Source organism: Caballeronia sp. A2-2 (assembly GCF_057612605.2).
Genome location: NZ_CM172588.1, coordinates 910,020 through 1,020,825, shown reverse-complemented (window position 1 = coordinate 1,020,825; position 110,806 = coordinate 910,020). Strand labels below are relative to the sequence as shown.

Below are 110,806 nucleotides of genomic sequence, written 5' to 3'. Positions count from 1 at the left end.
GCACGGCGGCACGGCTAATTACATTGCCATTGACTTTACCGACAGCGCCAATCGGACGAATCGAACGAACTCGCTCCTATTGACGGCAGCAACACACCCGTATCGTTCGGTCTTGATTTCGCAACACCGGGCAATACGAATCAGCGGAGTATTGAAAGGAAGCGCTCGTCACTTTCACGATGTCTTCTCATTGATTGGAATCCATTTGCACGATTCCCTTGCCATTGGACCTTTCCCGCCTACACTTAAAGTAGATTCTCAACTGCTGCGCGGGAGGAAACGATGAAAGCGAGAACGCACGATGTCGTGCGCATGCTGGCGATGTTCCGGCACTCCGCGCAATGCAGGCGGCTGCGCGATGCCGCGGCAGTCGCCGAGGCACGCGCGCTCTTGAACGAGCCTGCGGAACCCGATACCGAAGCGCACGACATTGCCGACACACGAACGGAACTCTGCGGCCCGGGCAAGCCGCACAGTGGAATGCATTGATCGCGCTCTCTGGCTTAAGTGCCCGCCAACTTACGGTACGGTGAAAAGTGCCAATGGCCGGCTGCGTCCTTCACGGCGACGGCGCCGTGTTCATGCAAGACCTTACGTACTGCTGCCGGCCTGATGTCCGAAGTCATTCGAATAACGAGCAGCGTGCGCTCCAGACCGGCTTCATCGGTTCCATCGTTGGAAGCGGCTTTTCCTTCCTGTATGTCGTGCTGAGCGAAACGATTGCGCGCACCGACCACGCCCTGGTGCTCGCCGTGCGCGACATACTCGGCATCGTCTTCGTCGTGGACAGGGAATGGGATCGCATCGAGATCGGGGGCGTTTTTTCCTGCGCGATAGAGATGCGCATCGTCGCGATTGAGGCCGGCCATCTGCAAGGCGCGCAACGCATCATGACCATCGCGCCACGAAGAAAATACGCCAATCAGCACCGTGTCCATGTATTTGACTCCCGTAGTCCCGCATCGCTTACCTGAAAAAGGCGCGTCGACGAATTCGTCATATCTTAGACAGCAACCTGTATTCCCGAATGACGATGCGAAACCCTTAAGGCAATTCGGACTCAAGCGGTGTCATGAGAGAAAAGCCGGGTTGCGACCCCACCGGCAATCACCTAAAGTGAGGCACCCGATTCACTGTTCAGCGTTTGCCCGTGACGACCCGACGTGCAGCGCCACGCTTTAACTCGTGAGGTTCGAATGATGGCGAAAGCCTGTGCATGGCTGCTCTTGTTGGGGACGGTGTTGGTGATGGCTGGCGAAGCATCGGCGGCTACATGCTATAGCGACGGTGACGTGGTCACGCTCGAAGGAAAGGCCGCAAAGCAGGCCACGCATGAGACGGACAGCAATGCGCAACGCGCCTGGGTACTTGCGCTCGCAAGTCCCATTTGCATTCTAGGTGCGGCCTCGGGTCAGGCAGCCCGCCAGCAATTGACGGTGTCTGCCGTGCAAATCATCGATGCCGTGCCGCCGGAGAACGCGCGCGTTCAACTCACCGGCAAACTCGTTACCGGCAACGTGAGCACTTATTACGCAGTGCCAACAGCGCTGTGGGTGCTCAAACAACGCGTCTTGTCGGAGCAATGAAACAGTCAAGCTGCTTTGGCTTGATAGCGGCTATATTCCGCTACGACGAGATAAAGCGGTTGATCGTCCAGCTTTCGTTCCTGAGCGAAACGCACGATGGCATCGAGTTGCCGGCCGGAACAACGAAATGCTTCCCGGCGCGGCGTGGCCTGACTTTTCTTTTGTGTGTTCATGGCAATCCTTCCTGACTCGCGACCTTCCCCGTAGGGTAAGGCTGTTACACGGAATAGAACCGTGTCCGCGCTTGCCTGCTTTCGGTATTAAGCCCGAATGTCAGAGGATTGACCGCATGCCAGCGCACATAGACACTCAATTAGCCTTAGCGCAAAGCGTGGGCCCGCCTTATTCCGATACTTAGCCCGTTTGCTCCACGGGCGTCACGTTCAGATCTATCTTCTGCGTTCCGCGCAGCACCGTGACCTTCACCGGCCTGTCGATGCGCGATGCATCCAGCGTGCGCTGCAACCCATCCACGCTGTCCACACTGGATTCATCCACCGACACGATGCGGTCACCCGTGCGCAATCCGCCCAACCCGGCCGGACTGCCTTTGACGACTTCCATCACGTGTACACCGCTTGCCGCGGGCAGGCCAAAGAAACGCTGCACGCGTCGCGCAATGGGCATGGTGGTTCCTGCCACGCCGACATAAGCGCGCCGCACGCGGCCATGCGCGAAAATCTGCATGATGACCCACTTGGCCGTGTCGATGGCAGTGGCAAAGGAAATGGCCTGCGCGCCCGAGATGATCGCGGTATTCACGCCGATCACATTGCCTGCGGAATCGATAAGCGGCCCGCCTGAATTGCCGGGATTGAGCGCTGCATCCGTTTGAATGACATCGTAAATCATGCGGCCCGACGTGGAGCGCAAGGACCGCCCGAGCGCGGATACCACGCCGGTCGTGACGGTCTGTGCGAGTCCGAGCGGATTACCCACTGCGATGGCAATCTGCCCCACGCGCAGGTTTCCCGACTCGCCAAGCGCGACGTGAGGCAACGGTTCGGGCGAGCCGATCCGCAATACCGCAAGATCGCTGTCGGGATCGTCGCCGACGAGATCGGCGTGAAAATGCGCGCCATCCGCCAGCGTGACGGTGATACGTGTCGCACCGTGTACTACATGGCTATTGGTCAGGAGATAACCGTCGGGCGTGAAGATGAATCCCGAACCGCTTCCGCCTGCATTACGCCGGCTCCCGCGCGGATCAACCAGTTCGCGTTCGACTGCAATGAATACCACGGCCTGTTGCACTTTCTCCAGCGCGCCGATGACCGTGCGCGAATAGGCATCGAGCAATGCCGTGTCGTCGAGTGGCGCGGACGTGGACGCACGCTGCGCACCGCGCGCGAGGTCGTCAATGAATTGAGGGCGGCTTCCCATGTCGATGGACTCCCGTTGTGTGGAAGCGCACATGCGGTCTCGTGATGCCTTTTTCAAGGCCCTTTCGCGTTACAGGCGCTTCCCGGCGCGCGAAAGCAAGGTCATCGGTCCAAGCGTTTCGATGACGCCGCGTTGCGTATCGTCGCGCACGAACAGCGACCCCGCGAAGCCCAATGCATTGATCGCCACGCCTTCGACATGCGACATCGTGCGCGACACGGCAAGCATCCAGCGCCGCGTAACGAGCAGGTTATAAGGCGCGGACTGATGCGGCGTGCCCATGACATCCATCGCCTGAATGCCGATTGAATTTAACAGCGCTCGATAAAGCTCGTGCATTTCCTTAGCGGAGAGCGGAGTCTTATCGTCGAGCCAGACGGCGGCGTGAACGAAGGGAAAGCGCGGTACGCTAAAGAGCGTGTCTTGCCGTGCTGCTTCGATCAACGGTTCAATCGGCGGCACGTGACCGTCGAGCGGAAGCGGCACCATTTGCAAGTGCTTGTGCGGTTGACTCGACCCGGCAATTTCGCCGCCGTTATAAAAGCCTAGCGCATCGAATTGTTCAAGACATGCAAGAAGCGCCGCAAAATCATTCTCGGTCAAAAGCGATTCCTGCGGCTCGAAATCCGTCGTGACGATCAGCAGATGATGCTCGAGCACATTGAACTTATTCAGCAATAGAAAATGATGCTCGCCGATATCCCCGACACGCAATGCCTGCTCGCACGGCGAAAACGGGTCGCGCCATGCCGACGCCGCATCCGCCGCGGACTTCGCGGCGAATTTGGACGCCTGTTCCTTGCGCGCGAGATTCGCCGCTTGCCGCACCAGAAAGCGCACGCCGTGATCTTCGATGACACCGGGCACCGTCGCGAAGGAGCGCAGCGCCCCGCACGCCAGCGCGACCTCCGTTTGCGAGACGATGGCCTGCCATGAAGGCGCCTGCACGGCGTGTCGGTCGTTCATCGTCTTAGCGCCACGCTTCACCCTTGCCGAACTCGAAGCGCTCCAGCGACGCCGCATGCATTTCGATGCTATAGCCCGGCGCTTGCGGCGGCATGTAACGCCCATTGCGAATAACGACCGGATCGAGAAAATGCTCGTGCAGATGATCGACATATTCGAGCACGCGATTGTCGAGCGACGCCGACACGCAGATATAGTCGAACAATGAAATATGCTGTACGTACTCGCACAATCCCACTCCGCCCGCATGCGGACAGACCGGCACGCCGAATTTCGCCGCCATCAAAAGCACGACGATGACTTCATTCAGGCCACCAAGTCGGCAACTATCGATCTGACAAAAATCGATGGCTTCCGCTTGCAGCAATTGCTTGAAGATGACGCGATTCTGGCAATGCTCGCCGGTCGCGACACCGATCATCGGTGCCAGGCGTTTGCGAATGGCGGCGTGCCCCAATACGTCATCAGGACTCGTTGGTTCTTCTATCCACCACGGATTGAATTCTGCTAAACGGCGCATGTTCGCAATCGCCTGATCCACTTCCCAAACCTGATTCGCGTCCATCATCAGCTTGCGGTGCGGGCCGATTTCCTCACGCAGAATGCGCGCGCGCCGCACGTCCTCTTCGAGATCGCCGCCGACCTTCTGCTTGAAATGCGTCCAGCCTTCCGCCACGCCTTCACGCGCGAGGCGTCGAATCTTGTCGTCGTCGTAACCGAGCCAACCTGCCGATGTCGTGTAAGCGGGAAAGCCTTGCTCGAGCATGTCTTTCTCGCGTTGCGCACGCGTCTCCTGATTGCGCTTGAGCAGCGCAAGCGCTTCGGATGGCGTGATGGCATCCGTCACGTAACGGAAGTCGAGGCAACGCACGAGTTCTTCAGGGCTCATGTCCGATAGCAGCTTCCAGACCGGCTTCTTTTCCGACTTGGCCCACAGATCCCATACCGCGTTGACCACCGCCGCCGTCGCAAGATGAATCGCGCCCTTGTCTGGGCCGATCCAGCGCAATTGACTATCGGACGTGATGCCGCGCCAGAAAGCGCCCATATCCGCCGCGATATCCTCGATTTTCTTGCCGACGACAAGATGCGCGAGCGCTTCCACGGCCGCCACGACCACTTCCGTGCCGCGTCCGATGGTGAACGTCAAGCCATGGCCCGCGAGCCCGGCCGTATCGGTTTCGAGAATCACGTAAGCGGCGGAATAATCCGGCGCCGCGTTCATCGCGTCGGAGCCATCCAAAGAGCGCGAAGTGGGAAAGCGAATATCGCGCACGGACAGCCGGGTGATGCTTGTCATAAATGTCTCCTCCTTGATGGTGTATTCGTGCAGCGTCGTGCAAAGGCTTAGGCACTCAAGCGTATCATCGCTTGCGCTTTCGAATCTCGGCGCCAAAGACCCATTGCCGCAAGGGGCACGATCTCCCACATTCTGATGCGCTAAGATCATGTGCCGACATGGCTGCGTGACCAAAGCGGCTGCATGTTCATTGAAACGATCGTTCGAATCCGAGGATAACAAGCCGATGCGCCGTGTGGTCTTCAATCAAAAGGGTGGCGTGGGCAAGTCCACCATCGTCTGCAATCTCGCGGCCGTGAGTGCATCGCGCGGCCTGCGCACGCTGGTGATCGATCTCGACCCGCAAGGCAATGCGAGCCAATACTTGCTTGGCGCGGATGCGCGCGACGCCCGGCCAAATCTGGCGACTTTTTTCGAAACCGCCTTGAGCTATAGCTTTCGCGAACCGGATTTCGATTCTTTCGTTCATTCGACGCCGTTCGAAAATCTTGACATCGTGCCTTCGCATCCCGATCTCGATTCGTTGCAAGCCAAGCTGGAATCGCGCTACAAAATCTATAAGCTGCGCGACGCGCTGAAAAACCTAAAGAATTACGACGCCGTCTATATCGACACGCCGCCCGCGCTCAATTTCTTCACGCGCTCCGCGTTGATCGCAGTGGACCGCTGCCTCATTCCATTCGATTGCGATGACTTTTCCCGCCGCGCGCTTTATTCGGTGCTGGAGAACGTGCAGGAAATTCGCCATGACCACAATCCCGAACTGAGCGTGGAAGGCATCGTCATCAATCAGTTTCAGCCGCGCGCGAGCTTGCCGCAGCAACTCGTCGATGAACTGCGCGGCGAGGACTTGCCCGTGCTCAATTCGCATCTGTCGCTGTCGGTCAAGATTCGCGAGAGCCATCAGCATGCACGTCCGATGATTTATCTCGAACCGCGTCACAAGCTTGCGCAGGAATACGCTGCGCTTCATGAAGAACTCAATCGATGACGCCAGCATGACATCGATGCGGCTCATGGAATAAATCCGCCTCGAAACCGTTCTTGCATGAATGGCGCGATACACACGCGCCGTCTTTTCATGCGAGATGCGACGATGACCGGTCCCGGCAACGGCAATTCATTCAATCATGGTCCTCCGACCACCGAAAGTCTTTCCGGCATGGTGGCATTCGTGCGCGCGGCGGAATCGGGCAGCTTCGTGGCAGCGGGGCGCGCGCTTGGATTGTCTGCATCGGCGGTTGGAAAAAGCGTGATGCGGCTGGAGTCGAAACTCGGCGTGCAATTGCTCAACCGCACGACGCGGCGCATCGGTCTCACGCATGAAGGCGCGCGTTTCTTTGCGCGCTGCAAACGCATTCTCGCGGATCTGGAAGATGCCGAGAGCGAACTCTTTCATTCGACCTCATCGCCGCGCGGGCGGCTAAGAATAAGCGCGCCATTGCTTGGCGCGCGGCTCTTGCTACCTTATGTGCCGGAGTTCAGGCGTCGATTTCCTGATATCGATTTGGACATAGACTTTAGCGACCGTCCGGTCGATGTCACGCAAGACGGTTACGATGCGGTCATTCGCACAGGACGCCTGGCCGATTCCCAATTGCTTGCGCGGCCGCTCGCGCAATATGGTCCGGTGGTCGTGGGTTCGCCCGCTTATTTCGCGGGACACGGCGAGCCTTTGACGCCCGTCGATCTCGAAGGGCATGCGTGCATTCGTTTTCGTTCGCCATCCGATGGACGCGTGCAGCCCTGGCGCTTTCTAAACGACGATCAGACGCTCGCCATCGAGCCGCACGCCGCGCTGACCTTCAACGATATGGAAGCGGTATTGGCGGCCTGCATTTCCGGATTAGGCCTTGCGTATGTGCCGGATTTCGTTGCACGCGGCGCGATGGAAAGCGGCTTGTTGCGCGCGGTGTTAAGCGCACATCTGAGTCGCGAAGGCGCGTTCCATATTCTATGGCCGCCGAGCCGTCATGAAGCGCCGCGCTTGCGTGCATTCATCGATCATCTGGCTTCACGTCTGGCCGGTGCGCCCACGAATGAAATGCGCTTTCAGGCGGCCTGATCGCCCCGCAAGGGAATGGACGCCGGCACTTCTCCGATGACACGCCGTGCAACAGGCGTCTCCGGCGTGGGATAGCCCGCTTGCCTGAAGGTCTCGATGATCGCGCGGTTGGTGTCGAAATAGACCTGCCAGTAATCGCTCGTCTTCGTATAAGGGCGCACGCACAAAAGCGGTCCTTCCGGCGTGAACGAGAGCACTTCGACATCGGGTGCGGGCACGTCCGCCACGTTCGGTATCTTGCTCACGGCCTCTTTGAGCCGCGCGATGGCGTCGAGCACATCGACACCATTGGCGATCTTCGCCGTCAGTTCGACGCGGCGATGAGGCAGCAAACTGAAATTCCAGATCGTGTCGGAAAAGATCTTGTTGTTGCCGATGATCGCGGCCACATTGTCGGGCGTCGTGATGGTCGTGCCGAACAAGCCAAGCTCGGTCACGGTGCCGGTCACGCCGCCTGCCGTGACGAAATCGCCAACCTTGAACGGGCGCAATACCTGCATGAAAATGCCTGCCGCGAAATGCGCGAGCAAGCCGCCCCATGCGGTGCCTATAGCGAGACCGAGGCCTGCCAACAAGGCCGCGAACGAAGTAGTCTGTACGCCGAAAATCTGCAGGACCGCGAGTACGAGAAGCAGATTCAGCAGCACGCCGATGATCGAGCCGAGATAGTGCGCGAGCGTGGGATCGACGCGGCCATTGCGCGAAAGCAGTTTGCGCAGCGCGCCCGTGACCAGACCGATCAGCCATCGCCCGATGACCCATAACGCAATGGCTCCGGCAACCATGATCGCGAAGTCCACGCCGCGCGTCATGACGAATACACGTACGGTATCGAGATTCATATCGGCCTCTCGTGCTTAGGGAATTCCTTTAAGGAAAACGACTAGAGTGGCTTGACGAGTTATAGGCGAAGCTAAGAATCACCGCAAGAATTACACGAACGCTTCACGCGTTCATTCGGAAGCGGCAGCATCGACCGAAATGTTCATACGATCAGGTCCAGTCGGCTTGATCGTCATCTGTGTCGGGAAGCGTAAGGCCGGAGGCAGGCAAAGGCAGCGCGGTCTTATAGCGCACTTGTTTGAGCGCGAAGCTCGAACGAATGTTGGCGACGCCGGGCAACTTCGTGAGTCGTTCGAGAATGAAGCGTTCGAGCGCGGCGACATCCGGCAAGACCACGCGCAAAAGATAATCGGCGTCACCCGTCATGAGATAGCACTCCATGACTTCGGGACGTTCGCTGATCGCCTGCTCGAAGCGGGCGAGCGCATCTTTCACCTGCTTTTCCAGGCTGACCTGAATGAACACGTTGATGCTCAAGCCTAAAGCCTCAGGGTTGAGCAAGGAAACGTGCTGCCTGAAGAGGCCGGCTTTTTCTAGCGCGCGCACGCGATTGAAGCAAGGCGTGGCCGAGAGATTCACGGCGCGCGCCAGTTCCGCATTGGTGATGCGCGCGTTCTGCTGGAGCTGATTCAGAATGCCGATGTCGATGCGGTCGAGCCGCTGCTTGGACGATGACATGGTCAAACGACTCCTCTTATTGGCGTTTTAGAAGAATAAATACACTAAAGAACGGCTTAACGCCAGCCAAAAGAGACGCATATTCTGTCGGTCAACGGATATGCTGAACATCATTGCCCATGAAAAATACTTGGAGCCGCGCCATGACCGACCTGTCGAGCGGGACGCAACATATTCTCTCTCTTGCCAAAGGACGCGAGGATATCGACCCCGCCGAAACTGCCGAATGGATCGAAGCATTGGATGCGGTCGTCGCGCACGTTGGCAAGGAGCGCGCGCAATATTTGTTCGACCGGCTTGCCGAACATGCCTTGTCGGTCGGCGTGGAATCGGCGCGCGCGCGAGCAACGCCTTATGCCAATACCATTCCCGTGACGCTTCAGCCGCCTTATCCCGGCAATCTGGATATCGAAGAAAAGCTGGCGGCGGTATTGCGCTGGAATGCGTTGGCCATGGTCGTGCGCGCCAATCGCGCTTATGGCGAACTGGGCGGACATATCGCCAGCTATGCCTCGGCAGCGGATCTCTTTGAAGTCGGCTTCAATCATTTCTTTCGCGCAGCCGATGACACGCACGGCGGCGATCTCGTCTATTTCCAGCCGCATTCTTCGCCTGGTGTGTATGCGCGCGCCTTTCTTGAAGGCTTTCTCGATGAAGCCCACTTGCGGCACTATCGGCGCGAAATAGCCGGGCCGGGTCTGTGTTCGTATCCGCATCCGTGGCTCATGCCGGACTTCTGGCAGTTTCCGACGGGCTCGATGGGCATTGGTCCGATCAACTCGATTTATCAAGCGCGTTTCATGCGCTATTTGCAGAATCGCGGCTTGTTGCAGACCGCGGGCCGTAAAGTGTGGGGCTTCTTCGGCGACGGCGAAATGGACGAGCCGGAATCGATTGGCGCGTTGTCGCTTGCGGCACGTGAGCAACTCGACAATCTGGTGTTCGTCATCAACTGCAACTTGCAGCGGCTCGACGGGCCGGTGCGAAGCAATGGCCGCATTGTCGATGAACTCGAAGCGCAATTCACGGGCGCGGGATGGAATGTCATTAAAGTGCTGTGGGGTTCGGATTGGGATGCGCTGTTTGCTCGCGATCGAACCGGTGCTTTATTGCGCGCCTTCGCGCATACCGTCGATGGTCAGTTTCAGACCTTTTCCGCTAACGACGGACGCTATAACCGCGAACGTTTCTTTGGTCAGAATCCCGAACTGGCCGCGCTTGCCTCGCATCTCTCGGATGAAGATATCGACCGCTTGCGTCGCGGCGGCCACGATGTCAAGAAGCTGCATGCCGCTTACGCCAGGGCGCTCGCGCACAAGGACCAGCCTACTGTCATTCTCGCCAAGACCATGAAAGGTTTTGGCATGGGCACGTCAGGGCAGGGCCGCATGACGACGCATCAGCAAAAGAAGCTCGATCTGGATGATCTCAAGGCCTTTCGTGATCGCTTCCGCTTGCCGCTGTCGGATGAGGATGTCGAACAGGTGAAGTTTTATAAGCCTGCCGATAACACGCCTGAAATGCGCTATTTGCACGAAAGGCGCAAGGCTTTGGGCGGCTATCTGCCGCGCCGCCGCGCGCATGCGTCACACGCGCTCAAACCGCCTTCGATGAAAAGCTGGGGGCAATTCGCGCTCGAAGCATCGGGTAAGGAAATGTCCACGACCATGGCGTTCGTGCGCATGCTCGGCAGCTTGCTCAAGGACGCTGAAATCGGCAAGCGCGTCGTGCCCGTGGTCGCAGACGAAGCGCGAACGTTCGGCATGGCTAATCTCTTCAGGCAAGTGGGTATCTATTCACCGCTCGGCCAGCTCTACGAACCTGAGGACATGGGTTCGATGCTCTATTACCGCGAAGACACCACCGGGCAGATTCTCGAAGAAGGCATATCGGAAGCAGGCGCGATTTCTTCATGGATTGCCGCCGCGACGTCCTATAGCGTGCACGACTTGCCGATGCTGCCGTTCTATATCTATTATTCGATGTTCGGCTTCCAGCGTATCGGAGACCTGATCTTCGCGGCGGCGGATCAACGTTCGCGCGGCTTTCTCATCGGTGCGACAGCGGGACGCACGACGCTTGGCGGCGAGGGCTTGCAGCATCAGGATGGCACGAGTCATCTCGCGGCATCGACTATTCCGAATTGCCGCGCTTATGATCCCGCTTTCGCTTATGAAGTCGCCGCCATTGTCGATGAAGGCATGCAGGAAATGCTCGTGCGTCAGCATGACGTGTTTTACTACATGACCGTCACCAACGAGAATTACGCGCAACCGTCCGCGCCGGATCACGCATTGGATGCAGCGACACGCGAAGGCATTCTGCGCGGTATACACCGGATTCAGGGCGATTCGGAAACCGCGCGAGTTCAATTGTTCGGCTCCGGCGCGATTCTGAACGAAGCCATTGCCGCGCGCGCCATGCTTAAGGATGAATGGAATATCGATGCCGCTGTGTGGAGCGTGACGAGCTATACGGAATTACATCGGGATGGCGCGGCCAGCGAGCGTCTTTCGCGCGTGGACGATGTCGCGCCAGATGCGTTCGTCACTCGGGCGCTTGCTTCATCGCGCGGCCCCGTCATTGCGGCAAGCGATTACGTGCGTGCCGTGCCCGAACTGATTCGTGCTTATGTGCCGCATCGTTACGTCACGCTCGGCACCGATGGCTTCGGGCGCAGCGACACGCGACAGGCATTGCGTGCATTCTTCGAGGTGGATCGCGTGGCAATCGTCGTCGCGGCGCTCAAGGCGCTGGTGGATGAAGGTGCGATCGAGCGCGCCGTGCTGAACGCCGCGCGCGCGAAGTATGCAACGCAGCAGCAGGACGCGCCCTGGACGCGCTAGCGCGCGGCCGTCAGCAACGATAGCACTTCGTCGTCGCTCGTTTGTTCGAAGTCCATATAAAACTGTCCGACACCGAAAAAATTGAGTGGACGTATCGCGCAAACGAATTCATCCACGAGTCCTTTGATTTGCGATTCCGCATGGATCGGCGCAAGCGGCAGCGCCGCGACAATGCGCGCAGGATTCAGACGACGCAATGACAAAGCAGCCGCCTTCATGGTGGCGCCCGTCGCCATGCCGTCATCGATCACAATGGCCACGCGACCGTTCACGTCGAGCGGCGCACCCGTGCCGCGATAAAGCCGTTCGCGCCGCGCAAGTTCCGCGCGTTCATGTTCGATGACGACGTTCAGCGCATCCTTCGACACGCTCGCATGATTGACGATACGTTCGTCGATAAAACACGTATTGCCGGATGCGATTGCGCCCATGGCCAGTTCCGGCTGTGCAGGCACGCCGAGCTTGCGCACGATCAGCACGTCGAGTGGCGCATGAAGCGCCAGCGCCACTTCATACGCCACGGGCACGCCGCCGCGCGGCAGCGCAAGCACGCTGACGTCCTGCCGTCCGGAATAAACGGTGAGATGAGCAGCGAGCACGCGGCCGGCGTCGCGCCGGTTTGAAAACGTCGAAAGCATGAATGAGTTTGCATAATCGGTGCATGCACGCTTAGCATACTCGCGAGAAAACCGAACGATCATGCTTAACAGTTTGGCGCGTCGATTGCGCTTAAGTTTTTTGAGTTTTTAAAAAAGGCAAGCGGCGAGAAGCGTCGTTATCCCCGCTATGCCAATGTGCATTCCCCGGTTACGATATGTCAGTCGAATTCCTCGGAGGCGGGCCGCTTGAACTCCACAGAGACCGCGACATTCGATCTCCCTTTGCCTACGCGCAATTTCGCGTTGACGCGGCGCGTGCTTTTATTCGTGCTTGCCGCATCGGTCGTTATTCCTATCGCCTGTCTCGCCATTTATGGTTATTACGACTACGAACGCCGCCACGCCGAAGCTGAGGATCTGACCGAACGTCTGACGCGCGTTGCCAACGAACACGCGCTCAAGGTATTGGACCTGAATCAGCAACTGGAAGCACGCATCGTCGATATGCTTGGCGAAAGTGACGATGCCGCCATAGCGGGCCGCCAGGAAGCGCTGCATCGCACGCTTGACGACATGAGCGGCACGCTTGCGCAAATTGCCGCCATTTCCGTGTTTGGTGCAAATGGCACGCTATTGACGAGCAGCCGTTACTATCCCGCGCCGTCCGTATCAATTGCGGGCCGCGACGATTTTCTTTCCGCCAAGGCGGTCGCACCCGTGACGTATTTCTCCTTGCCATTGCGCGGCAAGGTTTCGCAAGCGGATGTTTTTACCACTACGATGGGCCGCATCAGTCATGGCGGTCAATTTTTCGGGGTCGTGTCGATTGCGCTCAAGCGCGATTACTTCACGGACTTTTATCGCGAGCTTGCCGCAGGCGACAAAGCGATCATCATTGGCCTATACAGGCGAGACGGCGGCATTCTGGTGCGCTATCCGGCAAGCCCCGATGGCATGCAGACCTCGAGCAATACGCCTTTTACCGATGCCTTCCGCAACAACGAGCTTTACGGTCACATGGACTTGGTGTCATCCATCGATCATGTCGAACGGCTCGTGGCTTATCGTCGCGTCGGCGATTATCCGCTTTATGTGGCGACGGGTTATGCCACATCCGTTGTCATGACGCACTGGCGCGAGAATCTCATGCTGGTCGCGGCGATCGCGGCTTTGCCGTGTTTCGCGGTCTGGCTGTTGATTGCTTTCTCCATTCGCCGTCTGGGCGCGGAGCAGGCCGCCTGGGAGCGCTGGCAGGCGGAGGTCGCCACGCGCCTGTCGATCGAGGCGTCGAGCCGGCAATTGCGGCGCATGGGTGCGCTCGGCAATCTGGTCGCCAACGTCGCGCATGACTTCAACAATCTCCTGATGGTCGTCGGCTCGAACATGGAGCTCGCGCGCCGCAAGCAATTCAACGATGTCGAGAACGAGGTGCTTGCCGTCGAGCGCGCGACGGCGGGCGCGGAATCGCTCGCGCGACGGTTGATGAGCGTCACGCGCAAGCATCCGCTCAAGCAGGGCGTGATCGATCCCGCCGCGTGGCTCAAGAGCGTGCTGGAGATCGTGAAGGGCGCGCTGCATCCATCGGTGTCCGTAACAGTTGAAATGTCACCCGATGTATGGCGCGTGATGGCCGATCCGGTGGAACTCGAACTGGCGGTCGTCAACGTCGCCGTGAATGCGCAGGAGGCCATGCCGCATGGCGGGCGCATCGTCATTCGCTGTCAGAACGCGCGCGTGCGGGGCAATGAAACCGATATACCCGATGGCGAATACGTGCTTATCTCCATCACCGATAACGGCGAGGGCATGAACGAGTCCGTGCGCAGACGTGCGTTCGAACCGTTGTTCACCACGAAGGAGCGCGGCGCGGGAACGGGACTCGGACTTGCGCAGGTCATGTCGGCATGCGATCAGGCTGGCGGCACCGCACGCATCACGAGCGTGCCGGGCGCGGGCACCACGGTACGTCTTTATCTGCCTCGTCATCACGGTCAGGTCTGTGCCGACCCGGCGCCGCCGCCGCCTTCGCCGCCCGCGCCTGTCGTCGCCGAGGCAGGCACGGCCCGGCCCGCGCGCGAACGCGTGACCGAGCATGCCGACGACGAACATCCGCTGCGCGGCTTGACTGTATTGCTGGTGGAAGACAATGCGGACGTCGCGGCGGGCATCAACGCCGTGCTCGAAGTATTCGGCTGCACGGTGCATCACGAGATCAGCGCGGATGCAGCGTTCGCGCTGCTGGGAGAAGGCTATAGCTTCGACCTGGTGCTATCCGACGTGCAGATGCCCGGTCGCATGAGTGGAATCGATCTGGCCGAAGAAATCACGCGGCGGCTGCCTTCGCAAAAACTCGTGTTGATGACCGGTTATGCCGATGAACTGGAGCGCGCGACGCATCTGCACGTGCCGATACTGGCCAAGCCCTTCAACATGGACGATCTTCTGGAATTGCTTGCACCGGGCGTGCCGCATTGAATCATCGTTTGGCGACCGCACGCGCACCGAGCAGTGGATTGAAGCCCGCAGGCTTCGTCTCACGTTGCGCGGCTCGCTTGACAGGCGCGCGTTTCTTGCCGCCGCCGAGTTGCGTGAGCAAGGCATCGTCGTCTTCGTCTTCGTCTTCGGCTTCGTCAGATGTTCGATCAGATGCTTCGCCATCCTGAACAGGAGCATTCTTGCCCGCGAGATGTTCGACCACCGAAATAAAATCTTTTTGAGCCGAACGCAAGGCGCGACCCGGCATCATGATGAGCACCACCACTTCCTGCACGGTGCGCTTATCGACGGTGCGCAAGCTGCCGGCCTCGCTCCAGTCGATGCCGCTATCCGCATAAGCGGCAACCACATGATGCAGCACGGCAGGCGAGAGCACCCCTGCATCGTAGAGCCCGACAAGCTGTTTTTCCGCGAGCGCGAAAAGCGAAGGCGGCCGTGCTTGCGCGTTGGGTTTGCGTGCAGCCATTTATTTGGCGGCGGGCGCCACGCGCCAGATCGCGTTGCCTACATCGTCGGCGACGAGCAGCGCGCCGTGATGATCCACGGCCACGCCAACAGGCCGGCCGAGTGCATGGCCATCGGCCGAGAGAAAACCGGTCAAAATATCTTCGGGCGGTCCTGAAGGTTTGCCATCGACAAACGGCACGAACACGACCTTATAACCGCTTCGCGGCTTTCGGTTCCACGAACCATGCTGGCCAATGAACGCACCATTCCAATAGTGTTGCGGAAAAGCGCGGGCATCGTAAAAGGTCAATCCCAGCGATGCCGTGTGTCCGCCCAACGCATAGTCCGGCGCAATGGCGGATTGAACGAGATCGTCGCGCTGCGGCTTGACGCGTTCGTCCACGTGCTGGCCGTAATAGCTATAGGGCCAGCCATAGAATGCACCGTCCTTGACCGATGTCATGTAGTCGGGCACGAGATCGTTTCCCAGTTCATCGCGCTCATTCACCACGGTCCAAAGCTCACCGCTTTGAGGTTGCCATGACATGCCATTGGGATTGCGCAAACCCGTGGCAAACAAGCGTGCTTGTTTCGATGCAATATCCACTTCCATGATGGCGGCGCGCCCATTCTCAGCGTCGATGCCATTTTCCGCCGCATTGCTGTTGGAGCCGATCGTCACATAGAGTTTCGTTCCGTCCGGGCTGGCAATGAGATTCTTGGTCCAGTGATGATTGATCGGCCCGGCCGGCAAATCCATGAACTTTTCGCCGGGCCCGGTGATTTGCGTGTCGCCGCTTCGATACTTGAAGCGCAGGATGGCATCGGTATCGGCGATATAGAGATCGTCGCCTACGAGCGCCATGCCGAATGGCGAATGCAGCTTGTCGATGAAGACCGTGCGCGTTTCCGCGATGCCGTCGCCGTTTGCATCGCGCAACAAAATAATGCGGTCAGGACTGGGCACGGATGCACCTGCACGCTTCTGCACTTTCTTCATCACCATGCCTTTTATGCCGGCGTTTTCATCGTGCTGCGCGGGCGCGTTGCTCTCCGCCACCAGTACGTCGCCGTTTGGCAAGGTCGTGATCCAGCGCGGATGATCGAGTCCGGCGGCGAACGCCGTGACAAAGAAGCCTGCGGGCGATATTGGCTGCTGTCCTTCCGCCCACGGCTTGGCAGGTGCGATGTTGACCGTGGGCAAGAGCGAATGGTGCGGCGCGGGAAGCGACGGATCGGGGCCGAAGCCGGGCGCGTAATCTTGTGCCTTTGTCACTGCGCTAAGCGCCAGGAGCGGCGCCACCAGCAACATTGCGATTTGCTTTGAGTTCAAACGGTGCCCCATGCTAGGCATTGATTTCAAATAATAGCAATTGGCATTCCCTGGTCACTCCTACAAATCGTGTATTTCAGTCAGCATCTTTTTCAAGCCGCATCGATTCAAGGCTTTGGCGCTTTGGTACGACTGATGCTAAGAATAGATCGCGGCTCCAACCGCATGTCGTTTCTTTTGTAGCAAGGCTCGTCTGCCGCCACGGCGGCATGACGGCTCAAACAGGAGGCAGCATGAGCGGAAATCAAAATCAACCGGGCAGTCAACAAACGCCGGACCAGAAGAATCAGAATCAAACCCAAAGGCAGCCCGGGCAGCAGGAGCGGTCACCGGGGCAACCGCAGCAGGATCAGCAGTCAGGTCAACGGCAGCAGAATCAATCTCAGCCGGAGCATAAAGGCGGACAACGTCAGCCCTGATAACGTTTGAGTCTCGTAGCGATGCGCGGGCTTTTCTTATTAGTCCGCGCATCTTGCGCGATGACTCAAGGCTTACGGCCGAACGCTTCCCTAAGCCGCTTCTTGGCCTGTTCCAACGCGCTGCGCCGCGACTTTGGCAAATTCTTTCCAGCCCGGTTGATATAGAAATTCAGCATCGACATGGCCGATTGAAACGGCGAGGCTTTGCGGCGAGTGCTCTGTGTAGAAGAATGCTTGAGAGACTGCGCTATTTCGTCCGCGCTACCCGTCTTGAAGATATCGTTTTCAATATCCATTGCGTCGCTCGTTTCCATGACGTGATGCGACCAACGCTTCGACGTACCCGAAGATTTTTTACGACGACTAGCCAGTGCGTGCTTCTGGCGCGTGCTGCCGCTTTTCCCTTTGTGTGGCTTGCGAGCCTTGCTGGTCCTTGAGCTTGCAGTCATGAGGATTCCTTGTCAGGGCTGACGCTCGACCAACCGATATGCTTCCCGCAAGGCGTCGACGATTGCACGGTAGGCCGAATCGCGCGTTTCGGGGTCGGGCGCACGCAGTACATACGAAGGGTGATAAGTCGCGACAACGGTACGGCCATCGCCGGGCTCTTGTGTCGTCGCCATGATTCATTCACCCGCAATGTGGCGCGCCTGCTCCAGCGTCAATGTTTTGCGCATGGCTTCCGCGAGCCTGCACGTTGCCGTTTGATGTTCACATGCCACCACGCCACGCACTTTGCCATCCTTGAGCAAATAGGCGATAAACGCTTGCTGGTCGAGATCGCCGTCTATTTCCACCTGATCCATTTCGCTCGCGTGACCGAGATATTCGAAGGTCTTGTCGTAATGAAAGGTCCAGAAATACGGAACGCCTTCATAAGCGCGGTCGAAACCCGCCATGTTGAAAGCGGCAATGCGCGCCTGCTGTTGCGCGACTCGCCAATGTTCTATGCGTGGCGATTCGTCCGCGCGCGGCAGCGGAAAGCGCGCGACATCGCCTGCCGCATAGAGATTCGGTGCTGCGCGCATGGCTGAATCTACTGGCACGCCGCCGTCTTTATCCAATGCGACGCCATCAAGGAATGCTGTTGCAGGCTGAACGCCTGTGCCCGCAATGACGATATCGGCCAGAAGGCGCTCGCCCGAATCAAGCACGACTTCGCGTACTGCATTGCCGCCACGAAACGCACTGACCTGCGCATTCATATGAAATGTCACGCCGTTTTGCTCGTGGAGTGTTTTGAACATGCTGCCCAGACGCGCGCCGAACTGCTTTTCAAACGGTACTCTTCCCGGCGCTACAACGGATACGTCCAGCTTGCGCTTTCTCAGGCATGAAGCCACTTCGAGCCCGATGAAACTCGCGCCGACGATCACGGCTCGCGCACCTTCACGCAAAGAGTTCAGGGTGTCGAGAATGGCGCGTGCATCGTCACGCTGACGCAACAAATGAATATGGGCGAGATTCGCACCGGGCATGGTCAGCGGCTTGGGAATGCCGCCCGTGCAGATCAGCGCTTCATCATATTCCACGCTTGCATCGTTAATGAATTCGGCGTGCTTGTTGGTGACATCGAGTTGCATGACATTGGATTCGATGCGTTCGATGTTGTGCTCTTCAAGAAAGCCGGCGTTGAGCAAAGGCGGAACTTCATCGACGGCCATGTCGCCCGCTATCACAAACTTACTGAGTGCAGTGCGATCGTAGGGCATGGGAGCGTCGTGCCCGGCCAATACGATTCGGCCGCTGAATCCCGCTTCTCTCAATGCCGCGCATGCAGCGGCGCCCGCCGCGCCCGCGCCTGCGATCAGCATTGTTTTATCGGATTGAACGGCGGTGGGCGCGGGCGATTCTTCAGGCTGCAAAGATACGAATACATCGCCATTCTCGATGGTCACGGGATAACGCATGAGGCCTTTGAGCGCTGGCGGCTCAACGAGGCTACCGTCCTTGAGCTCGAAAGTGCCCTTATGCCAAGGACAAACGATCCGCCCGTTGCAGATTGCGCCTTCTTCAAGCGGTGCGCCTGCGTGCGGACAATCGGCGGTATAGGCATGGGCCGTGCCGCCGTCACGCACGAGCAGGACAGGAATTTCCTTATCGCCTTCTTTAAGGCAAACGCGCACGCCGCGTTCGATGGACAGATCGTCCAGACGCGCGGCTTTTTGCATATCAGGGGACATCGCGGCTCTCCAATGCCTGGCACATGCTAGGCACAAGCGGAGAGCAATTTATGGGCCGAAACTCAAAGCGCGTCGGTCACCGCTCTAAGGAACTGACGCGTGCGTTCATGTTGCGGCGCAGTGAACAGTTGTTGTGGCGGCGCTTGCTCGATGATCTTTCCCTCCGAGAAAAAGCAGACACGGTCTGCGAATTCCCGTGCGAAACCCATTTGATGCGTCACCATCAGCATGGTCAGATTGTGCTCCTCGCCCAGGCGGCGAATCACGGTCAATACCTCGCCACAGAGTTCAGGATCGAGCGCGGAAGTCACTTCGTCGAACAGCATGATCTTGGGGCGCATGGCGAGTGCGCGCGCAATGGCCACGCGCTGCTGTTGTCCGCCGGACAATTGCGAAGGATAGTGATTGCATTTTTCTGCCAATCCCACCATCGACAAAAGTTCTCGCGCGCGTTCGTTCGCTTCTTTTCTGGAGAGACCCAACACGCTCGTCGGCGCTTCGATCACATTTGCAAGTGCCGTCATATGCGGGAAAAGATTGAAGCTCTGAAACACCATGCCGATCTTGCCGCGCACCCGCCGAACATGGCGCGGCGACGCCGGCACGAGTTTGCCGCCATGTAGTTCGTGCGTCAGCGCTTCGCCATCCACTTCGATGACGCCATCGCTCAACGGGTCCAGCGTCATGAGCACGCGCAGCAGCGTGGACTTGCCAGACCCACTTGGCCCGATGATCGCAACTTTCTCGTTGCGGGCAATATCGAGGTCGAGTCCGTCCAGCACGGTCAGCGCGCCGTACCGCTTGGTGACGTTGCGAAAGCGCACGATGGGCATATCGGCTCGTGCTTCGGCGGTGGCGCCGAGCACGGGATCGAGGTCTCGTTTCATCTGCTGCTCCGTGAGTTGCATGTCTATGCGCCATCCGCCGGGGTGGAATGATTTGCCACGTGATTCGCGCCTTTCACGGCAGCCTCACGCGTCGTTCGAGATGCCGCACGCCCGAAGCGAAGGTCACGCTGATAATGAGGAAGAACACGCCCGTCATCGTGATCGGTTCCAGATACCGGAAGGTCTCCGAACCAATATTTTTTGCCTGCTGCATTAATTCGACGACGGTGATCGCGGAGAGCACGGGCGTGTCCTTGAACATCGCGACCAGATAATTGCCGAGCGCGGGAATCACCGGACGAATCGCTTGCGGCAGAATCACGCCGGTGTAAGTGCGCCATGGCGAAAGCGACAACGCGCTGGACGCTTCCCATTGACCGCGTGCGACGCCGTTCAGTCCCGCGCGGTACACCTCGGACACATAACACGCATAATGCACCGCGATACCGATAGTACCCGCGGTCAGCGCCGACATGGTCAGGCCGTAAAGCGGCGCGACATAAAACAGCACGTAGACCTGTATGAGAAGCGGCGTGCTGCGAATGAATTCGATAAAAAATCCAGTGCTCCTGGCGACAGGGGCGAAGTCGCTGCGTCGTAAAATCGCAAGGACGAGCCCTAAGATCAGCGCGATGGCAAACCCAATCAGTGTGATGCCAATCGTATAGATGGCCGCATGCGCGAGTTCAGGCAGGATTTGCAATGCGTATCTGACATCGAATAACTGGCCTGCGGAACTCATGATGCAGCCCTCGGCAAAGTGCGACGCACGGCGACATGACCGCTTACACGTCGCTCGAAATAACGCATCACGCTCACGATGATCTGTGCGAGAACGAAATAAAACAGCAGGGTCAGCGCGAAAATCTCAGCGGTCTTGAAGGTCGCCTCGTCGAGTTGGCGCGCGCGAAAAGTAAGATCGGACAACGTGATGAGCGAGACGAGCGAAGTGCCCTTGAGCAATTCGATCATCAGGTTGGTCGCCGGCGGCAATGCATTGATCATGGCTTGTGGCAGCACGATGCGTCGCAAACGCGCCCATGCCGGCATGTTCAGGGCGAGGGCGGCTTCGTACTGGCCGCCGGGCACCGAGCGCAGCGCACCACGCAGGATTTCCGAGCCGTAAGCGCCGTAATGCAACCCGAGTCCGACGATGGCAACCGTGAACGGCGTCAATTGCAGATTGAAGGGCGGCAATGGCAATACGAAGAACAGCCAGAACAATTGCACGAGCAGCGAGGTGCCGCGAAAAATCTCCACGTAAGCGTTGCCGAACCAGCGCACGAGAAGGAATGGTGCCGCGCGCAAAGCGGTCGCCAGGCTCGCCATGAGGATCGCCAGCACGATGCTGAATGAGGCAATCTCTATCGTGACAAGCGTGCCCTTGAACATGAGAGGCAAAAGCTCATGCAGATCGCTCATGACAGTCACTCGCTAAGAGATGAATGCTTAAAGAAAATGCCTAGCCGTTACACAATTCCGGCGCTTTCTTGTCCGTTAGATTCGATTTGTCGAAACCAAACGGTCCGACAGTCTTGATATGGTCTTCGGTGCCGAGCCATGCGTGGAGTTCTTTGTTCACGGCATCGCGCAAATCCGTATCTTCGGAACGGAATGCAAGCGCGCCATAGCCCGTGTGCTTGGGATCGTCGTTGAACTTATCAATGGCTTCCACTTGCGGACCACCCTTGCCGGCAAGACCCTTCATGGTGAGCGCGGTGCCCACGGCGGCGTCGGCGCGGCGCGCGCGCACCGCCTGTAATTGCGCGGTCGTGTCCGGTACTTGCAGGATCTGATCGTCCTTGATGCCCGCGGCGCGCGCATAGCCGAGCTCGGCGGTGCCCGCCATGACGGCCAGTTTCGTGTCGGGTTGCTTCGCGACATCCGCATAACTATGCAGGTTCCTGGGATTGTCCTTCATCGTCAGCAGCGTGTCGGGAATCTGATATTGCGGGTCGGCGAAGGCGACTTGCTTGCAGCGCTCGGGCGTGATGTACATGCCTGCGGCGATCACATCGAAGCGGCCCGCCTTGAGGCCGGGAATGAGTGCGCCCCATTCTGTCAGCACTGCATCGACCTTCTTCACACCTAACTTTGCAAAGACTTTCTTGGCGATCTCCGGCGATTCGCCGGTCACGGTGCCGTCGGGCGTCGTATAGGCGAAAGGTGTCTCGTTGGCATAGCCAATGCGCACTTCGCCTGTGCGCTGAATGCGTTGCAGCGTGGTTTCCGCCCTTGCGTTCGTGCCGATTGCGCAGAATGCCACCGCTGCCGCGAGGCATGCCGTCATGAGCGTTCCAAAAGCCCGTTTTGTCTTCATACGTTTCTCGCTTCGTAGGTGATCGGTGCGTTTATCGAATAGCAGCACGGCCGGGAATGCGACAAATGCCTGACCACAGGGCATTCATTCGGCGCTCCTGCTTCCACGAGCGCAGAATACAGAGCCATAATTTTTGTTCCGATTGCTCTAGGACAATTATTTTCATGCACCGAATTGGGCGACCATCGGGCAGAACGCGATAAAAGGGGAAGTCATTGAACGAAAGATGGCGCGACGCGGTGCGCACGGTTCAGGGCATACGGTCGAAATACAAACGGCTCGTCAAGGTCATGGCCGCCGATATAGAAAGCGGCGCGCTGGCGTCGGGTGCGCGCCTGCCGCCTCAGCGCGATGTCGCCACCGAACTCGAAATCAGCGTGCAAACGGTGACTAATGCTTACAAGGAACTTGAACGCCAAGGCCTGATTCGTTGCGAAGTAGGGCGCGGCAGCTTCGTCGCGGCGCGCGTGACGGAAACCATGTCCAGTTACATGCTCGACACGGCAGAGCGCTCGGTGATCGATTTCTCGATTGCGCGAATCGTGCATACGCCGGAGCACGACGTGATGTGGCGGCGCATCTGCGCCACGCTCTCGACCATCGAGGATCAGCCATGGATTCGCGCCTTCAGGCCCATTGCCGGTTTCGATAGTCACCGTCAGGCGGGTGTCGACTGGCTCGCCACGCTCAACATGCCCGCAAGCGTGGACACGCTGCTCGTCACGAATGGCGTCGCGCACAGCATCTTCCTGGCGCTGGCCTCCATCGTCGGTCCGGGCGATACCGTGCTGTGCGAAAGCCTCACGGATCATGGCGTGATCGGTTCCGCGAACGTGCTCGGCTTCACGCTCAAAGGTCTGGAGATCGACGAATACGGCATACGTCCCGAACATTTCGAGGAGATGTGCGATAGCGAGCGTGTCAGCGCACTGGTATGCACGCCGACGCTCAACAATCCGACGGTCGCGCTGATGCCGGATTCACGGCGTCGCGCCATTGCACGCATTGCCGAGCGCTATGGCGTCTATGTGATCGAGGACGATGTCTACGGTGCGCTCCCCGCCCGCGCGCAGACGCCCATATCGAGTCTGATTCCCGAACTCGCGTTCTATTGCACCAGCATGACCAAATCGGTGCTGAGCGGCCTTCGCACGGGCTTCATGACAGTGCCGCGCCGGCTTGCCTTGCGCGCGGAAAGCGTGCTGCGTGTGAGTTGCTGGATGGCCACATCGCCAATCGCGGAAGTGACCGCGCGCTGGATCATGGATGGCACCGCGCAACGTCTCGTGCAGATTCAACGTGAACGGCTGGCAATGCGTCAGAGTGTGGTGCGCGAACTGCTCGGCGAATATGTGCTGGGCAGCCATCCGAACGCATTGTCGGCATGGCTGCGCGTTCCGGACGAATGGGAAGCGGAGCGCATCACGCGCGAATTGCGCAATCGCAATATCGCTGTCACGTCGCCCGATCCCTTTCTCGTGCGTGGCGCGATAAGACCCAATGCCGTGCGCTTGTGCGTGGGCGCCGAAGTGGGTGAGGGCACGTTCCGCGCGGCCATTGCGACCATGCGCGAAGTATTCGGCCAGTATCCGCACGTGCATGACTTCAATTGAATCCAAGGCCGCGAGCAAATGAACTAGGACAATTCAATATCGATTTTTAGAACATTAGACTAAGGCGCATCGTCACTCGACACTGCCGGCGCTTATGTCTGTCCTCATGCCCGTCATCACGCTCGCCGATGTTTATCGCGCACGCCAGCGCATCGCAGGGCGCGCGCTCGTCACGCCGCTCGTGCAATCGATGGCCTTGACGAAAGCGGCAGGCGTACCGGTCCATCTCAAGCTCGAAACGCTTCAACCCACAGGCAGTTTCAAGTTGCGCGGCGCGGTCAACGCACTCGCGCTGCTCGCTGAAAAAGGCTGCACGCGTGTGGCGACCGCATCGACGGGCAATCATGGACGCGCCGTGGCGCATGCGGCGAGCGCGCTCAACGTCGAAGCTGCGGTGTGCATGTCCTCGCTCGTGCCGCGAAACAAGGTCGATGCCGTGGCGGCACTCGGTGCGCGCATCGTCATTAAAGGAAAGAGTCAGGACGACGCGCAGATCGAAGCGCAAAGACTGGTCCGCGAAGAAGGCTACGTCTATGTCCCGCCGTTCGACGATGCGCGCGTGATCGCGGGACAGGCCACCATTGGCCTTGAAATCATGGAGGCCTTGCCCGATGCCGCGACGCTCGTCGTGCCCTTGTCGGGCGGCGGTCTCTTTAGCGGAATTGCCTTCGCGGCTAAGAGCATCGAGCCGGGCATGAAGATGATCGGCGTTTCCATGGCGCGCGGCGCGGCCATGCATGCGAGCCTTGCAGAAGGCAAACCGGTATTGACCGATGAAATCGAAACGCTTGCCGATTCTCTGGGCGGCGGCATTGGATTGAATAATCAGTACACCTTCCACATGACGCGCGATCTGATCGATGACCTCGTGTTGCTCGATGAGGCATCCATTGCGCGCGGCATTGTCCACGCGTATCGAGAGGAGCGGCTCGTGGTGGAAGGCGCCGCGGCGGTCGGCATGGCGGCTTTACTCGATGGCGCCATTCGTTCCGCGGGCCCGGTCGTGATCGTGGTCAGCGGTTGCAATATCGATATCGATGCGCATCGCCGCATTGTCGGAGCCTGAACTCATGTCATCGACCGTGTTGTTGGGACTCAGGGAATTGCGTGAGCTCGTGCCGCTCGATAGCGATGCCATCGCGCAAGTGGAAGCCGCGTTCCGTTCGCTGGCCACGGAAGCGGTTGCCATGCCGCCGATCCTGCGTCTGGACATTCCTGAGCATGCAGGCGAAGTCGACGTGAAAACCGCTTATTTGCCGGGGTTTTCCAGTTTTGCGATCAAAATAAGCCCGGGCTTCTTCAACAATCCGTCGCACGGACTTCCCAGCCTGAATGGCTTGATGCTCGTGCTTTGCGCGCGTACCGGGCTGACCGAAGCGGTATTGCTGGACAACGGTTATCTCACGGCGGTGCGCACGGCGGCGGCGGGCGCGGTCGCCGCGCGCTGGCTTGCCCGTGAGGATGCCAAACGGGTGGCGTTGATCGGCGCGGGAGAGCAGGCGCGTCTGCAACTCAAGGCATTGCGCCGCGTGCGCCATATCGAGCACGTGACCCTATGGGCGCGCGACAGCGACCGTGCCAGACGATTTGCTCAAGAATGCGAAGCAACCGAAGACCTTCCATGCAACGTGGCGAGCAACGTGCGCGATGCCATTAAGGGAGCCGATATCGCCATCACCACGACGCCGAGTCGTGAGCCCTTGATTCATGCATCCGATCTGCATCCGGGTCTGCATATCACTGCGATGGGTTCGGACGCCGAGCACAAGAACGAGATCGCGCCCGACGTATTCGAGGTGGCGCGCTATGTCTGCGACCGCATGCAGCAGACGCGCACGCTCGGCGAATTGCATCATGCTATAGCGGCTGGCGTGGTGAAGGCCGATGCATCGTTTGCCGAACTCGGACAAGTCATCGCGCGACAAAGGCCGGGCCGCACGAGCGATGACGACATCACGCTATGCGATCTGACCGGCACTGGCGCGCAGGATACCGCCATCGCGACACTGGCTCTGACGCGCGCGAGACAGGCGCATGCAGGATTTGTATTTCACAACGACGCGACCGCATGAAAGAGGAGACGATGTTGGAAATGAAGCAACAAGGTGAAGGCAATCCGATCGTGCCGCGTCTGTCGTTCGAGCGGGGCGAATACGATGCGCGCATTGCAAAGACACGGCGCGCGATGGCGAAAGCGGGCATCGATCTTTTGATCGTGACCGATCCGACCAACATGAACTGGCTGACGGGCTACGATGGCTGGTCCTTCTACGTGCATCAATGCGTGCTGCTCGCGATGGACGGCGAGCCGGTCTGGTTCGGTCGCGGTCAGGATGCCAACGGCGCGAAACGCACGGCGTTCATGGCGCACGACAACATAGTTGGGTATCCAGATCATTATGTGCAGTCTCAGGTGCGTCATCCGATGGACTTTCTATCGGTCGAGGTTATCGCGGCGCGTGGCTGGGACCGCATGCGCATCGGCGTGGAGATGGACAATTACTACTTCAGCGCGAAAGCCTACGCGTCGCTCGCCGAGCATCTGCCGCACGTGAAATTCGTCGATGCCACCGCGCTCGTCAACTGGCAGCGTGCGATCAAATCGCCGCGCGAGATCGAATACATGCGGGTGGCTGCACGCATCGTCGAGAAAATGCATGCGCGAATTTTGGAGCATGTCGAGCCCGGCATGCGGAAATGCGATCTCGTCGCGCATATCTATGAAGCGGGCGTGACCGGGATCGAAGGACATGGCGGCGACTATCCGGCCATCGTGCCGCTCTTGCCAACCGGTTCCGATGCCGCCGCGCCGCATCTTACGTGGGACGATGCGACTTTCACCGCGAACGCGGGCACGTTCTTCGAGATCGCGGGATGCTTCAGGCGCTATCACTGCCCGCAATCGCGCACGGTCTATCTCGGCAAGCCGCCACGACATTTCATCGATGCGGAAAAGGCCGTCATCGAAGGAATCGAAGCAGGGCTTGCGGCAGCAAAGCCGGGCAACAAGACCGAAGATATCGCCAACGCTTTCTTCGGGGTACTGCGCAAATCGGGCATCGAGAAGGACAGCCGTTGCGGCTATCCGATCGGCGCGAGTTATCCGCCGGATTGGGGCGAACGCACCATGAGTCTGCGTCCGGGAGACAAGACAGTCCTCGAACCCGGCATGACGTTTCATTTCATGCCGGGCCTGTGGCTCGACGACTGGGGCCTTGAAATCACGGAAAGCATCCTTATCACCGAGACGGGCGTCGAAACGTTCTGCACCACGCCCCGCAAACTGTTCGTGAAGGAGTAGCACGATGCGCGCGTCACCGATCAGCCCCACCGTGGACTTCGACGCCGATGGCGAGCAACACGGTTTCCTCAAACTGCCGCATTCGCGCAACGAATCGGCATGGGGCGCGGTGATGATTCCGATCACCGTCATCAAGCGCGGCGACGGACCCACGGCCTTGCTCACGGGCGGCAATCACGGCGATGAATATGAAGGGCCGATCGCTTTATCGAAGCTCGCCTCGACGCTCAAAAGCGGTGCCGTGAACGGGCGCGTGATCGTCGTGCCATTCATGAATTACCCGGCCTTCAAGGCGGCTTCGCGCACATCGCCAATCGATTCCGGTAACCTCAACCGCAGCTTTCCCGGCAAGTCGGATGGCACCGTCACGGAAAAGATCGCGGATTACTTCCAGCGTCATCTCCTGCCGCTGTCCGATTATGTGCTCGACATTCATGCGGGCGGACGCACGCTGGACTTTCTTCCCTTCGCCGCGATTCATGTCTTGAACGACGCCACCCAACAGGCCCGTTGCGAAGCGGCCATGCGCGCATTCGGGGCGCCGTATTCCATGCGCATGCTGGAACTCGATAGCGTCGGGCTTTATGACAGCGCGGCAGAAGAAGCAGGCAAGGTATTCGTATCGACCGAGCTCGGTGGAGGAGGATCTTCGACTGCAAGGAGCGTCGCCATAGCGGAACGCGGCGTGAGTGGCTTTCTCGCGCATGCAGGCATCATCGAAAAGCCGTCTTCGGATGCTTCGAATGTTTCAAATGGCAAGACGCAAACCACCACGCTGCTCGACATGCCCGGCAGCGATTGCTATACGACGAGCGAGCATGAGGGCCTGCTCGAAATGTGCCGCGATCTCGGCGATAGTGTGCAGGCAGGCGATGTGATCGCGCGCGTTCACGATGTCGTGCGCACGGGCGCGGCGCCCGTGGAATATCGCGCGAGACGCGCGGGGCTTTTGGCGGCACGGCATTTTTCAGGGCTCGTGCAGCCGGGCGATACGGTGGCGGTCATCGCCGAGGTCGTCGAGCGCGATATACCGGTGGTGATCTGATTGGCCAAGATCGATCGCTACGATCTCGCTATTCTGCGCATACTCGCGCGGGACGGCCGCATTACGAAATCGCGCCTGGCTGAAGAAGTGAATTTATCGATCTCGCCCGCGTGGGAGCGCGTGAGGAAGCTCGAAGAACTCGGGCTGGTGAAAGGCTATCGCGCGGAGATCGATTGGACTGCGGCGTTCAAGGGCAGTCGTATCGTGGTTGAGGTGAGTTTGTCGCGTCATACCGCGCAGGACATGCGGCGCTTCGAGGACCGCGTGGCCGCCGCACCTGAAATCACGCAGTGCTATGCGACGGGAGGTGGCGTGGATTACGTGCTGCACGTCCTTTCGCGCGACATCGATCACTATCAGCGCTTCATCGATTCCTTGCTGGTGGAGGAACTCGGCATCGAACGATACTTCACCTATATCGTGACCAAGGTCGTCAAGAATATCGACGAGCCGCCGAACTGGGCGGAAGAAGGCCTTTAGGCGCGACATTTTCGTTAGCCAAAAAAACCCCGGCATTAACGCGCTAAAACAGAAAAATCACTCAGCGCGGCAAGCCACAACAAAAAATTCAGAGCATGCAGGTGGCTTAGAGTAATTGCATCGAACAAATCGCTTTATATCGGGAGATGCAAACATGCTGCTTGGTCATCCTGTTCTTTTCAAGTCGCTTTGCTATGTGAATGGACGCTGGATTCATAGCCATAGCGCAGCGTCGGTCGCGGTGACCAATCCGGCCGATCAGGAAGTCATCGGGCACGTGCCCATGCTCGAGCGCGCGCAAATCGTGAGCGCGGTCGATGCCGCCGATCGCGCGTTCCAGTCGTGGCGCTGGGTGCCTCAGCACACACGCAGCGCAGTGCTGCTGCGTTGGCACGAACTCATCATGCGACATCAGGCGGATTTAGCGGGCATTGTGTCTCTCGAACAAGGTAAGCCGCTTAGCGAGTCGAAAGGGGAAATTGCTTATGCAGCGAGTTTCGTCGAATGGTTTGCGAACGAAGCCAGACGCTTCGCAGGTCGAACCATTCCGACGCATATCGAAGGCGCTCATCTCGGCACGGTCATGGAACCGGTGGGCGTCGCGGCGCTTATCACGCCATGGAATTTTCCGGTAGCGATGATTACACGCAAGGCGGCCGCCGCCATTGCGGCAGGCTGCACCGTCGTGGTCAAGCCCGCGCATGAAACGCCGTTCTCGGCCATCGCGCTGGCCCAGCTAGCGGAAGAAGCAGGCTTTCCAGACGGCGTATTCAACGTCGTGCTTTGCGAACCGCACATGGCGATGGAAACCTTGGTGAGCGAACCGCGCGTGCGTGCAGTGAGCTTTACCGGCTCGACACGCGTAGGCAAGCTCGTTGCAAAGACCGCGGCAGATGCGGGTATCAAGAAGCTCGCGCTTGAACTGGGCGGCAATGCACCGTTCATCGTCACCGAGGATGCGGATCTCGAACTGGCGGTTCGCGTGGCCGTGGGCGCGAAGTTTCAGACCTCGGGACAGGATTGCTGTGCAGCCAATCGCATTCTGGTTGCGCGTGCGCTCTACGAGCCATTCCTCGAACGCTTTGGCGCTGCCGTCAAGGCGTTGAAAGTCGGTGCGGCTTTCGAAGCGAATGTCGATATCGGTCCGCTCATGCATCAGGCCGCATTCGACGCCACGCTGGCCCGCGTGGCGGATGCAAAGGCAAAAGGCGCACGTATCGTTCAAGGTGGCCGAGCGCACGCGTTGGGCGGCTGGTTTTTCGAACCGACCGTGATCGCGGATACGCAGTCCGGCATGCGCATTTACGACGAGGAGAACTTCGCACCGATTGCCGCCATCTCGCCATTCGACACGCTGGATGAAGCGGTCGAGCGCGCGAACGATACGGAATACGGGCTTGCCGCTTATGTCTGCGCCACGCGCATCGACACGATCTTCCAACTCGTGCGGCGGCTGGACTTTGCAATGGTTTCGGTGAATGGCGTCAAGTTCACGGGCGCGCCGGTTCCCTTCGGGGGCATGAAAGCGTCGGGCCTCGGACGCGAAGGCGGCGTCGAAGGCTTCGAACCTTTTGTCGAAACGAAATACTTTTGCCTCGGCAATCTGGGCCTGCCGCTTTCGAGCGCGGCCTGAGACCAATCATCCTTAAAGAAACGCATCAAGGAGAAGGACATGAATCGATCGAATCAATCTCAATTGCTCGAACACTTGTTCGTTGAAGACCGCGCGCATTTCATGCATCCGTCCACGCATGCACACGATCATGCCAGCGGCGCGTTGCCCGGCAAGATCGTCACGGGCGCGAAGGGCATCCGCATTCAGGATCATCAGGGGAAAAGCTATATAGATGCCTTCGCCGGGCTGTATTGCGTGAACATTGGCTATGGACGCACGGAAGTGGCCGAGGCCATCTATGAGCAAGCGAAGAAGCTCGCCTACTATCACACCTATGTCGGGCATTCGACGGATGCGGTCATCGAATTGTCGTCGCGCATTATCGATTGGTCGCCCACGGGCATGAAGAAGGTGTACTACGGCATGTCCGGGTCCGATGCCAACGAAACGCAGATCAAGATCGTCTGGTACTACAACAATATATTAGGGCGTCCGAACAAAAAGAAGATCATTTCGCGCAAACGCGGATATCACGGATCGGGCATCGTCACCGGCAGTCTGACCGGCTTGCCGAGCTTTCATCAGAATTTCGATTTGCCGGTCGATCGTATCAAGCACACGGTTTGCCCGCATTGGTATCGCAAGGCGCCGGCCGGGATGGACGAAGCGCGATTCACCGCGTACTGCGTGGATGAGCTCGAGAAGCTGATTGCAAGGGAAGGTGCGGATACCATCGCGGCTTTCATCGCTGAACCGGTGATGGGCACGGGCGGCATCATTGCGCCGCCACAGGGCTACTGGGCAGCAATCCAGCAAGTATTGAGGAAGCACGACATCCTCCTGATTACAGATGAAGTCGTGTGCGGATTCGGCCGGCTCGGCTCAAGGATGGGCGCGCAGCACTACGGCATCGAACCGGATCTCATTACCGTCGCCAAGGGTTTGACGAGCGCTTATGCGCCGCTCTCGGGCGTGATCGTCGGCGAGAAGGTGTGGGATGTGATCGAAAAGGGCTCGCAGGAATTCGGGCCGATGGGACATGGCTGGACTTACTCGGGGCATCCGATCTGCGCAGCGGCGGCGCTGGCCAATCTCGACATTCTCGAACGAGAAAACCTCGCGCAGAATGCGGCGGATGTGGGCGCATACCTTCAGCAAGCACTGCATGCCGCATTCGATACGCATCCTTTAGTGGGCGAGGTGCGCGGTGTGGGCATGCTCGCAGCGCTTGAATTCATGGCCGAGAAGGAACAGCGCACGCCCTTCGATGCCGCGCTGAAAATAGGCCCTAAAGTATCGGCGGCGGCTTTGGAGCGGGGCGTGATCGCGCGCGCCATGCCGCACGGAGACATACTTGGTTTCGCGCCGCCGCTGGTCACGACACGAGCAGAAGTGGATGAGATCGTCGGCATTGTCAGGCAAGCCGTGGACGAAGTCGCGAATGGCGTGATCGGAGCCGCCGCAGCGAGTTGAGAAAGAAGTGGAATGCGGGTTGCTCATAAGTCTCCACACGTTTTACATGGGAGACGGACAATGACAGACGAACTCAAGAGTACTGATAAGCCGCTGGGCGACGCTGGCAGCGGCGCAAGCGGCGGCGGTTCACAAGGCAACATGCCAGGCCCTGGCGCGCCCACCGGCGGCGATCCGAAGCAAGGGGTGCGTCAGCCTAATGCGGCGGAAATAGAGCCGGAAAACAGACGGCTGGATCAACAGCCGCATCAGACGGCGGAAGTGCCGTATGGTTCGGGCGACCGCCCCGAGCCATCGGGCAAGGGCGGAATGGAGTCACAGGACGCACCCGAGCAAGTGGCGGACAAGGAACATACGTCATCCATTCGCAAGGATTAAGGCCGATCCATTCTTGGCGTGAAAAACAAAGCGGCCACTCGATGAGTGGCCGCTTTGACATGCTGGATTAGCGCGTGGCGATATACATCGTGATTTCAAAGCCAAAGCGCATGTCGGTAAAGCTAGGGGTTTCCCACTTCATAGAGCCTCCTTGTGCAAAACCTGGCCAGACGGATGTCGGACCGTTGCGCGAATCTCTTGCAAAAGCGCCGTGGACCCGCGCACCAAAGCGACGCTTTTTAATCCTACCGCGTCCCGCAACGCAGCACGATTAGAAATTACCTCATGGTCCATTTAATTTATTTATAGCGGCCTTATAAAATGCCTTCGAATTGTCAGGCGATGCATTAGGTTTGTTAGTTCAGGCAAGGGATAACCCTATTCGACGCGATTGACTTCCCGCAAGATTCCGTCCGTGCTGTCGAAATGATGGTTACCCATGCGATTGAGCACCGCCATGATTTCGCCATTAGCGCCATTGCTTAACGCCAGCGCAAGCACTTTCTCCCTACCCATTGGAAATTCCGCGCCCGCGAGCGCGGCGGCGATTTCTTCCAGACTGGGTTCATCAGGATGACGGTAATTCTGCGAACGCGCGGGGTGTTGGGACATATGCGCCTCCTTCGAAACAGGTCAACATTCTTAAGGGCAGCAACCACTGTACCCAACTTAAACTCATTGCGGGCGCGCTTGATGCTCGGGTCAAGTCAAGACAAGTTATTGAGCGAGATCAAAATGACCTATACCGCAGATCGCATTTCCGATACCGAAGTGAAAGCAGGCGATACCATCTATACCTTCGATGCAAAGGCCAGCGCCGATGCATTCCAGCAATGCCTTGCAACGGACACACCCGCGACGTGTGTCACGAATCATGCGCCGGTATCGACGCGCGCTGCCGTGCAAGCGGAAACCGAAGCGGACCTGAAGCCCGGCAGCATCATCTCGCCGTCGCTTGGCGGAATGCCTTGATCGAACGCGGCTTATAGAAGAATGCCAGAGGCGGCACGCGGCGCGAGCGCACCACGTGTAAGCGCATCGAGTGGCATGGGCCGATCGAAAAAGTATCCTTGCGCCTGCGCCGCGCCCATCTCGCGCAGCATCTCGAGCGTCGCTGCGTCCTCCACGCCTTCGGCGACCAGCGTCAGCCCCAAAGACTCGGCCATGCGCACGATGGCGCGCACGATGGCGCGGCTACGCGGGCTTTCACTCAGTTCGAGAATGAATGATTTATCGATCTTTAGGCCGCTAAACCGATATTGATGCACATAGCTCAGTGAAGAAAAGCCTGCGCCGAAATCATCTAGCACGACAGACATGCCACTATCCGCGAGTCTTTGCATGGTGCGTCGTGCGAGGTCCGGTTCGGCCACGAGCGCGCCTTCGGTCAACTCGAGGCATACGCGCGATGGCGACACACGATAGCGTCTTAGCAAGGCCAGCACATCGTCGGCGAATTCGGGCCGCGTCATGCTATAGCTCGAACAATTCACATGCACAGGCGGCCAATGCGCATAACTTTCGTTTGCGAGAATGGCGGTAACGCGTTCGAGCATGTAAAGGTCGAGCCTGCCGATCAGTCTCAATCCTTCGACCGCAGGCAGGAAATCGCCGGGTGGCACCATCGTGCCGTCTTGCTGACGCCAGCGAATGAGTGCTTCGAGCGCGACCACTTCGCCGCTCTGCACATCGACAATAGGCTGGAAATACGGCAGTAATTCGTCGTCGCGCTTCATGGCATTGCGCAACGCGCCTTCGCGTTCCACCTGATCGGAAACCTCGCGGCGTAATTCCTGATTGAACAGCACGAAGCTGTCACGCCCCGCATTCTTGACGCGATACATCGCGGTATCGGCATCGCGCAAGAGATCGGCAGGCTCGGTATGGAACTGACTGTCCGCACTCACGATACCAATGCTGCACGACGAAAACACCACGTGTTCTTCGATATGAAACGGCAGATCGAATGCGGCAAGAATGCGTCTGGCGATCGCGACAGCATCGCGCACAGGCGCATTGGGCGAGAGCACCGCGAATTCATCGCCGCCCAGGCGTGCGAGCAAATCCGTCGTGCGAAGGCAATCGCGCAGACGCGCGGCGGCCTGAACGAGCAGCATGTCGCCGAAATGATGGCCCAGACTGTCGTTCACCACCTTGAAGCGATCGAGGTCGATGAACATCACCGACAATTCCTCGCCGCGCGTCTGGTAGTCCTGCCACGCGCCACGCAGGCGGTGCATCAGATGACTGCGGTTCGGAAGACCGGTCAGGGCATCGTGTGAGTTTTCATAGAGCAATCGCGCGTTAGCATCGTCAAGTTCGCGCGTGCGGGCCTGCACGCGTGCTTCGAGTTCGAGATTGGCGGCGTGCAGGGCTTCGGCATCGCGGCGGCGTGACAGCGCGGTATCGATATGGCGCGACACGAAGGTGAGCAATTCCTGATCGCGCAGCGAATAGCGCACGAGCGGCGAATAACTTTGCACGGCCAGCACGCCGCGCACGACATCGCCATCGAACAGGGGAATGCCGAGCCACGAACGCAGGCGCACTTCGCTATGTTCTATTTCGAAGGCACCTTCCGCGATGAGACGCAGCGCTTCCTGATGATCGATCAAACGCGGGCGCCGCTCGCGAATGACGTACTCGGTAAGGCCGCGCCTGCTGCGTCGCGGGCCGGGCCGGTCGGGCACGATCTCATCGACGTAATAGGGAAACGATACTTCGTCATGCTCTGTTTCGAAGAGCGCGATATAGAAATTGCGCGCGTAAAGCAATTCGCCGACGATGCCATGCAGGCTGCGGAAAAATTCCATCATGTCGCCGGGACGGCTCGATAGTTCGGCGATCTGATAAAGCGCGGCCTGCAAGTGCTCGGAACGTTCGCGCTCGGCTATGCCATGACGCAGGGCGGCGTTGAGCTTGGACAACTCGGACGTGCGGCGCGCGACCTGTTCTTCGAGATCGGCGCGATGCAGGATCCGGTCGAGCGCCATGGCAACGTGCCGCGCAACCACCAGAAACAGCGCGCGGTCCTCGGCGCTATAGATGCGCGAGACATCGTAGACCTGCATGGCCAGCATGCCGAACACTTCGTCGGAGGCATTCTTGAGCGGTGCGCCCATCCAGAACTCGGGCCGGTCGCCAATGCAAAAAAAGCGGCTCGCGCGCTCGGCCGCGCAAATATCGGCTGCGGTGACGAACAGCGGTTGCTCGCTCGTGAGCACCTGACCGGTCATCGAAAGATGCGCGGGATCGAGAATGTCGTGATTGTCGGCGTCGACGCTTTCCGTGTCGATCACATCGACGTAATACGGGTATGTGATCTTGCCGGTCTTGCGGTCGTACAGCGCGAGATAGAAGTTCTCGGCATCGATCAGTTGTCCGAGCCTTTCATGCACGCCGCGCAGGAAGTCGGCGAGTTCGGGAACGGAGCTGGCAAGATAGGCGATTTCATACAGCACGCGCTGAGTGAGTTGCGCGCGGGCCAGGGCGTCGGCCTGAACTCGTTCGCCAAGCGCGCGTGCGAGTTCGGCAAGCTGCGCGTTGTCGCACTGCGTGGCGGGCGCAAGCAGCCACCCAAGCACGCTTTCGCCACGGCCCGTTGCCCAGCGATGCCAGCCACGCAGCGCGCAGAGTTCTTCCAGATGTCCTTCCGCGATGCTTTCCGGCCAGCCGAGTTGCGCCGCGCCTTGTCCTTCGAGATGAACGGCCTCTCCCGCGCGATACCACGCCCATTCCTGCGGACGGTCGGCGGTGGCGGCATCGCATAAAAGCGTTTCGATGGAGGGCGCAACGGCGCGCGCGCCGACGACGATGCCGGTCGCATCGTTGCTTGCGGCGGCATCGCGTGGCGCGGCAAATGCGCGGTACGCAGAAAACACACTCATCGGCGCTCCAGGCCCGTAAAGCCACCTTGATCTGGCGGTATGAATCAGCGACGAACGCCCGCGCGCGCCATGGCGCGTTTTGAGCGAAGCTCTCAATAGGCTAACGGCAGCGAGAATACAGGCTTGAGCACGCTGGACAAAAAAAGCGTGAGTCTTGGTGAAGGCGGGCATTTATGCCGACGGCATGCGGACTATCGGAAATTGCATGCAAAATGCCAAACGCCAGATTGCATGCATTACGCAAAATGCATTTTCGGCGGACTGAATTCAGAACCGCTTCTGCATGAAATAGCGGGCCTGTCCGGCCTGAAAATCCGCCAGTTCGCCGAACACCGAATAGCCGTGGCGCGCGTACAGATCGCGCGCGTGTGGATTGAGCGTATCGAGCCAAGCCGCGCGGCAGCCGCGTTTCACCGCTTCGGCTTCGGCCGCTTCCAGCGCACGCGACGCCAGCCCCGCGCCGCGGGCATCCTCACGAATCCAGAGCCATTTGACGAACAGCCATTCCCACGACGTGAACCCCGCCAGACCGCCCACGAACTCCTCTCCGCGATACACCGACACCGCCAGATTCCGGTGCCCGCTGGCTCCGAGTTGCGCGGCGTTGAAGGCAGCCAGTCCGCCTGCCACCTCGGCCTCGAAACTCGCGTCGATCCAGTCGGCGACGGAAATCTCGATTGGGTTCATTGCATGCCAGATGCAAGCGGGGCCACGAAAGCGCCTTCGATCCCATGCCGCGCGAGCGCCTGCTCGACGAAGCCCGACTGCTTCATTTCTTCGACGAACTCGCGAAGATAGTGCGCGGCGGCTGCTCCGCGTGTGTTCGGCATGCCCATGGCCTGGCGAATTTCCATGAAGCGTCCATCGAGCAGACGCACGCCGGACAAGTGCGCGATATCCGCCTGAAGCTGCTGCTTCACGCCTGCCGCCACTTCGAGGTGCTGATCGAGGAACGCGCGAATCACCGCCGCCGAAGACGCCGCCCTGATCAGTTGCGCATGTTTGATTTCACGCGTGAGAAAAAGATCGTAAGCGCTGCCTTCGCCCACCACGATGCGATTGCCCGCGCGATCGACCTGGTCGTTTTGCGTGATGGGCGAATCCACGCGCACGAGATAGCAGCCTTCGATCAGCACATAAGGCGCGGTGAACGTCACGCCCTCGCCGCGCTTGGGATCGATCGCGAAGAAGCCGATGTCGGCCTGCTCCGTGGTCACGGCGTGCACCGATTGCGCGGCGGTATCGAACGCGCTCAGCGCGATGCCCACGCCAAGGCGTCGCGCCAGTTCGCGCGCGAGATCCACCGACACGCCACCGGGCTCGCCGCTCGCCGGATCGCGATGCGCGAGAACGGGATTGCCGAGATTGATCGACGCGCGCAGCACGCCAGTGGGCGCGAATGCTTCAAGCAAGGTTTCGGAGATCATCGGTTCAGTGGTGAAGTCGGGTTGCAGGCAGAATACGCGAACCGTCAGGACATCGCTTGAGGAGAGAGTGATTCATGCAAGAGGAATACATCGACAGTGAGAAACTCATTCACGCTCTGAATCTCACGCCGCATCCCGAGGGTGGCTATTTTCGTGAGACTTATCGCGCGGACGATATCGTGCAGCGGAAAGGCGCGAATGAACCGCGCGCTGCATCCACGGCCATTTATTTTTTGCTTTGCGATGGCGCGTATTCCGCTTGGCATCGCATTCGTTCGGATGAGGTCTGGCATTTCTATGCGGGCGCATGTGTCGATGTGCATGTGCTCGATACGCACGGCGCTCTGGTCACGCACCGGCTGGGCAATGCGCTCGTTCACGCGGATGCCGTATTTCAGGCGGTGGTGAAGGCAGGCGACTGGTTTGCAGCGGAATGCGTGGATGCCCGAAGCGCCGCGCTCGTCGGATGCACGGTCGCACCCGGCTTCGAATTCAGGGAGTTTGAACTGGCGGAACGTGGCGTATTGGAAGCGCGCTATCCGCAACATAAAGCACTAATCACACGATTCGTCAGTCGATAAGTGCAAATTGTCAGGCCCGTTGTTTGCTCGATGTAAGCGCGAACACATTTGGGCTTAAGCGCATCATGGATCAATCCCTTCAGCGCCTACGCGCAAAAATTGCAAGCCGCATTGCCGAGCGTGAAGCGTCGCTTGTGCCGATGCGCGAATTCGCGCTGCGTACCGCCAGCGATGCACCGAACGTGGGCGCAAGCGATGTCGCATTAGTCGCGCTGGAGCAGGAACTCGCCGCGTGGAAGCGCATGGCCGCGCGTCTCGCGCAAACCGTGTTGTTCGAACCGCGCGAGCATCGCGCATTGCGTTTGCCGCCGCAGCGTTGAGCAGAATCGCGCGCTTGCGCTCACAATGGTCCATGAACCCACTATTCATGGAGACGCGCAATGGCATCGAATGACACGCCTGTCTGGTTCATCACCGGCTGCTCGACGGGATTCGGGCGCGAACTGGCGTCCGCCGTCATCGCGCGCGGTTGGCGTGCGGTCGTGGCGGCGCGCGACACGGCGAGCGTGCAGGATCTCGTCAAGCGTGCGGAAGGGCGCGCCATCGCGGTGAAGCTCGACGTGACGCATGCCGATGAAATCGCCGCATCTGTCAGCGCAGCATATGAAGCCTTCGATCATATCGATGTGCTCGTGAACAACGCGGGCTTCGGTTATCTCGCGGCGGTCGAGGAAGGCGAAGACGAGCAATTCCGCGCCATGTTCGAAGCCAATTTCTTCGGTGCGGCCGCGATGATTCGCGCCGTGTTGCCGCGCATGCGCGAGCGTCGTTCGGGCCATGTGGTCAATATCACGTCCGTGGGCGGTCTCGTCGGCAATCCGGGCAGTGGCTATTACGCGGCAACGAAGTTCGCGCTGGAGGGCCTTGGCGAAGCGTTGGCACGCGAAACCGAAGGACTGGGCATCAAGGTGACCGCTGTGGAGCCGGGACCGTTCCGCACGGATTGGGCGGGCCGCTCGCTCAGGCAGACGCAGCATCCCATCGACGATTACGATGCCGTCGCGGGGCGTCGCCGTTCGTCCATTGCCGAGTTGAGCGGCAAGCAGGCGGGCGACCCGGCGCGCGCGGCGGAGGTCATCATCGAGGCGGTGCAGGCAGAACACGCACCGGAGCATCTCGTGCTCGGCAAGGCGGGGCTCGATCTGGTGCGCAACAAACTCAAGCGTTTGAATGCAGATCTCGATACGTGGGAACAACGTACCGTGTGGGCCGATAATCCGCTCGGCTAGCGTGGTCCGTTCATCATGTCTGCCGAATCGCCGCAAACGCATGTGCGTGAACTCGTCGTGCAATATGCCGGCGCGTTGCGTGTGCGTGCGCCGGCTGTGCGTTTCGTGAAGGCATCGGCGGGGCCTTGTTATGAGGCACTTTTCAATCGGATCGAACTGGATGAGCGCACGTTGACGTTGCCCGGCTCCGTTCTGGGCATCGTGGTCGCGCATGAAGTGGCGCATGCCACGCAGCGTCGCGCCATGCTGCTCGATCTCGCGTGGACGGGACTTGGCGCGGTCGCATTGCTTGCGATTCCATGCGCCGTGTTTGCCGCGTCGTCCGTGGCCGATGCGTGGCGCATTTTCGCACCCGGCGCGGGCTTCGCGCTGGCATGGATCGCGTGCCTGAAGATCCTGCGTCCGCGCGCGCTCAGGCGTGCCGCCGCCTTCGAACTCGATGCCGATGCCAAGGCCGCGCAACTCTGCGGTGCGGCAAGCACGCTGGAAGCGCTCGAACTCATGTCGCGGCGCGTGCATATCGAAGCTGCGCGTATCGACGCCATGCGTGCCCTCATGCAAGCCTATAAGCCTTGATTTCAGGCTCGCTTATTGCATTGCACGATGCATGCGCGGCAATGCCGCCGCGCACCCCGGACGAAACATCATGCGCGTGCTGTTCATCGAAGACGATATGCGTCTGTGCGACGCCTTCAAAGCGCTTGCGAATGCATCGGGCCATGTTGCCGATGTCGCATACGATGGCGAGCAAGCCATGTTGCTCGCGAATAAAAACTGCTATGACACGATCTTTCTCGACATCGGCTTGCCCGATGTAAGCGGCCACGATCTATGCAAGCGCCTGCGTTCGGCAGGCGCGAGCAGTCTTGCATGTGTGGTCGCAGTCACTGGCGATGACCGTCATCGCGGCGTGGGCCAGGAGCACTTCGACGGCTACTATCTCAAGCCCTTCACCGAGGAAGGACTTCGAGCCGCGCTCAATGCGTGCTAAAGGTCAAACGGGCCGCCAGTGCCCCGGAACCCATTGCCAGTGATTGCCTTCCCAACGATAGTGACCACGCACCCAGTGATAGCCCGGCGCGGGCGGCGGCGGTGCGACTTCCGCGACCGGTGCGGGCTCGGGCGGACGCGCAGGTTCAACCACGCAGCCCGACAATAAAACGCCCGTCGTGAGCATGCCCGCCAGTATCAGGGTTGTTTTCGTTTTCATCTTGCTTTATCGCTCCCTTGTTGAAGTAGTACGGCACAAGGCCGTCTCTTTCTTCAACGCATGAGCGTGCAAAAAGCCGTCGCACAAGCATGTAAGAGGATGTAAGTGATGAAACCGCGCTAATCCTCAAGCGGAATATTCACGCTTGCGCAAATGAATTCGGCAATACGTGCGATATCGTTTAACGGCAACGTTTGCAATGACGTATCGAGTGAGTTTGCATCATCGGTCGCAATGGCGCGTATGGCGACATCGGTCTTATACAACGGTGATACGCCGGTCGATGGCCGCACCACTTCCAGACGCGGCACCGCCTCGCGCGCGAAACCTTCGACGATCACCAGATCAACATGCGAGAGACGCGCAGCCAGCACGGCAAGCGGCGGCTCCGCTTCGTCGTGCAATTCCCTGACGATCGCATAGCGATAAGGCGATGCGATCAACACTTCCTCCGCACCCGCGCGGCGAAAGCGCGCGCTGTCCTTGTTCGGCGGTTCGAGTTCGATCGAATGATGACTGTGCTTGATGACACTCACGCTGAGGCCGCGCGCATGGAACCACGGCAGCAGCGCTTCGATCAGGGTCGTCTTGCCCTGTCCCGAGCGGCCGGAGATGCAAAAGAGCGGTGGCGTCATATCGAATCGCAATGAATAGCAGATGCGGCCAGTTTAACGGTCCGATAGCGGAGGCCGTGAAATCGCGCTATCGTCAGGCATGGTTTTCTTGCATTCGAAGTTCAAGGGACACGACATGGCCGAAGACAATCCGCTTACCGCTCTCGCTCCGCAGCAATTTTCCGTCGATGTGATGCTCGAAAAATACGCCAAGGGCGATGAAACGAGCGTCGACGATATTTACCATCGCGTGGCGCACGGCGTGGCGCTGGCCGAACCCGAAGCACTGCGCGCGAAGATCGAGCGCGAGTTCGTCGAGGCCTTCAGGCATGGTGCGCTCGGTGCGGGGCGCATCATGAGCGCGGCGGGCGCGGGCATCGACGCGACGCTGATCAATTGCTTCGTGCAACCCGTGGGCGATGCCATTCAAGGTGTCGATGACAACGGCTTGCCCGGCATTTACGTGGCCTTGCTGCAGGCCGCCGAAACCATGCGGCGTGGCGGCGGCGTGGGCTATAACTTCTCCGCTATTCGCCCACGTGGCGCGCGCGTGCATTCCACCGGCTCGGCGGCATCCGGGCCATGCAGCTACATGGACGTATTCGATGCCTCATGCCGCACGGTGGAAAGCGCGGGCGCGCGGCGCGGCGCACAGATGGGCATTCTCGATTGCACGCATCCCGACTTGCTCGAATTCATCGCGGCCAAGCACACGAAAGGGCGCTGGAACAACTTCAATGTCTCCGTCGCGGTGAGCGACGAGTTCATGCAGGCCGTCGCCGACGATGCCACATGGGAACTCGTGCACAGGGCCGAACCGTCACCGGCGCAGCGCTCGTCCTCGGATATTCGCAAGCGCGAGGACGGGCTGTGGGTGTATCGCGAAGTGCGCGCGAAGGACGTGTGGGACATCATCATGCGTTCTACTTATGATGTCGCGGAGCCCGGCGTGGTGTTCATGTCGCGCATGAACGACGACAACAATCTGCGCGCATTGGAAACTATTCGCGCGACCAATCCATGCGGCGAACAACCGTTGCCTGCGTACGGTTGCTGCAATCTCGGCCCGCTCAATCTCACGCGTTTCGTGCGCGATCCATTCTCGCCCACGCGTAGCTTCGACTGGGATCTGCTGGTGCGCACCACGCGCACACAAGTGCGCTTTCTCGACGATGTGCTCGACGTCACGCTCTGGCCGCTCGAAGAACAAGCGTCGGAAGCCGCAGCGAAACGGCGGATCGGAGTGGGTTTCACGGGTCTGGGCGATACGCTCGTCATGCTGGGTTTGCGCTATGACGCCGAGGAAGGGCGCGCCTTCGCCACGCGTGTGGCGCGCACGATGCGCGACGAAGCCTATCGCGCATCCGTCGAACTCGCGAAGGAACGTGGCGCGTTTCCCTTGTTCGATGCCAAGCGCTATCTGGAAGAGGGCACGTTTGCATCGCGCTTGCCGGATGACATCAAGAGCGAGATTCGCGCGCACGGAATACGCAACAGCCATCTGTTGTCGATTGCACCGACTGGCACCGTGAGCCTTGCGTTCGCCGACAATGCATCGAATGGTATCGAGCCGGCCTTCTCGTGGACGTATCAGCGCACGCGCCGCATGGCCGATGGCAGCAGTCAGACCTTCGCGGTGGAAGATCACGCGTACCGGCTCTATCGCGAGATGGGCGGCGATGTGAACGCGTTGCCGTCTTACTTCGTGAATGCGCTGGAGATGTCGGCGCAAAATCATCTGGAGATGATGGCGGCGGTGCAACCGTTCGTCGATACATCCATTTCGAAAACGGTCAACGTGCCTGCGGATTATCCGTTCGATGCCTTCCAGGATCTTTATTTCGAGGCATGGCGGCGCGGACTCAAAGGGCTTGCAACGTATAGACCCAACGACACGTTGGGCGCGGTGCTATCCGTCACGCCAGTGGAAACGCCGAGCGATACACCGGACTCCGAACCGGAATTGGACCCGCTTCGTATTGCGATCGATCACCGGCCGCGCGGCGAATTGCCTGCGATCATCGAGAAGGTCGAATATCTGACGCAGGCGGGCAAGAAGTCGATCTATCTCGCGGTGTCGTTCATCGAAGTGACGGGGCGTATTGGCGGCGAGGACGTGACGATCGAGCGGCCTATAGAGTTCTTCATTCCGACTGGGCAGCGCGACGAATCGCAGCAATGGATCACGGCCACCATGCGTTCGCTGTCGCTGGCAGCGCGCGGCGGGTTTGCGGCGCGCACGCTACAGGATATGCGCAAGGTGTCGTGGGATCGTGGACAAGTGCGTCTCGGCGATGTCGAGCGTTTAGACGGTCATCGCAGTCCTCGGTGGCACGATTCCGAAGTGGCGGCGCTTGCCTATGCGATCCAACAGATTCTGCATCGGCGCGGCTTTCTGGATGCGGAAGGCGAGCAATTGTCTTCGCGCGTGCTTGCACGTCACAGAACCGATGGCGTTCAGCCCGCGAGCGCGCTTCCTGTTAGCGAAGACGAAGACGCCGCATCTTCACTCGATCCAAACGGTCTCGCGCAAATGCACGGCCGTAAATGCCCCACGTGCGGCGCAAACGCCGTCATTCGCAAGGATGGTTGCGACTTCTGCACGTCCTGCGGCGAAATTGGCGCGTGTGGCTAAGGCGTAAAACATGGCAGCGTGCGCTTTTCAAACGCGCGCCGCTATGCAATTCACTCACACGTTTCCAGCATGGGTTCTTGTTCGGTATCCGTATCAACTGAATGCACGAACGGGCGCCATACAGGCGTCACCGACGACATTTCTTCCAGCACCGAGTAGTGTTCCAGCGTCGTGTTTTCCAGCATGATGACCTCTCGATCTTGATTGACGATCGACCCGCCTTAGCGCGTCTTGACGTTGCTTTGCGCCGCCGAACCATTCGCGTATTCGACGATCTCGCGATTGCGCGCTTCGGCTTGCTGCGCGGCGACGGCATCGCCCCACATGCTGCGCTCCGGATACGTATTGCGATTCAATGCGGGCAACGAACCATTCGAGTAAGCCGCGGCGAGTTCCGCACGGACCTGCGCGCGCGTCTTCGGCGTTTCGCTCGCACTGGCTTGCGTCTGCGTGTCGTTCAGATAGGTTCCCGCGCGTCCGATGCCTTGTCCTTCGGCAAAGGCGGTCGTCGTGACGACAGCGGAAATAGCAGCGAGCGAAAAGCCCGTGAAGAGATGTTTCATGCTTGCGACTCCTTTCGATCCGTTCCGCATGAGTGCTCATGCATTAGGTGCGGCACGCGGGCAATCACCGATTGCAAAGGGTGTATTGGCGTGACGCGATGGGATGAATGTAGCCGCGCGGTCTTTGACGATAAATGCCGCTTTAGCGAATAGATTTATCGATTTCGGCGAATAATCGCTTAAAGCCTTAGGCGTCAAGGGTTTGCTTAGTGACTATCGGGCCGTTAGGAAAGTAAAAAAGGCGCGTCGAATGGGTTCGACGCGCCTTGAATGCATTCCTACTGAACGTCTTTTAAACAACCACGTCTTCCGTTCCCGATACTTCCGGCGTGCCATGACGCACCACGGCGGACGCAGGCGTGCTCGTCGGCAGACAACGCTCCTCGGCTTCCTTCTGGCCTTGCAGCAGCGGGCACCGCTCGAATAGTTCGGCCACCCAATCGACGAACACGCGCACCTTGGGCGAAAGATGCCGGTTATGCGGATACACCGCTGAAATGGGCATGGGCAGCGGCTCGTATTGCGGCAGCACTTCAATGAGTTCGCCCGAGCGCAGATAAGGCAAGGCCATGAAACGCGGCGCCTGGATAATGCCCACGCCCTTGAGCCCGCAACTCAAATACGCTTCGGCATCGTTCACCGCGATCATGCCGCGCATCTTCACTTCGACCGTTTCATCGTCCACGACGAAATCGAGGTCCATCACGCGCCCGGTGCGGCTCGAAAAATAATTGACCGCTGTGTGATCCTGCAAGTCATCGAGCGTCTTGGGTGCGCCATGCCGCTCGATATAAATCGGGCTCGCCACCGTGACGCCCTGAAACACGCCGATGCGCCGCGCCACGAGGCTCGAATCCTGCAGCGTGCCCACGCGAATGACACAATCGACGCCTTCCTGAATGAGATCGACGGGTTTGTCGCCAAAGCCCATCATCAGTTCGATCTCGGGATAGCGTGTGTGGAAATCGCATAGCTGCGGCATGACGATCAACCGTCCGATGGCCCCCGGCATATCGATGCGCAACTTGCCATGCGGTCCCTTGCCGTTGTTCGAAAAGCTGCCTTCCGCTTCTTCGATGTCCGCAAGAATTCGCACGCAACGCTCGTAATACGCCGCACCGTCCGGCGTGAGATTGAGTCTGCGCGTGGTGCGCTGAAGCAGACGCACGTTCAAATGTGCTTCGAGGTTCTGAATGATCGTCGTGACGGATGCGCGCGGAAGATTGAGCGTATCCGCCGCCCGCGAAAAGCTATTGGTGTCGACGACGCGGGTAAAGACCTGCATTGCTTGTAGCCGATCCATGTTCTCACCGATTTGCTAAAGATCGCACGGAATAAATACGCAATTAAGCGGTGACTAACAAACTTCACGCGCGGGATAACCACGATTGTTCGGTGCGACCGAATTGTGTTGCCGGATTATAGGCATTTATTAAAAAAGGCGCGGACTCCAGAATTCGCACCATCGCAACCTATGCGTGGACGGCCTTGCAGCATAGAGTTTTCACGGCCGCGCACGAAAATAACCATGGCATCACTGTTGGATCTGGAGCGCGCCCCGAGACTGTGCATCGAGGATGTACGGATCGCGGGACATTCGCAACCCATTACCTTGCGCAGTTATCGACCCGCGTCGGACGGGACGATCGTGCCCATCGTTCTTTACTTTCACGGTGGCGGATTCGTGCAGGGCGGATTGGACGATGCCGACCTGACCGCTGCCACCATCGCACGCGATACGCCCGCTTGGGTGGTGTCCGTGGGTTACTCGCTCGCGCCGGCCTTTCCATTTCCTGCCGCGCCCGAAGATGGTTATCGCGCGGCGCAATGGGCCGTGGCGCATGCGCGTGCGCAGCGTGCGGACCCGTTGCGTATCGGTGTAGCGGGACATGATGCAGGCGGCAATCTGGCGACCTGTGTCGCGGCCATTGCACGCGATCGTGGCGATATTCGTTTGTCCGCGCAGGTGCTGCTTGCGCCCTTGCTCGATCCGAGCATGACGCGCTTAGCAGATGAACGAAAGGTCCTGTGCCCCGATCTCGAGGCGAGCGAATGCGCGCGCTGCTATCGCGCGTATCTGCCGAATCCTTCGCAACGGCTGCACCCGTATGCCGCGCCGCTCGAATCGCGCCGGCTCAATGGTTTGCCGCCTGCGTTGATCGCCAGCGCCGAGCATGACCTGCTGCATATCGAGGCCGAGAAATACGCATCCGAATTGATCGCGGCGGGCGTGCCGACCGAAGTCACGCGTCATTGCAGGACTTCGCATCACGCCTTGGCCACGCATCCCGATGCACTCGACGATGTGGTCGGCTTCTTCAGAAAACGGCTTGCACGCGCCAGATAACGGCGCTTGGCAACCCTAAGCATTGCAAAAGAACAAACTCAACGTACCGGAGTGTCCACTATGTTTTTCACTCGCAAACGCATCTATGCCTCGTTAGGCGCCGTGATCGTACTCGCAGGCGCGGGCGGCTATACCGCCTGGCGCGGCCATGGCGACAGCGCCATCAATCAGGCGCAAGCCGCCGCGCACGGTCCGACCGCCACCGAAGTGGATGTCGCCTCCGTCGTATCGAAGACCATCACCGACTGGCAAAGCTATTCGGGCCGTCTGGAAGCGGTGGATCATGTGGACATTCGCCCGCTTGTTCCCGGCACTATCGTCGCGGTGCATTTCAGGGACGGTCAGCTCGTGAAGAAGGGCGATGCATTGTTCACCATCGATCCGCGTCCCTATGAAGCCGAAGTCGATCGCGCGCAAGCGCAGGTCGCGGCGGCGCAGGCACGCAATGGCTATACGTCCACCGATGCCGCGCGCGCCGAACGTCTGCTCGCCGATAACGCGATCGCCAAACGCGATTACGACGAGAAGCAGAACGCCGCACGTGAAGCCGTCGCGAATCTCAAGGCCGCGCAGGCAGCCGTCGAAACCGCGAAGATCAATCTGGCCTATACGCATATCGTGGCGCCCGTATCGGGCCGCGTATCGCGTGCGGAGCTTACGGTGGGCAATATCGTATCGACGGGTGCCAACGCGCCCTTGCTGACCACGCTCGTATCCGTCTCGCCGATCTACGCATCGTTCGATGTGGACGAACAAACCTACCTTCGCTATCTCGGCCACGATGCAGGCGCGACGGTGCCGGTCTCGCTCGGCCTTGCCAACGAAGATGGCTATTCGCGCGATGGCGTGGTCGATTCGGTGGATAACCGGCTCGATACGACCTCGGGCACGATCCGCGTGCGCGCACGCTTCAACAACCCGGATGGCGCGCTCGTGCCGGGCCTGTATGCGCGCATCAAGGTGGGCGGCGGTACACCGCATCCCGCCGTGCTCGTGGACGATGCCGCCATCGGCACCGATCAGGACAAGAAGTACGTGATGGTCGTCGATAAGGACAACAAGGTGCAGTACCGCGAAGTCACGCTCGGTCAGACGCACGAAGGTCTGCGCGTGATTACCAAGGGTCTGCAACCGGGCGAGCGCATCGTAGTGAATGGTTTGCAACGTGTGCGTCCGAACGATGTCGTGAAGGCCAACGCCGTCGCCATGAACAACGAGGGCAGCGCGCCCGTCGTGAAGACAGCGTCGGCGCAGTAAGCCTCGCTGCACAGAGAAATATATCGCCATGAACATATCCAAGTTTTTCATCGACCGCCCGATCTTCGCGGGCGTGCTCTCGGTGATCGTGCTGCTCGGGGGCATCATCGCGATGTTCAAGCTGCCGATCTCCGAGTATCCGGAAGTCGTGCCGCCGTCGGTCGTCGTGCATGCGCAGTATCCCGGCGCGAATCCGAAGGTGATCGCTGAAACGGTAGCTTCGCCATTGGAAGAACAGATCAACGGCGTGGAGGACATGCTGTACATGCAGTCGCAGGCCAACAGCGACGGCAACCTCACGACCACGGTCACGTTCAAGCTCGGCACCGATCCAGACAAGAACACGCAGCTCGTGCAAAACCGCGTGAATCAGGCCTTGCCGCGCTTGCCGCAGGATGTGCAGCGCCTTGGCGTGACGACCATCAAGTCGTCGCCGACGCTCACGATGGTGGTCCACCTGAACTCGCCCAATGGCCGTTACGACATGACGTATCTGCGCAATTACGCGCTGATCAACGTGAAGGACCGGCTCGAACGCATCTCGGGCGTGGGTGAAGTGCAACTGTGGGGCTCGGGCGATTATTCGATGCGCGTTTGGCTCGATCCGCAAAAGGTCGCGCAGCGCGGCATGACGGCGACCGATGTCGTCAATGCCATTCGTGAGCAAAACGTACAGGTGGCGGCAGGTGTGATCGGCGGTTCTCCGACCTTGCCGAACGTGCCGCTGCAACTGAACGTGAACGCGCGCGGCCGCTTGCAGAACGAGTCGGAATTCCGCGACATCGTGCTGAAGACGTCGCCGGATGGCGCGGTCACGCATCTGAGCGATGTGGCGCGTGTGGAACTGGCGGCATCGGAATATGGCTTGCGTTCGTTGCTGGACAACAAGAGCGCGGTGGCGATCGCGATCAATCAGCAGCCGGGCGCGAACTCATTGCAGATTTCCGATGAAGTCCGCAAGACCATGAAGGAATTGCAGGCGGACATGCCGGCGGGCCTCGAATATCAGATCGTCTACGATCCGACGCAGTTCGTGCGCTCCAGTATCGAAGCGGTGATTCATACGTTGGCCGAAGCAATTGCACTCGTGGTGCTGGTGGTGATCGTGTTCCTGCAAACGTGGCGCGCGTCGATCATTCCGTTGCTTGCGGTGCCGGTGTCGATCGTGGGGACATTCTCGCTGTTGCTGGCGTTCGGGTTTTCGATCAACGCGCTATCTCTCTTTGGGATGGTGCTTGCAATCGGCATCGTGGTGGATGATGCGATCGTCGTGGTGGAGAACGTCGAGCGGAACATCGAGGCGGGTCTATCCGCGAGAGAAGCGACGTATCAGGCCATGCGTGAAGTGAGCGGGCCGATCATTGCGATTGCGCTGACACTGGTGGCCGTGTTCGTGCCGCTCGCGTTCATGTCGGGCCTCACGGGACAGTTCTACAAACAGTTCGCGATGACCATCGCCATTTCGACGGTGATCTCCGCGTTCAACTCGCTGACGCTTTCTCCGGCACTCGCGGCGCTGCTGCTCAAGGGCCACGACGAACCGAAGGACTGGCTCACGCGTGCAATGGATCGCGTGTTCGGCGGCTTCTTCAAGCGCTTCAACAAAGTGTTCCATCGCGGTTCCGAAGCGTATGGCAAGGGCGTCAAAGGCGTGATCGGCCGCAAGTCGATCATGATGGTCGTCTATGCCGTGTTGCTGACAGGCGCGGTGCTGATGGGCAAGGTCGTGCCGGGTGGCTTCGTGCCGGCGCAGGACAAGGAATATCTCATCAGCTTCGCGCAGTTGCCCAATGGTGCATCGCTCGATCGCACGGAAGGCGTGATTCGTCAGATGAGCGACATCGCGTTGAAGCAGCCGGGCGTGGAAAGCGCGGTGGAGTTTCCTGGCTTGTCGGTGAATGGTTTCACCAACTCGTCGAGCGCGGGCATTGTCTTCGTTACGTTGAAGCCGTTCAAGCAACGTGTGGGCAATAAGACGCTTTCCGCGAATGCCATTGCCGGTGCGTTGAATCAGAAGTATGCGGGCATTAAAGGTTCGTTCATCGCCGTGTTCCCGCCGCCGCCGGTGTTGGGTCTCGGCACGCTGGGCGGCTTCAAGATGCAACTGGAAGATCGCGGCTCGCTCGGTTATGCAGCGCTTGCGGATGCCACGCAGGAATTCATCAAGCGCGCATCGCAGACGCCGGAACTCGGGCCGACCTTTTCCAGCTATCAGATCAACGTGCCGCAATTGAATGTAGATCTGGACCGCACGAAGGCCAAGCAACTCGGTGTTTCGGTGACCGATGTATTCGACACCATGCAGGTCTATCTCGGCTCGCTGTATGTGAACGACTTCAATCGCTTCGGACGCGTGTATCAAGTGCGCGTGCAGGCGGATGCACCGTTCCGCGCGAACCCGGAAGACATCGGTTTGCTGAAGACGCGCAATGCTAACGGCGACATGGTGCCCTTGTCCTCGCTCGTGAAGGTCACGCCGACGTATGGCCCGGAAATGGTGGTGCGCTACAACGGCTATACCGCGGCGGATATCAACGGCGGTCCCGCACCGGGCTATTCGTCGGGGCAGGCGCAGGAAGCGGCGGAACGTATTGCCGCGGAAGTGCTGCCGCGCGGGATCAAGTTCGAATGGACCGATCTCACGTATCAGCAGATTCTCGCGGGCAATGCGGCGCTGTGGGTGTTTCCGATCAGCGTGTTGCTGGTGTTCCTCGTGCTGGCCGCGTTGTATGAAAGCCTGACGTTGCCGCTCGCCGTCATCCTGATCGTGCCGATGAGCATTCTGTCCGCGTTGCTCGGCGTATGGCTCACCGATGGCGACAACAACATCTTCACGCAGATCGGCTTGATGGTGCTGGTGGGTCTGTCCGCGAAGAACGCGATTCTGATCGTGGAGTTTGCGCGAGAGCTTGAAATGCAGGGGCGTTCCATCGTGCAGGCCGCGATCGAGGCAAGCCGCTTGCGTCTGCGTCCGATCTTGATGACGTCCATCGCTTTCATCATGGGTGTTGTGCCGCTGGTGCTGTCGTCCGGGGCGGGTTCGGAAATGCGTCATGCGATGGGCGTCGCGGTGTTCTTCGGCATGTTGGGCGTGACGCTGTTCGGTCTCATGCTCACGCCGGTGTTCTACGTGATCCTGCGCAAACTCAGCGGTGCGGAACATGTGACGGACAAGCACGGCTCGCATCCGCAGATGCGCGGCATCGGCACGTCCTACGAAGCGCAATGAGGCGAATCATGAACAAGCTGCAAATGAAACGATGGTTGGGTTTGCCCGGATTGATGGCGTCCTTGCTGGTGGTCGCAGGCTGCTCGCTCGCGCCCACTTACGAGAAGCCGGATGTCAACGCGCCTTCTGCTTATAAGGAAACGCCGCAGCAAACGCTGGGCACGGACAACGCTGGCACGTGGAAAACCGCGCAGCCTTCGGAAGAAATGCTGCGCGGCGAATGGTGGACCATCTTCGACGATGCCACGCTGAACGATCTGGAAAAGCAGGCTCAGGATGCAAACCAGAACCTGAAGGCCACCGCCGCGCGCGTGAAGGAAGCACGCGCGATCAACCAGACGGCACGGGCGGGTCTGTTCCCCACGCTCGATGCGGGCTTCGGTCCGACGCGCGAGAAGTTGTCGCCTGCATCGCAGTTCCTGCCGTCGAATGCGAATGTGCCTTCGCAGACGTTGTGGCGTGCGGAAGCGAGTGCATCGTATGAAGTGGATTTGTTCGGGCGCGTATCGAACACCGTGGCGGCGGCCAACGCGGACACGCAGCAGAGCGAGGCATTGTTTCGTTCGGTGCAGCTCGCCATGCAGGCCGATGTCGCGCAGAACTATTTCAACCTGCGCGAACTCGATGCGGAGTCCGATGTATTCACGCGCACCGTGACCTTGCGTGAACAGGCGCTGAAGCTCGTGCAACGACGCTTCACGGAAGGCGATATCAGCGAACTGGACGTGGCACGCGCGAAATCCGAGCTTGCGCAGGCACGTTCGGATGCGATGACAGTGCAACGTCTGCGCGCAGCGTCCGAACATAGTCTTGCGGTGCTGCTCGGCAAGACGCCCGCTGAGTTCTCGATGGCGGCGAATCCGCTCAAACCGGTGGAGATTCACGTTCCGCCGGGCTTGCCTTCCGACTTGCTCGAACGTCGGCCCGATATTGCGGCAGCGGAGCGGTCGATGGCTGCGGCGAACGCGCGTATCGGTGTGGCGAAGGCGGCGTTCTTTCCCTCGCTCACGCTCACAGGTGTAGGCGGGTTCGAATCGGCGACGCTGGGCGATCTGTTCAACTGGTCGAGCCGCACGTTCCTGCTCGGTCCGTTCGCGGGCACGGCACTGAATCTGCCGATCTTCGATGGTGGCCGCCGCAAGGGCAATCTCGCCAATGCGCGCGCGACCTATGAGGAGGACGTAGCAAATTATCGGCAGCAGGTGCTGGTGGCGTTCCGCGAGGTCGAAGACAATCTCTCTGACCTGCGCATTCTCGAAACGCAGACGGCCACGCAGGACGACGCCGTGAAATCGTCGGTACGTGCAGCGCAGCTTTCGCGCACGCAGTACACCGAAGGCGCGGTGAATTATCTCGATGTGATCGATGCAGAGCGCACGGTCTTGCAGACGCAACGCGCATCGGTGCAGCTTGAAGGTGCGCAGGCCGTCTCCACGGTGAATTTGATTCGCGCTTTGGGCGGCGGCTGGGGCGATGCCAAACCCTCACCGGTGCCCGAACCGAGTCTCGCGCAGAAGTAGTGCATGCGAAGGCCCTGAGAAGATCAGGGCCTTTTCATTTGAAAGGTCGATTGTTCGCGGCGCGGAACATATGTCTTCGCCGAGGAGGCATTTATCCGAACGCGTCCGCTCTTTAGAATTCAGACTATGGTAAAGGGAGCTGGAAATGAGAGCCTTGATCGCAAGACAACTGTATCAGCCGGCAGTGGTGATGCCACTGCTACTGTTGATGCGCCTGATGGTCTCGCACGATTTCAATCTGACGCAAGTCATGTTCGTGGTGATGCTCAAGGGTTCGCAACAGGTCTATCAATTCGTGCTGCGTCATGCGGCGCTTCGTCAGCGGGCAAGCGACGCGATCGATCACGTCACTTGCCGCGGTTGCTGCTGAAGATTCAATACACCTCGGGAACGTACATGTTCTCGGGCACGGGCTGCCGCAAATAATCCGGATTGAACACACGCTCAGGCAGATCAATGGCCTGATGCTCGATCTCGTGATACGGCACCTGACTCAATAAATGGTGAATGCAGTTCAGGCGCGCGCGTTTCTTATCGACGGCCTGCACCACCCACCACGGCGCTTCTGGAATGTTCGTGCGCTGAAGCATGATTTCCTTGGCAGCAGTGTATGCCTCCCAACGGCGGCGGCTTTCAAGGTCCATCGGACTAAGTTTCCACTGCTTGAGCGGGTCTTCGATACGCGCCTGAAAGCGCACTTCCTGTTCGTCATCGGTAATGGAGAACCAATACTTGACGATTTGAATGCCGCTGCGCACGAGCATTTTTTCGAACTCAGGGCACGAGCGGAAGAATTCTTCATACTCTTCGTCGGTGCAGAAATGCATCACACGCTCGACGCCTGCGCGGTTATACCAGCTTCGGTCGAACAACACGATCTCGCCCGCTGCGGGCAAATGCGACGCGTAACGCTGGAAATACCATTGCGTGCGTTCGCGATTGTTCGGTGCAGGCAGCGCCGCCACGCGGCACACGCGCGGATTCAAACGTTGCGTGATGCGCTTTATCGCACCGCCCTTGCCAGCGGCGTCGCGCCCTTCGAACAGCACGACCAGGCGATGCCCCGTGTGCACCACCCAGTCCTGCAACTTCACGAGTTCGCCCTGCAGGCGGAAAAGCTCGCGAAAATAGGTCTTGCGCAGCGCGCGGTCTTCATCGGAGAACGCGGCTTCGCCATCGATGAAGCGGTCGTCCACCTCCATCTCGAACTCTTCGTCGTAACTGTCGATCAGGTCGGCATGAAAGCGTTGCTGCTTCTCGTGGTCATTCATCGGTAGGCTCCGTGGCGTTCATATAATCGGTGTCTGCGGCGTGGAACGCCGAGTATGCCAATACTCGATGGCAGACAGATGACTCAGACATTTTAGAAAGGCTTGCGCGCTTGCACCAGTTAGAATGATCGTGCAATTCAGTGGCATCAGGATGGCATCTCCCTATAAGAGGCTAAACGCACGATGACCGACATTCCCACTTTCGACGCTGCCCGCACCGCGCTTCTGGTGCCGTACATGCGGCTTGTCGACATGCTTGCCGCCACCATGCTCGATTATGCGGCGGGGCGAATTGTCAGCCCCGAGCGCATGGTCGTGCCGCTTGCGCAGGGCGGCGTCATGCTCTCCATGCCCGCCAGCGCCGCCGATCTCGCCATGCACAAGCTCGTCAATGTCTGTCCGGGTAATGGCGCGCGCGGTTTGGCGACCATTCACGGACAAGTGACCGCATTCGATGCGGAGACCGGCGTGCCGCAATTCATGCTCGATGGCCCTACGCTAACGGGGCGCAGAACCGCTGCCGTGTCGATGCTGGCGATCCGTACGCTGGCGGCGCAGCCGCCGCATGAAGTGCTGCTGATCGGCACTGGCAAGCAATCCGCCTTTCACGTCGAAGCGCTTGCAAGCCTTTATCCGGATGCGCGAATCAACGTGCTAGGTTCGCGAATCGAGCGCGCGCAAGCCTTTTGCGCGGCGCATGCGTCCGTCTCGCCGAAGCTCAATGCCGTCGAAGGCGTTCCCGACTCGATCGACACAGTAATAACCGCCACGACGAGCAAGACGCCTGTTTATACGACGTCGGCAAAGGCTGGACGTTTGTTGATCGGCGTCGGCGCTTTTACGGCCGATGCCGCCGAATATGCGGCATCCACGGTTCATGAAAGCGTTTTGTATGTGGATGATCTTGCCGGAGCGCACCACGAAGCGGGCGACTATATCTTGGCCCATGTCGATTGGACTGCCGTGCACGCCTTGGCGGAAGCGCTTTCCAGCCCGCCGAAGCATGAAAGGCTCGTCATGTTTAAATCGGTAGGATGCGCGGCATGGGATTTAGCCGCGTGTCGCGTAGCGCGCGCTGTTTTGTCCGAGGAATTGCAGAAATAATCATTAACAAAAGATCTTTCTGACAAGCTGGAACGGCATTTGCTCGAAGCTTATTCAATGATGAATGGCGCAACCTCGCGCCACAGTGATTTGAGCCAGCATATCGCCATGAACAGTCGAAACGATTTTGGTTGGACCCCACGAATCCCCGCACGCCGCGACGGCCACGATGGTGCCGGTGGCAACGGACGCAGCGCAGCAAAAGCCAATCCGACACCGCCCGCCGCCTACTTTATTTCCGTTCTGGAGCTTGCGACGGGCGAGAAACTCGGTAACGACGAGCGTTTGCGCGCGGTTGCCATGCTTGAATCGCAATTCGGCGCGGGCCGTCCACGCACGTTGACCGAAGCGGTGCGTATCTGCGCGGCGGCCATCGACTCCTCGACGCTTCAACGCATGGCGCGTGGCGCGAAGGCCTGAAGTCGGAATTCGTCAGCATGTCGAACAAGCGCGATTTTGCTATCGGCTTGTAAGACATACGGATGTCATTTGACGGTCTGAATGACTTCGAAGCCTTCGAATTCCGGATGGCCGAGATACAACTGACGCGTGCCGCCGCCCGCGTTTTTGTGCGCGGCCCGGAATGCATCGGAGCGCGTCCATTCTTCGAAAGACGCGTGGTTTGCCCAGATCGTGTGACTCGAATAAAGCACGTGATCGTCGCGTGTCGGCCCCTTGAGCAAATGAAATTCGACGAAGCCTGGCACATCCTTTAGATACGTGTCGCGGCTGGTCCAGAGGTTTTCGAAATCGGCCTCGGCTCCGGGTACGATCTTGAAGCGGTTCATGGCGATATACATGTTTCGCAATTCCTTTAAAAATAAAATGAGTGTGCAGCGAAGCTAAGGCACGAGCGCCCATGAGCTGCTTGCTTCATGCCTCAGGATGATTGAAGTCAAGGGCGCGAAGTCCATGCCGAATATCGATTCGAGCGGTTCGCCAAGCGCATGCGCCACCGCTGCCTTGATGACGATCGCATGCGTCACGATAATGTAGCGCTCCGTCTTGCCATTCATAGCATAACCTTGGAGTGCGCCGATAACGCGCTCCGACAGCATCGCGATGCTCTCGCCGCCATGTGGCCGTGCGTGCGGATTCGTGAGCCATGCGGAGATGGCTTCGGGCTCGCATTCGCCGGTCTCACTCACGGATAAGCCACGCCAGCGCCCGTAATTCATATCGGCGAAGCTGGAATCGATCTCGCGCGTCGGCGCGATCCATTCAGCCGTCTGACGTGCGGAGCGCGCCGGACTGGTGATGACTTCGCCTTCGAAGCGTCCGGCCAGCGCCGCGCTTTCGTCGCGTTCCACGGGGTCATCGTCCGTTGGGAAATAGCCCGTTTTCATGGCGCGCGTCGCGGCGTGGCATAAAAGAATAAAGTCCAAGAGAATTGGTCTCGAGCGCTAAGTCGTTTCACTTTGCCTTTATTCGTCATAGAATGGCAAGCCTGCAGTGCGAGGAAGCCGGTGCAAATCCGGCACGGTCGCGCCACTGTAAGCGGTTTTCTTTAGCTCAACCGCAAGTCAGACCCCGCTGCAAGCAGTTCGTCGTTCGGGACGCGCTTTTCCCTGGAGAACCTAATGAACGCTTCAAACAACGCTTTTTCCGCAAGCCAACATTCGCCCGCTTTCGATGCACCGGTGCCGCTTCCGGCGCGCGAAGTCTTGCCGTGGGCCATATTCATCGGCCTCATTCTCTTGCTTGCGATTTATTTCGTGGGTGCGGAGCAGGGCGCGACCTCCATCTTCTCGGGGATGTACATCCACGAGTTCGTTCACGATGGCCGGCACTTGCTCGGCTTTCCGTGTCATTAAGGCTCAAGGCGCATAAGTCAAACGCGCGCGGCGGTCGATCAATAGATCGATGACGTCGCGCCTTGCCTGATCGTCCATCGACTTGTAGTGCTTGATTTCGGCGCGGCTTCTGAAGCAGCCCGAGCATAGGCCGTGTCCCAGATCCATTCGGCACACCCCTGTGCATGGCGAGCCTGCAGGTGTTTCTGTCTTTGCGCGCTCGACTGTGTATGACAAATCGCTCATAGCGGTCTCTTTAAGAAAAGCGCGGCAGTGGCAGCAGGATTCGAAGGCCAATAGGCATGCATATAGGTCGCCTTAATAGGCCCATGACGATAGAACGCTTCTCCCGTCGCGCCCGTCGTGGCGTGCGAAGCATGCAGCGTGGGATGCATCGGTGTATCAAGCGTCGAGTAATGGAACGTGTGGCCGGTCAATGCACCATGCGATGTATCGACGCGTTGCATGGCAAGCCTCGCAAGCCGTCGTTGCATGAGGGCATGGCCGGGCAAAAGGCCCAGCATTGCGTGACGCTTGCCTTCTATATCCGTTAGCGTGTCGAGCAAATAAAGCATGCCGCCGCACTCCGCAACGACAGCTTTTTCACGCTCCACATGCGCCGCGATCGATGCGCGCGTGCGTGCATTCACACTCAAACGCGCAGCATGAAGTTCGGGATAGCCGCCGGGCAGATAGAGCGCGTCGGCGTTTTCAGGCGCGGGTTCATCGGCGAGCGGCGAGAACGTGCTGATGCGTGCGCCCATCGCTTCGAGCAGATCGATGTTCGCGGGATAGATGAATGAGAATGCATCGTCGCGCGCAATGGCGATATGCAATCCTTCGAGCAAGCGCGGCGGCGGTGTCGTCTCGCCTTTATCGAAACGCACGGCCGAAGGCAATTCGACGAGCGTGGTCTTGGCAATGGCGTCCGCCGCACGATCGAGTCTTGCATCGAGACCTTCGACTTCATCGGCTTGCGTGAGACCGAGATGACGCGCAGGCAGCGCGATATCGTCCGCATTCGAAAGATGTCCGCAATACTGAAGCCCTTGCGGAATGGCTTCCGAGAGCATTTGCGCGTGACGCTCGGATGCCACGCGATTCGCAAGCACCCCATGAAACGTGATGTCGTCACGATAGTGCGCAAGACCATACGCGATCGCGCCGAAGGTCTGCGCCATGCCATGCGCACCGATCACCGCGAGCACCGGCACATTGAACGCGGCGGCGAGATCGGCGCTGCTGGGCGTGCCATCGAACAGACCCATCACGCCTTCGATGAGAATGAGGTCCGCTTCCTCCGCCGCTTTTGCAAGCATGGTGCGGCATGCATCGAAACCGACCATCCCGAGATGAAGCGAATAGACCGGTGTGCCGCAGGCGCGTTGAAGGATCATCGGATCGAGAAAATCCGGGCCGGTCTTGAACACGCGAACACGCAGACCGCGCCGCGCATGATGACGCGCAAGCGCCGCCGTGACCGTGGTCTTGCCTTGATGCGACGCACTCGCGCCGATGAAGAGAGCAGGGCAATCAGGCATGCGCTCAGAACTCGACGCCGCGTTGCGCTTTAACGCCTTGCTCGCGATAAGGATGCTTCACCAGCCGCATTTCCGTGACGAGATCGGCCAGTTCGACGAGTGCGTCCGGCGCATGCCGCCCCGTGACGACGACATGCAGCATCGCGGGCCGCGCCTTGAGCACGTCGAGCACTTCATCGAGCGGCAGGTATTCGTATTTGAGAACCGTATTGAGTTCGTCGAGCACGACCATTTGATATTCGCCGCTTTGAATCATGCGGCATGCTTCGTTCCAGCCACGGCGCGCGGTGGCCATGTCGGCATCGCGATTCTGCGTGTTCCATGTATAGCCGTCGCCCATCGTGACGAAATCGCAGTTGGCGACCGCGCCAAGAAAATCGCGTTCCGATGTATGCAGCGCGCCTTTGATGAATTGCACCACGCCGAGTCTCATGCCGTGACCGAGCACGCGCACCGCCATGCCGAAAGCAGCCGTGGTCTTGCCCTTGCCATTGCCTGTATTGACCATCAAAAGGCCTTTTTCATGATCGGCGGCAGCTTGCTTTCTATCGTGGCCTTCTTTACGACGCTGCGTCATGCGCAGATGAGATTCGGTATCGGTCTTCATGCTTCGTATTTCACGGACGTTTGTGCAATGGCGACGGTCACGCCGCCCACGATAGTCTTGCCGACGATAAGTGTTCCATGATTGCTTGCCAATAGCGCGCACGGCTCGCACACACCATCGACGTTCATGTGTTTCTGCGCTTTAACCGAACGCGCGTCCAAGGTCGAAGCGACTTGCGCGATTTCATCCGCGCTGAAAAACCTTAAAGGCAAGCGATGAAGCGTGCAGAAAGCAAGCAGGCCTTCCTCATTGCGTTTAACGTCGATGCTTGCAATACAAACGATATCGCCAAGATCGCGCGCACCGAGTGCGACGCGCACGGCATGTTCGATTGCATCGGCACTCGTGCCGCGCCTGCAACCGATGCCCAGGGCGAGATGTGCTGTCATGGCTCGACTAAAGAATGACACGTTCGATGCGGGCCAACGATACCACATTGCTTTAATCGAAAGGGCCGCTCAAAACAGGTGTTTTCTTGACGCGGAACGTCGCCGGGCCTAGACTTTCACGCAGTTTTGGTGCTCGCGCGCGGGTTTCTTTCGGGCGCAGTTAAACGGGAAGCAGAAGGCGTATCGTTCTATGGACGCACGCCCAGCCTGCGCTGCCCCCGCAACGATTAGGCGAATGCCGCGCATGAAGGCGTGCGGCGAGCCGGCTTCGAAGCCACTGCGCTATTAAAGCGTGGGAAGGCGAAGCGGCTTTTCGTCAGCTCGGATACCGGCCAGACTTCAAGCAGGTTCGTTGCCGCGGGGATGCGGCGCGGACCACGATTCTTCATATTCGCCCTGCGTCAAGGCATGGCGCGCACGGCAGCCCGGAGCTAGGATGCAAACTCGCAAGATTCCCGTGACGGTGGTCACCGGTTTTCTCGGTAGCGGCAAGACTACGCTCATGCGCCACATTCTTTCCCATGCGCAAGGTAAGCGCATTGCAGTGATCGTCAATGAGTTTGGCGAATTGGGTATCGACGGGGAAATTCTAAAAGGCTGCGGTATAGGCTGCGAAGATGAACCCGGCTCACAGGACCGCAATCTCTATGAGTTGGCCAATGGCTGTCTGTGCTGCACGGTGCAGGAAGAGTTCTATCCGGTCATGGAGCAACTCGTCGAACGCCGCGAGAATATCGATCACGTATTGATCGAAACGTCGGGTCTCGCCTTGCCCAAGCCGCTCGTGCAGGCATTCAATTGGCCGTCGATCCGCAACGCCTTCACGGTGGACTCGGTCATCACGATGGTGGACGGTCCTGCTGCCGCGAGCGGTCAGTTCGCGGCCAATCCTGTCGCTGTCGATGCGCAACGCAAGGCCGATCCGAATCTCGATCACGAATCGCCGCTGCATGAATTGTTCGAAGATCAATTGAGCGCGGCGGACCTCGTCATCGTCAACAAAACCGACTTGATGGACGACGCCGCGCTTGCCCGGGTCGAAGCGCTCGTGCGTCCGGAAATTCCCGCCGAAGTGAAGATCGTGCCTGCACATAATGGCCGGCTCGATATTCATGCGTTGCTCGGACTTCAGGCTGCATCGGAAGATTCGATTCATTTGCGGCACGATCATCACGGTTCGCCTGATGAAGAAGGCCATGCCGATCATCATCATGACGAGTTCGATTCGGTCGTCGTGCGCGCGAAAATCGAATCGCGCGAACAGGCATTGGCGGCACTGCATGCGCTGGTCGAGCAGCACACGATTTATCGCGTGAAAGGTTTTGCGGCGTTGCCCGGTGCTGCGATGCGTCTGGTCGTGCAAGGCGTGGGCCGCCGCTTCGACAGTTATTTCGACCGGCGCTGGGAATCGCAGGAAGACACGAGTGAGAGCCGCTTCGTGCTGATCGGCGAAGACCTCGACAAGCGCACGCTGCAACGCGCGTTCGATACTGCGCTCGCGAGCGCCTGACGCAATGCATCTGCTGCGCACGACACCGGGAGGCTTCGTCGATGACGCGCAAGGCGTCATGCGGATCGAGCAGACGCGTGCGCCTATCGTCATACTGAGTTCTGCCGACACCACGCTCGCGCTGCTTGCGAGCGTGTTCCCGCGTCTGGAAAAAGGCTTTCCCGAAGTGCGGCTAGTCAATCTCGCGTTTCTGCGGCAGCCCGCGTCAGTAGACTTTTATATCGATGACGTATTGCGTCACGCTAAAGCCGTCATCGTCGATCATTTGGGTGGCGAATCTTATTGGCCTTATGGGATCGAACGGCTTGTCGCGCTGGCCAAGCGTGAAAAGCAGACGCTTGCGATGTTTTCAGGCGATCTGAGCGAAGACCCGAATCTGATTGGCAAGAGCACGGCGGAGCCGGTTTTTTGCCGAACCTTATCGCGCTATTTACGCGAAGGCGGCCCACGTAACGCGCAAAACTTCCTGCGTGCGATAGCGCATCACGCGCTCGGCTTCGGGAAAGAACCGCCGTTGCCTGTTGCATTGCCCGCTGTCGCGATTCATCATCCTGCGCGCGAAATGGCATCGGTCGCCGACTGGCAAGCGCGCTGGACCGAAGGCGCAAGTGTCGTTGCCATTCTTTTTTATCGGGCACATTTGCAATCGGGCAACGTGGAAGTATTCGACGCACTCGTCGATGCGCTCGAAAAACAAGGCCTCAATCCTTTGCCCATTGCGATTTCATCGCTCAAGGAAAGCGTGAGCCGTGAAGTGGTCGAACGCTTGTGTGCGCAGCATGATGTACGGCTCGTGCTCAATACGACGGCTTTCGCGGCGAGCATCATCGGCGAGAGCGAACCGTGCGAGATCGCGGGTGATGCGCCCGTGCTGCAAGTGATTCTGAGCGGTGGCAATCGCGATGACTGGCTCAAGGACAATCACGGACTCAATTCACGCGATGTAGCCATGCATGTCGCATTGCCGGAAGTGGATGGACGCATCATCACGCGTGCAGTGAGTTTCAAAGGCCTTGCTTATTATTGCAAGCATACGCAGGTAGATGTGGTGCGTTATCAGGCCGATGCCGAGCGCGTGTCTTTCGTCGCGGAACTCAGCCGCCGCTGGTGCAGTCTGCGCGCGACACCGAACGCGAATAAACGCATTGCCATGGTGCTGGCGAACTATCCGGCAAGCGAAGGGCGCATTGGCAATGGCGTGGGACTGGACACACCCGCATCGGCCATCAATATTTTGTCGATGCTGGCGCGCGAGGGTTATCGCACCGGCGACATTCCCGCGACCGGCGACGCGCTCATCGCAGCGCTCACCGAGGGCGTAACGAACGATCCCGTCGTTCGTGATCTCAGGCCCGCGTTGCAGAGCCTCGCACTCGATGACTATCTCGCCGTGTATCAAGGCTTGCCGCTCGATGCACGTCAGGCGCTCGAAAAAACATGGGGCGCGCCGGAAGAAGACCCGACCATCCGGCGCGGCCGTTTCATGATTGCGGGCCTGCGCTGCGGCGAAATATTCATCGGCATTCAGCCCTCGCGTTCGCGCGAGCGTAATGATTACGCGCGTTATCACGATGCCGAACTCGTGCCGCCGCATGCGTATCTCGCCTTCTATATCTGGCTGCGCACGCGTTTTCAGGCCGATGCGCTGATACATGTCGGCAAGCACGGCAATCTCGAATGGCTGCCGGGCAAGAGCGTGGCCTTGTCGGCATCATGCTGGCCCGATCTCATTCTCGGACCCATGCCGCATCTCTATCCGTTCATTGTCAACGATCCGGGAGAAGGCAGTCAGGCCAAGCGCCGCGCGCAGGCTGTCATCATCGATCATTTGATGCCGCCGCTCACGCGCGCGGAAAACTACGGTCCGCTGCAAGATCTGGAACGTCAGGTCGATGAATACTACGAAGCAATCATGGTCGATGCGCGCCGCGCGAAACTCTTGCGCAAGTCGATACTGGACAATATCGTCGGCAACAGATTGCATGAGGAACTCGGCATCGATGCGCCGCAAGATATCGTGGGCGAAGATGTGTTGCTCACGCGTGCGGATGCTTACCTTTGCGAACTGAAGGAAGCGCAGATACGTGACGGCCTGCATGTGTTCGGTGTGTCGCCGCAAGGCGTGCAACGGCGCGACACGCTGCTTGCGCTAGGCCGTTTTCCCATCGGCGATGCGCAAGGCGAGAATGCAAGCCTTATCACGGCGATTGCGCGCGATCTGCATCTCGGCGATACGTTCGATCCGCTCGACGCCGACTGGGCCGCACCGTGGACAGGTCCGCGCCCCGATACGCTCGCGTCACTGAGCGATGCATCGTGGCGTCATCATGGCGACACGCGTGAGCGGCTCGAATGGCTTGCGGCCAAGTACATCGAAGACGAAACGCTTATGCCGGGACCGCATGCGGAGCGTGTATTAAAGCGCTTGCGCGGCGACGTCCTCAATAAGCTCGACGCATGCGGCCCGCAAGAGCTTTTGCAACTCAAGCGCGGTCTGGAAGGCCGCTTCGTCCCGCCGGGCCCGAGCGGTTCTCCATCGCGCGGCCGTCCCGATGTGCTTCCTACCGGACGCAATTTCTGTTCGGTCGATACGCGCGCACTGCCGACCCAAGCTGCATGGTCACTCGGACTCAAGTCGGCGAATCTGCTTGTGGAGCGACATGTTCAGGATAACGGAGATTTTCCGCGCGCGATCGGCTTGTCGGTGTGGGGCACCGCGACCATGCGCACCGGTGGAGACGATATCGCGCAGGCATTCGCGCTGATGGGTGTGCGGCCCAAATGGGCGGCCGGTAGTCATCGCGTGACGGACTTCGAGATACTGCCGGTGTCGATCTTCAATCGTCCGCGTATCGATGTGACCTTGCGCGTATCGGGCTTTTTTCGCGATGCCTTCGCGAACCTCATGCATCTTTTCGATGCCGCCGTGCAAGCCGTCGCCGAACTCGATGACGAAGACGCAGATGTGAACCCCATTCGCGCGCGTATTCTGCGCGAACGCGACGATTTGATTGCGCAAGGAATGGAAGCAGAAGAAGCGCGCCGTCGCGCAGGCTGGCGTGTCTTTAGCACGAAGCCGGGTGCGTATGGCGCGGGCTTGCAAGAGTTGATCGACATGAAGCAATGGCAGAGCGATGCCGATCTGTCCGCCGCTTATCAGGCGACAGGCGGCTACGCCTATTCGCAAACGGGCGACGGCGTGGAAGCGCATGCGAGCTTCGGCACGCGCCTTTCCACGCTCGATGTCGTGCTCCAGAATCAGGACAATCGCGAACACGATCTGCTGGATTCGAACGACTATCATCAGTTTCAAGGCGGCATGGTGGCGGCGGTGCGTCATCTTTCAGGCGCGCAACCGCACGCTTACAACGCGGATCATGGCAATCCCGCCTCACCGCGCGTGCGTACCCTGAACGAAGAGATTTCGCGCGTGGTGCGTTCGCGCGTAGTCAATCCGAAATGGATCGATGGCGTGAAACGGCACGGCTATAAGGGCGCTTCGGAGCTTGCGGCAACGGTCGATTATCTCTTCGGCTACGACGCCACTGCACGCGTGGTATCCGATCATCAATACGCGCTCGTCACCGATGCTTACGTGCTCGATGACGACACACGCGACTTTCTCACGCAACATAATCCGCATGCGTTGCAGTCCATCTGCGAACGTCTTCTCGAAGCGATGGAACGCGGCATGTGGCGATCGCCGGGCGCGTATCGAGATGATGTCGCGCGTCATCTTCTCGATGCGGAACAGCAAATCGAAGGCCGACAGACGTGAACGATTCTTCTCTCACTCCCGTATTTCCATTCACGGCGTTGGTCGGACAGGATGCGTTGCAACAAGCGCTGTTGCTTGCGGCGGTCGATCCCATGCTCGGCGGCGTGCTTGTCAGCGGGCCACGCGGCACGGCGAAATCCACTGCGGCGCGCGCACTGGCCGAACTGCTGCCCGAAGGAAGGCTCGTCACGTTGCCGCTTGGCGCAAGCGAAGAGCAATTGATCGGCACGCTGGATATTCAAGGTGCGTTGCGCGATGGCGCGGTCACGTTTTCGCCGGGTTTGCTGGCAAAGGCGCATCTCGGCGTGCTTTATGTGGATGAAGTGAATCTGTTGCCGAATCCGCTGGTCGATCAACTGCTCGATGTCGCGGCGAGCGGCACGAACATCGTCGAGCGGGATGGTATTTCGCATCGGCATGAGGCGCGTTTCGTGTTGATCGGAACGATGAATCCCGAGGAAGGCGAATTGCGGCCACAATTGCTCGATCGCTTCGGACTGGCGGTGGAAATGAGCAATGTCTTCGATGCGGAGGAACGGCAACGCATCGTGAAGGCGCGGCTTGCATTCGATATGGAACCCGAAGCATTTCGCTCGCGTCATGCGGAAAAGCAGAAGCAACTCGAAGCGCGCATTCATCTTGCCCGCAAGAAACTTTCATCGCTCGATTTCAACGACGCAGTGCATGCACGCGTAAGCGAACTGTGCATCGAGGCATACGTGGACGGGCTGCGCGCAGACCTCGTGATGCTGCGTGCGGCGCGTGCCCTGGCGGCGTTCGAAGATGCAGAGCGAATCGAACTGAATCATGTGGAAAGAGTAGCGGAAGCGGTGTTGCGGCATCGTCGGCATGAGAATAAAAGTGCTCCGCCGTCCGCACAAAAACGTGCTTCGGATAACGTAGCAAAAAATCAAAACGATTCCGACTGGGGACATCTGCCGCCTGAGCCGGTCGGCACGGCCAAAGTGAAACAAGTCAGGCCGCTCGCCGCAAAAAAAGCTTGAACCATCGGGGAAGCCGCGCCGATGCGCAAACGCATCGCCTACGATGGTTGGACGCACCTGAACGCGGCCGCAGCAAAGCGAGCGCAGGCGACGAGAGCACGCGCATCGACTGGATGAAGACATTGCGCGCCAAACGCGCAGGACGTCTGGAAGCGGGCCATCTACGCTATCGCCGCGCGACAGGCGATGCTTCTCTGCTGCATTGTTTCGTGCTCGATTGTTCCGGGTCCATGCTTAAAGGCGAACGCCTCGCGCGCGCGAAGGGCATGCTCGTGGCGCTGTTCGATCGCGCTTACCGGGAGCGCGCGCAAGTCGCGCTCGTGTGCTTCGGCGGCGGCCGCGCGGAAGTGCGGCGCGAACCGGGCGCGGCGCATTGGTGGAACGAGCGATGGGTTGCGCCCATCGGCGGAGGCGGGGGCACGCCGCTCGCGCTCGGATTGGCGAGTGCATCGACCGTGCTCGAACGTGCGGCGCGGCGCAATGGTTCGCAGCGTCGCTGGCTTTGGCTTCTCACCGATGGACGCACGAACGAGACGCCTGTTACGCCGAGGGCGGACCGGATCATCGTCGTGGACTTCGATGACGACTCGCTGCGCACCGGTCGATGCGAAACCCTTGCGCGTACATGGCAGGCCGAGCACGTTCGCGCAGATGATCTGCTCGACTAATCTTTCGCGTACCAACGCGGCGTATAAACGCGCTCGCCCACTTTGCGCGTGGTGGATGAACCGACAATCACCATCGTGCGCATATCGACGAGCGTACCGTTCAGTTCTTCGAGCGTGATGATGCGCAGGCTTTCACCGGGACGGCCTATATCTCTTCCGAGGACGACGGGCGTAGCCGGTGCGCGATGTTGCCGCACGATATCGATGGCACGATCGAACTGCCAGGGCCGCGCTTTCGACAGCGGGTTATAGAACGCCATCGCGAGATCGGCTTCGCAAGCAAGCGCAATGCGTTGCTCGATCACGCTCCACGGTTTCAAATTGTCGGATAGCGAAAGCACGCAGAAATCATGACCCAGCGGCGCACCCGCGCGCGCGGCGGTCGCAAGCGAAGCGGATACACCGGGGACGATATTCAGGCGTACTGCATTCCATTCGGGATGCGCGTGCTGGCCTTCATCGAGCGCTTCCAACACGGCTGCGGCCATGGCGAAAACGCCGGGATCACCGGAGGACACCACGACCACGCGACGGCCTTCGCTTGCGAGTTCGAACGCGTGCCGCGCACGCTGCAACTCTTCTCGATTGTCCGTGAGATGCGCGCGTTGATCGTCGCGGAACGGGCCGGCCATGCGCACATACGTTTCATAACCGAGAATGTCTTGCGCTGCGTTCAGGGCGGATTTCGCGGCGGGCGTCATGAGTTCGGCGCTGCCGGGACCGAGACCGATCACCGTCAGCGTGCCACGCGCGCGGCCTATTGCCTGCGCATCGATGGGCGCGTTCGCAATATGGAGCGTCGATTCGAAAGGATTGCGTTCGTTGAAACGAAGCGGCACGTCGAACGCATGCGCTGCTTCTTCGAGTATCGGCGATGTCATCTCACTGAGCGGCGCGACGATGGCTGCAAGCGCGAGCGGCGAAAGATCGCGTGCTTGCAATGCATTGCGCAGGCGTTCCACGAGGCCCGGCGTGACGTCATCGATCCATGCGACAACGCAGCGCGGATGAATCGTGAGACTGCCATCGTCGAGCCTCGTATTCGGCGTGATGCGCACGACACGGCGTGCATCATCAGAAAGAGGCAAGTCGGCGTCGTCGAGCCAGGGCGCATTGCCTTCGATGCGTGTAGTTCCACCCGCAAGCAAATCGGACACGAAGCGCTTGCCATGCTCGATGTCCGCGAGTGCATAGCCCGCAGGCGGCGCAAGCAGGCACATGCCGAAGCGCAATTCACCGCTTGTCGTGATCGCGGGCGCGGTCGCGAGCGCTGCACCTATCTCACGTGCCATCACGTTCACGCCACTCATGCCGCCGAGCAAAGGCACCACGGCGCTGCCATCCTGCGCGATGGCGAGCACGGGCGGTTCCGCGACCTTATCGGCAAGACACGGCGCAAGCGCGCGAATGACGATGCCTGCCGAACACAACGCGACGATGGGCGTATTCGCGGCATACAACGCGCGCACATGCGCACCGAATTCCTCATAGCCAACATCCGCACTCACGCGACGCGAAAGCCCATGCACCAGCGAACCGGGAAAGCTCGCCTGAATGCGTCGCGCAGTATCGAGCGCGCTGCTTCCCAGCACGACGATTGCAAGCGGCGATGACGAACTCAAGCCTGCCATTTCGCCCCCGGCACGACCAGCAGCGAAAAATAGGGCGATGCCATCGGATCGACTTCATCGAGCGGAACAATGCGTTGATTGGCCATGGTCGCACGTTCGACATACAGCGCGCGTTTGTCCAGTCCCAGTTCCACGAGCACGCGGCGCACTTTTTCGAAATTGCGCCCGAGTTTCATGATGACGGCGGCATCCACGCATTGCAGCTTGTCTCGTAGTTCGGATTCCGGAAGAACGCCGGACAGCACCGAAAGACTCTGGTTGCGATAGACCAGCGGCACGCCCAGCACCGCGACGCCGCCGAGCATCGAGCAGACACCGGGGACGACGTGCGCATCGAAGCGTCCGGAAAGCCTGTCATGTAGATACATGTACGAGCCGTAAAAGAACGGATCGCCCTCGCAGATCACGGCGACATCGCGGCCTGCTTCGAGATGATCGGCAATCGTGAGCGCGGCTTCATCGTAAAAAGCGCTGATGATGGTTTCATAACACAGGGGCGGTTCGAGCGCTTCGGTCGTCACCGGATAGACCAGCGGCAAGCGTGTTTGCACATTGTCTAGATGCGGTTCGATGATGCCGAACGCATTGCCTTTCTTGCCCTTCGCCACGAAATACGCGACAACGGGTGCGGCTTTGAGCAGCCGCAACGCCTTGACCGTGATGAGTTCAGGATCGCCCGGACCGACGCCCAGACCATAGAGACGTCCGCTCATTACTCCGCCTCCGATGCCAGCGCGTTCACGGCGGCGGCGGCCATCGCACTGCCACCACGGCGGCCCGGCAATGCAACGAAGGGAATGCCGCGGCTGTCGGCTGCAAGCATGGCCTTCGATTCCGCCGCACCGATAAAGCCCACTGGAAAGCCCAGAATGAGCGCGGGGCGGGGCGCGCCGGCATCGATCATGTCGAGCAGATGAAAGAGCGCCGTGGGTGCATTGCCGATAGCGACGACCGCGCCTTCCAGTCGATCGCGCCACAATTCGAGCGCGGCGGCCGAGCGCGTGTTGTTCATGGCGCGGGCGCGTTCGGCAACGGACGGGTCGCTCAACGTGCAGATCACGCGATTGTCGGCGGGCAAGCGTGCGCGCGTGATGCCTTCCGCGACCATGCGCGCATCGCACAGCACGGGCGCGCCTGCGATGAGCGCGTTGCGGCCTGCATCGCCGGCACCGGGCGAGAAGCGCAGATCGTTTGCGATATCCACCATGCCGCATGCATGAATCAGGCGCACGGCGAGCTTTTCGAGGTCACGCGGGATGTGCGTGAGGTCGGCTTCGGCGCGAATCGTCGCGAAGGACTGGCGATAGATTTCCGCACCGTCGCGGATGTAATCAGACATCGGCATGGCTCCGGGCAAGCCTCGCGGCTGCCTCTTCGATGGTCAGGTTGCGCGCTTCCAGACGCGCGTGGCGATACAGATCGTAATGGCCGGGCGCAACGGCAAGCAGCGTCGTTTCGATAGGACGCGCCGATGCGCACGAACGCGGGCAGCCGCTCAAATGCACTTCGCCCGAATGTTCGCCGATGAGCGTGGACAGGCGATGCGCATCGGCTTTCGTGTCGGCATGACTCTTTAGGCATCCGGATGAACCGGCGCATGCGATGATGCGTGCAAAGGGCGCGCGTACGTCGGTGACGAGGCCGAGTGTGTTCAAAGCATCTGACACTTCGCTTGCACGTTGACGTTCGACGCCCGGAATCAGCACGCTTTGCCACGGCGTCATCATCATGCGACCTTGCGCATGGGTCGATGTGAGGTCGGCGAGTGATTCGAGCGTGGTCGCGTTCATGCGGCCGAGTGGAATTTGCGCGCCGACATAGCCTGCATGCGCGCCGAATCTGAGCGATGCATCGACAGGCGCGCGTCTCCATGTCGGTGTTTGGGAAAACGAACTATCGAGCGATGCGAGAAACTGCGAAGTACCAATACGCGCAAGCAGATCCCGCATGCGATGCTCGTCCGGCAATGCAAACGCGAGAAACGCGCGCGTCACGCTCATGGCGAAAGCCACAACATTCTCACGCGCGACAACGCCAGCCGCAGGCAAATCCTCGGCGGATAAAGGCATGCAGCCCGCAAATCCAAAGGCGAAATGCGCACCGTCATCGATTGCGGCGAGCCACACATCATGCGGATGTTGCAGCATGGCAAGACGCTCGCCGCCATCGAGTTGCCAGGCGAACTTGGGCGAAAGCGCATGAAACGCGGCATCGGCCTGCAAGGCATCGACGATACGTAAAGCAAGCGCCCGAATGGATTCGTTCGCAAGCGGACTGAGCATGACATTGCGCAGATCGTCGCCACCGGACGATGACGGACCGAGACCTGCATCGAGCGCAATCGCGATGAATTCCGCATGGGCATCGTCACGAATGCCGCGCACTTGCAGATTCGCACGGTTGGTCACTTCGATCACACCGGAGCCGCATTGCACGGCGGCGCGCGCCACGGCATGCGCGGCATCCGCGCTCAATTCTCCGCCCGCGAGACGCACGCGCGCCAGCCCGCCATCGCGCGCAGGCACGATGCGCATCAACCCCGGACACGCGGATACGAAAGAATTCAAGGACATGGCCCATTGGGCTCGGCGCTCATGTCGCGAACCGGTACACCCCGCCCGGTTGGCGTCGCGCTCAAGCGATGTGTCGGCAGGTCTCTTGGCTGGCAGGTCTTCATTCGCGCCAGCCTTCCCGGTCGAAACCAGTGGCGGTGGAGCGCGGACTCGCTGCGTACAATTGCGGGGGCAGCCACAGTTTCGCTGTGTTCCCTGTTAGGCCCTGAAAAATGGGCACCGACGAACGAGAAGTATTATGCCCGCTTTTAAAGACCCTTTAGCGCTAGGCACGAAGCGCATCATGCATTGCGAAGGAGACCGCGCATGTCCGCATGGCTGACGGTAGTGGGAATCGGCGAGGACGGCTGGCATGGTCTCGCGCGTGATGCACGCCGCGCGCTGTTCGAGGCCGATGCCATTCACGGCGGCGAACGTCATCTCGCATTCATGCCTGCGCGCGTGAAAGCGCGACGCGTGCCGTGGCCTAAACCTTTTTCGCTCGATGCAGTGCTGGCCGAGCGCACTCAAGGCACCGAACGCGTCTGCGTGCTCGCAAGCGGCGACCCGATGCACTTCGGCGTCGGCGCAACGCTCGCGCGCGAACTGCATAGCAGCGACATGCGCGTGATTTCCGCGCCTTCGTCGATATCGCTTGCAGCCGCGCGTCTCGGCTGGGCCTTGCAGGATGCGACCTTCCTGTCGCTGGTCGGCAGGCCGCCTGCGTCGCTTCTCGCGCACGCGTTTCGTGGTTCACGCTTGATCGTATTGAGCGCGGATGGCACCACGCCCGCGACCGTTGCCGCGTTATTGACCGCGCATGGTTTCGGCGCGAGCCGCATGACTGTGTTCGGGCATCTGGGCGGCGAACATGAAAGCCGCATCGATGAGCGTGCCGATGACTGGCGCGAACCGGAGGTCGCGGCGCTCAATCTCATCGCCATCGAATGCCGCACGCATGCGGGGCACGCGGGGCCGCCGCTCACGTGCGGGTTGCCCGACGAAGCGTATCGGCATGATGGCCAGATCACGAAGCGCGATGTACGGGCCATCACGCTCGCGCGTCTTGCGCCGCAGCCGGGCGAATTGCTGTGGGATGTGGGCGCGGGGAGTGGTTCAATCGGCATCGAATGGATGCGGGCGCATCATGCCTGCCGCGCGATTGCTATCGAAGCGAACGAGGGCCGTCAACGTCTGATCGAACATAACCGCGATGCGCTCGGCGTGCCCGCGCTGCAACTCGTGAAGGGCGAAGCGCCCGCTGCGCTCGAAGGCTTGCATGCGCCGGACGCCGTGTTCATCGGCGGTGGATTGACTGCGCCGGGCGTGCTCGATACATGCTGGACGAAGCTGCGGCAAGGCGGGCGGCTCGTCGCCAACGCGGTGACGTTGCAAAGCGAAATGGCGCTCGTGCAATGGCGTGCGCAACATGACGGCGAGCTTACGCGCATCCACGTGGCGCAGGCGGAGCCGCTTGGCACGTTCGATACATGGCGGCAGGCCTTGCCTATCGTGCTGCTATGCGTGAGCAAGCCATGAAGCGTGTGCTTCTTTTAGGCGGGACCGGCGATGCACTTGCCGTCGCGCGTCATCTCGATCCACCGCACGTCTATAGCCTCGCGGGTTTGGGCCGCGTGCCCGACGATCTCGCGTGCGAAGTACGTGTGGGCGGATTCGGCGGCATCGCGGGCCTCGTGCATTTTCTGCGCGATGCGAACATCGCTCTCGTGATCGATGCAACGCATCCCTATGCCGCGCAAATGAGTCATCACGCACGCGATGCCTGCACGCACGCCGATGTGCCGCTTTGGGCCGTGCGTCGTCCGCCGTGGCATGCGCAAGCGGGCGACGACTGGCGCGACGTCGCGGATTGGCGCGCAATTGTCGAAGCGGTCGCGCCTTATCGAAGGCTGCTGTGGACGCTCGGGCGCGAGCCGCTTGCGCATCTGCATGAGATTCCCGAATCGCAATTCTGGACCGTACGCTGTCTCGAAGCGCACGCGGGCAACACACGTTCGCGTATCGTGGATGCACGCGGGCCGTTCGACATAACAGGCGAGCGCGAATTGTTCGATGCATTGAATGTCGATGTCGTCATCAGCAAGAACAGCGGCGGCACGGCAACCGAAGCGAAGCTCGCAGTCGCACGCGAACGTGGCTTGCCCGTGGTGATGCTCGCGCGTCCCGCGCTGCCCGCCGCCGATCTGGAATTCGATACCGCCGCGCAAGCCGTCGAGGCTATGCGGCAATGGCTCAACTAAAGAATCGACATGACCGTCTACTTCATCGGCGCGGGGCCCGGCGACCCCGAACTCATCACCGTCAAAGGACAGCGATTGATTCGCACGTGTCCGGTGATTCTCTACGCCGGTTCACTCGTGCCGACGCAAGTGCTCGAAGGACATCGCGCGTCGCAGGTGGTGAATACGGCCGAACTCGATCTGGATGCAATCGTCGCGCTCTTGCAGGCGGCGCACGAAAAAGACGAGGACGTCGCGCGCGTGCATTCCGGCGATCCTTCGTTGTACGGTGCAATCGGCGAACAAATTCGTCGTCTGAAGGTACTTGGGATTCCGTATGAAATCGTGCCGGGTGTGACAGCCACCGCTGCATCCGCAGCAACGCTCGGATGCGAACTCACTTTGCCCGGCGTTTCGCAGACGGTGATTCTCACGCGCTACGCCACGAAAACATCGATGCCGGAGGGCGAATCGCTTGCTGATCTCGCGCGCCATCGCGCGACGCTTGCGATTCATCTCGGCGTGCGGCATATCGAACGCATCGTCGCGGAGTTGCTGCCGCATTACGGTGCGCAATGCCCCGTCGCGGTCGTCTTTCGCGCGAGTTGGCCCGATGAAGAACGCGTGCGCGGAACGCTCGCCGACATCGCAGAAAAAGTGCGTGCAGCAGGCATGGAACGCACCGCGCTGATTCTCGTCGGCCGCGTGCTCGATACCGACGATTTCGCGGATTCCACGCTCTATCATGCGCGATCTTGAAGCCGTGTTCGCGGCATTGGCGCAATCCAAATTTCGCAGCCGTTTCGTGCTGGGCGTGCGTGAACAGCGTTATTTGCGCGAACGCGGCATCGAAACGATCGTGGCGCAGGCGCATGAACTGATCGGCAAGAGAATTGCAGCGCAAGCGCCCGTCAATGATGGCAAGCAGACACCGTTTCGCGGACATCCGGTTTTCATCGCGCAACATGCAACAGGAACGTGCTGCCGTTCGTGTCTCGCGAAGTGGCATGACATCGCGGCGGGCAGGGCGCTCGACGAAGCAGAACGTCGCCATGTGGTCGCGGCGATCGAGCGCTGGCTGCGCGCGCAACCATCGATTGAAACAACGCTTATCGACGATCCTCAAAGAACGCTGCCCTTTTAGATGCACGTTACAAACAATGCCTCGCTAGTCCATGAGCTTGGGCGTAAAGTGATAGACCGGAATCGGCGACGCAGGAGGCCGTGATGTGGAAATGCAAGCGCTGCAGCGTCGAGATACCGAGAGAAGCCGTGCAACCGGCAATCGATCCAAGCGGAATATTCTTTATTTGCCCGGGCTGCTCGGGGCGCAATTCGCTTGAGAGCGCCGACCGGTCCAGCACGCGTCTTTATCAGAAAGCCTTGTCCGGCGAGGGTTCGCGAAGCCGTCCTTTTCTTTGGCTGGAAGGCGATCTCTTCTTTCGCGAAACCATTCAGAACAGAACGTTCCAGATTCAGATCACGCGCGAGTGTCTCGACCGCGTGTTCGGTTCGGACGGCTCCTTGTCGAGTGACAGCGAGGTCACGCACGTCAATCTGACGCATGTGCTCGGCATTGCGGGGAGGAAGGTCAGAGACGGACTGACTTCACCCATCAAGGTGCTGAGTTCCGACTTCGGATTCATGTGAACCCGCCTTACCTCTGGAAATCGCCATGTCGCGCATGATAAAAGTTGGCAGTCACGAATTTCACGTCGTTGTCGATTCGAGCGATGCGGGCGGTTTCTGCTACACGCTCGTCGATATCGACATGGGCGGCCCGCGCGTCAGCGAGATTCGTCATGAGAGCAATCTGCTCTTCGATACCGCGGAAGCCGCTTATGAAGGCGGTTCGGCACATGCCCGGCGCAATGCCCGGCAATACCGGCTTTAAACCAAGGCCGGAAATTTAGTGCGGTTTGAAAGGAACTCGAAAGAATTTCAAGACACCAAGTGGATGAAAGTTTTGCCGCGTGCCCAAAACGCACCATTACTTACGCCGAAATACCACAAATAGCGGATTTGAAACGGAATTCTGCGGGTATTTCGAGCGTGCGTACGTGGGTTTGCGGGTAAACTCTCATTCGTCTGTCGAGTCCCCTTTCCATTCTTCCTGTGTCGTCCTTGCCGCAGGATTTACCGCACGTCGCATGTCCGATAAACCTCATCGTCTCGTCGAGCTGGATTTCTTTCGTGGGCTCGTCATGCTTATCATCGTCGTCGATCATATCGGCGGCAGCATGCTTTCTCGCTTCACGCTACATGCGTTCGCCCTGAACGATGCCGCAGAAGTGTTTGTCTTCCTCGGCGGATTCGCTACCGCAACAGCCTATGTATCCATGTGCGAGCGCCGCTCCGAAAGCGCCGCGCGCATGCGATTCATCCGGCGCGCGTTCGAGATTTACCGCGCGTTCATCGTGACCGCCGTGCTGATGCTCGTCGCTTCCTTCCTGTTGCGCCCGTTCTTCGGCCACGCGCCGAACCTCGCGCTGCACGATCTCGACAGCTTCACGTCGGAACCGCTCGCCTCGATCACGCAGATTCTCACGCTGGAACGTCAGCCGTATCTCTCCGCCGTCTTGCCGATGTACACGCTGTTCGCGCTATCCGTGCCGCTGGTTCTGCCACTCGCGCGCAGCAAGCCGTGGCTGCTGCTCGGCCTGAGTCTCGCGTTGTGGGCGTGCGCGCCGCAGATCGGCGAATACATGCCTTCCGTCGATGACAACCTGTGGGACTTCAATCCCGCCGCGTGGCAACTCATGTTCATGCTCGGCGTGCTCGCGCGCTGCCAGCCGATTTATCAACGCGTCAGCGCCAACCGTTTCGGCTGGGCGATGAGCGCACTGGCCGCAGTGCTCATCGCGGGCATGGCGTATTACAAGCTGCTCGTGTTGCCGCCTGCGCTCGACAGCGCGTTCAAGCGCGATCTCGCCGGCGTGCGCGTCATCAACTTTCTTGCGATTGCGTGGATCGCGACGAATCTCGCGCGCTATGGCGTGGTGCGGCGCGTGGCGGCGCGGCTGCCGTGGGTCGGCGCGGTGGGGCGCGCGGGCATGGTGTGCTTCGTCGTGGGCGCGGTCATTTCGCTCACGGTGGATTCCGTTCTTTTCACGCTGACGGATGGCCTGGTCAATGTGCCCGCCGGAATCGCCGCCGATGCGATCGCCATCGGCCTGTTGCTCGCCGTGCCGCATGTACGCGAACCGGTGATGAACTGGGTTCGTGCGCGCATGCCGACCAGAACGGCAGCGGTCGCGGCGGACGTTCGCGTGCGTTGAGTTTGCAAGAGCAGGCGGGACTTCGTTCCCGCCTTCTTTATAACTTCGGACAGGCAACTAACTGTCGATCACTCCAACCGCCTTCGAACTCGGGATAAACCCGAGGCACGCATCTTGCCCTCAGTCCTGCACCACTACAAAAACTGGACTGTCGACATGCTCAAACTTGCCATCCTCTTCGCCATCATCTCGGTCGTCGCGGGCCTGTTCGGCTTCACGCGCGTCTCCTCGGGCGCGGCGGGCATCGCGAAGATTTGCTTCTTTATCTTCCTGATTCTTTTCGTCGTGTTCCTCGTCATTGCGATCAGCGCGGGGTCGCTCGTGCTTTAACGTCCGCGACGTCTTGCCCATGCGCGCTTCCTCGCATCGACCCCGGCGCGCATGCGGTGTTACATTGAGAGACGGAGATATTCACCGGCGCTGCGCGAAACTTATCGCGCGGCGCCGTTGAGCCATAAGGAGGGGACGATGCAGCAGGTCATCGGCACGGCATTGCGGCCGGCGCAGCAGGAGGTCATCCACGCATCGCACGAGCGTTCGGCGACCTTCGGCCTTTTTTCAACGATGCGTCCCGAATACGCCGTGCTGAGCGGCGCTGCCTTCGCTGCGAAGCTCGACGAGAACCACGCGTTGTTCGCGCACGCGTTGCCGGTGATGGAAACGCTCTACGCGCAGATTGCCAACACGCACAGCATGATCGCGCTGACCGATGCCAGCGGTCTCATCCTCCATTCGCTCGGCGACGACGATTTTCTCGAGCGCGCCCAAAAAGTCGCGCTGCGCGCGGGCGCGTTGTGGAGCGAAGAACATCAGGGGACGAACGCCATCGGCACGACCATCGCGGCGCGCGAAGCCGTGACCGTTCATGGCGATCAGCACTATCTGCGCGCCAATCACTTTCTGACCTGTTCGAGCGTGCCCATTCTCGATCCGCGCGGCAATCTCGGCGGCGTGCTCGACGTGACCGGCGACCGGCGCGGCTATCACCAGCACACCATGGCGCTCGTGAAAATGTCCGGCCAGATGATCGAGAATCGGCTGATCGCGAGCACGTTCAGCGATGGCTTGCGCATCCATTTCCATAGCAGACCGGAATTTATCGGCACGCTGATGGAAGGCATCGCCGTATTCGACTTGGACGGGCGTTTGTTGAGCGCCAACCGCAGCGCGCAGTTTCAGCTTGGGCTGGAACTGGGCCATCTGCGTGCGCAGACGCTGACGACGCTGTTCGGCGCGCGGCCCGATGAACTGATCGCGCGTGCGGGTGAAGCGGCGCATCGGCTGCAATTGCATAACGGCGTCGGCGTGTTCGCGACGATCGAATTTCACGCGCGGGCGGGAACGCCGCCTGTTGTCGTTACGCCAATTGCAAAGCCGGTTCCTTCCGCATTGGCCGATCTCTGCACCGGCGATGCGCAAACGCAAGACATCGTCACGCGCGTGCGCAAGGTCGTCGGCAAGAACATCCCGATTCTGATCGGCGGCGAAACGGGCGCGGGCAAGGAATGGCTCGCACGCGCGATCCATCGCGATTCGCCGCGTCAGGCGGGGCCGTTTATCGCGGTGAATTGCGCGTCGCTGCCGGAAACGCTGATCGAGAGCGAACTCTTTGGTTATGCGCAGGGCGCGTTCACGGGCGCGGCCAAACGCGGCGCGACCGGCAAGATCATGCAGGCGAATCACGGCACGCTTTTTCTCGATGAAATCGGCGACATGCCTTTGGCTCTGCAAAGCCGTCTGCTGCGCGTGCTGCAAGAGCGCGAAGTGGAACCGCTCGGCGGCGCGCGCGCGGTGCCGGTGGATTTCACGTTGATCTGCGCGAGCAATCGTAAGTTGCGCGAACTAGTGGAGCAGGGGACTTTCCGCGAAGATCTGTATTACCGCGTCAACGGGCTTTCCGTCACGTTGCCGCCGTTGCGCGAGCGGACCGATTTGCGCGCGGTTGTCGTGCGAATTTTGCGTGCGGAAAGCGTGGATGGCCGCGTGCCTGGCATCGATGAAAACGTGCTCGACTTGTTCGAACGGCATCGCTGGCCGGGCAACTTCCGGCAGTTGAGCAACGTGCTGCGCACCGCCAGCGCGATGCTCGACGATCACGAAACGCGCATCTGCATCGAGCATTTGCCGCGTGATTTTCTGGATGAGCTGGACGCGACAGCATCGACCGCTTCCGCTCAATGTGTCGATGCACGCCTCGCCGATATCGCCGCGAGCGCGGTGGCGGCGGCGCTCGATATGCATCGCGGGAATGTGTCGGCGGCGGCGCGCGCGTTGGGTGTTTCGCGCACGACGGTGTATCGCAAACTCAAGTCATAGCGTTCAGCGCGATGCGTCGATTGCAGGCGCATCAGGCCGCTGGTCTTCGAGCGCGCCGCTATGATCCTTCAAGCCAACGCCCGTGAGCTTCAGCTTGCGCGCTTCGTTCAGATGCCAATGCAGCTTGAACGCGGCGGTATCGTAATCGAGACCTTCGGGACGCACGTTCGAGATGCAGTTGCGCTCGGCATCGTTGCGGCCCGCGCGCGGCGCATACGTCACGTAAAGCCCGAGACTGTCCGGCGAACTCAGGCCCGGCCGCTCGCCGATCATCACCACGACCATCTTCGCCTTCATCAATTCGCCGATGCGGTCGCCCAGCGCCACGCGCGCCTGCGTCGCGATCACGATATCCGCGATGTTCCAGCCTTCGAGCCGGTCGCGCATGCGGGTGAGCATCGGCAGGACATGGCGTTTCGCGGCGAATGCTGAAAGACCGTCTGCGGCGACGAATACCACGTCGGGTGCATCGTTCATGGTCGATGCATGCGCCGCGAGCCGTTGCGCGCTTTCATCGCTCAATGCGCGGCCCAGGTCTGGACGACGCAGGTAATGATCGCGGTCGGGCGCGGCGCTCGCGGCATCGAGCGTATTGAAGCCTGCTTCGTGCAGTGCTTCGGCGAGTGCGTGAGTATCGAGCGGTTCGTGCACGGCGTCGCGCGCTTGCGCATGCGCGAGTTCGAAGGCGAGCAAAGGCGCGGTCGGCAAGCTGCTGCCCGAACGCCCCAACGCGATGCGCGCGTTCGTGAAGCGCCGCAGCGTATCCCATGGACTGAGGGCATCGTCCGTCATGTTTCGATCCATTCGAGCAACGGCTGCTGCATGGGCGATGCAAGCAATGCACCTTGCGCGTCCGTCACGCGCATGCTCGCGAGCCATGCCTCGAATTCCGGCGCGCGCTTGAGATTCAAGACGCGGCGGATATAGAGCGCATCGTGAAAGGACGTGCTCTGATAATTGAGCATGATGTCGTCCGCGCCCGGCACGCCCATGATGAAATTGACGTTGGCCGCGCCCAATAGCGTGAGCAGCGTGTCCATGTCGTCCTGATCCGCTTCCGCGTGGTTCGTGTAGCAAACGTCCACGCCCATCGGCACGCCGAGCAGCTTGCCGCAAAAGTGATCTTCGAGTCCCGCGCGAATGATCTGCTTGCCGTCGTACAGATATTCCGGTCCGATGAAACCGACCACCGTATTCGTCAGCAACGGCTCGAACCGACGCGCGACCGCATACGCGCGCGCCTCGCACGTTTGCTGATCGACGCCATGATGCGCGTCCGCAGAAAGCGCGCTGCCTTGCCCTGTTTCGAAGTACATCACGTTGTCGCCGACGGTGCCGCGTTTGAGCGACAACGCCGCCTCGCGCGCTTCCTGAAGCAACGAAAGCGACACGCCGAAACTCGCGTTCGCGCGCTCCGTGCCCGCGATCGACTGAAACACGAGATCGACCGGCGCGCCCTGTTCGATGGCCGCGAGCGTGTTGGTCACATGCGTGAGCACGCAGGACTGCATCGGCACGTCGTAGCGCTGGCGGAAGGCGTCCATCATCGACAGCAGCTTGCCGATGGCGGCCGGCGAATCGGAGGCGGGATTGATGCCGATGACCGCATCGCCGCAACCGTACAGCAAACCGTCGAGCATGGAAGCGGCGATGCCCTTCGCATCGTCGGTCGGGTGATTCGGTTGCAGCCGCACCGACAGATGCCCCGGCATGCCGATCGTCGTGCGAAAGCGCGTGATGACCGGCCGCTTTTTCGCCGCGAGAATCAGGTCTTGATTGCGCATGAGCTTGGAGACGGCCGCCGCCATTTCCGGCGTGATGCCCGAGGTCACCGCTTCGAGCGCGGACGTGCTCGTCGTGTCCGCGAGCAGCCATTCGCGGAATTCGCCGACCGTCAGATGCGCGACGGGCGCGAAGGCTTCCATCGAATGCGTATCGACGATCAGACGCGTGATTTCATCGTCCTCGTAAGGGATGAGCGGTTCGTCGAGGAACGCGCGCAACGGCACTTGCGCGAGCGCCAGACGCGCCGCGACACGTTCTTCTTCCGTCGACGCCGCCACGCCCGCGAGTTCGTCCCCCGAGCGGCGCGGACTGGCGCGGGCGAGCAGCGTTTTCAAGTCGTCGAAGCGGTAGCGGCGGGCGCCGATCGTTTCGTGATAACTCATCGGATGTCCTTGAGGCTTTCGGCCGGATGGATCATCCTTTCACTTTAACCGCTTTCGGCGTTGGCGCGTTTGCGGTCAAAAATGACGCGGCGCGGCGTTTTTCTCGTGCGTGCGATAATTCGCTGCTTCAATCCGCAAGCCTCATTCCGCTGTGAAAACCCTCCTCGCTTCAATCGACCGTCTGCACGATTTCGACGAAATCGTCGATGTGCGCACGCCGCTCGAATTCGCCGAGGATCACATTCCCGGCGCGATCAACGCACCTGTCCTGAGCAACGAAGAACGCGTGATCGTCGGCACTATGTACAAGCAAGTTTCGCCGTTCGAGGCCACGCGCGTCGGTGCGGCGATGGTGGCGCGCAATATCGCGCATCATCTCGACACGCTGTTCGCCGACCGTCCGCGCAACTGGCGGCCGCTGATTTATTGCTGGCGCGGCGGCAAGCGTTCCGGTTCCATGACCACGTGGTTCAACATGATCGGCTGGCAAGCGCGTCAGTTGGATGGCGGGTACAAGATGTATCGCCGTGACGTGCTCGACCGGCTCGTGAGCATGCCTGCGCGGTTTCGCTATATCGTGCTGGCGGGGCATACGGGCAGCGGCAAGACGCGTTTGCTCAATGCGCTCGAACGCGCGGGCGCGCAGACGCTCGATTTGGAAGGACTGGCGGCGCATCGTGGGTCTTTGCTCGGGGCGTTGCCGGGACAGGCGCAGCCTTCGCAGAAAGCGTTCGATTCCGCGCTCATTCGCAAGCTCGCCGGGTTCGAGCATGAGAAGCCCGTGTTCGTCGAGGCGGAAGGGCGGCGTATTGGTTCGATCGCCTTGCCCGATGCGTTGCTCGATTGTCTGCATGCGTCGCCATGTTTGATGGTGGAAGCGCGGCGCGAAGATCGCATCGCGTTTCTCTTGCAGGATTACGCGCATCTTTTCGATGATCCCGCGTTCTTCAAGGCGCAACTGGACAAGCTCGTCGCGTTGCATAGCCGTGAGCGGGTGGCGCAATGGCATCGGCTGATCGATGAAGATGCGCGGGCCGAATTGTTCGGCGAACTCATCGATCGTCATTACGATCCCGCTTATGCACGCAGCAGCAAGGCGCTTTACAAGGAAGTGTCGCGCGCGTTGCCTGTGCTTTTTCGTCCGACTGGCGAGGATGGTTTGGAGCAGGCGAAAGCGCTGCTCGAACGGCTTGCCGGGACTCTCAACTTCGAACACCTTACGATATGAATACGCTTCGACAATCGCGCGTCGCGCCGGGCTTGATTGTGTTTTTGCTGATCGCCGTCGCGGGGCTTTTCTACGTGAAATGGTTTCCGTATTACAACCGCGCGTTCGTCGCGGCGAGTCAGCATTCCATCGGCAAATCCATTTTGATGGGGACGGCCGCGAGTGCGCCTGCGCCGTCGTGGCACGCGGCGCTCGATTACGCGCTGGCTTATGGCAAGGCCATCTGGCAGGCGATCGTGCTAGGTCTTTTGCTCGGCTCTGCTTTGCAGGCTTTGATTCCGCCGCGCTGGGTGGCGCGTGCGCTTGGCGGGCAGGGGTTTGGGAGCGTGGTGAACGGCGGCTTGATGTCGCTGCCGGGGATGATGTGCACGTGCTGCGCCGCGCCGGTCGTGGCGGGATTGCGGGCGAGGGAGGCATCGCCGGGGGCGGCGGTGGCGTTTTGGCTCGGCAATACCGTGCTCAATCCGGCAACGCTCGTGTTCATGGGCTTCGTGCTCGGATGGCAGTGGATGGGTTTGCGGCTCGCGCTTGGCGTGTTGATGGTGTTCGGGTTGGGGTATGCGGTGAATCGCATGGTGACGCCTGAGCAGGCGGCGTCTTCTCGCGAGGCTTTGGCTCGCTTGGTCGAGGAAGATGTGCCGGGGACCGCGTTTTCACGCTGGATTCGGATTTTGGTAAGGATGTTTTTTCGGCTGGTGCCGGAGTATGTGGTGTTGGTTTTGTTGTTGGGCGCTGCGCGGGCTTGGTTGTTTCCGGTTATTGGGCCGGATGTGGGTAATGGGTTTCTCTGGATTCTCTTGTTTGCTGTCGCGGGGATGCTGTTCGTGATTCCCACTGCCGGGGAAGTGCCGATTATTCAGGCGATGCTTTCGCTTGGGATGGGGGTTGGGCCTGCGGGGGCGTTGTTGATGACTTTGCCGCCGGTTAGTTTGCCTTCGTTGGTTATGGTGGGGAGGTCGTTTTCGGTTAAGGTTTTGGGGTTTGTTGCGGTTTCTGTGGTGGTGTTTGGGGTTGTGGGAGGGGTGGTGGCGGTTGGGGTGTTTTGAGGGTTTTTCGTCGTGCAAGGGGCTGCTGTTTTTTGTGCTTTTATTGCAGTAGCCGCCTCCCCGGCGGGGGGGTGACTTTCTTTGCTGCTGCAAAGAAAGTCACCAAAGAAAGCAGCTTTTTACCCCATGCACGATGGCTGGAGAGGGTTGGTCTGGATTAACGATACAGTGGCCGCAATAGGATGTCCTACGTTTGGTTAAGCGTGTAGGCAACCTAGCGATTACGCGCTCGAATCCTTTGGACTTAGTGGACCGCATTCATTCTTTCGGCCATGCGCTGCGCGCGCCGAGAAAGTAAGAACGGAATCCCGCAGCCTATAAGCGCCCAGCCACCTCAAACCCTTTCGCTAGATTGCTATTTGGCCCAACCTTGGTTAGCGCTTTTGGTAAGCATTAAAGGCGCTACGTCTGGATGTTTCTTTGTCAAATTGCTAATTACGCTGGGCCAAATTGCGTGGATGAGTTTTCGGCCTAAAGGTTTTCCCGCATACATCTTGAAAAAAATTCCCTATAAGTTTCGTCCGTCGTGATTCAGCGATGAAACGCGTATGACGCAATACAAATATGGCGAAGCAAGGAAATTTAATGTTCAAGGCAGCAGTACGAGACGGTGATTCCACGACTACCGGTGGCCAGGTGTTTGGGTCTGGTTTTCCCGCTGACGGAAGGAATGTGGCGCTTGACGGTGACAAGGCAACTTGCGGTGAATGTCCTGGAAAGCATCTGATTCGAGGATCGCGTCACGGCGCAATAGTGAATGGTCGCGCTATGGTCCAAGAAGGCGACGATGTCACGTGTCCGTGTGGCAAGAACCGAGTCGCAGCGAGCTTTTCTGGAATCGTTTTCGAAGAGGCAACCACGCGACAACACAAGTACGATCACGGGCCATGTTTGAACCGTACCTTTTATGGTAAAGATTCTATCTCCATGTGCGATGAAGTGTACGTGCTTCGGAGTCAAGCGAGTGGACATCCCCTTCCAAACGTGTACTACCGTTTGATTAGCGAAAACGGCGTAATTGCGCAAGGTATTACCGACCAAGCTGGACGGACGCAACGCTTCAAGACGAATGTGGCCGAACGAATCACGGTCGAGATTGGGGACATTGAGTAATGGCAAGAGAATTCTTCGAAGTTCACTCGTCCATGACCAACACGATCGAGGGATCGTCTGTGGATGTGTACGTCAATACAGAACGCATCTGCCCGAACATGACGAATGCAGATTTTAGAAAGATGTTCGCGGCGGCACAGCAGGAGGCAATCGAAAAACTGGAAGCCCGCCTTGCGGGGTTGAGAGTCTGGAGCGCAAGCGAAAGGGACCGGGTATGGCGATGGTTCGGCCGTAACGACGAAGCCACTCATCGGCGGCTTCAAGTTGGACTTACAAAAGTTCTTGAGGTGGTGCGCGGATTTGGGCCTCAAAACGTAGTGCGAAGCGGAAGCGATGCGGACCGCGCAACCGGATGCCTTCCTAACTCTCGCACGGACGGCGTCGCGGCGCACGTATGCGCACCAGATACCGCGACACACACGATGGCAATCGATCTCAATTTTTGCACGATGCGGCCATGGAGTGGAACAGGCGACTCCCAAGCATCAACCATCATCCATGAGGCGACTCATTTTCTCGACACGATGGCAACGGGCGACCCTCAATACACGATAACTTTTCGGTTAAAGGATTGGGGGCAGGCGCATCCCGATCTGGCAATAGTGAATGCCGACAGCGTAGCGGGGTATTGTGTCTACTCTGAAAACTAAACCCTTGATTCCCGCGTTCTTGTTGATGTGGTTTGCATCAGCATTAGCCTGCGATGGTCCACAGAATCAACCTGGAGGAAATATCGATGTTGCCTTCGCGCGGGATTCGGCGTCGCTTAATTTAGGGGAATTGGCACGGCTTTCAGCATGGTCCACTGAAATGAAAAAGTTCGAATATGCGGACGCTATTCAGGTCGTTGGCCTCGCGGAATCACGTGAAGCCAAGCCAAAGAAGCTGGCGGAACAACGCGCCCAAACAGTGTGGAACGCTCTTCAACAGTTCGGTCTGCACAGTCCGCACTCATGGGTAACCGGGCGCGTTTATGCCGTGCGTGAGCCACGAAGATTTTCTGAGCCGGGTGGGGAGCGGGTAGAAGTCACGTTTAGCCCCGGATGCCCGAACGACTGTTGCATCCCGTAATCCGTTGTCCCAATGGCACGTGCGAACGTTCGAGCGTGTAATCGCCGCTTGTCCATACTGATAGCGGAACAAGGTCGACACGTTTCGGCGCACCGCGACGTGAAACATACGTTTCGGCTGACGATCCAAGAATGGCACCCTAGGATACTGTCTGCCCGCAGTGCTCGCCTTTAAAAGAATACGCGATGGAAAGCAGGATTAACGCAAAAAACTGCGCATTGTGCGGTAACCCGTTCGCCATTGTGGGCGACTCGGACGAGCACATCATTCCTAACTCGATCGGTGGACGGCGCAAGCTTCGATCTTTCATTTGTACTGGATGCAACCGCCGTACCGGCGAGACGTGGGACGCTGAAATTTGGCGACAGTTTTGCCTTATTGCATCAATGCATGGCACGGTGCGCGAGCGTGGTGAATTACCGGCTGTCGCTGTCAACACCGCATCAGGGAAGCAATTAAAACGTCGGCCAGATGGAGTCCTGACGCCTCGAAGGGTCACTTTTGAGGAGGTGCCCAATCCTCAAGGTAACGGCTTCCTTATCAGTGCTGCTGTGCGCACGATGAAGGAGGCCAAAGACATGGCGAAGAGTCTGGCGGGAAGATACCCTGAGATGAATGCTAAGGAAATTCTTTCGAAGTTCCAGCCAAAGTCGGAGTTCCTCGATTCACCAATCACGTTCGGATTGGAATTCGGCGGCGCGCTGAGTGGACGCTCAACAGTGAAAACCGCAATTGCTATGGCAATGGCCGCGGGAGTTATGCCATCAGCGTGCAATCTCGCGCTCCCGTACCTTATCGACGAAAAGAGCGATGCGCCCTACGGTCTGTTCTATGAGCGCGATTTGATAAGCGAGCGACCCACCAGCTATACACCCCATATTGTCAGTGTTCGCGGCGATCCAGGCCGCGGCTGTTTGTGGGGATATGTAGAGTATTTCGGGCTAGCTCGAATCGTCGTGCCCCTAAGCGATCGATACGACGGCAAAGCCTTTTCTTCTACTTATGCATTTAATCCCGCCAATGGCAAAGCGATTGACATCCGTGTGGATCTATCCTTCTCCGATGATGAGGTTGAGCGGATCAAGGCGAACGAGGCATATACAGATGAACAATACACTGCCGTGGTCCACGCTTCGTTCAACATCGTCTATTTCCGAAGCCTGCGACGTCAGTTCAGAAAGTCCCTCGCCGAGTCGTTTGCGCATGCTGCATCGAAATTGGGAATTGCCTATGGCGAGGCCATTTGTCCGGAGCAAGCTGAAAAATTTTCAGAATACATGATGGAAAAACTCGGGCCGCTGCTAGCACACATGTATGCGAATGGCCTCCCAATCGCAGAGGCCATGCGAAGCGATGGCGCTGAGTGACTCTTGCCCCCAGCGGTATTGCTATTTTTCTGGAGATTTGCCAGTGCTTCGATGATCTGCGAAGTGAAGCAGAAAAGAGAACCAGCATCGCCTACCTTCTACGCGTGGTTGTTCGTCGGGTTCTCAAGCAACGTACGGCCGAATAGCAATAGAGCGGGGAGGCGTGAGGTGGCTGGGCACGCGCATGCTGCGGGGTTCCGTTCTTACGTTCTCGGCGCGCGTAGCGCATGGCCGAAAGAATGAATGCGGACCACTAAAAATCAAACGATTCGAGCGCGTAATCGCGAGGTTGCCTAAGCGGCGCGTTGAGCGTGGAAAGTTCTATTGCGGCCACTGCATCAATTAATCCAGACCAACCCTCTCCAGCCATCGTGCATGGGGTAAAAAGCTGCTTTCTTTGATTACTTTCTTTGCAGCAGCAAAGAAAGTGATCCCCCCGCCGGGGAGGCGGCTACTGAATAAAAAGCCCAAACACCAGCAGCAGCAAAGGCGCCCAAATCACCCCTTCGCCCCCACCATAATCAAAACCTTAAACGGCAACGCCAACAAAACCGCCCCACCCACGCCAAAGAACCAAAGCAAAACAAACCACCCAGCCCTGCGCAAATGAGCCGCATAACGCTCAATGATAGTGATGATCCCCATGCCTCACCTTCCCTCGAAAAACCCAATACCCCAACACCGTATAACCAAGGATCAAAGGCAAAATAACCCCCGCCCCGACGATAGTAAAAAGCTGACTTGACCGTGGCGCCGCCGCATCCCACAAGGAAACCCCGGGAAAGATGTCGTCAGGAGAAATACTCGCGACAAGCCCCAAGTACCCCAGCACCACAAACCCCAAAGCCGCTACGAAAGGCCACCGCTCATGCCCCGACAATATGGATCTGCGCATCACAAAAGCGCACCCGAGAACCAAAACCGGCACCGGCAGCATGCGATAAAACATCGGCGTATCGAACCAGCGCGAGGCGATGCCCGCATCCTGCATCGGCGTCCAGACGCTCACGACTGCAATCGTCAGCAGTTGAACCAACGTAAGCGGCCAAACAACGCGATACAAACGACGCTGCAAATCGCCCTCGGTCTTGGCAATCAGCCAACATGCTCCAAGCAACGCATAAGTCACGACCAAAGCCACACCGGTGAACATCGCGAAAGGCGAAAACCAGGCGAATGCATCGCCGGAAAAACGCCCATTGGAAACAGGAATGCCATCGAGAAAAGCGCCCAGCGCCACGCCCTGAAAGAATGTCGCCCCAGCCGAACCACAAATGAAAGCAAGATCCCAAAGATGCTTGGTACGACGAGCCTTGGCGCGAATCTCGAACGATACGCCGCGAAAAATCAGACACACCAGCATCAACACGAGCGGCAGATAAAGCGCGGAAAGCACCGTCGAATAAACCATCGGGAATGCGGCAAAGAGCGCCGCGCCACCGAGCACGAGCCACGTCTCGTTGCCATCCCAGACGGGCGCGACGGTGTTCATCATCACATCGCGATCGTGCTGATCGGGAAAGAACGGAAAGAGAATGCCGATGCCCAGATCGAAGCCATCAAGCACGATATACATCAACAGCCCCAACGCAATGATCGCGGCCCACGCGAGAGTCAGGTCCATGAATCACACTCCTTCGATGGATTGATGCGGCAAGCTCAGCGGACGACGCGCACTGCCATCCTCGGGAGAAGGCGCATGCGTGGACGAAGGACCGTGCTTCAGCAACTTGAGCAAATAGTAAATGCCCGTGCCAAACACGATGCTATAAACCACCACGAACGCCAGCAGCGACACACCGACCTGCTGCGCGGTAACAGGCGACACCGCATCGGCCGTGCGCATCACGCCATACACGACCCACGGCTGACGTCCCGCTTCCGTCGTGATCCATCCCGCAAGCAGCGTGACGAAACCGCTCGGTCCCATGACCAGCACGAAGCGATGAAACCACCGCGCATCAAACAGCCTGCGTCTGCGATGCAGCAGCCACGCCATCACGGACATCGCGATCATCAGCACGCCGAGACCGGCCATCACGCGAAAAGTCCAGAAAACGAGCGTTGAATTGGGCCGGTCCTGCTTGGGGAAAGACTTGAGGCCACGTATTTCGCCATCCCAACTATGTGTGAGGATCACGCTGCCGAGATGCGGAATCTGCACGGCGTATTTCGTGGTTTCGGCATCCATATCAGGAATGCCGAATAGATTGAGCGCAGTGCCGCCTTTCTCCGTTTCCCAAATGCCTTCGATCGCCGCGATCTTGGCCGGCTGATATTCGCGCGTGTTGAGTCCGTGCGCATCGCCGACGACCGCTTGTATCGGCGTGAGCGCAAGCAATAACCAAAGCGCCATCGAAAACATCTTTTTGATGGCGGGATCGCGCCGGCCGTCTAGCAAATGCCACGCGCCGCTCGCCGCGACCACAAGCGCCGCGACGATGAACGCCGCAATCGCCATATGCGCAAGCCGATAGGGGAACGAAGGATTGAAGATGATCGCGAACCAGTCGACCGGCACCACATGATCGCCCTCGATGCGATAACCCTGCGGCGTTTGCATCCAACTGTTTGACGCGAGAATCCAGAACGTGGAGATGAGCGTGCCGATGGCGACCATCAGCGTCGCGCCGAAATGCGCCTTCGGACCAACCTTGTTCCAGCCGAATAGCATGATGCCGAGAAAGCCCGCTTCGAGAAAGAACGCGGTCATCACTTCATACGTGAGCAACGGTCCCGTGACCGGCCCGGCGAAACTCGAAAAGCCGCCCCAGTTGGTGCCGAATTCATACGCCATCACAACGCCCGACACCACACCCATGCCGAACGCGACGGCGAATACTTTCGACCAGAACAGACACAGTTCCTTGTAGACGGGCTTGCCAGTCTTGAGCCACGCGCCTTCTAGCACGGCGATAAAGCTCGCCAGCCCGATGCTCAACGCGGGAAAGATGATATGAAACGAGACGGTGAACGCGAACTGGATTCGCGCGAGGTCGAGAGCTTCCGGAGTCGCATGCATGATTGCCTTCTGCCTTGAAATTCACGCGCGCGCCGTGCAGTCACGGGCTGAAACGGGCGTGTTGACGGCTCGAAGGTTAGTCCTATTTCACGATGTCTGTTGCGCTGCGTCAGAGGATGCGCATTGCGCGCAAATGTCGCAGATTCAAGGGTTTATCCTATGCACACGATTGATCCGTCGACGTTTTCGGGATACGCACTCATCAACGTGCAGTCATACGCGGAGCGATTTTTGCGACAATCGACCGCACTGCGTCACGGCAAGTTGTCGCAGGCAAAAGCAATCAACCCTGAAACGAACTTTGACGCGCTCGCCCTATGGAAGTCCAGGCGCGCGCGCGTAACATAATGGGCTTTACGCGCGGCCCTTCGCGCGGGCAAAGACAAGTCGGAGAACATCATGCGGCTGGACGATGAAGCGGAAAGTCAGAACGTCGAAGACCGGCGCGGAGGCGGCGGTGGCGGCTTTCGCATGGGCGGCGGATCGATCGGTATCGGGACGATCGTCGTGGCGCTGGCGGCGTCGTATTTCTTCGGCATCAACCCGATGACGATCATCAACGGCGCGCAGATGTTGCATTCGAACGCGCCGCCGCAGCAGCAAACCCAACCGCAAAACGGCCCGCCCGCGCAGGATGCCGGCGCGGTGTTCGTGCGCCGCGTGCTCGGCAATACCGAACGCACCTGGCAACATATCTTCCGCACGCAGTTCAATCAGGACTACCCGGCGCCCAAGCTGGTCATGTTCTCCGGCGACACGCAAACTGCGTGCGGCGTGGGGCAGACCGCGATGGGTCCGTTCTATTGTCCCGGCGACCGCAAGGTGTATATCGATCTTTCGTTCTACCGCGAATTGCGCGACCGCTTTGGCGCGGGCGGCGATTTCGCGCAGGCGTATGTGATCGCGCATGAGGTCGGGCATCACGTGCAGAACGTGCTCGGCATCATGAACAAGGTGGATAGCGCGCGTTCGCGCATGTCCACCGCGCAGCAGAATGCGCTGTCGGTGCGCGTCGAGTTGCAGGCGGATTGCTTCGCGGGCGTGTGGGCCGCTGTCGCGCAACGTGATAACGCGAAGCTGATCGAGCCGGGCGATTTCGAGCAAGGACTGAACGCGGCGGCCGCCATCGGCGACGATCGTCTGCAACAGCAATCGCAAGGGCGCGTGATGCCGGAATCGTTCACGCACGGCACGAGCGCGCAGCGGCAACGCTGGTTGCGTCGCGGCCTGTCCACGGGCGATGTGCGTCAGTGCGATACCTTCTCGGCGCAATCGCTTTGATGCGCTGAGCGCCGCGATTCTTTAAAATCGCTGGTTTCCCGTTCTCCGACGGGAAGCACACACGGCCCACTCATGAAGCGAATCCTGATCGTCAAAGTCACGTCTCTCGGAGACATCGTGGAGACGCTGCCGGTCGTGTCCGATCTTCGGCGCGCGTTCCCGTCGGTCAAGGTGGACTGGGCGGCGGACGCGGCGTTCGCCGACATCATCCGCTGGAATCGCGGCGTCGATCGCGTGTTGAGCGCGCCGTTGCGCCAGTTCAAGAAGGCGCGCAACTGGAACGATCTGAAGGGAATCGCGGCGTCCATCGGCGAATTGCGGGCGGAGAAGTACGACGCCATCGTCGATATTCACGGCGTGTACAAGAGCGCGATCATCGCGTTCGTCGCGCGCGGGCGCGAGCGTTATGGCTATCTCAACCAAGATCTCGGCGAGCGTGGCGCGGCCTTCGCGTACAACCGGCGCTTCGGGCCGCGTCCAAAGACGGATGCGTGGCGCGGCATGCGCGTGAGCGTCGCGCAGGCGCTGGGTTACGAGTTCGACGAGACGCCGGACTTCGACATCGAGTTGCCGCCGCTTGGCCGCACGCTGGATATTCCGAACGGCAAGCCCATTGCGATGCTGTTTCACGCGACTTCGGCGGAAGTGAAGAAGTGGCCGAAGGATCACTGGGCCGAAGTAGGCCGTTGGTTGAACGAACGAGGTTACGCCATCGCTTTGCCGTGGGGCAGCGAGCAGGAACGCGGCGAAGCGCAGGCCATTGCCGCGCTCGTGCCGGATGCGATCGTGCTGCCCAAGCTCACCGTCGAGGAATGCGCACATTGGATACGCGCATCCGATCTGGTGGTCGGCATGGATACCGGGCTCGTGCATCTGGCGCACGCCATGCAGCGTCGAACGGTCATGCTATTCAAGGCGACGTCGCGCGAGCACTTCGGGATCGACGCGCCGGGCCGTTCGATTTCCATCGGTGATGAAGGCGCGTCACCAGAGGTGAAGGACGTTATCGCCGCAATCGAAAGCGTCACGCACACGCACACCGAAACTACGCGCTAAAAACTTTTATGCGCATAAAACTTTCAAACGCGCATATCTGCTGTCAGATTTTCGGTAAAAAAATCCCGCATTACGAAATTAAAAGGGCGCTAGTGTAGTTTTTTCCTCGGACTACTTGACGTTTGTTTCAGTTCGCTAGACGATTGGGAAAAATCCTAAGAATGAGCTGAACATGTCCGAAGACATCGCCGCTTCTGAGAGCCCGGCGCTGGTTCGTCTTGAACCATCCGACATTCCCATATCCGAACCGCTCGAATGGCCGGTCGTCGCGGACGATGGAACCCTGCTGTTCGATATCGGCACCGTCGTGCCCGATGACGCCGCCCGCGCGTTCCTCTTCCAGCAATTCGAGCTATATCGCGCAGCCGATGATTCCGCCGGTTTCTCAAGAGACGATGCCAACCGCGACCGTCCGGCCACGCTCGAAGAAGTCGGTCTCACCATCGGCGGGCGCGTCGGCTTGCGCGGTACCGGCACTACCGGCTCACAGATGTACGCCAGCCGCGTCATCGGCTTCTCGCATCCACGACGCAACAACGAACGTTCGCTGTTCATCACTCAGCCTTTGCTGGCGGGTTTCGGCCCGCTGGACCTGACACGCGGCGAGCAGGTCGAACTCGTCGCGCTGACTGGCCGTGGCGTGTTTCGCTTCGCCTGCACGGTCGATGCAACCAGCCGCGAGCCGTTCAACTACGTGGTCCTTTCCGCGCCCGGCACGATCCGCCGCTTGCGCACACGCAAGTTCGCACGCATGCCGACGCGGCTCGCCGCGCAGTTTTCCGTGGATGCAGCGGGCGCACCCGGCCCGCAACAGTTCGGCCGCGTGAGTGACATCAGTCCGTATGGCATGTCGCTGTCCGTGCTCGAACCGACCGCGCGCGTCGGCGACCGGCTGAATCTCGCGTTCCACTTCAACACCGACGGCACCGATGTGCAGGTGGACACCATCGCAATCGTGCGTCACGTGGGCGCGGTGGAAGGCGGAAAAGGGAACGCGGCTTACGGGCTGGAATTCGAATCGCTGGAGCCGTCGCAGCGTATCGCGCTGAAGTCGTTCATGGCCGAGCATAGCTAAGCGGACGCGTTCCGCCAGGCATCACTCAGCCGGAAACCCATCCGGAAAAAGCCGCGCGATAGCTGATTCGAAATGCTCGAAAGGCGCCGCGCCGCGCAGGCCGATGGGCGGCGGCGGTTCGCTGTCCGGCGCCGCATCGCGCGAGAGCACGGCGAACGGCACGCCGGTCACGCCGAGCTTCTTCGCGAATTCTTCATCCTCGATGACGAGATCGGTGTACGTGCCGTCATCGAGCGATTCTTCCAGCAGTTCGGGATCGACGCCGCAACTGGCCGCGATGTCGAGCAGCGCGTCGTCATCGCCGATATCGATGCCTTCCTCGAAGTACGCCTTGAAGATCGCGCGATGCACGACATCGAAACGGCCGGACTCGCGCGCGAACATGGCGGCCTCGAACGCCTTGCGGCTGCGCGGCGCGACCGACGGCATGCGCATGGTGACTTCGCGTTCCACGGCCAGCGGCTGCACCGACTTTTCCCATGCGTCGATGGCTTCCTCGCTGTTCGCATCGGGCAGCGGCGTGGGTTCGGGACGCAGTTCGAACGCGTGCCAGCGGATTTCGACGGCATCGCCATAAGCGTTGCGAAGCTGGTCGATCACCGGCGTTTCGAGGTAGCAGAAAGGGCACGTGAAGTCGGACCAGACGTCGACGTAAAGCGTGGGCGTGGATGCCATGTAAAGCCTCTGAAGCGAAGGGCGCGATGCGCCATGAAACGGAACGCGGCGCATGCGCGGTAAAGCCGCGAGCGCCGCAAAAGCGATATGTTAGCGCGTGCTGCTTTCGGCCGCGCGATGCGGACCATGCGCGCTTCAGAAGCCGCCGTCGATCTCGATACGCGTTCCGTCGAAGAAGCGCGAAAGCCGAAACGCGTGCGGATCGACGAGCGGCGTATCGTTCGCGACCAGATCCGCCATGAGCTTGCCCGCACCCGGCCCGATGCCGAATCCATGCCCCGAAAACCCCGTCGCGATGAACAGGCCGGCCACGCGCGATGCTGCCGAAATGACCGGCACCGCATCCGGCGTGACATCGATATAACCGGCCCATTCCTGCTCGACTTTCAGCGACGCGAACGCCGGAAAAATCGCGCGAAACTCGTTAATGGCCGCGCGATTGAACGACGCGACCGGCGCGGGATCAAGCGTGCGCTGAGTCTCGAACACGGTCGGCCGATCGAGCGGCCAACGGCGCGGCCTTCGCCACTCCTCGAAGAAACGCGCGTTGAAGCCGATCTTAACCGAGCCGAACTGGCTCTTGAGCGCAGGCAGATACTTCATGAAAAGCCGAAAGCTGTCCGGCGTGATGTCGCTATAGCTTCGAAACGCGTTGGCGATGGTGTAGCCGCCATCGAGCCGCTTGCGATAACCCATCGACGGATTGCACGCGCTCACGTCCGGTCCGCCTTCGAGCGGCGCGGTGCGCAAGACGGACGAGCGCACCATCAACTGCGGCACGTCCACGCCCACATTGCCCGCGAAATAACGCGTCCACGCACCGCCCGCGACAACCACGCGCGAGGCCCGCACACGTCCATGTTCCGTGACGATGCCGCTCACCGCGCCGCCGCTCGTCTCCACGCCACGCACCGCGCACGGCGAGAGGATCTTCACGCCGCGTTGACGCAATGCGGCCGCCATCATCGGCACGGCGCGTTGAGGTTCCGCGCGTCCGTCGCTCGGCGTGTAGATGCCGCCTGCGAAGCGTCGCGCGCTGCCGGTCATGAGCGCGGCGGTTTCATCGGCGGAGACGATGCGCGAGTCCAGCGCCTCTCGGCCGACCTTTGCGAGGGCGCGCGCAAGCCACGCTTCATGATCGGCGAGCGCTTTCGCGTCTTCCGCGGCATACAGAATGCCGCACGTGCGATAACCGCTGTCGATGCCGAGTTCCGCATCGATCCTTCGCCACAGCTTGAGGCTTTCGAGGCTCAGTTCCAGTTCGCGCAAATCGCGATGCGTCGCGCGGCACCATCCCCAGTTGCGGCTGGACTGTTCGCCGGCCACATATCCTTTCTCGAAGACGGCCACGGACAGTCCTTTCTCCGCGAGAAAACGCGCCGTGCTGATACCGATGATCCCGCCGCCCACGATGGCGACATCGACTTCATCCGGCAAGACACGATCATCGGCGATGCGTTCGGTTGGCGGTCCCATCAGGCGGTGTCTTCGAAAAAGAGTTGGCGAGCATGCTAAGGGAATCGCGCGCGTTTGACCATCGCCGTTCAAAAGGACAGCCTCGCTGCGTGAGCGGCGCGCTTCCGTTACGATGAACGCGGAACATCGCCTGATGTTTCTCATGCCACCCGCGCCGCGCCCGATTGATCGACTCAGGCACGGCGCGTGCGAATTCGTCTGCGCGTCCGGACGCTTCGAGCGCTCCGGTCATCGCGATTCCATCCCATCTTTGGAGAACTTTCGTGCAAAAGACAGCATCGGCAAAATGGAGCGGCGGCATCAAGGACGGCAAGGGTTTCATCTCCACGCAAACCGGCGTGCTCAACGACGCGCCTTATGGCTTCAAGTCGCGTTTCGAGGAAGGTCCGGGCACCAATCCCGAAGAACTGATCGGCGCGGCGCACGCGGGCTGCTTCACGATGGCGCTCTCGCTGCAACTGGAAATGGCCGGCATGAAGGCCGAAAGCCTCGAAACGAAATCGACCGTCACGCTGGATAAAGACGGCGAAGGCTTCACGATCACGGCCTGTCAACTCGATCTGAAGGCGAAGATTCCGGGCGCGGACAAGGCCGCGTTCGACAAGGCCACGCAAGCCGCCAAGGAAGGCTGCCCGGTCTCCAAGCTGTTCGCGGGCAACGCGAAGATCACGCTGAACGCCGAACTGGTTTCGTAAGCGGCTTTGGGTTCGAAAAAGCGCGGATCGTGTGAAAGCCATCCGCGCTTTTTTTTATGCGCGCGGCAAGTTGCGACGGGCGGCTTTGTCCGCGTACATGCGTCCGTCGCTATCCACCATGAGGTCGATGACCGACTGATGCCGCGCCGCATCGAACTGTGTATGTCCGACGCTGAAGCGAATGGCGTAGCCGCGCGCGGATGCCGCATCGATCGCTGCCAGCGCCGTGCGCAGACGTTCGAGGATGCGCGCGGCTTCGTCGTCGCCTGCATCGGTGAGCAGCGCGACGAATTCATCGCCGCCGAGCCGGCCGATGACATCGCTTTCACGCAAGGAATCGCGCAGGGCGGCAGCGAACGCCGCGAGCGCGCGGTCGCCTTCGGCATGGCCCCATGTATCGTTGATGCGCTTGAAATCGTCGAGATCGAAGAACAGCAAGCACGCCGAATGCGACAGCCGCTTGCAGACGTTCAGCGCGTGCTGCGCCAGCGCTTCGAAACCGCGACGATTGGCGAGCAGCGTGAGTTCATCCACGGTCGCGAGTTCGATGGCCGCGATCTCCTGCTCCGCGATATGCGCAAGATCGCGCAACAGGCCGCATTCCTCGTCGTTCAACGCGCGCGGGCGTGTGTCGATCAGGCAGAGCGTGCCGAGTTTGCTGCCGTTCGGCACCATTAACGGCTGACCCGCATAGAAGCGGATGCCCGGATCGCCGGTGACGAGCGGATTGTCGTGAAAGCGCGTGTCAGCGGTGGCGTCGGGGATCATGAAGACGTCGTCGTGCATGATCGCGTGGCCGCAGAACGAGATGTCGCGCGGCGTCTGCGCTACCCCTAAGCCCGCGCACGACTTGAACCACTGCCGGTTCTCATCGATCAGGCTCACGAGTGCGATGGGCACGTCGAACAGCCGCCGCGCGAGCCGCGTTAGGCGGTCGAAGCGCTCCTCGGCGGGCGTGTCGAGCAGCCTGAGCGTGCGCAGCGTGGCGAGCCGCGCGGGCTCGTTACGAGGGATGGGTGCGGCGAGCATAGTCTCCGGTTCCTGTTTTGAGCGTAGGTGACGGAACTGAACCCTATTCTCCGACAAATTATCGTTTTGTTCACACAAATAATGCGACGATGCCGACACGCGCCCGCGCGAACGTTGCGGCTATCATGCCCTTTGCCCGGTCTGCATCGCAGCCCCAGACGTCCCACTATCCCAACAACCGGAACGCCTATGAAACTCAAGCTGGACTGGACCATCCTTACTCCGATTCTCGCGCTCGTCGTGCTGGCCGCGACGGCGATCATTCATGGCACTGCGCTGCTGGTGTTATCGGCTATTGCGCTGGCCTTTGCCGTGTTCGCGGCGGTGCATCATGCGGAAGTGGTCGCGCATCGTGTGGGCGAGCCGTTCGGCACGCTCGTGCTCGCTGTCGCGGTTACCGTGATCGAGGTCGCGCTGATCGTCTCGGTCATGCTCTCAGGCGGCCCCGAGAAGGCCGGTTTGCCGCGCGATACCGTGTTCGCCGCGATCATGATTTGTAGCGGCGGGATCGTCGGGCTGTGTTTGCTGATCGGCGGTTTGCGGCATCACGTGCAGGACTTTCAGTTGCAGGGCGCGAGCGCGTCGCTGGCCATTCTTTGCGCGCTGTCCGTGCTGACGATGGTCCTGCCGAACTTCACCAGCACGGTGGTCGGTCCGGCGTTGTCCACATCGCAACTGATCTTCGTCGGCGTGATTTCGCTCGTGCTGTATGTGACGTTCGTGTTCGTGCAGACCATCCGGCATCGCGATTATTTCTTGCCGTCCGTGCCGGAGCCGACCGATGTCCTGAAGGAAGAACTCGCGCCGCACGCACCGCCGCCGACCAATGGCGAAGCGTGGCTCGCGCTCGGTTTTCTGATGCTGTCGCTCGTCTCCGTGGTCGGGCTTGCGAAACTGTTGTCGCCTGCGGTCGAGGCGGGCGTGGCGGCGGCGGGTGCGCCGGAAGCGGTCGTGGGCGTGGTGATCGCGGCACTTGTTCTGTTGCCCGAAGGACTCGCGGCGGTGCGGGCGGCGCGTCTGAACCGGCTGCAAACGAGTTTGAATCTGGCGCTGGGCTCGGCGCTTGCGAGCATCGGATTGACGATACCGGCGGTGGCGGTGGTGTCCATCGTGATCGGCCAGCCGATTTCGCTCGGGCTTGCGCCTAAGGAAATCACCATGCTCGCGCTCACGTTGATCGTGTCCGTTATTACGCTCGGAACGGGACGTTCGACGGTGCTGCAAGGCGTCGTGCATCTGGTGATTTTCGCGGCGTTCCTGTTTCTTTCCGTCGTGCCGTAATCTACGTATCGAACAGAGGTGACTTATGAACGCTATGGACCGCGCCGATTACGCGAAGCAGGACGTGGGCAATGTGGTGTCGCTCGAACATGTGAATCTGCGGGTGCCGGACCAAAGGCTTGCCACTGCGTTCTATGTGACTGGCCTCGGGCTAACGCGCGATCCGTACATGATGACGGGCGTCGGCAATATGTGGATCAATATCGGCCGCTCGCAATTGCATTTGCCGACCGGAAAGGCGCAACGTCTGCGCGGGCGGGTCGCGCTCATTGTCGGAGAACGCGAAGCGCTCGTTGCCCGACTGAGCACCGTTCGTTCGACGCTCGATGGCACCGCGTTCGGCTGGACCGAGCATGAGGACCGCGTGGAAGTGACGTGTCCTTGGGGAAACCGCTACGACTGCCTGCTTCCCGATGCTCGCGATGCGAATGCGCCGTGGGCCGATCTCGATCTCGGCATCGCGTATGTTCGGCTCGATGTGCCTCCCGGTCGCGCATCCGCAATCGCAGCGTTTTATCGTCAGGCGCTGGATGCATCGGCGAGCGTGCATGAGGTCGATGGCGCGCAACAGGCCGTGATCGCAACCGGTCCGCGTCAGCAGCTCGTTTTCGTAGAATCTAACGTGATGCATGGCGAATACGACGGGCATCACATTCAAATTTACGTCTCGAACTTCAGCAAGCCGCACGCGTGGCTGGCGAAGCGCGGGCTGGCCTACGATGAGGAACCCTATCAATACCGGTTCTCCGACATCGTGGATAACGAAACCGGCGAGACGTGCTTTCAGTTGGAACACGAAGTGCGCAGCACACATCATCCGCTTTATGCGCGCGCGTTGGTGAATCGCAATCCTGAGCAGAACAACCAAAACTATCAGGCAGGCGGCGATGCACGCACGGGCTTATTCTAACGAGCGTGCTGCGTCGTACTACCAAACAACATGGTAATGGTGGACCGCAGCCAGCGATTGCCCGCTTCCTGATGATAACGCGCGTGCCAATACTGCTTCACCGCAAAACTCTCCACTTTCACCGGGCAAGGATGAACGGCCAGATCGTTCACCTTGGCCAGCGTTTCGCCGATATGCCGTGGCAAGGTCGCAATCAAATCCGTCGATTTGATGATCGAGCCCAAACCTAAAAAGCCCGGCAATTCCAGCACGACATCGCGCTCCACGTTGTCGCGCACCAGCGCCTGTTCGATCAACTGCGCGCCCGTTCCGGCGGCAATGGCGACATGTCCTTCCGATCGATACTGCTTCGCGGTGAGCTTCCCACGCAAGCGCGGATGATGGCGATTCGCAAGACACACGAAGTCCTGAATATAAAGCTGCTGCTGATACATCCCGCCGCCTAGCCACGGCGCATGACCGATCGCCAAATCTGCCTCGCCTGATTCCAACGCCCGCTCCGTATTGCCATCGATCCGTGCCGCTTCCAGACGAATGCCTGGCGCTTGCGCACGCACATGCGCAAGCATGCGAGGAAGCAGCGTGATGTGACTCGCATCCGTCATGCAGATGCGAAAGCGGCGTTTGGCGGTAAGCGGATCGAACGCGATTTCCCACGCTGCAAAGCGCCGCAGCGATTCGAGAATCTCGCGGCACGGCCCGATCAACGCATCGGCCTGCGGCGTGGGCGCCATGCCGCCCGGCGTGCGAACGAACAGCGGGTCTTGCAGATGTTCGCGCAGACGTCCAAGCCAAATGCTCACGGTCGGCTGACTTTGCCCGAATTGTTCGGCGACGCGCGTCACGCTGCGAAGGTCATACAGCAAATCGAAAAGCTGCAAGAGCTTCAGATCGGGAAGTTCGTTCGGGTCCATTTTTAAGCGCTCGTTTGCACCGTTATTGCGTCACGCAATGATGCCATTGCCGCCATTGCATTGCCAGACTGAAGCGGCGCTCGTATCGTTGCATCGTCCAATCAGGGAAAGGCGTTATGAAGATTGCATTTGTTGGCGCGGGTGCGCTGGGTTGCGCCATCGGGTCAACCCTGACTGAAGGCCGGCACGAAACATGGCTCATCAATCGCGACGCCGCCCACGTCGAAGCCATGATGCGCGATGGCCTGCGTGTCGTTGACGCCAACGGCACGCGCCACGTCCGCGTCCTCGCAACCACGCGCCCCGCTGACGTCGGCCCCGTCGATCTCGTCATCGTGCTGGTCAAGTCTTTTCATACAGATTCGGCGATGCGCGGTGCACTCGCGCTCATCGGTCCTGAAACGGTCGTGCTGTCGCTGCAAAACGGCCTCGGCCACGAAGATGTGCTCGCGGAAATCGTGGGCCGCGAGCGCGTGCTGGCGGGAAAAACGTATGTGGGCGGCGTGCTGCGCGGGCCGGGCCATATCGAGTCCGGCGTTGCGGGAAAGCACACGATCATCGGCGAACTCGACGGCAGCATCACGCGCCGCGCGCAGGTTATTGCCGAAGTGTTCAATGCAGCGGGTTTGATTACGACGGTCAGCGACAACATCCTCGGCACGATGTGGGACAAGTTGCTGATCAACGTTGCGACCGGCGCGTTGACGGGCATCACGCGGCTCACTTACGGCCAGCTTTACTCGGAGCCGCTTCTCAAGCAGATCGCGCTCGCAGCGGTGAACGAAGCAATGGCCGCCGCGAAAGCCGCAGGCGTGAAGCTATCCATGACCGATGCTGAACAGGCATGGACGCTTGCATCCGCCGGACTTTCGCCGGAGTTCAAAACCTCCATGCTGCAAAGCCTCGAAAAAGATTCGATTACCGAAATAGATTTCATCAACGGAGCGGTCGTGCGCTGGGGCCAGCGGTTCGATGTGCCGACGCCCGTCAACGCGACGCTCGTCGCCTGCATCAAGGGCATCGAGCGCGCCATGAACGACCGAAAAAGTAAGGAGACACGCGCATGAACGGCAGCAAGGCTTATCTGGAGCATGTCGCCATCTGGGTGAAGGATATCCACTGGCACATTCGTTTTTTCGAGGATGTGCTCGGCATGACGATGCGCGAAGTAGACGGCACGAAAGAAGCACCGCGCCAGTACTGGACACTCGGCGGTCTGCAATTCATGCACAAGCCGGATTACGACAGCCCCGAAGGGCGGCTCGGCCATCTCGGCGTGATGTGCGAAGACCTCGAAGCGGCGCTTGCCGCGGCGCACCGCCATGAAGTCACCGAACTGCCGCAAGGACGCAACTGGATTCGCCTGCCCGATGGCCTCGCCGTCGAACTCATTCAGGCCAAGCCCGCTTCATGCGTGAAGCAGGCGCTTTCGATCAACCCGCGTGCGGAGGCATGAATGACGATCGCTGATAAATACTGGGACGATGCCCGCGAAGGCGACGAATGCATCAGCCCGACTTACACCGTGACCAAGGAACGCATTCTCGCGTATGCCGATCTCACCGGCGATCACACGCCTGTTCACGTCGATGAGGAATACGCGAACGCGAGCCACTTCGGGTCCATCGTCGCGCATGGTCTTTTCGGTCTTTCAATTGCCGATGGTCTCAAGACGCAAAGCGACTATCGCTTCCTGCCCGGCATGTCGCTCGGCTGGACGTGGGACTTCAATTTGCCGATCCGCGTGAACGACGTGCTGCATGTGAAATTCCGCATCGGCGCAATGCGCGCGAGCAAGAGCAAGCCGGGTTGGGGCATCGTCGTGTTGCCTTCGGATCTCATCAATCAGGACGGGCAGATTGTTCAGCATGGCGAACATCGCTTGATGGTGCCGCGCCGTCCGGGAGCATTCTGATGCAGGCACGTCCACTCGAAGGTATTCGCGTCATCGATTACAGCCATTTTCTGGCGGGTCCGTATGTCGGGCGATGTCTGGCCGCGCTCGGTGCGGAAGTCATCAAGGTAGAGCGCCCCGTCAGCGGCGATGCAGGACGTCAGCACGCCACCGTGCTCGATGACGAGCAAAGCGCCTACTTCCTGCAACTCAACATGGGCAAACGCGGTGTCAGCGTGAATATGCGCGATGCACGCGGCAAGGACTTCATGCAACGCCTGTGCGATTCGGCGGATGTGTTCGTGGAGAATTACCGGCCCGGCGCGCTCAAGAAACTCGGCCTCGGCTATGAAGAACTGTCAGCGCGTAATGCGGGGCTCGTCTACTGCTCGATCTCGGCATACGGCCATACCGGACCGGATGCGCATCGCGCGGGCTTCGGCCTCATCGCGGAAGCCAAGAGCGGCATCATGCAGATGATTGGCAATCCTGGCGAACCGCCACCGTTGATGCGCATTTCGCTCGGCGACATGTACACGGGCATACACGCGGTCGCCGCGATCAACGCCGCGCTGCTCGGCCGCGTGAAAAGCGGGCGTGGTCAGCATATCGACATGGCGCTGTACGACACGCTCGTTTCCATGCACGAATACGCGGTGCAGTGCTACACGATGCAGGGCGTCGTCCCCGAGCAAACCGGCCACGACATGCCGACTTCGACGCTCTACGGCGTGTTCCGCGCGGCGGATGGCGACCTCGTGATTGCAGCGCAAGTGGACGATTCATGGAAGCGTTTCGCCACGCTGATCGAGGCGCATGGCGGCCCCGCTGGCTTCGGCTCGGATGCACGTTTTCATACGCTCAACGGACGCAACACGAACCGTCTGGACATTCTCGCGGTCGTCAAGCCGTGGGTGGCGTCGCGGCCCGTCGCGGACGTGCTCTCGCTATTGGACAGCATCGATGTGCCTTGCGCGAAGGTGCAGCGTATCGACGAAGTGCTGGCCGATCCGCAGATCATCGCGCGCGGCATGGTGGTGGAACAGGAGCATCCGCGCTTCGGCACCTTGCGTTTGCCGAACCTGCCGTTCCGCTTCTCCGATTGCGATACGACCATTCGCGAAGTCGGCCCGGATCTCGGCCAGCACAACGCGGAAGTCGCGCAATCGCTGGGCTTCAACGCGGCCGAAATCGACGCCATGCAAACGGATGGCGTGCTGTATTCGAAAGCGAGGTGATGATGAGCGACCGTTACGCGGTGATCGGAAATCCGATCGGACACACGAAATCTCCCTTGATTCATGGGCTTTTCGCGGACGAGACGCGTCAGGACATGACGTATGACGCAATCGAAGGCCCGCTCGAACCGGACGATGCATTCGCGGATACCGTGCGTGCATTCATCGGCGAAGGCGGGAAAGGGATGAACGTGACCGCGCCATTCAAGCTCAAGGCCTTCGCGATGGCCGACGTACGCAGCGAACGCGCCGAACTCGCAGGCGCGGTCAACGCGATGAAGTTCGAGGGCGGGCGCATCATCGCGGAGAACTTCGATGGCGTGGGACTCGTGCGCGACATCGAAGTCAATCTGAAGCTGCCGATGCAAGGCAAACGCGTGTTGCTGATGGGCGCGGGCGGCGCGGTTCGCGGTGCGTTGTTGCCTTTGCTCGCGGCGCGGCCGGCCGAACTGGTGATGGTGAACCGGACCGTATCGAAGGCAAAGACGCTCGTTGAACAGGTCGGCGCGCATCCGTCGTTGAAGGCATGCGGTTATGACGCGCTCGAAGCGATGGGCCGCTTCGATCTGGTCATCAATGCGACGTCCGCAAGCCTCACGGGCGAGTTGCCGCCGGTGCCGCCGAGTGTGTTCGATCCGGCGGGCGCGGCCTACGAACTCGCCTACGGCAAGCGTTTGACGCCGCTTCTGCGACTCGCGCGCAATGCGGGCGTGTCGAGCGTCGCGGATGGCGTCGGCATGCTGGTGGAACAGGCGGCGGAAGCGTTTGCCTGGTGGCGCGGCGTGCGTCCTCAAACGCGCGCGGTGATCGACAGGCTGACCGTTCCGCTTGACTGAGGAAATCGCTATGGCATCCGAAGCATATCGATTCTGCCGTTACGAAGTGGATGGTCCGTTGCTCACGCTGACGATCGATCGACCCGAGGTGCTCAACGCGTTTCATCCGCTGGCGCATCGTGAGTTTGCCGATGCATTGGACCGTTACGCGGCAGATGCGTCGTTGCGCGTGGCTATCGTGACCGGCGCGGGTGAGCGTGCCTTTTGCGTCGGCACGGACCTGAAGGCGCTGGCCGCCGATGGCGATCACACGAAACCCGCGACGGGCTTCGCGGGCATCACGCATCGCTTCGATCTTTACAAGCCGGTAATAGCAGCGGTGAACGGTCTGTGTCTCGGCGGCGGCATGGAAATACTCGCGGCGTGCGATCTGGGCATCGCGGCGGATCATGCGCAGTTCGGATTGCCCGAACCACGTGTAGGGCTTGCCGCGCTCGGCGGCGGGCTCTTGCAGCGTTTGCCGCGGCAAATCGGCATGAAGCACGCCATGGGTCTCGTGCTGACGGGCAACCGCATTTCCGCGCAGGACGCGTGGCGTATCGGATTACTGAACGAAGTCACGCCCGCCGCCGACTTGATGAATCGCGCACGCGCGCTGGCGCAGGACATTATCGCGTGTGCGCCGCTGGCGATTCAGGCATCGAAACAGGTGATGTTGCAAAGTCTCGCGCACGCCGATCTCGCCACGACGATGCACGAAGATTATCCGCTCGCGCGGCGCATGCTCGATAGCGAAGATGCGCGCGAAGGGCCCAGAGCATTCGCAGAGAAGCGCAAGCCCAAGTGGACAGGGCAGTGAGCGCGTCAAGCGTCGCTTGCATAGGAAAACTGAAAGAGCGCTTCATCGAAGCTGTTTTCGGACGGCACGAGCGCGTGCTTGATGGCCGCCGCGCCGCGTTTCGTGGATTCCTTCGTCAATGCGCCTGCGAAAAGAAAATGGCTGAATCCGCCCGTGTTTTCCGTGCCGCGAATGCGTTTTTCTTCGGTCTGCCGATTGGTCAGGCCGTCATGAACGCGTCCCAGTCGGATGCGCGTGAGGCATTCCGCTTCACGTATGCGATCAAGCGCGTCGGTGTCAGAAACGTTGAAGCGAAGACAAAAGCCAAAAGGCGCGATGCCCGTGCCGATATCGATCAACGTCTCGCACAGCGCGCGCTGAACGTTGCGGTAGTGCGGCATGAGCCGCCGCGTCCATTCGGTCGGTGCGTCAAGTCTTGCGAGGTATTCGGGCGATTCGAGATCGCGCGTGGACTCGACATCGATCACGCACAGAAAGCGTGGACCATCGCCCGCGATGCGTTCCCATCGCTCGGCGCGCAGAAATCCCGACAATGCAAGTCGCTCCGGCAAATGCTCGAACGAATGCCAGCGCAGATATTCGTCGACGGTTTCGGCGTCCACGTCATGGCGAATCACAACCATAGCGCCCATGCGCGTTCCCCTTCTCAGGATGTCGATACCCAAACAATAACGCAATTACCAATTGAAATTGGATTCTAAAATAGATACGCTTTCTAAAAATGGAGCGAGACACATGGCACAGATCAAATACGCGGCGATTGGTTGCAGCGGCATGGGGCGAAGGCATCTGCACGGCCTCGCGCAACTGAAGCGCAGCGGGCTGGCGAACATCGAACTGGCCGGCGTGTGCGATCTGAACGCCGAGTACGCGCGCAGCATGGCTGACGAAGCGCACGCGCTGTTCGGCGTGCGGCCGGCCGTCTACGCGGATATCGGTGCGATGGCGCGTGAGCAACGCGATATCGTCGCAGCAGATATCGCCACCGATGCCGCCTCGCACATGAGCGTGGCGTTGCAGTGCTTCGCGGCGGGGCTGCATGTGCTGTGCGAGAAGCCGCTGGGCATCACCGTGTCCGAATGCCGAAACATCGTGTCGGCGGCCAAGGAAGCGGGGCGCATCCTCTCCGTTGCGGAAAATTTTCGTCGCGATCCGATCAACCGTCTCGTCAAAGCATTGCTCGACGATGGCGCAATCGGCACGCCGCGTCTGATGCTCGAAACCAGCATCGGCGGACGCGATGTAATGGTTCAGACACCGTGGCGGCATCAAAAGCCATCCGGCATGGTCGTGCTCGATTCGGGCGTGCACAACGCGGACATCATTCGTTATTACATGGGCGATGTCGCCAGCGTCCACGGCGAAAGCCGTCTGCATGAAAAAACGCGCCGCGTGGCCGCGCGCGCCGGAGGTTCCGCCGCCGCGACCGACAAATGGTGGCGCGCATCGAGCGACATGCCCACGCACTTCGAAGCCAGCGGCGACGATGCCACGTACTCCCAACTACGTTTCGCGTCCGGCGCAATCGGCCAGTGGGTGAACGACCGCGCGGGACATGGCGAGCATCGCGAAAGCCGCGTGATTTACGGGTCGAAAGGCTCCATCGTCGCGCCGGGTGACCGCAACGGGCGGCCCGTCGCGCTGCATCTGGACGATGGCGCGGTCATCGCCGATGCACGCATTCTCGATCACGCGCCGAGCTATCGGTTGAGCGCCGTCGCCGCCGCGCTGTTCGGCGATGCACGCCCGTGGACCTATTCATTCGCCTTCGACGAAGTGGACCAGCGCATTCTCGCGCTGCAACTCCACGAACTCGCCGATTGCGTGCTGAACGGCACGCAGCCCGAGGTGACCGGCGAAGAAGCACTCGCGGATGTCGCGCTCGCCTATGCGCCGATCGAATCGGGCCGGCTCGGCCGCAGCGTGAGTCTCGATGAAGTCATCAGCGGCGAGGCCGCGCCGTATCAAACCGAAATCGACGCCATGCGACGCGCATCAATTCGGAGTAACGGTTGAATCCACATCACGTCCAACCGCTTTCAGCCGAACGGTCGCCCGCCCGTCAAGCACGAGTCTCGACGCGCCGTCTGAACCAGATCGGCATGTTCGCGCTGCTGATCGCGGCGCTCGCCGTGCTGATCGTGTTGCCGCTCGGCGCGCTGATCCTGCGCGGCTTCGTGCGGATCGACAACGGGCACGCCAGCGCATCGCTCGCGGCGTTCGGCAAGGTGTTCGGCGATGTCAGTTATTGGATCGCGATGGGCAACACGCTCGTCATCGCGCTCGGGTCGATGCTGCTTTCGACCGTGCTCGGCGTCATGCTCGCGTGGTGTCTCGTGCGCACCAACGTGCCGTGGCGCGGCTTTCTCGAACGCGCCGCCGCCATGCCGATCTTCATTCCGCCTTTCATCGGCGCGTTTGCGTGGATTCTGTTCGGTGCGCCGCGCATCGGCATCTTCAATGTCGCGGCGAAGTGGATGAGCATCGGCCAGCCGTTCAACGTGTATTCGTATCTCGGCATCGTCTGGGTGATGGGCATTTACATCGCGCCTTACGTGATGATGATCGTGGCCGGCGCGCTCAGAAACATGGACCCGAGCCTCGAAGAAGCAGGGCAGGTGGCAGGTTTAAGCCGCCTTCGCACCATGCGCGTCATCACGCTGCCGGTTGTCGGCCCGTCGATTCTCTCCGGCGCGGTGCTCGCCTTCGTCATCAGTCTCGGCTTGTTCGGAACGCCGGTATTGCTTGGGATGGCGAAGGAAATCTATCTCGTCACGACGCGAATCTACCTTGAATTGCAGCAGTTTCCGCCGGATGCGGGCATTGTCGCGGTGCTGGCGATCTATCTCATGGTGCTCTCGGTCGCGGCCAATCTCGTGCAGCAATGGATGCTGCGCGGGCGTTCGTTCGTCACCGTGACCGGCAAGGGTTTTCGTCCACGATTGATGAAGCTCGGCGCAAGCCGCTTCGCCATAGCCGCCGCCGTGTGGTTCTATCTCGCGCTCACCGTGTTCGCGCCGATTGCGATCATCGCGTTCGCGGCGCTTTCCACTTACGCGTGGTCCGGCCATTTCACCTGGAACAACCTGCGCTTTCTTTGGACCACGGTCGATGTACGCACGACCTTCGTCAACAGCCTGCTCATCACGATCATCGCGGCGAGCGCGACCACGGTGCTCGGCGTCGCGGTGTCGTGGTTCACCACGCGCTCGAAAATGCGCGGACGGCAATGGATCGAAGCCATCGTCCTTTTGCCGATGTCCGTGCCGAGCCTTGCCTTCGCGCTCGGCGTGTTCTTCTTCTGGGTGTGGATGCCGAAGTGGGTCGGCGTCTATGGCACGGTATGGATCATCATCATCGCGCTGGTGGGGCGCTACATCAGCTATTCGGTGCGCGCAATCTCAAGCAGCCTCGTGCAGATTCATCCCGAACTCGAAGAAAGCGCGCGTATTTCCGGCTATGGCTGGACACGCGCGTTATCGCGCATCACGCTGCCGCTCATCATGCCGAGCGTGATTTCAAGTTGGGTGATGATTTACAGCATCTTCGTGTCGGAGCTTTCGATCGTGCTGCCGCTCTATACAGCGGAAACGCGCACGCTCTCCATCCTGAGTTTCGATACGTGGTCCATCGGCCAGTTCTCGCAAGTGGCGGCGTTGTCGCTGCTGCAACTCGTGATGGGCGTGGGCGTGATGGCTGCCGTTGCCGTCATCACGCGCCGCCGCGAGAGTTCCATCGTCTGATCCGCGTTATTTGCCGGGAGTCCATGCATGACCGTCGCCATTCAATCATTGACGAAGCGCTTCGGCGGCGTTCACGCCATCGACGATCTGACCGTGCAGTTTCGTCCCAACGCGATTACGGTATTGCTGGGCGCGAGCGGTTGCGGCAAGACCACGACGCTGCGCTGTATCGCCGGACTCGAACAGCCGACCAGCGGCGAGATCGAAATCGATGGACGCACGGTGTATTCATCGACGCGCAACATCGACTTGCCGCCCGAGAAGCGCGAACTCGGCATGGTGTTTCAGTCGTACGCAATCTGGCCGCATTTGAGCGTGATGGAGAACGTCGCGTTGCCGCTGCGCGCGCGTGGCACGGCGCACGCATCGATCGATTCACGCGTGCGCGATACGCTTGCCGCCGTAGGCCTCGGTCAGCAAGTGGACCGCAGCGCGATGCAGCTATCCGGCGGTCAGCAACAGCGCGTGTCGATTGCGCGCTGTCTCGTCGCCGATCCGCGCCTGATTCTGATGGACGAACCTTTAAGCAATCTCGACGCGAAGTTGCGCGTGGAAATGCGCCACGAGATTCGCAATCTTCAGCGGCGCATCGGCGCGACCATTCTGTTCGTCACGCACGATCAGGAAGAAGCCATGTCGCTCGCCGATGAAATCTTTCTGTTTGACCGTGGCCGTATCGTGCAACGCGGCGCGCCCGAGGAGTTGTACTTCAGGCCAGCGGTGCGCTATGTCGCGGAGTTTCTTGGCAAAGCTAACCTTTTTCCGGTTGCGCTGCGCTCGCAGGCGGGCGAAACGGAAGTGATCGCGCAATCCGGGCAGATCGTCGTGAAGGGCGATGTCACCGGCGCGGCGGGCGGCGACGAAGCGCTCTGCATGGTGCGGCCCGAAGCATGGCGCGTGGCCGCGCGTTCGCAGGCAGGCGTGCCGGGCCGCGTGCGCGAGACTTCGTTCGTCGGCGACCGGCGCGAGTTGCGCGTGGAAACCCCGCTCGGCGATCAGACGGTCGTGACACCCGGCTTCGAACGCTACGCCAACGGCGATGAAATATCGCTGAGCGTCGCGCCCCAGCATTTGCATCTCATGAGAGGAGAGCTTCGATGATCGCCGTCGGCACCGGCTTGTTCACGATGTGGAACGACATCCCGCCCGCGTACGGACGCGAGTTCGCGCTGATGCACACGCGCGATCACGTGCCCGAGCACATGGCCTATCTCGGCGATGACGGCATCCGCTGGGCGCGGCGCTGTATCGATGGTCAAGGTGACATGCCGCGCTTCTTCACGTTCTATGGCCTGACGAGCCTGAACGTGCTGACCGACGAAAAGCATGCGCAATGCAAGGTGAAAGAGACCGCGTGGTTCCTGAAGATGCGCCCGCATTATCGCGACCGCATTGCGCATCATTGTTGGGTCCTGGCGAGCGCGGGCGGCGGCACGGGCGGCTGCGTGGCGACGCTGCTGATCGAACTCGCCGATGATGCGCGCCACGATGCAACCCGCCTAGCCGCACTCGCCGACAACCTCACGCGCTTATCGCCCGTGCTCGGTGCGCATCTCGCCGCGCCCGAATTCAACGTGCCGATACGCGTGGGCGAAGCGTTGCCGTCCAATCGTCAGGGTAACGAAACATTGGGCGTGGTGATCCTCGAAGGCTTCGACCGCTATGAACTGGCTGCGTGTCTCGACGAGGCGCGCGTGCTGCTCGTGTCGAGCGGCGTGGCGACGAGCGTGCGGTCATCGGGACATTATGCGCAGGCGTATCGATTGGATTACGAGGAAATCGCGAATTTGAAGCATTTCCGACGCGACGATGCGCTCATCACGGACCGCTTCGACCTTGAATAAAGCACATAGAAAAGGAGACAGCATGATCGCATCGAAGAAACGCCGCCGTCTGGTCAACGCGCTCTCGCTCGGTGGCGCTGCGCTCGCGCTCGGCATCGAGCCGATGTTCGCGCACGCCGAACCGGACAGCACGCTGATCGCGGACGCGAAGAAAGAAGGCAAGCTCGTGGTGTACGGCGATCTGTTCACGGTGCAGATCATCGTCAAGGGATTCACGGCGAAGTATCCGGGCATCGACGTGACGACGGCGACCGGCGACGCATGGCAAATCTATAACCGCTTCATCGGCGAGCAACAGGCCGGACGTCCGGTGATGGACGTGTTCTATCAGGCGGAAGACACCATCATCACGGCGGGCGCATCCGGCACGCTGGCGGATGTTTCGTACAACGACAAGAGCGCGCTCTTGCCGATTGCCACGCCGGACAAAGGCACGACCTATCTGCGCGGCAACGGCCAGTTGTGCTTGTTCGCGTATAACAAGCAATCCATCGGCTCCGCGCCGATTCCCGCCGACTGGCAGGACTATGCGAAGCCCAAGGACGAATGGGACGGGCTCGTGGCGACGACCAACCCGGCGTCGTCATCGGCGACCTTCGCGGTGATCG

General features: G+C 59.9%; 113 protein-coding genes, 1 pseudogene and 3 riboswitches (1 of these 117 running past the window's edge). Of the genes and pseudogenes, 66 read left to right on the top strand and 48 right to left on the bottom strand.

The genetic code is table 11. The annotated features are described in order from the left end of the window. The first annotated feature begins 282 nt into the window (after positions 1-282). Positions 283-489: a hypothetical protein gene (locus ACZCWR_RS21070; protein ID WP_487303566.1), complete on the top strand. Its 207-nt coding sequence runs from the start codon at positions 283-285 to the stop codon at positions 487-489. Positions 490-503: 14 nt separating this feature from the next. Here ACZCWR_RS21070 and ACZCWR_RS21065 read toward each other — a convergent pair whose 3' ends face one another. Continuing rightward, positions 504-938, bottom strand: a complete 435-nt coding sequence (locus ACZCWR_RS21065) for a hypothetical protein (protein ID WP_487303565.1) — start codon at positions 936-938, stop codon at positions 504-506. Positions 939-1,196: 258 nt separating this feature from the next. Between ACZCWR_RS21065 and ACZCWR_RS21060 the strand changes: the two genes are divergently transcribed. After that, complete coding sequence (locus tag ACZCWR_RS21060) at positions 1,197-1,586, top strand: hypothetical protein (protein WP_487303564.1); 390 nt, start codon at positions 1,197-1,199, stop codon at positions 1,584-1,586. Positions 1,587-1,591: 5 nt separating this feature from the next. Here the strand turns inward: ACZCWR_RS21060 and ACZCWR_RS21055 are convergent, their stop codons facing one another. From ACZCWR_RS21055 to ACZCWR_RS21040, 4 genes are all read right to left on the bottom strand, one after another. Continuing rightward, positions 1,592-1,759, bottom strand: a complete 168-nt coding sequence (locus tag ACZCWR_RS21055) for a hypothetical protein (protein WP_487303563.1) — start codon at positions 1,757-1,759, stop codon at positions 1,592-1,594. A gap of 181 nt (positions 1,760-1,940) precedes the next feature. Beyond that, positions 1,941-2,969 (bottom strand): S1C family serine protease, encoded by a 1,029-nt coding sequence (locus ACZCWR_RS21050; protein WP_487303562.1) that lies wholly within the window; start codon positions 2,967-2,969, stop codon positions 1,941-1,943. Between the two features lie 69 nt (positions 2,970-3,038). Next, entirely contained in the window at positions 3,039-3,935 is an 897-nt protein-coding gene (locus tag ACZCWR_RS21045; protein ID WP_487303561.1) for an ATP adenylyltransferase family protein, read from the bottom strand. 4 nt (positions 3,936-3,939) lie between these two features. Beyond that, the gene (locus ACZCWR_RS21040) at positions 3,940-5,235 is read right to left on the bottom strand and encodes an L-fuconate dehydratase (protein WP_487303560.1); all 1,296 of its coding nucleotides are present in this window, start codon (positions 5,233-5,235) and stop codon (positions 3,940-3,942) included. A gap of 226 nt (positions 5,236-5,461) precedes the next feature. Between ACZCWR_RS21040 and ACZCWR_RS21035 the strand changes: the two genes are divergently transcribed. Then, the gene (locus ACZCWR_RS21035; protein ID WP_487303559.1) at positions 5,462-6,226 is read left to right on the top strand and encodes a ParA family protein; all 765 of its coding nucleotides are present in this window, start codon (positions 5,462-5,464) and stop codon (positions 6,224-6,226) included. Between the two features lie 171 nt (positions 6,227-6,397). Continuing rightward, entirely contained in the window at positions 6,398-7,300 is a 903-nt protein-coding gene (locus ACZCWR_RS21030) for a LysR family transcriptional regulator (protein ID WP_487304762.1), read from the top strand. On the opposite strand, the gene ACZCWR_RS21025 is transcribed toward ACZCWR_RS21030, so the two are convergent. Next, positions 7,288-8,142 (bottom strand): mechanosensitive ion channel family protein, encoded by an 855-nt coding sequence (locus tag ACZCWR_RS21025; protein WP_487303558.1) that lies wholly within the window; start codon positions 8,140-8,142, stop codon positions 7,288-7,290. The two genes, ACZCWR_RS21030 and ACZCWR_RS21025, sit on opposite strands and share 13 nt — an antisense overlap. Positions 8,143-8,293: 151 nt before the next feature. Continuing rightward, positions 8,294-8,821, bottom strand: coding sequence for an Lrp/AsnC family transcriptional regulator (locus ACZCWR_RS21020; RefSeq protein WP_487303557.1), 528 nt, complete (start codon positions 8,819-8,821; stop codon positions 8,294-8,296). Positions 8,822-8,964: 143 nt separating this feature from the next. Here ACZCWR_RS21020 and mdeB point away from each other — a divergent pair, with 143 nt between their 5' ends. Then, positions 8,965-11,667 (top strand): alpha-ketoglutarate dehydrogenase, encoded by a 2,703-nt coding sequence (gene mdeB, locus ACZCWR_RS21015; protein WP_487303556.1) that lies wholly within the window; start codon positions 8,965-8,967, stop codon positions 11,665-11,667. On the opposite strand, the gene ACZCWR_RS21010 is transcribed toward mdeB, so the two are convergent. Continuing rightward, positions 11,664-12,305 (bottom strand): phosphoribosyltransferase, encoded by a 642-nt coding sequence (locus tag ACZCWR_RS21010; RefSeq protein ID WP_487303555.1) that lies wholly within the window; start codon positions 12,303-12,305, stop codon positions 11,664-11,666. The genes mdeB and ACZCWR_RS21010 overlap by 4 nt on opposite strands. A gap of 207 nt (positions 12,306-12,512) precedes the next feature. Here ACZCWR_RS21010 and ACZCWR_RS21005 point away from each other — a divergent pair, with 207 nt between their 5' ends. Continuing rightward, complete coding sequence (locus ACZCWR_RS21005) at positions 12,513-14,741, top strand: hybrid sensor histidine kinase/response regulator (protein ID WP_487303554.1); 2,229 nt, start codon at positions 12,513-12,515, stop codon at positions 14,739-14,741. Position 14,742: 1 nt separating this feature from the next. Here the strand turns inward: ACZCWR_RS21005 and ACZCWR_RS21000 are convergent, their stop codons facing one another. Together ACZCWR_RS21000 and ACZCWR_RS20995 are read right to left on the bottom strand one after the other, a co-directional pair. Next, a complete protein-coding gene (locus ACZCWR_RS21000) occupies positions 14,743-15,228 on the bottom strand; it encodes a hypothetical protein (RefSeq protein ID WP_487303553.1) in 486 nt (161 codons plus the stop codon). After that, a complete protein-coding gene (locus tag ACZCWR_RS20995) occupies positions 15,229-16,521 on the bottom strand; it encodes a PQQ-dependent sugar dehydrogenase (protein WP_487303552.1) in 1,293 nt (430 codons plus the stop codon). It abuts the gene before it with no gap. Between the two features lie 254 nt (positions 16,522-16,775). Between ACZCWR_RS20995 and ACZCWR_RS20990 the strand changes: the two genes are divergently transcribed. Further along, positions 16,776-16,961, top strand: coding sequence for a hypothetical protein (locus tag ACZCWR_RS20990; protein ID WP_487303551.1), 186 nt, complete (start codon positions 16,776-16,778; stop codon positions 16,959-16,961). A 65-nt stretch (positions 16,962-17,026) separates the two neighbouring features. Here the strand turns inward: ACZCWR_RS20990 and ACZCWR_RS20985 are convergent, their stop codons facing one another. The 7 genes and pseudogenes from ACZCWR_RS20985 to ehuB form a co-directional block, all read right to left on the bottom strand. After that, positions 17,027-17,410, bottom strand: coding sequence for a DUF3175 domain-containing protein (locus ACZCWR_RS20985; protein ID WP_487303550.1), 384 nt, complete (start codon positions 17,408-17,410; stop codon positions 17,027-17,029). 12 nt (positions 17,411-17,422) lie between these two features. Further along, positions 17,423-17,560 (bottom strand): annotated as a pseudogene (locus ACZCWR_RS20980) (uracil-DNA glycosylase); the annotation flags it as partial. A 27-nt stretch (positions 17,561-17,587) separates the two neighbouring features. Continuing rightward, positions 17,588-19,144 carry an FAD-dependent oxidoreductase gene (locus tag ACZCWR_RS20975; protein ID WP_487303549.1) on the bottom strand — a complete coding sequence of 519 codons (1,557 nt, stop codon included), beginning with the start codon at positions 19,142-19,144 and terminating at the stop codon, positions 17,588-17,590. A gap of 62 nt (positions 19,145-19,206) precedes the next feature. Continuing rightward, positions 19,207-20,031, bottom strand: coding sequence for an ectoine/hydroxyectoine ABC transporter ATP-binding protein EhuA (ehuA, locus tag ACZCWR_RS20970; protein ID WP_487303548.1), 825 nt, complete (start codon positions 20,029-20,031; stop codon positions 19,207-19,209). A 73-nt stretch (positions 20,032-20,104) separates the two neighbouring features. Then, the gene (gene ehuD, locus ACZCWR_RS20965; protein WP_487303547.1) at positions 20,105-20,773 is read right to left on the bottom strand and encodes an ectoine/hydroxyectoine ABC transporter permease subunit EhuD; all 669 of its coding nucleotides are present in this window, start codon (positions 20,771-20,773) and stop codon (positions 20,105-20,107) included. After that, a complete protein-coding gene (gene ehuC / locus ACZCWR_RS20960) occupies positions 20,770-21,453 on the bottom strand; it encodes an ectoine/hydroxyectoine ABC transporter permease subunit EhuC (protein ID WP_487303546.1) in 684 nt (227 codons plus the stop codon). Before ehuC ends, ehuD begins: the two co-directional genes overlap by 4 nt. A 40-nt stretch (positions 21,454-21,493) precedes the next feature. Further along, entirely contained in the window at positions 21,494-22,321 is an 828-nt protein-coding gene (gene ehuB / locus ACZCWR_RS20955) for an ectoine/hydroxyectoine ABC transporter substrate-binding protein EhuB (protein ID WP_487303545.1), read from the bottom strand. Between the two features lie 245 nt (positions 22,322-22,566). Here ehuB and ehuR point away from each other — a divergent pair, with 245 nt between their 5' ends. From ehuR to ACZCWR_RS20910, 9 genes are all read left to right on the top strand, one after another. Next, positions 22,567-23,964, top strand: coding sequence for a MocR-like ectoine utilization transcription factor EhuR (gene ehuR / locus ACZCWR_RS20950; RefSeq protein WP_487303544.1), 1,398 nt, complete (start codon positions 22,567-22,569; stop codon positions 23,962-23,964). 106 nt (positions 23,965-24,070) lie between these two features. Further along, the gene (gene eutB / locus ACZCWR_RS20945) at positions 24,071-25,030 is read left to right on the top strand and encodes a hydroxyectoine utilization dehydratase EutB (protein ID WP_487304761.1); all 960 of its coding nucleotides are present in this window, start codon (positions 24,071-24,073) and stop codon (positions 25,028-25,030) included. Between the two features lie 4 nt (positions 25,031-25,034). Next, positions 25,035-26,036 carry a cyclodeaminase gene (locus ACZCWR_RS20940; RefSeq protein ID WP_487303543.1) on the top strand — a complete coding sequence of 334 codons (1,002 nt, stop codon included), beginning with the start codon at positions 25,035-25,037 and terminating at the stop codon, positions 26,034-26,036. Then, positions 26,033-27,265, top strand: a complete 1,233-nt coding sequence (doeA, locus tag ACZCWR_RS20935; protein ID WP_487303542.1) for an ectoine hydrolase DoeA — start codon at positions 26,033-26,035, stop codon at positions 27,263-27,265. The genes ACZCWR_RS20940 and doeA overlap by 4 nt, the downstream gene beginning before the upstream one ends. Before the next feature lie 4 nt (positions 27,266-27,269). Then, positions 27,270-28,310: a N(2)-acetyl-L-2,4-diaminobutanoate deacetylase DoeB gene (gene doeB, locus ACZCWR_RS20930; protein WP_487303541.1), complete on the top strand. Its 1,041-nt coding sequence runs from the start codon at positions 27,270-27,272 to the stop codon at positions 28,308-28,310. Next, positions 28,311-28,790 carry an Lrp/AsnC family transcriptional regulator gene (locus ACZCWR_RS20925; protein ID WP_487303540.1) on the top strand — a complete coding sequence of 160 codons (480 nt, stop codon included), beginning with the start codon at positions 28,311-28,313 and terminating at the stop codon, positions 28,788-28,790. A gap of 154 nt (positions 28,791-28,944) precedes the next feature. Next, a complete protein-coding gene (locus ACZCWR_RS20920; RefSeq protein WP_487303539.1) occupies positions 28,945-30,423 on the top strand; it encodes an NAD-dependent succinate-semialdehyde dehydrogenase in 1,479 nt (492 codons plus the stop codon). Between the two features lie 39 nt (positions 30,424-30,462). Next, a complete protein-coding gene (locus ACZCWR_RS20915; RefSeq protein ID WP_487303538.1) occupies positions 30,463-31,878 on the top strand; it encodes an aminotransferase in 1,416 nt (471 codons plus the stop codon). A 60-nt stretch (positions 31,879-31,938) separates the two neighbouring features. Continuing rightward, complete coding sequence (locus ACZCWR_RS20910) at positions 31,939-32,256, top strand: hypothetical protein (RefSeq protein ID WP_487303537.1); 318 nt, start codon at positions 31,939-31,941, stop codon at positions 32,254-32,256. Positions 32,257-32,323: 67 nt separating this feature from the next. Here ACZCWR_RS20910 and pqqA read toward each other — a convergent pair whose 3' ends face one another. Together pqqA and ACZCWR_RS20900 are read right to left on the bottom strand one after the other, a co-directional pair. Next, positions 32,324-32,398 carry a pyrroloquinoline quinone precursor peptide PqqA gene (gene pqqA / locus ACZCWR_RS20905; RefSeq protein ID WP_008353049.1) on the bottom strand — a complete coding sequence of 25 codons (75 nt, stop codon included), beginning with the start codon at positions 32,396-32,398 and terminating at the stop codon, positions 32,324-32,326. A 236-nt stretch (positions 32,399-32,634) separates the two neighbouring features. Next, positions 32,635-32,868, bottom strand: a complete 234-nt coding sequence (locus ACZCWR_RS20900; protein WP_487303536.1) for a DUF2795 domain-containing protein — start codon at positions 32,866-32,868, stop codon at positions 32,635-32,637. Between the two features lie 123 nt (positions 32,869-32,991). Here ACZCWR_RS20900 and ACZCWR_RS20895 point away from each other — a divergent pair, with 123 nt between their 5' ends. Next, positions 32,992-33,228 carry a hypothetical protein gene (locus tag ACZCWR_RS20895; protein WP_487303535.1) on the top strand — a complete coding sequence of 79 codons (237 nt, stop codon included), beginning with the start codon at positions 32,992-32,994 and terminating at the stop codon, positions 33,226-33,228. Between the two features lie 11 nt (positions 33,229-33,239). On the opposite strand, the gene ACZCWR_RS20890 is transcribed toward ACZCWR_RS20895, so the two are convergent. The 3 genes from ACZCWR_RS20890 to ACZCWR_RS20880 form a co-directional block, all read right to left on the bottom strand. Beyond that, positions 33,240-36,143, bottom strand: coding sequence for a bifunctional diguanylate cyclase/phosphodiesterase (locus ACZCWR_RS20890; RefSeq protein WP_487303534.1), 2,904 nt, complete (start codon positions 36,141-36,143; stop codon positions 33,240-33,242). Between the two features lie 267 nt (positions 36,144-36,410). After that, complete coding sequence (locus tag ACZCWR_RS20885; RefSeq protein WP_487303533.1) at positions 36,411-36,830, bottom strand: GNAT family N-acetyltransferase; 420 nt, start codon at positions 36,828-36,830, stop codon at positions 36,411-36,413. Continuing rightward, positions 36,827-37,570 carry an ABC transporter substrate-binding protein gene (locus ACZCWR_RS20880; RefSeq protein WP_487303532.1) on the bottom strand — a complete coding sequence of 248 codons (744 nt, stop codon included), beginning with the start codon at positions 37,568-37,570 and terminating at the stop codon, positions 36,827-36,829. Before ACZCWR_RS20880 ends, ACZCWR_RS20885 begins: the two co-directional genes overlap by 4 nt. A gap of 74 nt (positions 37,571-37,644) precedes the next feature. Here ACZCWR_RS20880 and ACZCWR_RS20875 point away from each other — a divergent pair, with 74 nt between their 5' ends. From ACZCWR_RS20875 to ACZCWR_RS20855, 5 genes are all read left to right on the top strand, one after another. Continuing rightward, positions 37,645-38,151 carry a cupin domain-containing protein gene (locus ACZCWR_RS20875; protein ID WP_487303531.1) on the top strand — a complete coding sequence of 169 codons (507 nt, stop codon included), beginning with the start codon at positions 37,645-37,647 and terminating at the stop codon, positions 38,149-38,151. Positions 38,152-38,216: 65 nt separating this feature from the next. After that, positions 38,217-38,471 carry a hypothetical protein gene (locus ACZCWR_RS20870; protein WP_487303530.1) on the top strand — a complete coding sequence of 85 codons (255 nt, stop codon included), beginning with the start codon at positions 38,217-38,219 and terminating at the stop codon, positions 38,469-38,471. 60 nt (positions 38,472-38,531) lie between these two features. Further along, positions 38,532-39,380, top strand: a complete 849-nt coding sequence (locus ACZCWR_RS20865) for an oxidoreductase (protein WP_487303529.1) — start codon at positions 38,532-38,534, stop codon at positions 39,378-39,380. A 15-nt stretch (positions 39,381-39,395) separates the two neighbouring features. Further along, positions 39,396-39,956, top strand: coding sequence for a M48 family metalloprotease (locus ACZCWR_RS20860; protein WP_487303528.1), 561 nt, complete (start codon positions 39,396-39,398; stop codon positions 39,954-39,956). 70 nt (positions 39,957-40,026) lie between these two features. Continuing rightward, the gene (locus ACZCWR_RS20855; RefSeq protein WP_487303527.1) at positions 40,027-40,371 is read left to right on the top strand and encodes a response regulator transcription factor; all 345 of its coding nucleotides are present in this window, start codon (positions 40,027-40,029) and stop codon (positions 40,369-40,371) included. 3 nt (positions 40,372-40,374) lie between these two features. Here the strand turns inward: ACZCWR_RS20855 and ACZCWR_RS20850 are convergent, their stop codons facing one another. After that, positions 40,375-40,590 (bottom strand): YXWGXW repeat-containing protein, encoded by a 216-nt coding sequence (locus ACZCWR_RS20850; protein ID WP_487303526.1) that lies wholly within the window; start codon positions 40,588-40,590, stop codon positions 40,375-40,377. Between the two features lie 119 nt (positions 40,591-40,709). After that, positions 40,710-41,225: a molybdopterin-guanine dinucleotide biosynthesis protein B gene (mobB, locus tag ACZCWR_RS20845; RefSeq protein ID WP_487303525.1), complete on the bottom strand. Its 516-nt coding sequence runs from the start codon at positions 41,223-41,225 to the stop codon at positions 40,710-40,712. 115 nt (positions 41,226-41,340) lie between these two features. Between mobB and ACZCWR_RS20840 the strand changes: the two genes are divergently transcribed. Then, positions 41,341-43,839: an adenosylcobalamin-dependent ribonucleoside-diphosphate reductase gene (locus ACZCWR_RS20840; RefSeq protein ID WP_487303524.1), complete on the top strand. Its 2,499-nt coding sequence runs from the start codon at positions 41,341-41,343 to the stop codon at positions 43,837-43,839. A 50-nt stretch (positions 43,840-43,889) separates the two neighbouring features. Here ACZCWR_RS20840 and ACZCWR_RS20835 read toward each other — a convergent pair whose 3' ends face one another. The 3 genes from ACZCWR_RS20835 to ACZCWR_RS20825 all read right to left on the bottom strand — a co-directional run bounded on the left by ACZCWR_RS20835 (position 43,890) and on the right by ACZCWR_RS20825 (position 45,705). Further along, complete coding sequence (locus ACZCWR_RS20835; RefSeq protein ID WP_487303523.1) at positions 43,890-44,024, bottom strand: hypothetical protein; 135 nt, start codon at positions 44,022-44,024, stop codon at positions 43,890-43,892. Between the two features lie 36 nt (positions 44,025-44,060). Further along, positions 44,061-44,402, bottom strand: coding sequence for a DUF4148 domain-containing protein (locus ACZCWR_RS20830; protein ID WP_487303522.1), 342 nt, complete (start codon positions 44,400-44,402; stop codon positions 44,061-44,063). Positions 44,403-44,694: 292 nt separating this feature from the next. Next, complete coding sequence (locus tag ACZCWR_RS20825) at positions 44,695-45,705, bottom strand: LysR family transcriptional regulator (protein ID WP_487303521.1); 1,011 nt, start codon at positions 45,703-45,705, stop codon at positions 44,695-44,697. A gap of 225 nt (positions 45,706-45,930) precedes the next feature. Between ACZCWR_RS20825 and ACZCWR_RS20820 the strand changes: the two genes are divergently transcribed. The 5 genes from ACZCWR_RS20820 (at position 45,931) to ACZCWR_RS20800 (ending at position 53,125) form a co-directional block, all read left to right on the top strand. Beyond that, entirely contained in the window at positions 45,931-46,749 is an 819-nt protein-coding gene (locus tag ACZCWR_RS20820; RefSeq protein WP_487303520.1) for an alpha/beta hydrolase, read from the top strand. 60 nt (positions 46,750-46,809) lie between these two features. Next, positions 46,810-48,006, top strand: a complete 1,197-nt coding sequence (locus ACZCWR_RS20815; RefSeq protein WP_487303519.1) for an efflux RND transporter periplasmic adaptor subunit — start codon at positions 46,810-46,812, stop codon at positions 48,004-48,006. Positions 48,007-48,034: 28 nt separating this feature from the next. Then, on the top strand, positions 48,035-51,235 hold the full coding sequence (locus ACZCWR_RS20810; protein WP_487303518.1) for an efflux RND transporter permease subunit: 3,201 nt from the start codon (positions 48,035-48,037) through the stop codon (positions 51,233-51,235). 8 nt (positions 51,236-51,243) lie between these two features. Then, positions 51,244-52,755, top strand: coding sequence for an efflux transporter outer membrane subunit (locus ACZCWR_RS20805; protein WP_487303517.1), 1,512 nt, complete (start codon positions 51,244-51,246; stop codon positions 52,753-52,755). Positions 52,756-52,900: 145 nt separating this feature from the next. Then, positions 52,901-53,125, top strand: a complete 225-nt coding sequence (locus tag ACZCWR_RS20800; RefSeq protein ID WP_487303516.1) for a hypothetical protein — start codon at positions 52,901-52,903, stop codon at positions 53,123-53,125. Positions 53,126-53,129: 4 nt separating this feature from the next. On the opposite strand, the gene ppk2 is transcribed toward ACZCWR_RS20800, so the two are convergent. Further along, on the bottom strand, positions 53,130-54,026 hold the full coding sequence (gene ppk2 / locus ACZCWR_RS20795; protein ID WP_487303515.1) for a polyphosphate kinase 2: 897 nt from the start codon (positions 54,024-54,026) through the stop codon (positions 53,130-53,132). A 183-nt stretch (positions 54,027-54,209) separates the two neighbouring features. Between ppk2 and lhpI the strand changes: the two genes are divergently transcribed. Beyond that, positions 54,210-55,130 carry a bifunctional Delta(1)-pyrroline-2-carboxylate/Delta(1)-piperideine-2-carboxylate reductase gene (gene lhpI / locus ACZCWR_RS20790; RefSeq protein WP_487303514.1) on the top strand — a complete coding sequence of 307 codons (921 nt, stop codon included), beginning with the start codon at positions 54,210-54,212 and terminating at the stop codon, positions 55,128-55,130. A 108-nt stretch (positions 55,131-55,238) separates the two neighbouring features. Then, complete coding sequence (locus ACZCWR_RS20785) at positions 55,239-55,550, top strand: hypothetical protein (RefSeq protein ID WP_487303513.1); 312 nt, start codon at positions 55,239-55,241, stop codon at positions 55,548-55,550. A gap of 65 nt (positions 55,551-55,615) precedes the next feature. Here the strand turns inward: ACZCWR_RS20785 and hmuQ are convergent, their stop codons facing one another. Both hmuQ and ACZCWR_RS20775 read right to left on the bottom strand, forming a co-directional pair. Continuing rightward, positions 55,616-55,930 carry a heme-degrading protein HmuQ gene (hmuQ, locus tag ACZCWR_RS20780; RefSeq protein ID WP_487303512.1) on the bottom strand — a complete coding sequence of 105 codons (315 nt, stop codon included), beginning with the start codon at positions 55,928-55,930 and terminating at the stop codon, positions 55,616-55,618. A 42-nt stretch (positions 55,931-55,972) separates the two neighbouring features. Then, complete coding sequence (locus tag ACZCWR_RS20775; protein WP_487303511.1) at positions 55,973-56,476, bottom strand: histidine phosphatase family protein; 504 nt, start codon at positions 56,474-56,476, stop codon at positions 55,973-55,975. 87 nt (positions 56,477-56,563) lie between these two features. Further along, positions 56,564-56,682, top strand: a riboswitch (cobalamin riboswitch). Positions 56,683-56,710: 28 nt separating this feature from the next. On the opposite strand from ACZCWR_RS20775, the gene ACZCWR_RS20770 reads away from it, so the two are divergent. Then, positions 56,711-56,944, top strand: a complete 234-nt coding sequence (locus ACZCWR_RS20770; protein ID WP_487303510.1) for a CbtB domain-containing protein — start codon at positions 56,711-56,713, stop codon at positions 56,942-56,944. A 3-nt stretch (positions 56,945-56,947) separates the two neighbouring features. Here the strand turns inward: ACZCWR_RS20770 and ACZCWR_RS20765 are convergent, their stop codons facing one another. The 4 genes from ACZCWR_RS20765 to ACZCWR_RS20750 all read right to left on the bottom strand — a co-directional run bounded on the left by ACZCWR_RS20765 (position 56,948) and on the right by ACZCWR_RS20750 (position 59,460). Next, positions 56,948-57,091, bottom strand: coding sequence for a DUF1289 domain-containing protein (locus ACZCWR_RS20765; RefSeq protein WP_487303509.1), 144 nt, complete (start codon positions 57,089-57,091; stop codon positions 56,948-56,950). Between the two features lie 74 nt (positions 57,092-57,165). Further along, the gene (locus ACZCWR_RS20760) at positions 57,166-58,464 is read right to left on the bottom strand and encodes a cobyrinic acid a,c-diamide synthase CobB (RefSeq protein ID WP_487303508.1); all 1,299 of its coding nucleotides are present in this window, start codon (positions 58,462-58,464) and stop codon (positions 57,166-57,168) included. A 4-nt stretch (positions 58,465-58,468) separates the two neighbouring features. Continuing rightward, positions 58,469-59,071: a cob(I)yrinic acid a,c-diamide adenosyltransferase gene (gene cobO / locus ACZCWR_RS20755; RefSeq protein ID WP_487303507.1), complete on the bottom strand. Its 603-nt coding sequence runs from the start codon at positions 59,069-59,071 to the stop codon at positions 58,469-58,471. Next, positions 59,068-59,460 (bottom strand): cobalamin biosynthesis protein, encoded by a 393-nt coding sequence (locus tag ACZCWR_RS20750; RefSeq protein WP_487303506.1) that lies wholly within the window; start codon positions 59,458-59,460, stop codon positions 59,068-59,070. The genes cobO and ACZCWR_RS20750 overlap by 4 nt, the downstream gene beginning before the upstream one ends. A 124-nt stretch (positions 59,461-59,584) precedes the next feature. Then, positions 59,585-59,811: riboswitch (cobalamin riboswitch) on the top strand. A gap of 85 nt (positions 59,812-59,896) precedes the next feature. Here ACZCWR_RS20750 and cobW point away from each other — a divergent pair. The 4 genes from cobW (at position 59,897) to ACZCWR_RS20730 (ending at position 66,420) form a co-directional block, all read left to right on the top strand. Beyond that, complete coding sequence (gene cobW, locus ACZCWR_RS20745; RefSeq protein ID WP_487303505.1) at positions 59,897-60,970, top strand: cobalamin biosynthesis protein CobW; 1,074 nt, start codon at positions 59,897-59,899, stop codon at positions 60,968-60,970. A 4-nt stretch (positions 60,971-60,974) separates the two neighbouring features. Then, complete coding sequence (gene cobN, locus ACZCWR_RS20740; RefSeq protein WP_487303504.1) at positions 60,975-64,748, top strand: cobaltochelatase subunit CobN; 3,774 nt, start codon at positions 60,975-60,977, stop codon at positions 64,746-64,748. Then, complete coding sequence (locus tag ACZCWR_RS20735; RefSeq protein WP_487303503.1) at positions 64,745-65,752, top strand: magnesium chelatase ATPase subunit I; 1,008 nt, start codon at positions 64,745-64,747, stop codon at positions 65,750-65,752. Before cobN ends, ACZCWR_RS20735 begins: the two co-directional genes overlap by 4 nt. 113 nt (positions 65,753-65,865) lie before the next feature. Next, a complete protein-coding gene (locus ACZCWR_RS20730) occupies positions 65,866-66,420 on the top strand; it encodes a vWA domain-containing protein (protein ID WP_487304760.1) in 555 nt (184 codons plus the stop codon). Here ACZCWR_RS20730 and cobJ read toward each other — a convergent pair. Genes cobJ through cobG form a run of 4 tightly spaced genes read right to left on the bottom strand, consistent with a single transcriptional unit; the run spans position 66,417 to position 70,624 of the window. Beyond that, complete coding sequence (gene cobJ, locus ACZCWR_RS20725; RefSeq protein WP_487303502.1) at positions 66,417-68,051, bottom strand: precorrin-3B C(17)-methyltransferase; 1,635 nt, start codon at positions 68,049-68,051, stop codon at positions 66,417-66,419. The genes ACZCWR_RS20730 and cobJ overlap by 4 nt on opposite strands. After that, positions 68,039-68,764: a precorrin-2 C(20)-methyltransferase gene (locus tag ACZCWR_RS20720; RefSeq protein WP_487303501.1), complete on the bottom strand. Its 726-nt coding sequence runs from the start codon at positions 68,762-68,764 to the stop codon at positions 68,039-68,041. Before ACZCWR_RS20720 ends, cobJ begins: the two co-directional genes overlap by 13 nt. After that, positions 68,764-69,390, bottom strand: a complete 627-nt coding sequence (locus ACZCWR_RS20715; RefSeq protein ID WP_487303500.1) for a precorrin-8X methylmutase — start codon at positions 69,388-69,390, stop codon at positions 68,764-68,766. The genes ACZCWR_RS20720 and ACZCWR_RS20715 overlap by 1 nt, the downstream gene beginning before the upstream one ends. After that, the gene (gene cobG, locus ACZCWR_RS20710; RefSeq protein ID WP_487303499.1) at positions 69,383-70,624 is read right to left on the bottom strand and encodes a precorrin-3B synthase; all 1,242 of its coding nucleotides are present in this window, start codon (positions 70,622-70,624) and stop codon (positions 69,383-69,385) included. The genes ACZCWR_RS20715 and cobG overlap by 8 nt, the downstream gene beginning before the upstream one ends. A gap of 58 nt (positions 70,625-70,682) precedes the next feature. Further along, positions 70,683-70,863: riboswitch (cobalamin riboswitch) on the bottom strand. A gap of 67 nt (positions 70,864-70,930) precedes the next feature. Here cobG and cbiE point away from each other — a divergent pair. From cbiE to ACZCWR_RS20665, 9 genes are all read left to right on the top strand, one after another. Beyond that, the gene (gene cbiE, locus ACZCWR_RS20705; RefSeq protein WP_487303498.1) at positions 70,931-72,142 is read left to right on the top strand and encodes a precorrin-6y C5,15-methyltransferase (decarboxylating) subunit CbiE; all 1,212 of its coding nucleotides are present in this window, start codon (positions 70,931-70,933) and stop codon (positions 72,140-72,142) included. After that, positions 72,139-72,864 (top strand): cobalt-precorrin-6A reductase, encoded by a 726-nt coding sequence (locus ACZCWR_RS20700; RefSeq protein ID WP_487303497.1) that lies wholly within the window; start codon positions 72,139-72,141, stop codon positions 72,862-72,864. Before cbiE ends, ACZCWR_RS20700 begins: the two co-directional genes overlap by 4 nt. Before the next feature lie 9 nt (positions 72,865-72,873). Next, entirely contained in the window at positions 72,874-73,602 is a 729-nt protein-coding gene (gene cobM, locus ACZCWR_RS20695) for a precorrin-4 C(11)-methyltransferase (RefSeq protein WP_487303496.1), read from the top strand. Then, positions 73,589-73,987, top strand: a complete 399-nt coding sequence (locus ACZCWR_RS20690) for a DUF4186 domain-containing protein (protein WP_487303495.1) — start codon at positions 73,589-73,591, stop codon at positions 73,985-73,987. The genes cobM and ACZCWR_RS20690 overlap by 14 nt, the downstream gene beginning before the upstream one ends. Before the next feature lie 83 nt (positions 73,988-74,070). Further along, a complete protein-coding gene (locus ACZCWR_RS20685) occupies positions 74,071-74,493 on the top strand; it encodes a hypothetical protein (protein WP_487303494.1) in 423 nt (140 codons plus the stop codon). Positions 74,494-74,518: 25 nt separating this feature from the next. Beyond that, complete coding sequence (locus ACZCWR_RS20680; protein WP_487303493.1) at positions 74,519-74,737, top strand: hypothetical protein; 219 nt, start codon at positions 74,519-74,521, stop codon at positions 74,735-74,737. Positions 74,738-74,993: 256 nt separating this feature from the next. Further along, a complete protein-coding gene (locus tag ACZCWR_RS20675; protein ID WP_487303492.1) occupies positions 74,994-76,121 on the top strand; it encodes an OpgC domain-containing protein in 1,128 nt (375 codons plus the stop codon). A gap of 156 nt (positions 76,122-76,277) precedes the next feature. Continuing rightward, complete coding sequence (locus ACZCWR_RS20670) at positions 76,278-76,451, top strand: DUF1328 domain-containing protein (protein WP_487303491.1); 174 nt, start codon at positions 76,278-76,280, stop codon at positions 76,449-76,451. A 138-nt stretch (positions 76,452-76,589) separates the two neighbouring features. Continuing rightward, positions 76,590-78,437: a sigma-54-dependent Fis family transcriptional regulator gene (locus ACZCWR_RS20665; protein ID WP_487303490.1), complete on the top strand. Its 1,848-nt coding sequence runs from the start codon at positions 76,590-76,592 to the stop codon at positions 78,435-78,437. Between the two features lie 3 nt (positions 78,438-78,440). On the opposite strand, the gene eutC is transcribed toward ACZCWR_RS20665, so the two are convergent. After that, positions 78,441-79,229 carry an ethanolamine ammonia-lyase subunit EutC gene (gene eutC, locus ACZCWR_RS20660; RefSeq protein WP_487303489.1) on the bottom strand — a complete coding sequence of 263 codons (789 nt, stop codon included), beginning with the start codon at positions 79,227-79,229 and terminating at the stop codon, positions 78,441-78,443. Continuing rightward, positions 79,226-80,605: an ethanolamine ammonia-lyase subunit EutB gene (locus tag ACZCWR_RS20655; protein ID WP_487303488.1), complete on the bottom strand. Its 1,380-nt coding sequence runs from the start codon at positions 80,603-80,605 to the stop codon at positions 79,226-79,228. The genes eutC and ACZCWR_RS20655 overlap by 4 nt, the downstream gene beginning before the upstream one ends. Before the next feature lie 151 nt (positions 80,606-80,756). Between ACZCWR_RS20655 and mnmH the strand changes: the two genes are divergently transcribed. The 5 genes from mnmH (at position 80,757) to ACZCWR_RS20630 (ending at position 86,430) form a co-directional block, all read left to right on the top strand. Next, positions 80,757-81,833 (top strand): tRNA 2-selenouridine(34) synthase MnmH, encoded by a 1,077-nt coding sequence (mnmH, locus tag ACZCWR_RS20650; protein WP_487303487.1) that lies wholly within the window; start codon positions 80,757-80,759, stop codon positions 81,831-81,833. Further along, complete coding sequence (locus ACZCWR_RS20645; protein ID WP_487303486.1) at positions 81,830-82,879, top strand: permease; 1,050 nt, start codon at positions 81,830-81,832, stop codon at positions 82,877-82,879. The genes mnmH and ACZCWR_RS20645 overlap by 4 nt, the downstream gene beginning before the upstream one ends. Before the next feature lie 585 nt (positions 82,880-83,464). Continuing rightward, positions 83,465-83,992 carry a PAAR domain-containing protein gene (locus tag ACZCWR_RS20640; RefSeq protein ID WP_487303485.1) on the top strand — a complete coding sequence of 176 codons (528 nt, stop codon included), beginning with the start codon at positions 83,465-83,467 and terminating at the stop codon, positions 83,990-83,992. A 32-nt stretch (positions 83,993-84,024) separates the two neighbouring features. Next, a complete protein-coding gene (locus ACZCWR_RS20635) occupies positions 84,025-84,642 on the top strand; it encodes a M35 family metalloendopeptidase (RefSeq protein WP_487303484.1) in 618 nt (205 codons plus the stop codon). Positions 84,643-85,248: 606 nt separating this feature from the next. Continuing rightward, positions 85,249-86,430 carry an HNH endonuclease gene (locus tag ACZCWR_RS20630; RefSeq protein ID WP_487303483.1) on the top strand — a complete coding sequence of 394 codons (1,182 nt, stop codon included), beginning with the start codon at positions 85,249-85,251 and terminating at the stop codon, positions 86,428-86,430. 498 nt (positions 86,431-86,928) lie between these two features. Here the strand turns inward: ACZCWR_RS20630 and ACZCWR_RS20625 are convergent, their stop codons facing one another. The 3 genes from ACZCWR_RS20625 to ACZCWR_RS20615 are packed head-to-tail and all read right to left on the bottom strand — an operon-like array spanning position 86,929 to position 89,452. Continuing rightward, positions 86,929-87,075 (bottom strand): hypothetical protein, encoded by a 147-nt coding sequence (locus tag ACZCWR_RS20625; RefSeq protein WP_487303482.1) that lies wholly within the window; start codon positions 87,073-87,075, stop codon positions 86,929-86,931. After that, positions 87,053-88,054, bottom strand: coding sequence for a cytochrome d ubiquinol oxidase subunit II (gene cydB, locus ACZCWR_RS20620; protein ID WP_487303481.1), 1,002 nt, complete (start codon positions 88,052-88,054; stop codon positions 87,053-87,055). Before cydB ends, ACZCWR_RS20625 begins: the two co-directional genes overlap by 23 nt. Before the next feature lie 3 nt (positions 88,055-88,057). Then, positions 88,058-89,452 carry a cytochrome ubiquinol oxidase subunit I gene (locus tag ACZCWR_RS20615; protein ID WP_487303480.1) on the bottom strand — a complete coding sequence of 465 codons (1,395 nt, stop codon included), beginning with the start codon at positions 89,450-89,452 and terminating at the stop codon, positions 88,058-88,060. Positions 89,453-89,851: 399 nt separating this feature from the next. Between ACZCWR_RS20615 and ypfJ the strand changes: the two genes are divergently transcribed. The 3 genes from ypfJ (at position 89,852) to ACZCWR_RS20600 (ending at position 92,864) form a co-directional block, all read left to right on the top strand. Then, the gene (gene ypfJ, locus ACZCWR_RS20610; protein WP_487303479.1) at positions 89,852-90,733 is read left to right on the top strand and encodes a KPN_02809 family neutral zinc metallopeptidase; all 882 of its coding nucleotides are present in this window, start codon (positions 89,852-89,854) and stop codon (positions 90,731-90,733) included. A gap of 72 nt (positions 90,734-90,805) precedes the next feature. Continuing rightward, positions 90,806-91,789 (top strand): lipopolysaccharide heptosyltransferase I, encoded by a 984-nt coding sequence (waaC, locus tag ACZCWR_RS20605; protein WP_487303478.1) that lies wholly within the window; start codon positions 90,806-90,808, stop codon positions 91,787-91,789. Between the two features lie 172 nt (positions 91,790-91,961). Then, a complete protein-coding gene (locus ACZCWR_RS20600) occupies positions 91,962-92,864 on the top strand; it encodes a flagellar brake protein (RefSeq protein WP_487303477.1) in 903 nt (300 codons plus the stop codon). Positions 92,865-92,885: 21 nt separating this feature from the next. Here the strand turns inward: ACZCWR_RS20600 and ACZCWR_RS20595 are convergent, their stop codons facing one another. Both ACZCWR_RS20595 and ACZCWR_RS20590 read right to left on the bottom strand, forming a co-directional pair. Further along, entirely contained in the window at positions 92,886-93,539 is a 654-nt protein-coding gene (locus tag ACZCWR_RS20595) for a DsbA family oxidoreductase (protein WP_487303476.1), read from the bottom strand. 135 nt (positions 93,540-93,674) lie between these two features. Beyond that, positions 93,675-95,015, bottom strand: coding sequence for an NAD(P)/FAD-dependent oxidoreductase (locus ACZCWR_RS20590; RefSeq protein WP_487303475.1), 1,341 nt, complete (start codon positions 95,013-95,015; stop codon positions 93,675-93,677). Between the two features lie 263 nt (positions 95,016-95,278). Here ACZCWR_RS20590 and ACZCWR_RS20585 point away from each other — a divergent pair, with 263 nt between their 5' ends. After that, positions 95,279-95,710 carry an OsmC family protein gene (locus tag ACZCWR_RS20585; RefSeq protein ID WP_487303474.1) on the top strand — a complete coding sequence of 144 codons (432 nt, stop codon included), beginning with the start codon at positions 95,279-95,281 and terminating at the stop codon, positions 95,708-95,710. A 54-nt stretch (positions 95,711-95,764) separates the two neighbouring features. On the opposite strand, the gene ACZCWR_RS20580 is transcribed toward ACZCWR_RS20585, so the two are convergent. Then, positions 95,765-96,739 (bottom strand): sensor domain-containing diguanylate cyclase, encoded by a 975-nt coding sequence (locus tag ACZCWR_RS20580; protein WP_487303473.1) that lies wholly within the window; start codon positions 96,737-96,739, stop codon positions 95,765-95,767. Positions 96,740-96,928: 189 nt separating this feature from the next. On the opposite strand from ACZCWR_RS20580, the gene ACZCWR_RS20575 reads away from it, so the two are divergent. Then, positions 96,929-98,020, top strand: a complete 1,092-nt coding sequence (locus tag ACZCWR_RS20575) for a calcium:cation antiporter (protein WP_487303472.1) — start codon at positions 96,929-96,931, stop codon at positions 98,018-98,020. 25 nt (positions 98,021-98,045) lie between these two features. Next, complete coding sequence (locus ACZCWR_RS20570; RefSeq protein WP_487303471.1) at positions 98,046-98,930, top strand: VOC family protein; 885 nt, start codon at positions 98,046-98,048, stop codon at positions 98,928-98,930. On the opposite strand, the gene ACZCWR_RS20565 is transcribed toward ACZCWR_RS20570, so the two are convergent. Then, on the bottom strand, positions 98,927-99,844 hold the full coding sequence (locus ACZCWR_RS20565) for a LysR family transcriptional regulator (protein ID WP_487303470.1): 918 nt from the start codon (positions 99,842-99,844) through the stop codon (positions 98,927-98,929). The genes ACZCWR_RS20570 and ACZCWR_RS20565 overlap by 4 nt on opposite strands. A 116-nt stretch (positions 99,845-99,960) precedes the next feature. Between ACZCWR_RS20565 and ACZCWR_RS20560 the strand changes: the two genes are divergently transcribed. From ACZCWR_RS20560 to ACZCWR_RS20535, 6 genes are read left to right on the top strand one after another with little or no spacing between them, the layout of a single operon-like run. Next, a complete protein-coding gene (locus tag ACZCWR_RS20560; RefSeq protein ID WP_487303469.1) occupies positions 99,961-100,911 on the top strand; it encodes a ketopantoate reductase family protein in 951 nt (316 codons plus the stop codon). After that, positions 100,908-101,300: a VOC family protein gene (locus tag ACZCWR_RS20555; protein WP_487303468.1), complete on the top strand. Its 393-nt coding sequence runs from the start codon at positions 100,908-100,910 to the stop codon at positions 101,298-101,300. Before ACZCWR_RS20560 ends, ACZCWR_RS20555 begins: the two co-directional genes overlap by 4 nt. Next, positions 101,301-101,759 carry a MaoC family dehydratase gene (locus ACZCWR_RS20550; protein ID WP_487303467.1) on the top strand — a complete coding sequence of 153 codons (459 nt, stop codon included), beginning with the start codon at positions 101,301-101,303 and terminating at the stop codon, positions 101,757-101,759. Beyond that, complete coding sequence (locus ACZCWR_RS20545) at positions 101,759-102,976, top strand: CaiB/BaiF CoA transferase family protein (protein WP_487303466.1); 1,218 nt, start codon at positions 101,759-101,761, stop codon at positions 102,974-102,976. Before ACZCWR_RS20550 ends, ACZCWR_RS20545 begins: the two co-directional genes overlap by 1 nt. A 2-nt stretch (positions 102,977-102,978) precedes the next feature. After that, a complete protein-coding gene (gene aroE / locus ACZCWR_RS20540; protein ID WP_487303465.1) occupies positions 102,979-103,812 on the top strand; it encodes a shikimate dehydrogenase in 834 nt (277 codons plus the stop codon). 10 nt (positions 103,813-103,822) lie between these two features. Beyond that, on the top strand, positions 103,823-104,611 hold the full coding sequence (locus ACZCWR_RS20535) for an enoyl-CoA hydratase-related protein (RefSeq protein WP_487303464.1): 789 nt from the start codon (positions 103,823-103,825) through the stop codon (positions 104,609-104,611). 5 nt (positions 104,612-104,616) lie between these two features. Here ACZCWR_RS20535 and ACZCWR_RS20530 read toward each other — a convergent pair whose 3' ends face one another. Further along, on the bottom strand, positions 104,617-105,243 hold the full coding sequence (locus ACZCWR_RS20530; RefSeq protein WP_487303463.1) for a hypothetical protein: 627 nt from the start codon (positions 105,241-105,243) through the stop codon (positions 104,617-104,619). A gap of 103 nt (positions 105,244-105,346) precedes the next feature. Here ACZCWR_RS20530 and ACZCWR_RS20525 point away from each other — a divergent pair, with 103 nt between their 5' ends. The 5 genes in view from ACZCWR_RS20525 to ACZCWR_RS20505 are tightly spaced (at most 27 nt apart) and all read left to right on the top strand, a layout consistent with a single transcriptional unit that may run on beyond the window. After that, entirely contained in the window at positions 105,347-106,627 is a 1,281-nt protein-coding gene (locus ACZCWR_RS20525; protein WP_487303462.1) for a Gfo/Idh/MocA family protein, read from the top strand. Further along, positions 106,624-108,354: an ABC transporter permease gene (locus tag ACZCWR_RS20520; protein WP_487303461.1), complete on the top strand. Its 1,731-nt coding sequence runs from the start codon at positions 106,624-106,626 to the stop codon at positions 108,352-108,354. Before ACZCWR_RS20525 ends, ACZCWR_RS20520 begins: the two co-directional genes overlap by 4 nt. A 27-nt stretch (positions 108,355-108,381) precedes the next feature. Continuing rightward, entirely contained in the window at positions 108,382-109,455 is a 1,074-nt protein-coding gene (locus ACZCWR_RS20515; RefSeq protein ID WP_487303460.1) for an ABC transporter ATP-binding protein, read from the top strand. Continuing rightward, positions 109,452-110,198, top strand: coding sequence for a hypothetical protein (locus ACZCWR_RS20510; RefSeq protein ID WP_487303459.1), 747 nt, complete (start codon positions 109,452-109,454; stop codon positions 110,196-110,198). The genes ACZCWR_RS20515 and ACZCWR_RS20510 overlap by 4 nt, the downstream gene beginning before the upstream one ends. 22 nt (positions 110,199-110,220) lie before the next feature. Then, positions 110,221-110,806, top strand: the 5' portion of a protein-coding gene (locus ACZCWR_RS20505; protein WP_487303458.1) for an ABC transporter substrate-binding protein. 485 nt of this gene lie beyond the right edge of the window; the window shows 586 of its 1,071 coding nt (coding positions 1-586); it begins with the start codon at positions 110,221-110,223; its stop codon lies beyond the right edge, outside the window.

Excerpts from the sequence above, each read along its gene's own strand:
- ACZCWR_RS20830 (WP_487303522.1), bottom strand. The coding sequence starts at position 44,402 with ATGAAACATCTCTTCACGGGCTTTTCGCTCGCTGCTATTTCCGCTGTC.
- ACZCWR_RS21035 (WP_487303559.1), top strand. The coding sequence starts at position 5,462 with ATGCGCCGTGTGGTCTTCAATCAAAAGGGTGGCGTGGGCAAGTCCACC.
- cobJ (WP_487303502.1), bottom strand. The coding sequence starts at position 68,051 with ATGGCAGGCTTGAGTTCGTCATCGCCGCTTGCAATCGTCGTGCTGGGA.
- cobM (WP_487303496.1), top strand. The coding sequence starts at position 72,874 with ATGACCGTCTACTTCATCGGCGCGGGGCCCGGCGACCCCGAACTCATC.
- ACZCWR_RS21020 (WP_487303557.1), bottom strand. The coding sequence starts at position 8,821 with ATGTCATCGTCCAAGCAGCGGCTCGACCGCATCGACATCGGCATTCTG.
- ACZCWR_RS20580 (WP_487303473.1), bottom strand. The coding sequence starts at position 96,739 with ATGCTCGCCGCACCCATCCCTCGTAACGAGCCCGCGCGGCTCGCCACG.
- ACZCWR_RS20565 (WP_487303470.1), bottom strand. The coding sequence starts at position 99,844 with ATGGACCCGAACGAACTTCCCGATCTGAAGCTCTTGCAGCTTTTCGAT.
- ACZCWR_RS20715 (WP_487303500.1), bottom strand. The coding sequence starts at position 69,390 with ATGTCTGATTACATCCGCGACGGTGCGGAAATCTATCGCCAGTCCTTC.
- ACZCWR_RS20635 (WP_487303484.1), top strand. The coding sequence starts at position 84,025 with ATGACCAACACGATCGAGGGATCGTCTGTGGATGTGTACGTCAATACA.
- ACZCWR_RS21055 (WP_487303563.1), bottom strand. The coding sequence starts at position 1,759 with ATGAACACACAAAAGAAAAGTCAGGCCACGCCGCGCCGGGAAGCATTT.
- ACZCWR_RS20525 (WP_487303462.1), top strand. The coding sequence starts at position 105,347 with ATGGCACAGATCAAATACGCGGCGATTGGTTGCAGCGGCATGGGGCGA.
- ACZCWR_RS20665 (WP_487303490.1), top strand. The coding sequence starts at position 76,590 with ATGCAGCAGGTCATCGGCACGGCATTGCGGCCGGCGCAGCAGGAGGTC.
- ACZCWR_RS20545 (WP_487303466.1), top strand. The coding sequence starts at position 101,759 with ATGCAGGCACGTCCACTCGAAGGTATTCGCGTCATCGATTACAGCCAT.
- ehuB (WP_487303545.1), bottom strand. The coding sequence starts at position 22,321 with ATGACGGCATGCCTCGCGGCAGCGGTGGCATTCTGCGCAATCGGCACG.
- ACZCWR_RS20850 (WP_487303526.1), bottom strand. The coding sequence starts at position 40,590 with ATGAAAACGAAAACAACCCTGATACTGGCGGGCATGCTCACGACGGGC.
- ACZCWR_RS20685 (WP_487303494.1), top strand. The coding sequence starts at position 74,071 with ATGTGGAAATGCAAGCGCTGCAGCGTCGAGATACCGAGAGAAGCCGTG.
- cydB (WP_487303481.1), bottom strand. The coding sequence starts at position 88,054 with ATGGACCTGACTCTCGCGTGGGCCGCGATCATTGCGTTGGGGCTGTTG.
- ACZCWR_RS20855 (WP_487303527.1), top strand. The coding sequence starts at position 40,027 with ATGCGCGTGCTGTTCATCGAAGACGATATGCGTCTGTGCGACGCCTTC.
- ACZCWR_RS20880 (WP_487303532.1), bottom strand. The coding sequence starts at position 37,570 with ATGATCTCCGAAACCTTGCTTGAAGCATTCGCGCCCACTGGCGTGCTG.
- ACZCWR_RS20985 (WP_487303550.1), bottom strand. The coding sequence starts at position 17,410 with ATGACTGCAAGCTCAAGGACCAGCAAGGCTCGCAAGCCACACAAAGGG.
- ACZCWR_RS20915 (WP_487303538.1), top strand. The coding sequence starts at position 30,463 with ATGAATCGATCGAATCAATCTCAATTGCTCGAACACTTGTTCGTTGAA.
- ehuC (WP_487303546.1), bottom strand. The coding sequence starts at position 21,453 with ATGAGCGATCTGCATGAGCTTTTGCCTCTCATGTTCAAGGGCACGCTT.
- ACZCWR_RS20680 (WP_487303493.1), top strand. The coding sequence starts at position 74,519 with ATGTCGCGCATGATAAAAGTTGGCAGTCACGAATTTCACGTCGTTGTC.
- ACZCWR_RS20815 (WP_487303519.1), top strand. The coding sequence starts at position 46,810 with ATGTTTTTCACTCGCAAACGCATCTATGCCTCGTTAGGCGCCGTGATC.
- ACZCWR_RS20810 (WP_487303518.1), top strand. The coding sequence starts at position 48,035 with ATGAACATATCCAAGTTTTTCATCGACCGCCCGATCTTCGCGGGCGTG.
- ACZCWR_RS20890 (WP_487303534.1), bottom strand. The coding sequence starts at position 36,143 with ATGAGTGTGTTTTCTGCGTACCGCGCATTTGCCGCGCCACGCGATGCC.
- ehuA (WP_487303548.1), bottom strand. The coding sequence starts at position 20,031 with ATGAAACGAGACCTCGATCCCGTGCTCGGCGCCACCGCCGAAGCACGA.
- ACZCWR_RS20975 (WP_487303549.1), bottom strand. The coding sequence starts at position 19,144 with ATGTCCCCTGATATGCAAAAAGCCGCGCGTCTGGACGATCTGTCCATC.
- lhpI (WP_487303514.1), top strand. The coding sequence starts at position 54,210 with ATGACCGACATTCCCACTTTCGACGCTGCCCGCACCGCGCTTCTGGTG.
- ACZCWR_RS20575 (WP_487303472.1), top strand. The coding sequence starts at position 96,929 with ATGAAACTCAAGCTGGACTGGACCATCCTTACTCCGATTCTCGCGCTC.
- ACZCWR_RS20615 (WP_487303480.1), bottom strand. The coding sequence starts at position 89,452 with ATGCATGCGACTCCGGAAGCTCTCGACCTCGCGCGAATCCAGTTCGCG.
- ACZCWR_RS20630 (WP_487303483.1), top strand. The coding sequence starts at position 85,249 with ATGGAAAGCAGGATTAACGCAAAAAACTGCGCATTGTGCGGTAACCCG.
- ACZCWR_RS20535 (WP_487303464.1), top strand. The coding sequence starts at position 103,823 with ATGGCATCCGAAGCATATCGATTCTGCCGTTACGAAGTGGATGGTCCG.
- ACZCWR_RS20720 (WP_487303501.1), bottom strand. The coding sequence starts at position 68,764 with ATGAGCGGACGTCTCTATGGTCTGGGCGTCGGTCCGGGCGATCCTGAA.
- ppk2 (WP_487303515.1), bottom strand. The coding sequence starts at position 54,026 with ATGAATGACCACGAGAAGCAGCAACGCTTTCATGCCGACCTGATCGAC.
- cobN (WP_487303504.1), top strand. The coding sequence starts at position 60,975 with ATGCATCTGCTGCGCACGACACCGGGAGGCTTCGTCGATGACGCGCAA.
- ACZCWR_RS21060 (WP_487303564.1), top strand. The coding sequence starts at position 1,197 with ATGATGGCGAAAGCCTGTGCATGGCTGCTCTTGTTGGGGACGGTGTTG.
- ACZCWR_RS20760 (WP_487303508.1), bottom strand. The coding sequence starts at position 58,464 with ATGCCTGATTGCCCTGCTCTCTTCATCGGCGCGAGTGCGTCGCATCAA.
- ACZCWR_RS21030 (WP_487304762.1), top strand. The coding sequence starts at position 6,398 with ATGGTGGCATTCGTGCGCGCGGCGGAATCGGGCAGCTTCGTGGCAGCG.
- ACZCWR_RS20940 (WP_487303543.1), top strand. The coding sequence starts at position 25,035 with ATGTCATCGACCGTGTTGTTGGGACTCAGGGAATTGCGTGAGCTCGTG.
- ACZCWR_RS20920 (WP_487303539.1), top strand. The coding sequence starts at position 28,945 with ATGCTGCTTGGTCATCCTGTTCTTTTCAAGTCGCTTTGCTATGTGAAT.
- ACZCWR_RS20645 (WP_487303486.1), top strand. The coding sequence starts at position 81,830 with ATGAATACGCTTCGACAATCGCGCGTCGCGCCGGGCTTGATTGTGTTT.
- ACZCWR_RS20510 (WP_487303459.1), top strand. The coding sequence starts at position 109,452 with ATGATCGCCGTCGGCACCGGCTTGTTCACGATGTGGAACGACATCCCG.
- ACZCWR_RS20625 (WP_487303482.1), bottom strand. The coding sequence starts at position 87,075 with ATGGGGATCATCACTATCATTGAGCGTTATGCGGCTCATTTGCGCAGG.
- ACZCWR_RS20835 (WP_487303523.1), bottom strand. The coding sequence starts at position 44,024 with ATGCTGGAAAACACGACGCTGGAACACTACTCGGTGCTGGAAGAAATG.
- ACZCWR_RS20570 (WP_487303471.1), top strand. The coding sequence starts at position 98,046 with ATGAACGCTATGGACCGCGCCGATTACGCGAAGCAGGACGTGGGCAAT.
- ACZCWR_RS20825 (WP_487303521.1), bottom strand. The coding sequence starts at position 45,705 with ATGGATCGGCTACAAGCAATGCAGGTCTTTACCCGCGTCGTCGACACC.
- cobG (WP_487303499.1), bottom strand. The coding sequence starts at position 70,624 with ATGTCCTTGAATTCTTTCGTATCCGCGTGTCCGGGGTTGATGCGCATC.
- ACZCWR_RS20750 (WP_487303506.1), bottom strand. The coding sequence starts at position 59,460 with ATGACAGCACATCTCGCCCTGGGCATCGGTTGCAGGCGCGGCACGAGT.
- ACZCWR_RS20875 (WP_487303531.1), top strand. The coding sequence starts at position 37,645 with ATGCAAGAGGAATACATCGACAGTGAGAAACTCATTCACGCTCTGAAT.
- ACZCWR_RS21045 (WP_487303561.1), bottom strand. The coding sequence starts at position 3,935 with ATGAACGACCGACACGCCGTGCAGGCGCCTTCATGGCAGGCCATCGTC.
- ACZCWR_RS20600 (WP_487303477.1), top strand. The coding sequence starts at position 91,962 with ATGTCCGAAGACATCGCCGCTTCTGAGAGCCCGGCGCTGGTTCGTCTT.
- mdeB (WP_487303556.1), top strand. The coding sequence starts at position 8,965 with ATGACCGACCTGTCGAGCGGGACGCAACATATTCTCTCTCTTGCCAAA.
- ypfJ (WP_487303479.1), top strand. The coding sequence starts at position 89,852 with ATGCGGCTGGACGATGAAGCGGAAAGTCAGAACGTCGAAGACCGGCGC.
- ACZCWR_RS21070 (WP_487303566.1), top strand. The coding sequence starts at position 283 with ATGAAAGCGAGAACGCACGATGTCGTGCGCATGCTGGCGATGTTCCGG.
- doeB (WP_487303541.1), top strand. The coding sequence starts at position 27,270 with ATGCGCGCGTCACCGATCAGCCCCACCGTGGACTTCGACGCCGATGGC.
- ACZCWR_RS20770 (WP_487303510.1), top strand. The coding sequence starts at position 56,711 with ATGAACGCTTCAAACAACGCTTTTTCCGCAAGCCAACATTCGCCCGCT.
- ACZCWR_RS20870 (WP_487303530.1), top strand. The coding sequence starts at position 38,217 with ATGGATCAATCCCTTCAGCGCCTACGCGCAAAAATTGCAAGCCGCATT.
- ACZCWR_RS20820 (WP_487303520.1), top strand. The coding sequence starts at position 45,931 with ATGGCATCACTGTTGGATCTGGAGCGCGCCCCGAGACTGTGCATCGAG.
- ACZCWR_RS20590 (WP_487303475.1), bottom strand. The coding sequence starts at position 95,015 with ATGGGACCGCCAACCGAACGCATCGCCGATGATCGTGTCTTGCCGGAT.
- ACZCWR_RS20765 (WP_487303509.1), bottom strand. The coding sequence starts at position 57,091 with ATGGATCTGGGACACGGCCTATGCTCGGGCTGCTTCAGAAGCCGCGCC.
- cobO (WP_487303507.1), bottom strand. The coding sequence starts at position 59,071 with ATGAAGACCGATACCGAATCTCATCTGCGCATGACGCAGCGTCGTAAA.
- ACZCWR_RS20690 (WP_487303495.1), top strand. The coding sequence starts at position 73,589 with ATGCGCGATCTTGAAGCCGTGTTCGCGGCATTGGCGCAATCCAAATTT.
- ACZCWR_RS20560 (WP_487303469.1), top strand. The coding sequence starts at position 99,961 with ATGAAGATTGCATTTGTTGGCGCGGGTGCGCTGGGTTGCGCCATCGGG.
- ACZCWR_RS20775 (WP_487303511.1), bottom strand. The coding sequence starts at position 56,476 with ATGAAAACGGGCTATTTCCCAACGGACGATGACCCCGTGGAACGCGAC.
- ACZCWR_RS21000 (WP_487303553.1), bottom strand. The coding sequence starts at position 15,228 with ATGGCTGCACGCAAACCCAACGCGCAAGCACGGCCGCCTTCGCTTTTC.
- ACZCWR_RS20995 (WP_487303552.1), bottom strand. The coding sequence starts at position 16,521 with ATGTTGCTGGTGGCGCCGCTCCTGGCGCTTAGCGCAGTGACAAAGGCA.
- ACZCWR_RS20895 (WP_487303535.1), top strand. The coding sequence starts at position 32,992 with ATGACCTATACCGCAGATCGCATTTCCGATACCGAAGTGAAAGCAGGC.
- ACZCWR_RS20805 (WP_487303517.1), top strand. The coding sequence starts at position 51,244 with ATGAACAAGCTGCAAATGAAACGATGGTTGGGTTTGCCCGGATTGATG.
- ACZCWR_RS20595 (WP_487303476.1), bottom strand. The coding sequence starts at position 93,539 with ATGGCATCCACGCCCACGCTTTACGTCGACGTCTGGTCCGACTTCACG.
- doeA (WP_487303542.1), top strand. The coding sequence starts at position 26,033 with ATGAAAGAGGAGACGATGTTGGAAATGAAGCAACAAGGTGAAGGCAAT.
- ACZCWR_RS20555 (WP_487303468.1), top strand. The coding sequence starts at position 100,908 with ATGAACGGCAGCAAGGCTTATCTGGAGCATGTCGCCATCTGGGTGAAG.
- ACZCWR_RS20910 (WP_487303537.1), top strand. The coding sequence starts at position 31,939 with ATGACAGACGAACTCAAGAGTACTGATAAGCCGCTGGGCGACGCTGGC.
- waaC (WP_487303478.1), top strand. The coding sequence starts at position 90,806 with ATGAAGCGAATCCTGATCGTCAAAGTCACGTCTCTCGGAGACATCGTG.
- ACZCWR_RS20550 (WP_487303467.1), top strand. The coding sequence starts at position 101,301 with ATGACGATCGCTGATAAATACTGGGACGATGCCCGCGAAGGCGACGAA.
- ACZCWR_RS20730 (WP_487304760.1), top strand. The coding sequence starts at position 65,866 with ATGAAGACATTGCGCGCCAAACGCGCAGGACGTCTGGAAGCGGGCCAT.
- ACZCWR_RS20530 (WP_487303463.1), bottom strand. The coding sequence starts at position 105,243 with ATGGGCGCTATGGTTGTGATTCGCCATGACGTGGACGCCGAAACCGTC.
- ACZCWR_RS21065 (WP_487303565.1), bottom strand. The coding sequence starts at position 938 with ATGGACACGGTGCTGATTGGCGTATTTTCTTCGTGGCGCGATGGTCAT.
- ACZCWR_RS21050 (WP_487303562.1), bottom strand. The coding sequence starts at position 2,969 with ATGGGAAGCCGCCCTCAATTCATTGACGACCTCGCGCGCGGTGCGCAG.
- cobW (WP_487303505.1), top strand. The coding sequence starts at position 59,897 with ATGCAAACTCGCAAGATTCCCGTGACGGTGGTCACCGGTTTTCTCGGT.
- hmuQ (WP_487303512.1), bottom strand. The coding sequence starts at position 55,930 with ATGTATATCGCCATGAACCGCTTCAAGATCGTACCCGGAGCCGAGGCC.
- ACZCWR_RS20860 (WP_487303528.1), top strand. The coding sequence starts at position 39,396 with ATGTCTGCCGAATCGCCGCAAACGCATGTGCGTGAACTCGTCGTGCAA.
- eutB (WP_487304761.1), top strand. The coding sequence starts at position 24,071 with ATGCCCGTCATCACGCTCGCCGATGTTTATCGCGCACGCCAGCGCATC.
- ACZCWR_RS20900 (WP_487303536.1), bottom strand. The coding sequence starts at position 32,868 with ATGTCCCAACACCCCGCGCGTTCGCAGAATTACCGTCATCCTGATGAA.
- ACZCWR_RS20990 (WP_487303551.1), top strand. The coding sequence starts at position 16,776 with ATGAGCGGAAATCAAAATCAACCGGGCAGTCAACAAACGCCGGACCAG.
- eutC (WP_487303489.1), bottom strand. The coding sequence starts at position 79,229 with ATGACGGACGATGCCCTCAGTCCATGGGATACGCTGCGGCGCTTCACG.
- ACZCWR_RS20840 (WP_487303524.1), top strand. The coding sequence starts at position 41,341 with ATGGCCGAAGACAATCCGCTTACCGCTCTCGCTCCGCAGCAATTTTCC.
- ACZCWR_RS21025 (WP_487303558.1), bottom strand. The coding sequence starts at position 8,142 with ATGAATCTCGATACCGTACGTGTATTCGTCATGACGCGCGGCGTGGAC.
- aroE (WP_487303465.1), top strand. The coding sequence starts at position 102,979 with ATGAGCGACCGTTACGCGGTGATCGGAAATCCGATCGGACACACGAAA.
- ACZCWR_RS20515 (WP_487303460.1), top strand. The coding sequence starts at position 108,382 with ATGACCGTCGCCATTCAATCATTGACGAAGCGCTTCGGCGGCGTTCAC.
- ACZCWR_RS20670 (WP_487303491.1), top strand. The coding sequence starts at position 76,278 with ATGCTCAAACTTGCCATCCTCTTCGCCATCATCTCGGTCGTCGCGGGC.
- ACZCWR_RS20700 (WP_487303497.1), top strand. The coding sequence starts at position 72,139 with ATGAAGCGTGTGCTTCTTTTAGGCGGGACCGGCGATGCACTTGCCGTC.
- ACZCWR_RS20675 (WP_487303492.1), top strand. The coding sequence starts at position 74,994 with ATGTCCGATAAACCTCATCGTCTCGTCGAGCTGGATTTCTTTCGTGGG.
- ehuD (WP_487303547.1), bottom strand. The coding sequence starts at position 20,773 with ATGAGTTCCGCAGGCCAGTTATTCGATGTCAGATACGCATTGCAAATC.
- ACZCWR_RS20640 (WP_487303485.1), top strand. The coding sequence starts at position 83,465 with ATGTTCAAGGCAGCAGTACGAGACGGTGATTCCACGACTACCGGTGGC.
- ACZCWR_RS21010 (WP_487303555.1), bottom strand. The coding sequence starts at position 12,305 with ATGCTTTCGACGTTTTCAAACCGGCGCGACGCCGGCCGCGTGCTCGCT.
- cbiE (WP_487303498.1), top strand. The coding sequence starts at position 70,931 with ATGTCCGCATGGCTGACGGTAGTGGGAATCGGCGAGGACGGCTGGCAT.
- ACZCWR_RS20885 (WP_487303533.1), bottom strand. The coding sequence starts at position 36,830 with ATGAACCCAATCGAGATTTCCGTCGCCGACTGGATCGACGCGAGTTTC.
- ACZCWR_RS20655 (WP_487303488.1), bottom strand. The coding sequence starts at position 80,605 with ATGAGTTATCACGAAACGATCGGCGCCCGCCGCTACCGCTTCGACGAC.
- ACZCWR_RS21040 (WP_487303560.1), bottom strand. The coding sequence starts at position 5,235 with ATGACAAGCATCACCCGGCTGTCCGTGCGCGATATTCGCTTTCCCACT.
- ACZCWR_RS20865 (WP_487303529.1), top strand. The coding sequence starts at position 38,532 with ATGGCATCGAATGACACGCCTGTCTGGTTCATCACCGGCTGCTCGACG.
- mobB (WP_487303525.1), bottom strand. The coding sequence starts at position 41,225 with ATGACGCCACCGCTCTTTTGCATCTCCGGCCGCTCGGGACAGGGCAAG.
- ACZCWR_RS20785 (WP_487303513.1), top strand. The coding sequence starts at position 55,239 with ATGAACAGTCGAAACGATTTTGGTTGGACCCCACGAATCCCCGCACGC.
- ACZCWR_RS20800 (WP_487303516.1), top strand. The coding sequence starts at position 52,901 with ATGAGAGCCTTGATCGCAAGACAACTGTATCAGCCGGCAGTGGTGATG.